110 protein-coding genes, 1 pseudogene and 1 riboswitch (2 of these 112 running past the window's edge) are annotated in these 109,013 nt (G+C 74.3%); of the genes and pseudogenes, 62 read left to right on the top strand and 49 right to left on the bottom strand.

Annotated features, from left to right (window positions below):
- The 3 genes from K7862_RS12165 to K7862_RS12155 form a co-directional block, all read right to left on the bottom strand.
- Positions 1-648, bottom strand: the 5' portion of a protein-coding gene (locus K7862_RS12165; RefSeq protein WP_308011942.1) for a VOC family protein. 204 nt of this gene lie to the left of the window's left edge; 648 of the gene's 852 nt are visible here — the first part of the coding sequence; the start codon lies at positions 646-648; its stop codon lies beyond the left edge, outside the window.
- 260 nt (positions 649-908) lie between these two features.
- Positions 909-1,721 (bottom strand): beta-glucanase, encoded by an 813-nt coding sequence (locus K7862_RS12160; protein WP_262413001.1) that lies wholly within the window; start codon positions 1,719-1,721, stop codon positions 909-911.
- A gap of 157 nt (positions 1,722-1,878) precedes the next feature.
- The gene (locus K7862_RS12155) at positions 1,879-4,290 is read right to left on the bottom strand and encodes a ricin-type beta-trefoil lectin domain protein (protein WP_222962507.1); all 2,412 of its coding nucleotides are present in this window, start codon (positions 4,288-4,290) and stop codon (positions 1,879-1,881) included.
- Between the two features lie 242 nt (positions 4,291-4,532).
- Between K7862_RS12155 and K7862_RS12150 the strand changes: the two genes are divergently transcribed.
- Positions 4,533-4,766, top strand: coding sequence for a hypothetical protein (locus tag K7862_RS12150; protein ID WP_222962506.1), 234 nt, complete (start codon positions 4,533-4,535; stop codon positions 4,764-4,766).
- Between the two features lie 41 nt (positions 4,767-4,807).
- Here the strand turns inward: K7862_RS12150 and K7862_RS12145 are convergent, their stop codons facing one another.
- A complete protein-coding gene (locus K7862_RS12145; RefSeq protein ID WP_262413000.1) occupies positions 4,808-5,656 on the bottom strand; it encodes a hypothetical protein in 849 nt (282 codons plus the stop codon).
- On the bottom strand, positions 5,656-6,918 hold the full coding sequence (locus tag K7862_RS12140; protein WP_222962505.1) for a VWA domain-containing protein: 1,263 nt from the start codon (positions 6,916-6,918) through the stop codon (positions 5,656-5,658). Before K7862_RS12140 ends, K7862_RS12145 begins: the two co-directional genes overlap by 1 nt.
- 208 nt (positions 6,919-7,126) lie before the next feature.
- Between K7862_RS12140 and K7862_RS12135 the strand changes: the two genes are divergently transcribed.
- From K7862_RS12135 to K7862_RS12110, 6 genes are all read left to right on the top strand, one after another.
- Complete coding sequence (locus K7862_RS12135; protein ID WP_222962504.1) at positions 7,127-7,867, top strand: DUF4232 domain-containing protein; 741 nt, start codon at positions 7,127-7,129, stop codon at positions 7,865-7,867.
- Positions 7,868-7,870: 3 nt separating this feature from the next.
- Positions 7,871-8,521: a class F sortase gene (locus tag K7862_RS12130; protein ID WP_262412999.1), complete on the top strand. Its 651-nt coding sequence runs from the start codon at positions 7,871-7,873 to the stop codon at positions 8,519-8,521.
- A 41-nt stretch (positions 8,522-8,562) separates the two neighbouring features.
- Positions 8,563-9,066: an RNA polymerase sigma factor gene (locus K7862_RS12125; protein ID WP_308011941.1), complete on the top strand. Its 504-nt coding sequence runs from the start codon at positions 8,563-8,565 to the stop codon at positions 9,064-9,066.
- Complete coding sequence (locus K7862_RS12120) at positions 9,050-9,919, top strand: DUF4232 domain-containing protein (RefSeq protein WP_222962502.1); 870 nt, start codon at positions 9,050-9,052, stop codon at positions 9,917-9,919. Before K7862_RS12125 ends, K7862_RS12120 begins: the two co-directional genes overlap by 17 nt.
- 92 nt (positions 9,920-10,011) lie before the next feature.
- The gene (locus K7862_RS12115; RefSeq protein WP_222962501.1) at positions 10,012-10,644 is read left to right on the top strand and encodes a helix-turn-helix domain-containing protein; all 633 of its coding nucleotides are present in this window, start codon (positions 10,012-10,014) and stop codon (positions 10,642-10,644) included.
- Positions 10,641-10,814, top strand: a complete 174-nt coding sequence (locus K7862_RS12110; protein ID WP_222962500.1) for a DUF6126 family protein — start codon at positions 10,641-10,643, stop codon at positions 10,812-10,814. The genes K7862_RS12115 and K7862_RS12110 overlap by 4 nt, the downstream gene beginning before the upstream one ends.
- Before the next feature lie 102 nt (positions 10,815-10,916).
- Here K7862_RS12110 and K7862_RS12105 read toward each other — a convergent pair whose 3' ends face one another.
- Positions 10,917-11,321, bottom strand: coding sequence for a rodlin (locus K7862_RS12105; RefSeq protein ID WP_222962499.1), 405 nt, complete (start codon positions 11,319-11,321; stop codon positions 10,917-10,919).
- Positions 11,322-11,673: 352 nt separating this feature from the next.
- On the opposite strand from K7862_RS12105, the gene K7862_RS12100 reads away from it, so the two are divergent.
- Positions 11,674-12,708 (top strand): PP2C family protein-serine/threonine phosphatase, encoded by a 1,035-nt coding sequence (locus K7862_RS12100; protein ID WP_222962529.1) that lies wholly within the window; start codon positions 11,674-11,676, stop codon positions 12,706-12,708.
- Between the two features lie 81 nt (positions 12,709-12,789).
- Here K7862_RS12100 and K7862_RS12095 read toward each other — a convergent pair whose 3' ends face one another.
- The 3 genes from K7862_RS12095 to pdxR form a co-directional block, all read right to left on the bottom strand.
- Positions 12,790-13,512, bottom strand: coding sequence for a ribonuclease H family protein (locus K7862_RS12095; RefSeq protein ID WP_222962498.1), 723 nt, complete (start codon positions 13,510-13,512; stop codon positions 12,790-12,792).
- Between the two features lie 26 nt (positions 13,513-13,538).
- A complete protein-coding gene (locus K7862_RS12090; RefSeq protein ID WP_308011940.1) occupies positions 13,539-14,906 on the bottom strand; it encodes an NAD(P)/FAD-dependent oxidoreductase in 1,368 nt (455 codons plus the stop codon).
- 186 nt (positions 14,907-15,092) lie between these two features.
- Positions 15,093-16,565: a MocR-like pyridoxine biosynthesis transcription factor PdxR gene (pdxR, locus tag K7862_RS12085; protein WP_222962497.1), complete on the bottom strand. Its 1,473-nt coding sequence runs from the start codon at positions 16,563-16,565 to the stop codon at positions 15,093-15,095.
- Positions 16,566-16,612: 47 nt separating this feature from the next.
- Between pdxR and K7862_RS12080 the strand changes: the two genes are divergently transcribed.
- Positions 16,613-17,824 carry an MFS transporter gene (locus K7862_RS12080; protein WP_262412998.1) on the top strand — a complete coding sequence of 404 codons (1,212 nt, stop codon included), beginning with the start codon at positions 16,613-16,615 and terminating at the stop codon, positions 17,822-17,824.
- A 141-nt stretch (positions 17,825-17,965) separates the two neighbouring features.
- Positions 17,966-19,303, top strand: coding sequence for a phenylacetate--CoA ligase PaaK (gene paaK / locus K7862_RS12075; protein WP_222962496.1), 1,338 nt, complete (start codon positions 17,966-17,968; stop codon positions 19,301-19,303).
- 74 nt (positions 19,304-19,377) lie between these two features.
- Here the strand turns inward: paaK and K7862_RS12070 are convergent, their stop codons facing one another.
- Positions 19,378-20,583, bottom strand: coding sequence for an SPFH domain-containing protein (locus tag K7862_RS12070; protein WP_222962495.1), 1,206 nt, complete (start codon positions 20,581-20,583; stop codon positions 19,378-19,380).
- A gap of 25 nt (positions 20,584-20,608) precedes the next feature.
- Entirely contained in the window at positions 20,609-20,842 is a 234-nt protein-coding gene (locus K7862_RS12065; protein ID WP_222962494.1) for an NfeD C-terminal domain-containing protein, read from the bottom strand.
- Between the two features lie 215 nt (positions 20,843-21,057).
- On the opposite strand from K7862_RS12065, the gene nhaA reads away from it, so the two are divergent.
- Positions 21,058-22,947, top strand: a complete 1,890-nt coding sequence (gene nhaA / locus K7862_RS12060; protein ID WP_222962493.1) for a Na+/H+ antiporter NhaA — start codon at positions 21,058-21,060, stop codon at positions 22,945-22,947.
- Between the two features lie 119 nt (positions 22,948-23,066).
- Here nhaA and K7862_RS12055 read toward each other — a convergent pair whose 3' ends face one another.
- The 3 genes from K7862_RS12055 to cobF form a co-directional block, all read right to left on the bottom strand.
- Positions 23,067-23,297: a DUF6296 family protein gene (locus K7862_RS12055; protein ID WP_222962492.1), complete on the bottom strand. Its 231-nt coding sequence runs from the start codon at positions 23,295-23,297 to the stop codon at positions 23,067-23,069.
- A 290-nt stretch (positions 23,298-23,587) separates the two neighbouring features.
- Positions 23,588-24,319 (bottom strand): cobalt-precorrin-6A reductase, encoded by a 732-nt coding sequence (locus K7862_RS12050; protein WP_222962491.1) that lies wholly within the window; start codon positions 24,317-24,319, stop codon positions 23,588-23,590.
- A gap of 125 nt (positions 24,320-24,444) precedes the next feature.
- Complete coding sequence (gene cobF / locus K7862_RS12045) at positions 24,445-25,230, bottom strand: precorrin-6A synthase (deacetylating) (RefSeq protein ID WP_222962490.1); 786 nt, start codon at positions 25,228-25,230, stop codon at positions 24,445-24,447.
- 177 nt (positions 25,231-25,407) lie between these two features.
- Here cobF and nicT point away from each other — a divergent pair, with 177 nt between their 5' ends.
- Positions 25,408-26,544, top strand: a complete 1,137-nt coding sequence (nicT, locus tag K7862_RS12040; protein WP_262412997.1) for a Nickel transporter NicT — start codon at positions 25,408-25,410, stop codon at positions 26,542-26,544.
- 80 nt (positions 26,545-26,624) lie between these two features.
- On the opposite strand, the gene K7862_RS12035 is transcribed toward nicT, so the two are convergent.
- Together K7862_RS12035 and K7862_RS12030 are read right to left on the bottom strand one after the other, a co-directional pair.
- Entirely contained in the window at positions 26,625-27,485 is an 861-nt protein-coding gene (locus tag K7862_RS12035; protein WP_222962489.1) for a putative protein N(5)-glutamine methyltransferase, read from the bottom strand.
- Between the two features lie 194 nt (positions 27,486-27,679).
- The gene (locus K7862_RS12030) at positions 27,680-28,321 is read right to left on the bottom strand and encodes a hypothetical protein (RefSeq protein ID WP_222962488.1); all 642 of its coding nucleotides are present in this window, start codon (positions 28,319-28,321) and stop codon (positions 27,680-27,682) included.
- Positions 28,322-28,618: 297 nt separating this feature from the next.
- On the opposite strand from K7862_RS12030, the gene K7862_RS12025 reads away from it, so the two are divergent.
- Positions 28,619-29,719, top strand: a complete 1,101-nt coding sequence (locus tag K7862_RS12025; protein WP_222962525.1) for a baeRF3 domain-containing protein — start codon at positions 28,619-28,621, stop codon at positions 29,717-29,719.
- Between the two features lie 224 nt (positions 29,720-29,943).
- Positions 29,944-31,011: an RNA polymerase sigma factor SigJ gene (gene sigJ, locus K7862_RS12020; protein WP_308011939.1), complete on the top strand. Its 1,068-nt coding sequence runs from the start codon at positions 29,944-29,946 to the stop codon at positions 31,009-31,011.
- A 318-nt stretch (positions 31,012-31,329) separates the two neighbouring features.
- On the opposite strand, the gene K7862_RS12015 is transcribed toward sigJ, so the two are convergent.
- The 4 genes from K7862_RS12015 to K7862_RS12000 all read right to left on the bottom strand — a co-directional run bounded on the left by K7862_RS12015 (position 31,330) and on the right by K7862_RS12000 (position 35,333).
- Positions 31,330-32,595, bottom strand: a complete 1,266-nt coding sequence (locus K7862_RS12015; protein ID WP_222962486.1) for a helix-turn-helix domain-containing protein — start codon at positions 32,593-32,595, stop codon at positions 31,330-31,332.
- Between the two features lie 443 nt (positions 32,596-33,038).
- Complete coding sequence (locus K7862_RS12010; protein ID WP_222962524.1) at positions 33,039-33,728, bottom strand: L,D-transpeptidase family protein; 690 nt, start codon at positions 33,726-33,728, stop codon at positions 33,039-33,041.
- 216 nt (positions 33,729-33,944) lie between these two features.
- Positions 33,945-34,511 (bottom strand): GNAT family N-acetyltransferase, encoded by a 567-nt coding sequence (locus K7862_RS12005; RefSeq protein ID WP_222962485.1) that lies wholly within the window; start codon positions 34,509-34,511, stop codon positions 33,945-33,947.
- A 228-nt stretch (positions 34,512-34,739) separates the two neighbouring features.
- Positions 34,740-35,333 carry an SRPBCC family protein gene (locus tag K7862_RS12000; RefSeq protein ID WP_222962484.1) on the bottom strand — a complete coding sequence of 198 codons (594 nt, stop codon included), beginning with the start codon at positions 35,331-35,333 and terminating at the stop codon, positions 34,740-34,742.
- Positions 35,334-35,613: 280 nt separating this feature from the next.
- On the opposite strand from K7862_RS12000, the gene K7862_RS11995 reads away from it, so the two are divergent.
- Positions 35,614-36,024: a universal stress protein gene (locus K7862_RS11995; protein ID WP_222962523.1), complete on the top strand. Its 411-nt coding sequence runs from the start codon at positions 35,614-35,616 to the stop codon at positions 36,022-36,024.
- A 43-nt stretch (positions 36,025-36,067) separates the two neighbouring features.
- Here the strand turns inward: K7862_RS11995 and K7862_RS11990 are convergent, their stop codons facing one another.
- Both K7862_RS11990 and K7862_RS37475 read right to left on the bottom strand, forming a co-directional pair.
- On the bottom strand, positions 36,068-36,673 hold the full coding sequence (locus tag K7862_RS11990) for a winged helix-turn-helix domain-containing protein (RefSeq protein ID WP_222962483.1): 606 nt from the start codon (positions 36,671-36,673) through the stop codon (positions 36,068-36,070).
- A gap of 97 nt (positions 36,674-36,770) precedes the next feature.
- Positions 36,771-36,899, bottom strand: a complete 129-nt coding sequence (locus K7862_RS37475; protein WP_262412995.1) for a hypothetical protein — start codon at positions 36,897-36,899, stop codon at positions 36,771-36,773.
- Positions 36,900-37,043: 144 nt separating this feature from the next.
- Here K7862_RS37475 and K7862_RS11985 point away from each other — a divergent pair, with 144 nt between their 5' ends.
- Positions 37,044-37,187, top strand: coding sequence for a hypothetical protein (locus K7862_RS11985; protein WP_222962482.1), 144 nt, complete (start codon positions 37,044-37,046; stop codon positions 37,185-37,187).
- A 78-nt stretch (positions 37,188-37,265) separates the two neighbouring features.
- Here K7862_RS11985 and K7862_RS11980 read toward each other — a convergent pair whose 3' ends face one another.
- On the bottom strand, positions 37,266-38,498 hold the full coding sequence (locus K7862_RS11980) for an acyl-CoA dehydrogenase family protein (RefSeq protein ID WP_222962481.1): 1,233 nt from the start codon (positions 38,496-38,498) through the stop codon (positions 37,266-37,268).
- 149 nt (positions 38,499-38,647) lie between these two features.
- Between K7862_RS11980 and K7862_RS11975 the strand changes: the two genes are divergently transcribed.
- Positions 38,648-39,295 carry a TetR/AcrR family transcriptional regulator gene (locus K7862_RS11975; protein ID WP_222962480.1) on the top strand — a complete coding sequence of 216 codons (648 nt, stop codon included), beginning with the start codon at positions 38,648-38,650 and terminating at the stop codon, positions 39,293-39,295.
- Here K7862_RS11975 and def read toward each other — a convergent pair.
- The gene (gene def, locus K7862_RS11970; RefSeq protein ID WP_222962479.1) at positions 39,292-39,837 is read right to left on the bottom strand and encodes a peptide deformylase; all 546 of its coding nucleotides are present in this window, start codon (positions 39,835-39,837) and stop codon (positions 39,292-39,294) included. The two genes, K7862_RS11975 and def, sit on opposite strands and share 4 nt — an antisense overlap.
- A gap of 168 nt (positions 39,838-40,005) precedes the next feature.
- On the opposite strand from def, the gene K7862_RS11965 reads away from it, so the two are divergent.
- The 8 genes from K7862_RS11965 (at position 40,006) to K7862_RS11930 (ending at position 47,668) form a co-directional block, all read left to right on the top strand.
- Positions 40,006-41,244 (top strand): MurT ligase domain-containing protein, encoded by a 1,239-nt coding sequence (locus K7862_RS11965; RefSeq protein WP_222962478.1) that lies wholly within the window; start codon positions 40,006-40,008, stop codon positions 41,242-41,244.
- A gap of 44 nt (positions 41,245-41,288) precedes the next feature.
- Positions 41,289-42,017: a type 1 glutamine amidotransferase gene (locus tag K7862_RS11960; RefSeq protein WP_222962477.1), complete on the top strand. Its 729-nt coding sequence runs from the start codon at positions 41,289-41,291 to the stop codon at positions 42,015-42,017.
- A 194-nt stretch (positions 42,018-42,211) separates the two neighbouring features.
- Entirely contained in the window at positions 42,212-43,237 is a 1,026-nt protein-coding gene (locus K7862_RS11955) for a 6-phosphofructokinase (RefSeq protein ID WP_222962476.1), read from the top strand.
- 98 nt (positions 43,238-43,335) lie between these two features.
- Positions 43,336-44,289: a cytochrome c oxidase assembly protein gene (locus K7862_RS11950; RefSeq protein WP_222962475.1), complete on the top strand. Its 954-nt coding sequence runs from the start codon at positions 43,336-43,338 to the stop codon at positions 44,287-44,289.
- A 14-nt stretch (positions 44,290-44,303) separates the two neighbouring features.
- Positions 44,304-45,353 carry a hypothetical protein gene (locus K7862_RS11945; protein WP_222962474.1) on the top strand — a complete coding sequence of 350 codons (1,050 nt, stop codon included), beginning with the start codon at positions 44,304-44,306 and terminating at the stop codon, positions 45,351-45,353.
- 68 nt (positions 45,354-45,421) lie between these two features.
- Positions 45,422-45,757 carry a hypothetical protein gene (locus K7862_RS11940; RefSeq protein ID WP_222962535.1) on the top strand — a complete coding sequence of 112 codons (336 nt, stop codon included), beginning with the start codon at positions 45,422-45,424 and terminating at the stop codon, positions 45,755-45,757.
- A gap of 74 nt (positions 45,758-45,831) precedes the next feature.
- Positions 45,832-46,548: a lysophospholipid acyltransferase family protein gene (locus tag K7862_RS11935; RefSeq protein ID WP_222962522.1), complete on the top strand. Its 717-nt coding sequence runs from the start codon at positions 45,832-45,834 to the stop codon at positions 46,546-46,548.
- Positions 46,549-46,624: 76 nt separating this feature from the next.
- Positions 46,625-47,668 carry an NAD-dependent epimerase/dehydratase family protein gene (locus K7862_RS11930; protein ID WP_222962473.1) on the top strand — a complete coding sequence of 348 codons (1,044 nt, stop codon included), beginning with the start codon at positions 46,625-46,627 and terminating at the stop codon, positions 47,666-47,668.
- Between the two features lie 109 nt (positions 47,669-47,777).
- Here K7862_RS11930 and K7862_RS11925 read toward each other — a convergent pair whose 3' ends face one another.
- The gene (locus K7862_RS11925) at positions 47,778-48,377 is read right to left on the bottom strand and encodes a DUF1707 SHOCT-like domain-containing protein (RefSeq protein ID WP_308011936.1); all 600 of its coding nucleotides are present in this window, start codon (positions 48,375-48,377) and stop codon (positions 47,778-47,780) included.
- 160 nt (positions 48,378-48,537) lie between these two features.
- Here K7862_RS11925 and K7862_RS11920 point away from each other — a divergent pair, with 160 nt between their 5' ends.
- Both K7862_RS11920 and K7862_RS11915 read left to right on the top strand, forming a co-directional pair.
- The gene (locus tag K7862_RS11920; protein WP_222962472.1) at positions 48,538-49,401 is read left to right on the top strand and encodes a TIGR02452 family protein; all 864 of its coding nucleotides are present in this window, start codon (positions 48,538-48,540) and stop codon (positions 49,399-49,401) included.
- Between the two features lie 29 nt (positions 49,402-49,430).
- Entirely contained in the window at positions 49,431-49,988 is a 558-nt protein-coding gene (locus K7862_RS11915) for a YbaK/EbsC family protein (RefSeq protein WP_222962471.1), read from the top strand.
- Positions 49,989-50,048: 60 nt separating this feature from the next.
- Here K7862_RS11915 and K7862_RS11910 read toward each other — a convergent pair whose 3' ends face one another.
- Entirely contained in the window at positions 50,049-51,629 is a 1,581-nt protein-coding gene (locus K7862_RS11910; RefSeq protein ID WP_222962470.1) for an alpha/beta hydrolase, read from the bottom strand.
- Between the two features lie 46 nt (positions 51,630-51,675).
- The gene (locus tag K7862_RS11905; RefSeq protein WP_262412993.1) at positions 51,676-52,533 is read right to left on the bottom strand and encodes a CTP synthase C-terminal region-related (seleno)protein; all 858 of its coding nucleotides are present in this window, start codon (positions 52,531-52,533) and stop codon (positions 51,676-51,678) included.
- A 223-nt stretch (positions 52,534-52,756) separates the two neighbouring features.
- Here K7862_RS11905 and K7862_RS11900 point away from each other — a divergent pair, with 223 nt between their 5' ends.
- Positions 52,757-53,635, top strand: a complete 879-nt coding sequence (locus tag K7862_RS11900; RefSeq protein ID WP_222962469.1) for a LysR family transcriptional regulator — start codon at positions 52,757-52,759, stop codon at positions 53,633-53,635.
- 48 nt (positions 53,636-53,683) lie between these two features.
- Here the strand turns inward: K7862_RS11900 and K7862_RS11895 are convergent, their stop codons facing one another.
- Positions 53,684-53,977 (bottom strand): type II toxin-antitoxin system Phd/YefM family antitoxin, encoded by a 294-nt coding sequence (locus tag K7862_RS11895; protein ID WP_222962468.1) that lies wholly within the window; start codon positions 53,975-53,977, stop codon positions 53,684-53,686.
- A gap of 60 nt (positions 53,978-54,037) precedes the next feature.
- On the opposite strand from K7862_RS11895, the gene K7862_RS11890 reads away from it, so the two are divergent.
- From K7862_RS11890 to K7862_RS11875, 4 genes are all read left to right on the top strand, one after another.
- Positions 54,038-54,673, top strand: coding sequence for an ATP-dependent Clp protease proteolytic subunit (locus K7862_RS11890; protein WP_222962467.1), 636 nt, complete (start codon positions 54,038-54,040; stop codon positions 54,671-54,673).
- Positions 54,674-54,679: 6 nt separating this feature from the next.
- Positions 54,680-54,997, top strand: a complete 318-nt coding sequence (locus K7862_RS11885) for a hypothetical protein (RefSeq protein ID WP_222962466.1) — start codon at positions 54,680-54,682, stop codon at positions 54,995-54,997.
- A gap of 384 nt (positions 54,998-55,381) precedes the next feature.
- Positions 55,382-55,544, top strand: a riboswitch (cyclic di-AMP (ydaO/yuaA leader).
- 3 nt (positions 55,545-55,547) lie between these two features.
- Positions 55,548-56,045, top strand: coding sequence for a C40 family peptidase (locus K7862_RS11880; RefSeq protein WP_222962465.1), 498 nt, complete (start codon positions 55,548-55,550; stop codon positions 56,043-56,045).
- Between the two features lie 1,285 nt (positions 56,046-57,330).
- The gene (locus tag K7862_RS11875) at positions 57,331-57,969 is read left to right on the top strand and encodes a GNAT family N-acetyltransferase (protein WP_222962464.1); all 639 of its coding nucleotides are present in this window, start codon (positions 57,331-57,333) and stop codon (positions 57,967-57,969) included.
- Here the strand turns inward: K7862_RS11875 and K7862_RS11870 are convergent.
- A complete protein-coding gene (locus K7862_RS11870; RefSeq protein ID WP_222962463.1) occupies positions 57,962-58,393 on the bottom strand; it encodes an ATP-binding protein in 432 nt (143 codons plus the stop codon). The genes K7862_RS11875 and K7862_RS11870 overlap by 8 nt on opposite strands.
- A 259-nt stretch (positions 58,394-58,652) precedes the next feature.
- Here K7862_RS11870 and K7862_RS11865 point away from each other — a divergent pair, with 259 nt between their 5' ends.
- Positions 58,653-59,510, top strand: a complete 858-nt coding sequence (locus tag K7862_RS11865; RefSeq protein WP_222962462.1) for a helix-turn-helix domain-containing protein — start codon at positions 58,653-58,655, stop codon at positions 59,508-59,510.
- 32 nt (positions 59,511-59,542) lie between these two features.
- Positions 59,543-59,749 carry a DUF397 domain-containing protein gene (locus tag K7862_RS11860; RefSeq protein ID WP_222962461.1) on the top strand — a complete coding sequence of 69 codons (207 nt, stop codon included), beginning with the start codon at positions 59,543-59,545 and terminating at the stop codon, positions 59,747-59,749.
- A gap of 63 nt (positions 59,750-59,812) precedes the next feature.
- On the opposite strand, the gene K7862_RS11855 is transcribed toward K7862_RS11860, so the two are convergent.
- Positions 59,813-60,985, bottom strand: a complete 1,173-nt coding sequence (locus tag K7862_RS11855; RefSeq protein ID WP_372461557.1) for an 8-amino-7-oxononanoate synthase — start codon at positions 60,983-60,985, stop codon at positions 59,813-59,815.
- Between the two features lie 171 nt (positions 60,986-61,156).
- On the opposite strand from K7862_RS11855, the gene bioB reads away from it, so the two are divergent.
- From bioB to bioD, 3 genes are all read left to right on the top strand, one after another.
- Complete coding sequence (gene bioB, locus K7862_RS11850; protein WP_222962459.1) at positions 61,157-62,449, top strand: biotin synthase BioB; 1,293 nt, start codon at positions 61,157-61,159, stop codon at positions 62,447-62,449.
- On the top strand, positions 62,442-63,791 hold the full coding sequence (locus K7862_RS11845) for an adenosylmethionine--8-amino-7-oxononanoate transaminase (RefSeq protein ID WP_222962458.1): 1,350 nt from the start codon (positions 62,442-62,444) through the stop codon (positions 63,789-63,791). Before bioB ends, K7862_RS11845 begins: the two co-directional genes overlap by 8 nt.
- Before the next feature lie 147 nt (positions 63,792-63,938).
- Positions 63,939-64,682, top strand: a complete 744-nt coding sequence (gene bioD, locus K7862_RS11840) for a dethiobiotin synthase (protein ID WP_222962457.1) — start codon at positions 63,939-63,941, stop codon at positions 64,680-64,682.
- 79 nt (positions 64,683-64,761) lie between these two features.
- Here bioD and K7862_RS11835 read toward each other — a convergent pair whose 3' ends face one another.
- Together K7862_RS11835 and K7862_RS11830 are read right to left on the bottom strand one after the other, a co-directional pair.
- Positions 64,762-65,133, bottom strand: a complete 372-nt coding sequence (locus K7862_RS11835; RefSeq protein ID WP_222962456.1) for a fic family toxin-antitoxin system, toxin component — start codon at positions 65,131-65,133, stop codon at positions 64,762-64,764.
- Positions 65,130-65,357, bottom strand: a complete 228-nt coding sequence (locus K7862_RS11830) for a toxin-antitoxin system HicB family antitoxin (protein WP_222962455.1) — start codon at positions 65,355-65,357, stop codon at positions 65,130-65,132. The genes K7862_RS11835 and K7862_RS11830 overlap by 4 nt, the downstream gene beginning before the upstream one ends.
- Before the next feature lie 101 nt (positions 65,358-65,458).
- Between K7862_RS11830 and K7862_RS11825 the strand changes: the two genes are divergently transcribed.
- From K7862_RS11825 to mug, 6 genes are all read left to right on the top strand, one after another.
- The gene (locus K7862_RS11825) at positions 65,459-65,887 is read left to right on the top strand and encodes a GNAT family N-acetyltransferase (RefSeq protein WP_222962454.1); all 429 of its coding nucleotides are present in this window, start codon (positions 65,459-65,461) and stop codon (positions 65,885-65,887) included.
- 138 nt (positions 65,888-66,025) lie between these two features.
- On the top strand, positions 66,026-67,363 hold the full coding sequence (locus tag K7862_RS11820; protein WP_222962453.1) for a hemolysin family protein: 1,338 nt from the start codon (positions 66,026-66,028) through the stop codon (positions 67,361-67,363).
- Positions 67,360-68,385, top strand: coding sequence for a hemolysin family protein (locus K7862_RS11815; RefSeq protein ID WP_222962452.1), 1,026 nt, complete (start codon positions 67,360-67,362; stop codon positions 68,383-68,385). Before K7862_RS11820 ends, K7862_RS11815 begins: the two co-directional genes overlap by 4 nt.
- A 149-nt stretch (positions 68,386-68,534) precedes the next feature.
- Positions 68,535-69,359 (top strand): SGNH/GDSL hydrolase family protein, encoded by an 825-nt coding sequence (locus tag K7862_RS11810; protein ID WP_222962451.1) that lies wholly within the window; start codon positions 68,535-68,537, stop codon positions 69,357-69,359.
- Between the two features lie 130 nt (positions 69,360-69,489).
- Positions 69,490-70,923 (top strand): adenylosuccinate lyase, encoded by a 1,434-nt coding sequence (purB, locus tag K7862_RS11805; protein ID WP_222962450.1) that lies wholly within the window; start codon positions 69,490-69,492, stop codon positions 70,921-70,923.
- Positions 70,920-71,459 (top strand): G/U mismatch-specific DNA glycosylase, encoded by a 540-nt coding sequence (gene mug / locus K7862_RS11800; protein WP_372461558.1) that lies wholly within the window; start codon positions 70,920-70,922, stop codon positions 71,457-71,459. The genes purB and mug overlap by 4 nt, the downstream gene beginning before the upstream one ends.
- On the opposite strand, the gene K7862_RS11795 is transcribed toward mug, so the two are convergent.
- Positions 71,433-71,900 carry a hypothetical protein gene (locus K7862_RS11795; RefSeq protein WP_222962449.1) on the bottom strand — a complete coding sequence of 156 codons (468 nt, stop codon included), beginning with the start codon at positions 71,898-71,900 and terminating at the stop codon, positions 71,433-71,435. The genes mug and K7862_RS11795 overlap by 27 nt on opposite strands.
- A 152-nt stretch (positions 71,901-72,052) precedes the next feature.
- On the opposite strand from K7862_RS11795, the gene K7862_RS11790 reads away from it, so the two are divergent.
- The gene (locus K7862_RS11790) at positions 72,053-73,210 is read left to right on the top strand and encodes an ROK family protein (protein ID WP_222962448.1); all 1,158 of its coding nucleotides are present in this window, start codon (positions 72,053-72,055) and stop codon (positions 73,208-73,210) included.
- Between the two features lie 120 nt (positions 73,211-73,330).
- Here K7862_RS11790 and K7862_RS11785 read toward each other — a convergent pair whose 3' ends face one another.
- Positions 73,331-74,092 carry a GntR family transcriptional regulator gene (locus K7862_RS11785; protein ID WP_222962447.1) on the bottom strand — a complete coding sequence of 254 codons (762 nt, stop codon included), beginning with the start codon at positions 74,090-74,092 and terminating at the stop codon, positions 73,331-73,333.
- Between the two features lie 264 nt (positions 74,093-74,356).
- Here K7862_RS11785 and K7862_RS11780 point away from each other — a divergent pair, with 264 nt between their 5' ends.
- Together K7862_RS11780 and K7862_RS11775 are read left to right on the top strand one after the other, a co-directional pair.
- Entirely contained in the window at positions 74,357-75,103 is a 747-nt protein-coding gene (locus K7862_RS11780; protein WP_222962446.1) for an SDR family oxidoreductase, read from the top strand.
- Positions 75,104-75,324: 221 nt separating this feature from the next.
- Complete coding sequence (locus K7862_RS11775) at positions 75,325-76,785, top strand: NCS2 family permease (RefSeq protein WP_222962445.1); 1,461 nt, start codon at positions 75,325-75,327, stop codon at positions 76,783-76,785.
- 286 nt (positions 76,786-77,071) lie between these two features.
- Here K7862_RS11775 and K7862_RS11770 read toward each other — a convergent pair whose 3' ends face one another.
- Positions 77,072-78,988: a hypothetical protein gene (locus K7862_RS11770; RefSeq protein WP_222962444.1), complete on the bottom strand. Its 1,917-nt coding sequence runs from the start codon at positions 78,986-78,988 to the stop codon at positions 77,072-77,074.
- 341 nt (positions 78,989-79,329) lie between these two features.
- On the opposite strand from K7862_RS11770, the gene K7862_RS11765 reads away from it, so the two are divergent.
- Entirely contained in the window at positions 79,330-80,718 is a 1,389-nt protein-coding gene (locus K7862_RS11765; protein WP_222962443.1) for a GNAT family N-acetyltransferase, read from the top strand.
- On the opposite strand, the gene K7862_RS11760 is transcribed toward K7862_RS11765, so the two are convergent.
- A complete protein-coding gene (locus tag K7862_RS11760) occupies positions 80,699-81,919 on the bottom strand; it encodes a trans-sulfuration enzyme family protein (protein WP_222962442.1) in 1,221 nt (406 codons plus the stop codon). The genes K7862_RS11765 and K7862_RS11760 overlap by 20 nt on opposite strands.
- Positions 81,920-81,979: 60 nt before the next feature.
- On the opposite strand from K7862_RS11760, the gene K7862_RS11755 reads away from it, so the two are divergent.
- From K7862_RS11755 to K7862_RS11745, 3 genes are all read left to right on the top strand, one after another.
- Positions 81,980-82,453 (top strand): Lrp/AsnC family transcriptional regulator, encoded by a 474-nt coding sequence (locus K7862_RS11755; RefSeq protein WP_222962441.1) that lies wholly within the window; start codon positions 81,980-81,982, stop codon positions 82,451-82,453.
- Positions 82,454-82,540: 87 nt separating this feature from the next.
- Positions 82,541-84,226, top strand: coding sequence for a DUF885 domain-containing protein (locus K7862_RS11750; RefSeq protein WP_222962440.1), 1,686 nt, complete (start codon positions 82,541-82,543; stop codon positions 84,224-84,226).
- Between the two features lie 213 nt (positions 84,227-84,439).
- Positions 84,440-84,964, top strand: a complete 525-nt coding sequence (locus K7862_RS11745; protein ID WP_222962439.1) for a GNAT family N-acetyltransferase — start codon at positions 84,440-84,442, stop codon at positions 84,962-84,964.
- Between the two features lie 98 nt (positions 84,965-85,062).
- On the opposite strand, the gene K7862_RS11740 is transcribed toward K7862_RS11745, so the two are convergent.
- Positions 85,063-85,560, bottom strand: a complete 498-nt coding sequence (locus K7862_RS11740; RefSeq protein ID WP_222962438.1) for a rhodanese-like domain-containing protein — start codon at positions 85,558-85,560, stop codon at positions 85,063-85,065.
- A 95-nt stretch (positions 85,561-85,655) separates the two neighbouring features.
- Here K7862_RS11740 and K7862_RS11735 point away from each other — a divergent pair, with 95 nt between their 5' ends.
- Complete coding sequence (locus K7862_RS11735; protein WP_222962437.1) at positions 85,656-86,102, top strand: Lrp/AsnC family transcriptional regulator; 447 nt, start codon at positions 85,656-85,658, stop codon at positions 86,100-86,102.
- Positions 86,103-86,200: 98 nt separating this feature from the next.
- On the opposite strand, the gene K7862_RS11730 is transcribed toward K7862_RS11735, so the two are convergent.
- Complete coding sequence (locus tag K7862_RS11730; RefSeq protein ID WP_222962436.1) at positions 86,201-89,620, bottom strand: AAA family ATPase; 3,420 nt, start codon at positions 89,618-89,620, stop codon at positions 86,201-86,203.
- Positions 89,620-90,780, bottom strand: coding sequence for an exonuclease SbcCD subunit D (locus K7862_RS11725; protein ID WP_222962435.1), 1,161 nt, complete (start codon positions 90,778-90,780; stop codon positions 89,620-89,622). The genes K7862_RS11730 and K7862_RS11725 overlap by 1 nt, the downstream gene beginning before the upstream one ends.
- A gap of 182 nt (positions 90,781-90,962) precedes the next feature.
- Here K7862_RS11725 and K7862_RS11720 point away from each other — a divergent pair, with 182 nt between their 5' ends.
- Together K7862_RS11720 and K7862_RS11715 are read left to right on the top strand one after the other, a co-directional pair.
- Positions 90,963-91,751, top strand: a complete 789-nt coding sequence (locus K7862_RS11720; RefSeq protein WP_222962518.1) for an ArsR/SmtB family transcription factor — start codon at positions 90,963-90,965, stop codon at positions 91,749-91,751.
- Between the two features lie 65 nt (positions 91,752-91,816).
- A complete protein-coding gene (locus K7862_RS11715) occupies positions 91,817-92,341 on the top strand; it encodes a hypothetical protein (RefSeq protein ID WP_222962434.1) in 525 nt (174 codons plus the stop codon).
- Positions 92,342-92,372: 31 nt separating this feature from the next.
- On the opposite strand, the gene K7862_RS11710 is transcribed toward K7862_RS11715, so the two are convergent.
- On the bottom strand, positions 92,373-93,020 hold the full coding sequence (locus tag K7862_RS11710; RefSeq protein ID WP_222962433.1) for a YigZ family protein: 648 nt from the start codon (positions 93,018-93,020) through the stop codon (positions 92,373-92,375).
- A gap of 119 nt (positions 93,021-93,139) precedes the next feature.
- Between K7862_RS11710 and K7862_RS11705 the strand changes: the two genes are divergently transcribed.
- On the top strand, positions 93,140-93,580 hold the full coding sequence (locus K7862_RS11705; protein WP_308011944.1) for a CoA-binding protein: 441 nt from the start codon (positions 93,140-93,142) through the stop codon (positions 93,578-93,580).
- Between the two features lie 76 nt (positions 93,581-93,656).
- On the opposite strand, the gene K7862_RS11700 is transcribed toward K7862_RS11705, so the two are convergent.
- Complete coding sequence (locus tag K7862_RS11700; RefSeq protein WP_222962432.1) at positions 93,657-94,187, bottom strand: YbaK/EbsC family protein; 531 nt, start codon at positions 94,185-94,187, stop codon at positions 93,657-93,659.
- 44 nt (positions 94,188-94,231) lie between these two features.
- Positions 94,232-95,056, bottom strand: coding sequence for an acyltransferase (locus K7862_RS11695; protein ID WP_222962431.1), 825 nt, complete (start codon positions 95,054-95,056; stop codon positions 94,232-94,234).
- Positions 95,057-95,182: 126 nt separating this feature from the next.
- Between K7862_RS11695 and K7862_RS11690 the strand changes: the two genes are divergently transcribed.
- The gene (locus K7862_RS11690) at positions 95,183-95,767 is read left to right on the top strand and encodes a gamma carbonic anhydrase family protein (RefSeq protein WP_222962430.1); all 585 of its coding nucleotides are present in this window, start codon (positions 95,183-95,185) and stop codon (positions 95,765-95,767) included.
- Positions 95,768-95,807: 40 nt separating this feature from the next.
- Here the strand turns inward: K7862_RS11690 and K7862_RS11685 are convergent, their stop codons facing one another.
- Positions 95,808-96,464 carry a DedA family protein gene (locus tag K7862_RS11685; protein WP_222962429.1) on the bottom strand — a complete coding sequence of 219 codons (657 nt, stop codon included), beginning with the start codon at positions 96,462-96,464 and terminating at the stop codon, positions 95,808-95,810.
- 149 nt (positions 96,465-96,613) lie between these two features.
- Positions 96,614-97,066: a DUF4442 domain-containing protein gene (locus K7862_RS11680; protein WP_222962428.1), complete on the bottom strand. Its 453-nt coding sequence runs from the start codon at positions 97,064-97,066 to the stop codon at positions 96,614-96,616.
- Between the two features lie 72 nt (positions 97,067-97,138).
- On the opposite strand from K7862_RS11680, the gene K7862_RS11675 reads away from it, so the two are divergent.
- Positions 97,139-98,311 carry a DUF8017 domain-containing protein gene (locus K7862_RS11675; RefSeq protein ID WP_222962427.1) on the top strand — a complete coding sequence of 391 codons (1,173 nt, stop codon included), beginning with the start codon at positions 97,139-97,141 and terminating at the stop codon, positions 98,309-98,311.
- Between the two features lie 109 nt (positions 98,312-98,420).
- Positions 98,421-99,767: an MFS transporter gene (locus tag K7862_RS11670; RefSeq protein WP_222962426.1), complete on the top strand. Its 1,347-nt coding sequence runs from the start codon at positions 98,421-98,423 to the stop codon at positions 99,765-99,767.
- Here the strand turns inward: K7862_RS11670 and K7862_RS11665 are convergent.
- Entirely contained in the window at positions 99,754-100,626 is an 873-nt protein-coding gene (locus K7862_RS11665; protein ID WP_222962425.1) for a spermidine synthase, read from the bottom strand. The genes K7862_RS11670 and K7862_RS11665 overlap by 14 nt on opposite strands.
- Positions 100,627-100,724: 98 nt before the next feature.
- On the bottom strand, positions 100,725-101,903 hold the full coding sequence (tuf, locus tag K7862_RS11660; protein WP_222962424.1) for an elongation factor Tu: 1,179 nt from the start codon (positions 101,901-101,903) through the stop codon (positions 100,725-100,727).
- A 534-nt stretch (positions 101,904-102,437) separates the two neighbouring features.
- Here tuf and K7862_RS11655 point away from each other — a divergent pair.
- Entirely contained in the window at positions 102,438-103,649 is a 1,212-nt protein-coding gene (locus K7862_RS11655) for an MFS transporter (RefSeq protein WP_222962423.1), read from the top strand.
- A gap of 93 nt (positions 103,650-103,742) precedes the next feature.
- Positions 103,743-104,591 (top strand): TVP38/TMEM64 family protein, encoded by an 849-nt coding sequence (locus K7862_RS11650; protein ID WP_222962422.1) that lies wholly within the window; start codon positions 103,743-103,745, stop codon positions 104,589-104,591.
- Here the strand turns inward: K7862_RS11650 and K7862_RS11645 are convergent.
- Positions 104,545-105,159 carry a flavin reductase family protein gene (locus K7862_RS11645; protein ID WP_222962421.1) on the bottom strand — a complete coding sequence of 205 codons (615 nt, stop codon included), beginning with the start codon at positions 105,157-105,159 and terminating at the stop codon, positions 104,545-104,547. The two genes, K7862_RS11650 and K7862_RS11645, sit on opposite strands and share 47 nt — an antisense overlap.
- 151 nt (positions 105,160-105,310) lie before the next feature.
- The gene (locus K7862_RS11640) at positions 105,311-106,075 is read right to left on the bottom strand and encodes an SDR family NAD(P)-dependent oxidoreductase (RefSeq protein WP_222962420.1); all 765 of its coding nucleotides are present in this window, start codon (positions 106,073-106,075) and stop codon (positions 105,311-105,313) included.
- Positions 106,076-106,547: 472 nt separating this feature from the next.
- Between K7862_RS11640 and K7862_RS11635 the strand changes: the two genes are divergently transcribed.
- The 3 genes and pseudogenes from K7862_RS11635 to K7862_RS11625 all read left to right on the top strand — a co-directional run bounded on the left by K7862_RS11635 (position 106,548) and on the right by K7862_RS11625 (position 108,359).
- Positions 106,548-106,781 carry a hypothetical protein gene (locus K7862_RS11635; RefSeq protein ID WP_222962419.1) on the top strand — a complete coding sequence of 78 codons (234 nt, stop codon included), beginning with the start codon at positions 106,548-106,550 and terminating at the stop codon, positions 106,779-106,781.
- 69 nt (positions 106,782-106,850) lie between these two features.
- A pseudogene (locus tag K7862_RS11630) lies at positions 106,851-107,051 on the top strand (SAM-dependent methyltransferase); the annotation flags it as partial.
- 327 nt (positions 107,052-107,378) lie between these two features.
- Complete coding sequence (locus tag K7862_RS11625) at positions 107,379-108,359, top strand: alpha/beta fold hydrolase (RefSeq protein ID WP_222962418.1); 981 nt, start codon at positions 107,379-107,381, stop codon at positions 108,357-108,359.
- A gap of 45 nt (positions 108,360-108,404) precedes the next feature.
- Here the strand turns inward: K7862_RS11625 and K7862_RS11620 are convergent, their stop codons facing one another.
- On the bottom strand, positions 108,405-109,013 hold the 3' portion of the coding sequence (locus tag K7862_RS11620) for a hypothetical protein (RefSeq protein ID WP_222962417.1). The gene runs 243 nt beyond the window's last position; only the last 609 of its 852 coding nucleotides appear in the window; its start codon lies off the right edge, out of view; the stop codon is at positions 108,405-108,407.

Genomic DNA, 109,013 nt, shown 5'->3' with positions numbered 1-109,013 from the left:
GTCGGGGGCCGCCTCGACGGCACCGGAGCCCAGCCGGGCCACGACGCTGGAGCCGCTGCGGACCACGACCTCCTCGTTCTCGTAGGAGACCGTGCAGCCGTCCGGGCGCCCGTCGGCCCACTGCAGGACGCCGCCGTAGAAGATCGCCGCCTCGAAGGCGTCGCGGGTGCGCAGGCGCACCACGACCGGGCCGCGCTCGTGCCACGCCTCCCAGCCGCCGGGCAGCCGCCCGTCCCACACACCGAACACGGCGCCGTCGCGGTCCGCGGCCACCACGGCGCGTCCGGAGGCGAAGGCCACCGGGCCGAGGGCGATCGTCGCACTGCGCTCACGGATGCGGGCCGCGGCGTCGTCGACCTGCGGGACCGCGAAGTACGGGGTCCACACCACGGCGAACTGCAGGTCGGTGGCGACCGCGCCGATCCCGGCCACCGGCTTGCCGTTCCTGAGGGCCACCACGAAGTGCTCGCCGAGGCTGGTGGAGCGGAACTCCCAGCCCAGCACCGCGCCGTAGAACTTCTCCGCCTCCTGCAGGTCGCGGGCGGTCAGGCTCACCCAGCAGGGGGCGCCGCGGGGTGCGTCCGGCAGGTCGAGCACCTCGCCGCTCGTGTCCGCGGTCCCGGCGGACATCGAAGGCTGATCGGTCACCGCACGGCTCCTCGGTCATTGCTCACGAACACTGCTGAATCCACCCCTACCAGGCCGGGGCGAAGATCGTCGTACGGTCGCCTTCCCCGGATCCGGCCGGTCATACCTGCGTGTGGGCGCTCTCACGCCCTCGGGCGGCCTTCAGACGCGCCCTGGTGGCGCCCCTGCCGCCGCCCTCCGAGAACGCCCCGCGACGCCGCGCGAACCCACGGTGACGCCGCCGCGGGCACCCGTACGGACCCGCCCGGCCGGCAGGCGGCTCAGCCGTGGCCGCCGGGGCCGCGGGACACGGTCAGGGCGCCGCACTGCCACTCCAGCTCCTGCGTGCCGGCGACCGGCGGCAGGTGGCCGTAGCCGCCCGCGGCGACGCTCATGCCGACGATCAGCCAGGCCCGCCAGTTCCGGCCGACGCCGGTGCCGTCCGCGAAGACCAGATGGCCGTCGACCCACCACTGCACGCTGGAGTCGCCGAAGACCACACGGAGGGTGAAGGGCCGGCCGGGGGTGATCAGGTCGTCGGCGTAGCAGGCGGCGGGACGGACGTGGTTGGTGAGCTCGAGCATCCGCGGGTTGGTCGGGTGGTACTCGAAGGCGTCGACCTCGCCGTGTCCGGGCTGGGAGCGCCCGCTGGAGGTGTCGCGGCCCCACGTCCACAGCGACGGCCAGGCGCCCTGGACGTCGTGCACCAGGCAGGTGGCCTGCAGGTCGTCACCGGGCAGCAGCTCGAACCCGCCGGGGGCGTACTCGGTGGACACCAGATCGGCGTTCCACAGGCCGTCGGAGGCGCGCCGGGCGCGGAAGACGCCGTCGGGGGTGGGGGCGAAGGCGGGCCCGATGCGGTCGAGCTTGTTGTCGCCGGGGTTGCGGCCGTCGGGCGGATAGGCGGACGTGCGTCCGGCGGCCCACGCGCCGCGGTCGGTGAAGGGGGCGTCGAAGACGACGTGCTCGCGGGGTGCGGGCAGGTGCGCCGCGCGGGCCGCGTCGACGCGGCGGTCGCCGGCGTCCTCGCCGAAGGGGTCGCTGGCGTCGTCGTGCCGGTGGGCGGAGGTCGCCCGGGGGCGGCGGTCGTTCATGAAGGCTCCCGGTGGCGGCCGTGGTTCCGGTCGGCCGCCGTCCCAGTCAAACGGGGGCGGCGGCCGGGCGGAAGCCGCGTACGGGGGTGTCCGGAGGGCGCGGGCCGCGGCCGCACGCCCTCCGAACGGGTGACGCCGGGTGACAGAGGGTGCGTGCTCAGGGCAGCGGCGTGATCCACTGCTGGTTGGCGCCGCCGTTGCAGGTCCAGATCTCCAGCTGGGTGCCGTCGGCGGTGTCGGACGCCGGGTCGTCGAGGCACTTGCCGGAGACGGGGTTGACCAGGGTGCCGCCGACGGTCTTCCACTGCTGGTTGCCGCCGCCGTTGCAGTCCCACAGCTCGACGAGGGTGCCGTCGGACGTGTTCGCTCCGGTGATGTCCATGCACTTGCCGCCGAGGCGGACGGTGCCGTCGCTCGCCAGGGTCCAGTTCTGGGCACCGGTGCCGTTGCAGTCCCACATCTGGACCTTGGTGCCGTTGGCGGTGGAGCCGGTGTCGTCGTCGACGCACTTGGCGGTGTCGGCGACGGCGACGATCGGTCCGGTGCCGGAGTTCTGGGTGCCGACGGGGGTGACGGACAGGTTGTCGAACTGGTCCGTCTGGTAGCCCGAGGTGCCCAGGCCCACCATGCCGGTGCTGTACGTGCCGTCCGTCGCCGAGCCGACCGTGGTCCCGTCGATGGCGGCGGTCAGGGTCGGGCCGTTGACGGTCAGCGCGAGGTGGTGCCAGGTGCCGGTGCCCAGGGCGGCCACACTGCCGGAGGCGAGCGTGGTCAGGGTGTGGCTGGTGTTGTTGCGGACGATCGACCAGGCGCCGTTGTCGCCGGCCTGCAGGTAGTAGGAGTTGATCCCGGCCGGCCCGAAGGCGTGCTGGGTCCCGGCGCGGGCGATCAGCTGGGCGGAGCCGGACTGCCGCAGCAGGACGTCGGCGGCGACCGTGTAGTTGTTCCAGTTGAGGCTGCCGCCGATGGTGTACGGGTTGGAGTCGCCGTCCCACTCGATGGGTTTGACGGGGGCCTGCTGGGTGAGGCAGCGGCCGCTGCGGCCGCCGGCGCACGCGGTGGCCTCGAACGCGCCCTGCATCTGGGAGAGGTAGCGCGGCTGCTGGCCCACCGTGGTCGAGTCGAAGGAGTCGGAGTAGGGCAGCGCGAGGCTGCCCGGGGCGGGGCTGGTGGCGGTGCCCTTGCCCTGCCCGGTGGTGGTGGTCAGCGTGTAGACGTATCCCGGCTGGACGGTCAGGGAGTAGGAGCCGCCGCTGGGCGTGAGCGAGCCCTGCTGGACCAGGTGGTCCGCGGAGTTGCCGGAGTTGAGGTTGGTGGCCCAGACGTGGACGGCGCCGGTGGACAGCCCGCCGCTGACGTCGACCGTGACGTTCTGCGCGGCGGTGGCCGTGGTGGTCTCGATGACGGTGGAGTAGTCCGTGCCGTCGGTCGACTTCAGCGTCACATAGCTGCCGTTGGACTCCGAGCCGCCCAGGTAGCCGGAGCCGCTGTCGAGGAACTTCCAGCCTGGGGCGGTGAACTGGGTGACCTGGGCGGTGGCCCACAGACTGCGGCCGACGGTGTACGCGCCGGACGAAGGCTGGTCGGCGAGGACCAGGCCGACCGTGCTGTACGGCAGGTTGGGGTAGATCGCGGCCACCACGGGCCAGTTGACGTACGCGGTGAAGTGCGCGTCGACGTAGCCGCGGGTGATCGAGCGGATCAGCGCCGGGGCGCCGGAGTTGAGGTCCTGCGAGCCGTTCTCGCTCGCCCACAGCGGCTTTCCGGTACCGGTCGCGGTGGCGTTGCCCGGGCACGTGTCGGCGTTGCCGCCGTCGCCGCCCTGGCAGGGGTAGTGCACGCCGATGGCCGAAACGGACTTGGCGAAGGCGGCGTTGGACGCGACGTCGCCGGCGACCGACCAGTCGCTGTCGGCCGCGACGATCCGGACACCGCCGTATCCGGCGCCGTCCAGCGCCGTGCGGAGCTGTTCGTACCAGCCGACGTCGTAGCCCCGTTCGTTCCAGCCGCCGAGGTAGTCGATCGTCAGGCCGTGCGAGGTGGCGCAGCCGAGCCACTTGACGAGGTAGTTCACGGTGTCGGTGGACCAGAACGAGCCGCCGCCGGGCCAGCCGGGCGCTCCCCAGGCGAGTCCGTAGAGCTTGATCTGCGGGTTGCGGGCCTTGGCCTGCTGCATCAGCCACCACTCGTAGCCGGTGCCGCAGTCCACGGTCCCGGCGGTGTGCATGTGGCTGGACTCCGACCCGTCGGTGGAGTTGGTGTCGCCGCCGATCTCCACCTTGAGGATCTGCAGGTCGGCGCCGTAACCGGGCTTGAAGAGGTAGTCCAGGATCTGCTGTTGCTGTGCGGCGGGGTAGTCGGTCAGCAGGCGGGTGTTGCCGCCGCCGCCGCTGATGGCGCCGATGCCGTCGAAGGTCCGCCCGGCGCTGGAGCCGTTGGCGGCGATCGTGGTGCTGGTCCCGGTGGCGCCGGCGGAGTGGCTGCCCGCGCCGATCAGTAACGCGCAGAGCAGGAGCAGAACGGCCGCGACCGCTGGTCGGCGCAGGGTTGTACGCGGGACGGAGTTCACGTGGGGGGTCCCTTCCTCGGGGTCAACTCACCAGAAGAGCTCAGAACCGAACGCATCTCACCGCCGCACAGTGGACTGCGAACCTGAGGTTCCGTCAAGAGAGCGCACCGGCCAGGAACTTCAGCTCCGGGACCCGGGGACATCAAACGAACAAGAAGGACAACCGAGGGCATTGGGGTGCCCGGATCGGGTAGGCGGGTACATAGCCGCCTTGTGCGGGAACGCAAGGAACCGGATACGCCATGGTCCATTTCCTGGTCGTCGCCGTGATCTGCCTCGCCGTCTGGACCGTCCTCGCGGTGCCCGCCGGCATGCTCGTCGGCCGCCGTCTGCGGCGGGTGGGTCCGCCCGCCCCGCCGCGCTCATCCCCCAGGCGCCGCCGCCGTGCGGTGCCGCGCGGGCTGCGCCCGTACGCAGCCGACCGGGTGGTGACCCGGGCGCCGCGCGCCGCCCGCAGCCACGTCCGCCGCAGATGACCCCCGGGACCGCCGTGACGGCGGTCCCGGGCGCTCGGCCGTCAGCCGGAGTACCCCGCGGGCTCCCGCGGTCGCACCGGCTCTCCCGAGTACCGCGGCGCGGACAGCCGCACCGGGCCGCGGGCCAGGCGGTGGGCGCCGAGCGCGGCGAGGACCGCGAGCAGGCCGCCACCGCCGGTCCACAGCCAGCGCGGTGACCACCAGGTACCGGCCCAGCCGCCGTCGGGGGCGAGGTCCGGCCCGTTCGCGGTCACCACGGGCGCGACGGAACCGTCGACGGCCGTCTCCCCCGCGGTGCCGTGCGCGGTGGCGGTGACGGCCGCCTGCACGGGCAGACCGAGGTCGGTCTGCGGCAGGTCGAGGACGGCCAGCCGCAGGTAGTAGGCGCCGCGCAGCGGGTCGTTGGCCCACGGCTCGGCCCATGCGCGCACCGTCCGCAGGGTGCAGGCGAGCTCGACTGTGGTGACGTCGGCCGCCGCGGTGCGGGTCTGCATGCCGTAGCGGCACGCCTGGCGGCGCCGCAGCCCGTCGTAGACGTCGATCTGCCACGTGGACGGCCCGTGCCGGACGGCACCGGACGGGAAGGACACGGTGGCCTTGACGGTGACGTTCTGACCGGTGTCCGCGGGAAACGTCCAGTACAGGTAGTCGCCGGCCGAGGCGCTCGCCGTGGCCTGCTGCCCCTGCTTGACGGGCGTGGCGGTACGGAAGTTGGTGCCGGCCTCGGTCGGCGGCGCGTCCGAGGCGGACGCGGACGCGGAGGCGCCGGGCGTGGTGGGCGTCGCGGTGCCGGGGTCGTCGGCCCGCGCGACCGGGGCGAGGACGGCGAGTCCGGCGAGCCCCGTCGCGGCGAGCAGTCCGGCGGCGGTCAGCAGCTTCGGAGTGCGCATCAGACGGTCCTCCCGGTGTTCAGGCGCCAGCGGGCGATCCAGCCGGAGAGCAGGCCGGCGACGCCTCCGGTGACGGTGAGCAGTCCGAGCAGCCACCATCCGCGGCCGAGGCCGAAGAACGCGACGTCGGAGGGCTTGTCCGGGCTCTTGACCAGGTCGATGGAGAGCTCGACGGGCAGGCCGGGCGTGGTCTTCACGGAGGCCGGAGCCGAGAAGGAGTTCCCGACCTGGAGGCAGACGGTCTCCGGCGGCGTGCCGGAGTCGGCGGCGGGCTTGGGGTAGCGGATGCCGGCGGAGACGGCGTCGGTGCGCCCGCTGCCGCCCTCGTCGTCGCGGACGATCTCCCGGCCGTGCACGGTCACGCCGCGCAGCAGCACGCCGTAACCGGCGTTGACGGCACGGTCGTCGGAGACGGTGACCGCGGCGCGCAGCTCCTGGCCGGGCGGCACCTGGACGCGGTACCAGCGATTCTCGGAGAACGTCTCACGGTCGGTGTAGAGGCCCTGCCGGAGTTCGGGTGCCGTGTCGCAGGCCGCGGCGCCCTGGGTGGCGACGGGGGTGACGGTGTGCTCGTCGCTGCGGCCGACGAGCTGCTTGACCTTGCTGGTCAGCTGCTGGCGGTGCTGGACGGTGGTGTACGTGCCGCCGGTCGCCCCGGCGATGCAGCTGAGCTGGTTGCGGGTGGTCGCGTCGGGGATCAGGCCGAGCGTGTCGATGACCAGGTGGATGCCCTGGGCGGCGATGTCACGGGCTACGTCGCAGGGGTTGGTGGGCCCGCAGGTGTCCTCGCCGTCGGTGATCAGCACCATGCGGCGGGTGCCGTCGCCGCCCTTGAGGTCGTCGGCGGCCGCGCGCAGGGCCGGGCCGATGGGCGTCCAGCCGGTCGGGGCGAGGGTGGCCACCGCGGCCTTGGCCTCGGTGCGGTTCAGCGGGCCGACCGGGTAGAGCCGGCGGGTGTCCTTGCAGCCGGTCTTGCGGTCGTTGCCGGGGTAGTCGGCGCCGAGCGTGCGTATGCCGAGCTGGACGTCGGGCGGGGTGGAGTCCAGGACGTCGTCGAACGCCTGCTTGGCGGCGGACATCCGGGACTGGCCGTCGATGTCCCGGGCGCGCATCGAGCCGCTGACGTCCAGCACCAGCTCGACCTTCGGGGCGGGTTGGGCGGTGGGCTCGTCGGCGGCCGCCGTCGGTGGGAGGAGGCCGCAGGCGAGCAGGGCCAGCAGGCCGCACGCCGCAGCCGCGGCCGGCAGCTTTCTCATGATCATCGCAGGGATCGTAGTGAAGACCGGCCGAATCCCGAAGTCCGCTGGTCACGGGGGTGGCTGACGGGACCTCAGTGACACTTTGACGTTTCTTTACAACCCGGCGGCGGGCCGCGTCGTCTCTGTTCGCGATTCCCCGGTCCGGGCGGTTCGGACCGGTCGGCGCCCCTGCCGGAGGCGGCGGCCCGCGGGAAAGAGGAGGGAGCAGGACATGCGCAGCAGTTCACTGGCCGCCGGTGCGGCGGCCGTCGCGGTGGCCGCGCTCGGCGTCGTCCCGGCGACCGCTTCGGCGGCCGCCCCGGTCCGCGACACGAGCGGCACCCCCATGTGCGCCACGTCGCAGCTGACCGCCTCGCTCGGCGACAGCGAAGGTGCGGCGGGCAGCCTCTTCCGGAACCTGGTGCTCACCAACCACAGCGCCACGGCGTGCCACCTCACCGGGTTCCCCGGGGTGTCGCTGCTGGACGGCGGCGGCAAGCAGATCGGCCTGCCGGCGACGCGTGAGCACGAGGGCTACCGGTCCGTGGTCCTGCGGCCGGGCGGCACGGCGAGCGACACCATCCACACCATCAACCACATGGGCGGCTGCCTGCCGACCTCGGCGAGCCTGCGCGTCTACCCGCCGGGCAACCGCGCCTCCCTGGTCGTCCCCGCGAAGATCGCCAACTGCGACAACCTGTTCACCATCACGCCGCTGGCCGCCAGCTCCGCCGGCAACCCGGTCGGGTCCGGCCCCACCGGCGGCAGCACTCCGACGCCCTCGCCCACCAGTTCCGGCCGTCAGGTCACCGCGGTGCCGAGCGGCGCGCCCGACACCGGTCTGGCGGCGTCCTCGTCCGGCGGGACCGGCGGCGCCGCGGTGGCGCTGGTCGCCGGCGGCGTGGTCGTGGCCGGCGGACTCGGCGCGGCGGCGGCACGGCGCCGCAGGTCCCAGGCGCGGGCCCGGGGCTGAGCGTTGAGCCACTCCCCCGTGCGGCTCGCGCTGGCCGCGGCCGCGGTGGCGCTGGTGTGCGGCTGCACGCCCACGACCGGGGCGGCGGTCCCGACGGACGGCGGTTCCGCGGCGGTGTCCTCACCCGCCGCGGGATCCGCCGGCCGCTCGGCGACGGCCGGCACCCCCTCGGCGGCCGCGGCAGGGCCCATGCCTCGGTCGCTGCCGGCGCGGCTGCGCATTCCGTCCCTCGGCGTCGACACGTCCGTGATGACGCTGGGACTGGCCCCGGACGGGACGGTCGCGGTGCCGCCGATCGCCGCGCACGCCCCGGCCGGCTGGTATAAGGGCTCCCCGACCCCGGGTGAGACCGGCCCGTCGGTGATCCTCGGGCACGTGACGGTCGGGTCGTACGGCGACGGGGTGTTCCTGCACCTCAAGCGCATGCGGCCGGGGCAGCGGGTCACCGTCACCCGGCAGGACGGCTCCGTGGCCACGTTCGCCGTGGACTCGGTGCAGACCGTCTCCAAGGCCCACTTCCCGACGGAGGCCGTGTACGGGAACGTGGACCACCCGGCGCTGCGTCTCATCACGTGCGGAGGCACCCGGATCAGCGGGGGCGGCGGCTACACGGACAACGTGATCGTCTACGCCTCGCTGGTCGCGGGCTCATGATCGGTGAGCACGCGGCCGCGGGTACCGTCAGCACGACACGAGTGAGGAGAGCGGCCATCCGGTCCCAAGAGCGCGCCGCCGCCGAGCTGTTCACGGCCCTGTATCCGCGGCTGGCGGGATGGGTCCGGCGGCTGGTCGACGACGACGGGACCGCGCACGAGATCGCCTCGGAGGCGTTCACCCGCCTGTGGGCGCGGTGGACCAAGGTCGAGGAGCCCAGCGGCTTCCTCTACGTCACGGCGGCCAACCTGGTCAGGGACCACTGGCGCAAACTGGAGCGCGAACGGCGTGCGTTGCGCCGGGTCACCACGGAGGAAGCGTTGAGGCCGCAGCCGCAGGAGTCGGACCCGTCCGTGCGCATGCTGGTCCAGTCCCTGCCGGAGCGGCTGCGCAACCCGGCGCTGCTGTACTACTACGCCGATCTGCCGGTGCGCGAGGTGGCGGCGCTGCTGGGCCGCAACGAAGGGACCGTCAAGGCCGATCTGCACGCGGCCCGCGAACTGCTCCGCGCCAAGCTCGGGGGTCAGCATGACCGTATTTCCTGACGACCACCGCGACGGCGACCTGAACGGGCCCGAGGGCGGCGGGACGCCCGACCCGCTGGAGCGGCTGCTGCGGCCGCCCGCGGAGTTCCTGGCGGTGCCGCCGGGCGCGTTCGAGCAGATCCGCCGCCGCGCTACACGGCGCCGCCTGCTGCGGGCCGCGGCCGGCGGGAGCGCCGCGGTGGCCGTGGTGGCCGGGGCGCTGTACTTCGCGGGGTCGCCGGCCTCCGGCGGGGCGGACGAGCGGGTCGGTCCGCCGGCCAGCCAGACGCGGGCCACGAGCCCCCGGCCGGCGACCAGCGGTCCGGCGACGCACAGCCCCACGGCACGGCCCACGGACGGCTCGCACACCTCCCGGCCGCCGGCCGGCGGTCCGGGTACGGTCACCAGCCCCGCCGGGACCGGCACGGCCACGCCGTCGCCCTCGGACACCGGCGGCACGGCCACCCCGATGTGCACCGCGGACCAGCTCACGCCGTCGCTCGGCGGCGGGGACGCCGGAGCGGGCAACCTCTACCGGTACCTCGTGGTCACCAACCACAGTGCGACGGCCTGCCATCTGGCGGGCTACCCGGGGGTGTCGCTGCTGGACGACGCGGGGCGGCAGATCGGCCGGCCGGCGGACCGCGACCCGCGCTCCTACCAGCCGGTGGTGCTGCAGCCCGGGGCGTCGGCGAGCGACACGATCCACACCGCCAACCAGATGGGCACCTGCCAGCCGGCGTCGTCGAAGCTGCGGATCTATCCGCCGGGCAGCAGGGCCTCACTGGTCTTCGCGGGCCAGGTGACGATCTGCGACGACCAGTTCACCATCACGCCGTTCACCGCGGGCACCACGGGCAATCCGCCGTCGTGACCGGACGGCCCCACCCGGCACGGCAGCCCGGGGTTTTGCCTCTGAGGTAAGAAGTTTGCCTCTGGGGTACAGGTGGCTGTTCCATGGAAGCCATGGACACAGCGGACGGACCCGGCCCGGCGGGGGCGGAGGACCTCGTCCTGGCGCCGCGCCTGCGGGAGCGTCGCCGGGGCAGCGGACTGACCCTGGAGACCGCCGCCGCGCGGCTCGGCCTGTCGGCGGCGCATCTCTCCCGCCTGGAGTCCGGGCTGCGGCAGCCCTCACTCCCGGTCCTGCTGGGGCTCGCGCGCCTCTACGGCACGACCGTCGCGGACCTGCTGGGCGAGACGACCGCCGAACCCGACCCCATCGTACGCGGCGACCGGATGACCCCGGTGCCCGCGGGCGGCTGGACGTACTGGCGGGCGGGCGGCACCGGGCGGGCCATGCAGGCCCTGCGGGTGCACATCCCGGCGGAGTCCCAGCGGGCGCTGGTGCGGGTGCACCCGGGCGAGGAGTGGCTGTACGTCACCGGCGGCGTGCTGGAGCTGACGCTCGGGGAGCGCACGCACCGGCTCGAGGTGGGCGACTCGGCGCACTTCGACTCCCTGGTCCCGCACCGGCTGGCCGCGGCGAGCGCGGGCGGCGCGGACCTGCTGTTCGTCCACACGCTGATGCAGAGCGAGACGTCCGGGCTGTGCATCGGGCCCGACCAGGCCACGAGGATGCGAGGAGAGCGGCGATGACGGCGAACGAGACAGGACCTGTCCGGGTACCGCGGGTAAGGGCGACCACCAACGGCAGCGAGCGGCGCAAGGAGAAGGGCGTCCGGTTCCGCGTGCTGGTCTACGTGGTGGTGGCTCATGTGATGGCCTTCTACCTCTGGATGATGTTCGCCGTGGTCGGCAAGCACTGACCATCCGGCCGCCGGCTCCACGGACTGACACGGCGCCTGCCGCCGCCCCCGAAAGGCGGCGGCAGGCGCCGTTCCGCTGTGCCGCTGCACGGCTGTGCGGGGTCAGCCGTCGGCGGAGCCGTTCCCGGACAGCACCGGGATGTCGTCGAGGATGTGCGAGAGCGCCTCGTCGCCCTTGGCCTGCGTGGAGTCCTCCGCGCACTGCTGGTTCTGCGGGTCGGCCAGCACGTTGACGTCCTGGACGGTGATCGGGACGGCGCCGATCAGCGAACCGGCGTTGACCTTGGCCGGCACGCCCAGGCACAGCTTGTTGAGCGAGCCCTGGACCAGCCCGAGCTGCGGGCTGAGCTGTCCGCCGGTGGACGTGTTGCCGTAGGCCTGGGTCGCCCCGTTGCCGTTGACGGTCGTGGCGTCCTGGTCGTTGCCGAGCGCCGAAGCGGTGCCGGCACCTCCGGTGAGGACGGCGGCGGCCAGGCCACAGGCGGCCAGAGCAGTGCGGGTACGCATATCTCTCCTATCGATGACGAAACTGCGAAAGCGGGAGAAAATTACCGTCCGGGACCGGTGCGGGCACGGGTTCACCCGATCGTCGGCGGGCCGCGCTTCCGCGACCCCACGGCGTGTCGCTCGTGCGAGTGAATGCACACTGGGCTCGAACCGGTGACGGTACGTACGGTGGGGGTGCGGCAAGCGGTTACCGCCGGCCCGTCCCCACGTGGGGGATGACGGGGAAGGAGGCAGCGTGCTGCGACGCAGGGGAAGCGCTCTCGGCACCGGCCGTTCCGCTTCCGGCGCGGGCGCGACGGCGGTCCAGCAGCGTTCGGCCCCGCTGCTGCTGACCGTGCTGCCGTACGCAGTGATGGCCGTGGTGGCACTGGTCGACGGCGTCGCGGGGGCGAGCGTGGGCCTGCTGCCGCTGGTCGCGCTCGGCCCGGCGTTCGCCGGTCTGGTGGGCAGCTGGGGGCGCACGGTCGTCGTCGGCGCACTGGCCGTGGCGGTGGTATGCGCTCTCGGCGTGGCCGACGGCCTGTTCGCGGAGCGGCGCGGCTTCGCGGCGGTCGGCGCCGTGGTGGGGGTGACGGTGGCCGGCGTCATCGCGGCGGTGACCCGGCAGCGGCGCGAGGCGGAGCTGGCGAACGTCCGGTCCATCGCCGAGGTGGCGCAGCGTGTCCTGCTGCGCCCGGTGCCGCGCAGCGCCGGGCATCTGCGGACCGCCGTGTCGTACACCTCGGCGGTCGCCGAGGCCAGGATCGGCGGCGACCTGTACGAGGTGGTGGCCTCGCCCGCGGGCGTGCGGGTGATCATCGGCGACGTGCAGGGCAAGGGCCTGGACGCGGTGGAGACGGCCGCCGTGGTGCTGGGCGCCTTCCGGGAGGCGGCCCACGACGAGAAGTCCCTGGAGGGCGTCGGCGAACGCGTGCAGCGCGCCGCCGACCGCACGATCAGCGGTGAGAAGTTCGTGACGGCGCTGATGGCCGAGATCACCCCGGCCGGGGATGCCACGGTGCTCAACTTCGGGCACCCGCCGCCGATGCTGGTGCGGGCCGGCGGAGCGGTGGAGTTCCCCGAACCGCCGGCGTACGCGCTGCCGCTGGGGCTCGGCATGCCCGAGGGCGACCCCCCGGAGCCGTTCTCGGTGCTGTTCCGGCCCGGCGACCAGATGCTGCTCTACACCGACGGGGTGACCGAGGCCCGGGACGGCGGCGGCGCCTTCTACCCGCTGCGGGCGCGGGCCGCGCTGCTGGCCGACGGCGACCCGCAGAACGCCCTGGAGGCATTGCGCACCGACCTGATCCGCCACGTCCGCGGCCCGCTGCACGACGACGCGGCGATGCTGCTGCTGCGCTACCGCGAGGGAGGGGCGACCGCGCCCACCGCGGGCGGCGAGGACTGACCGGCCACCGCGGCCGGCGCGGCCCGGGCTCCCACCGGCCACCGCGACCGCCGGCGGGCGTGCGGGGCCGGACGTCGAGGGTCAGCGGCAGTCGGGGTGGCCCCAGCCGTCGGCGTTCTTGGTGATCTCCTCGCCCGCGGCGTAGGAGCGCCCGCACCGGCAGCGGCCGGGGTACTTCGCCTTGAGGGTGCGCGGCGGGCCCGATGCGGCGCGGCCGCCGGACGCGGACCGGCTGCTCGCCGTGCCGCTCCCCGCGGCGGCCGCGGCCCTGGCGGGCCGGGCGGACTTCTTCGGGGTGTCCGGCGACGGCGGCGGCTCGGCCGACCCCTGCCCGCTGCCCGCGGGCTTCTGCGTCAGGGCGGCCTGGCTGGCCGCCCGGTCCGCGAAGTCGTTCAGGCGGTCGCCGCCCACCTGGTGCGCGGGCACGTACCGGAACTCGACGCTCCGGTCGGCCAGCAGCGCGTCGATCCGCACCACCAGCTCCTGGTTGGCCACCGGCTTGCCCGCGGCGGTCTTCCAGCCCTTGCGCTTCCAGCCCGGCAGCCAGGTGGTGACGGCCTTCATCGCGTACTGGGAGTCCATCCGGATCTCCAGCGGCACGCCCGGGTCGACCGCGGTGAGCAGGCGCTCCAGCGCGGTCAGTTCGGCCACGTTGTTGGTGGCGGTGCCGAGCGGGCCGGCCTCCCATCGGTCGGGGTCGCCGCCGCCGTCGGCGATGACCCAACCCCAGCCGGCCGGTCCCGGATTTCCCTTCGATGCCCCGTCACACGCGGCGATGATGCGCTCAACCACGACACCGATCATGCCAGCCCGCGGGGGCGGGCGTGACCTCAGTCCTGTCCCATGGCGCCGTGGGCGGCCTGCTCCCGCAGCTGTTCCTGGGTGAGATAGGCGTCGGTGTACTCGAAGTCCCGCAGGGTGGCGGGGGTGCGGGCCTGGAAGCCGGTGCGGACGAAGTCGTCGCCGGCGACCGCGTTGAGCAGCCAGTTGGTCATCACCCGGGCCTTGGCGACGTTGGTGCGCAGCGCGCTCCAGTGGTAGCCGCGGGCCACCGCCTGGGCGGGCATGCCGCGCAGCTCGATACCCAGCGGCTTGGACACCGCGTCCCGGCCGCCGAGGTCGACGACCAGGCCCAGGTCCTTGTGGGTGTAGGCCTTCAGCGGCTGCCTGCGCAGGGTGGCCAGCACGTTCTCGGCGACCGTCCTGCCCTGCCGCATGGCGTGCTGCGCGGTGGGCGGGCAGACCGCGCCCTCCTGCTCCTTGGCCAGGTCCGGGACGGCGGCGGCGTCGCCGAGTGCGAAGACGCCGTCGTAGCCGGGCACCGTCATCTCGGGCGTGACGACGAGGCGGCCGCGCGCGGTCTCCGCGCCCAGGGTCGCCATCAGCGGGCTGGCGACGACGCCCGCGGTCCAGATCAGGGTGCGGGTGGGCACCACCCGCCCGTCGGTGAAGGTGACCTCGTTCGGGCCGGCCTTGTCGATGGACACGCCGAGGGAGATCTCGATGCCGCGGTCGGTGAGGATCTTCTGGGCGCTGCTGCCGAGCTTGTCGCCGAGCTCCGGCATGAGCCGGGGGGCGATGTCGATGAGGTGCCACTTGATGAGGGCGGGGTCCAGCCGCGGGTAGCGCTTGACGGCGGCGCTGGTGAGCCGCTGGAGGCAGGCCGCGGTCTCGGTGCCGGCGTATCCGCCGCCGACCACCACGAACTGCAGCCGCGAGATGCGCTCGGCCTGGTCCTGGCTGGCGTCGGCGAGGTCGAGCTGCGAGATGACGTGGTCGCGGACGTAGGCGGCCTCGGCCAGCGTCTTCATGCCGCGGGCGTGCTCGACCAGGCCCGGGATGTCGAAGGTGCGGGTGATACTGCCGGGCGCCAGCACGATGTAGTCGTAGGGCTCGTTGACGAGCTCGCCCGTTATCTTGCGGACCACGCAGACCTTGGCCTTGGTGTCCACACCGATGGCGCCGCCGGGGATGATCCGGGTTCGGTGCCGGCTGCTGCGGCGCAGGGACAGGGCGATGGACTGGGGTGTGAGGATGCCGGAGGCGACCTGCGGCAGCAACGGCAGGTAGAGCTGGTAGGAGAACGGGGTGACGAGCGCGAGATCGGCCTCGTTGGCGGACAGCCTGCGCTCGAGGCGGCGCACACAGGCCACCCCCGCGAATCCGGCTCCCACCACGAGGATCTTCGGTCGTGCCACGATGTCCGTCCCTTCTTCGGGTCCAGGCGGTCGTGTCTGTCCCCTGCCCACGGTCCGCGGCCTCGCACATCCTGGTCTACCCCGGGGTCCCAGCGCCCGCCAGCCGGAAGGGGCCGGGCCGGGGTGCCGGCGCCCTGCCCGCACGGGCCCGCGGGGCGGTGGAACCGGGCGCCGGCCGCCGGGGGTTCAGCCGGCCAGCACGTCGCCGACGGCCGCCACGCCCTCGGTGATCGCCCGCTCGCCGACGTTGCCGAAGCCCAGCACGAGCCGGGCGTCGCCGGGGCCGGCCGGCGCCGAGCGGTTGGCCGCCATCCCGTAGAGGCCGACGCCGCGGGCCCGGGCCGCCGCCACGACCTCGTCCTCGTCGCGGCCCGGGTCCAGGTGGGCGACGGCGTGGAAGCCGGCGGCGAGGCCGGTGAGCCGTACTCCCGGGGCGTGCGCGGCGAGCGCCGCGACCAGGGCCGACCGCCGCGCGGCGTAGAGCGTCCGCATGCGGCGCAGATGCCGGTCGTAGCGGCCGGACGCGATCAGCCGGGCCAGCGCGAGCTGGTCGAGGGTGGGCGAGCCGCGGTCGTCGGCGGCCTTGTGCGCGACGACGGCGTCGAGGAGGGCCGGCGGGCACAGCAGCCAGCCGAGCCGCAGCGCGGGCGCCAGGGACTTGCTGACGGTGCCGACGCCCACCACGCGGTCGGCGGCGAGGCCCTGCAGCGAACCGACCGGCTCGCGGTCGTAGCGGAACTCGGCGTCGTAGTCGTCCTCGACGACGAAGGCGTCCCGGCGCCGGGCCCAGGCGATCAGCGCCCGCCGGCGCCCGGCGGCCATCACGACACCGGTGGGCCACTGGTGGGCGGGCGTCACCAGGACCACCCCCGCGCCGGTCGCGTCCAGGGCCCGGACGTCGATGCCGTCCTCGTCGACCGGCACCGGCACGGCCGTCATCCCGGCCTGTGCGGCCGCCTGGGACGTCGCTCCGGGAGCGCCGGGGTCCTCAAAGGCCAGGGTGCGGACGCCGCGGCCGGCGAGCGCGCGCAGGACCAGCGCCAGGCCCTGGGCGTACCCCGAGCAGATGACGGTGCGCCCGGGGTCGGCCGCCGCGGCCCGCACGCGCCGCTGGTACCCGGCGACCACCTCGCGCAGTTCGGCGGCGCCGTGCGGCGTCCCGTAGTCGAGGGCGGCGGTCGGCAGTGTCCGTCCGGCCTCGCGCACCGCCCACAGCCAGTCCGTGAGCGGGAAGGCGCCCAGGTCGGGCACGCCGGTGCGGAAGTCGGCGATGAGCCGCGGCCCGGGCGGCGCTGCGGCCGCCGCGACGCCACCGGATGGGGCCGCTGCGGCGGGTGCGGCTGCGGGCGGCCCGGTCGCGGCCCGGGAGGCGGCGGGCTGCGGGCAGGCGCGGGCCGCGACGGTGGTGGCGGCGCCGACGCGGCCGGCGAGGTAGCCCTCGGCCTGGAGCTGGGCGTAGCACTCCTGGACCAGGCCGCGGGACACGCCCGTCCCGCGAGCCAGTGCGCGCGAGGACGGCAGCCGCTCCCCCACCTGGAGGCGGCCGGCTCTGATGGCGTCCCTGATCTGGCGTTCCAGCTGCGTGCGCAGCCCTTCCGTGCTCTCCCGGTCGAGGGTGAGCAGCAGCTCCGGCGACAGACCGGACCACTCCAGCGGCATGGAAATGGAGCTTATCGGGGGGCCGGTGGACTTCTACCGTCGACGGCATGACCACTTCACCCGGCGGTGCGCCCGCCGCCACCGCCTCCGGCACCGCCGCCGCGGGCGGCGCCCCCTCCGCCGCCCCGCCGTCCGCACCGGCCCGCCCGCCGCTGGTGACGCGCCAACTGCTGCTGCGCTTCCTGACGGTGATCGGCGCGTCCGCGAGCTTCTTCCTGCTGCTCTCGGTGGTTCCGCTGTACGCCCGGCGGGGCGGCGGCGACGCGGGGCTGGCCACCGGCGCGCTGATGCTGGCCACGGTCGCCGGTGAGCTGGTGACCCCGCGGCTGGTCGCCCGGTTCGGCTACCGGGTGGCGCTGGCGGCGGGGCTGGTGCTGCTGGGCGCGCCCGCCCTGGTGCTGACCGCTGGGCACGGCATGGTGTGGATCGCCGGGGTGTGCCTGCTCCGCGGGCTGGGCTTCGCGCTCACCGTGGTCGCCGGCGGCGCGCTGACCGCGTCGCTGATCCCGGCCGAACGGCGTGGCGAGGGGCTGGCGCTGGCCGGCATCGTGTCGGGGGTGCCGTCCCTGCTGGGGCTGCCCCTGGGCGTCTGGCTGGCCACGCACGTGGGGTTCACCCCGGTCTGCGTGGCCGGCGGCGTGGCCGCGCTGGCCGCGGTCGTCGTGGTGCCGGCGCTGCCCGCGCGCGAGCGCACGGCGGGCCGGGACGCCGGGGTCGTCGCCGGCCTGCGGGCCGGCCCCCTGGCCCGGCCCACCGCGGTGTTCGCGACCACCGCGTTCGGTGCCGGCATCGTGGTGACGTTCCTGCCGCTCGCGGTCCCGGCGTCGATGTCCGGGCTGGTGGCGACCGCGCTGTTCGCCCAGCCCGCGACGGCCACGGTGGCCCGCTGGTTCGCCGGGCGCTTCGGCGACCGTCACGGTCCGGCGCGCCTGGTGCTGCCCGGCCTGCTGGCGTCGTCCGCCGGGCTGCTGGTGACGGCGTGGACGGACAGCCCGGCGGCGGTGCTGGCGGGGGTGGCGCTGTTCGGCGCCGGCTTCGGCGTGACGCAGAACGCGACGCTGACGCTGATGTACGCGAGGGTGCCGGAGTCCGGCTACGGGACGGTCAGCGCGCTGTGGAACGTCGCCTACGACGGCGGGATGGGCCTGGGGGCGGTGGGCTTCGGCGCGGTCGCGGCTGCCACCGGCTACCCGGGCGCCTTCGCGCTCGCCGCGGCCGCGATGCTGTCGGCCCTGGTCCCGCTGCTGCGGGACCGCTGACCTGGGCGGCGGGGGCGTGCGCCCGGCGGCGTGGGCGGGCGGCGCCCCTGTCCTTGACAGCGGCAGCGGATGCTGATTCTTTAGCCTGGACGTCGGACCGAACGGTCGGTCGGGTCGGGGGCGAGCGCGAGGGAGAACGTGATGAGCGGCGGCGACACGGCCCGGCGACGGCCTGCTGACGGCGTACCGGACGAACTGCTGGACGCCGCCGAGCGGTTGGACCGCGACGAGCTGCGCGCCCTGCAACTGGAGCGCCTGCGGCGCACGTTGCGCCTCGCCTACGACCATGTGGAGCTGTACCGGCGCAAGTTCGACGCGGCCGGGGTCGACCCGGACGACTGCCGGACCCTGGCCGACCTGGCCCGCTTCCCGTTCACCACCAAGGCGGACCTGCGGGACAGCTACCCCTTCGGGATGTTCGCGGTGCCGATGTCCGAGGTGCGGCGGCTGCACGCCTCCAGCGGCACCACCGGCCTGCCCACCGTTGTCGGGTACACCGAGCAGGACCTGTCGACCTGGGCCGACGTGGTGGCCCGGTCGATCAGGGCGGCCGGCGGCCGGCCCGGGCACAAGGTCCATGTGGCCTACGGCTACGGCCTGTTCACCGGCGGGCTCGGGGCGCACTACGGCGCGGAACGCGCGGGCTGCACCGTCATCCCGGCGTCGGGCGGCATGACGGCCCGGCAGGTGCGGATCATCCAGGACTTCGAACCCGAGATCATCATGGTCACGCCGTCCTACATGCTCACCCTCCTCGACGAGTTCGAGCGCCAGGGCGTGGACCCGCGGAGCACGTCGCTGCGTGTGGGGATATTCGGCGCCGAGCCGTGGACCGAGGTGATGCGGGCGGAGATCGAGGAGCGGTTCGGCATCGACGCGGTGGACATCTACGGGCTGTCGGAGGTGATGGGCCCGGGCGTCGCCCAGGAGTGCGTGGAGACCAAGGACGGCCTGCACATCTGGGAGGACCACTTCCTGCCCGAGGTCGTCGACCCGTTCACCGACGAGGTGCTGCCCGAGGGCGAGAGCGGCGAGCTGGTCTTCACCTCCCTGACCAAGGAGGCGATGCCGGTGATCCGCTACCGCACGCGGGACCTGACCCGGCTGCTGCCCGGGACCGCCCGCCCGGCCTTCCGCCGGATGGAGAAGGTGACCGGGCGCAGCGACGACATGATCATCCTGCGGGGAGTCAACGTCTTCCCCAGCCAGATCGAGGAGATCGTGCTCCGCACGCCCGGCGTGGCGCCGCACTTCCGGATCGAACTGTCTCGGCGCGGGCGCCTGGACCACATGACCGTCGCCGCGGAGGCCCGCGCGAACACGGGCCAGGAGCAGCGGACGGCCGCAGCGTCGGCGATCGCCCAGGGCATCAAGGACGGCATCGGCGTGACCGCCGAGGTGAGCGTGGTCGATCCGGAGACGCTGGAGCGCTCGGTGGGCAAGATCCAGCGGGTCAAGGACCTGCGGCCGCGCGACTGAGGCAGCGCGCGGCCGTCGGCCCGCCGTCCGGGGCGCGGGCCCCCGGCGTGACGCGACGCCCCGGACGGTCCGTGTCAGTCGATGTCGACCGGTCCGTCGGAGGAGCCGTTGCGGCCGTCGGTGCCGCCGCGCGGGTTCTTGCCCCCGACGTAGCCGCGCAGAGCCACGGTGCCGGGTCCGCCGCCGTTACCGCCGCCGTCCTCCCCGTTGAGGTTCTTGCGGACCGAGTCCAGGATCGTCAGGCCCTGGCTCACCAGGCCCGCCGCGATCTCGCTCAGGCCGTCGGCGCCGTTGAGCACGTTGACGTTGGCGCCGGCCAGGCCCGCGGACGCCTCCTTGACGATCTGCGGGAGCTGGTCGATCAGCATCCGCTCCAGGGCGACACGGTCGTGCGAGGCGGCCGCGGCGGCCTGGATGCGCATCCGCTCGGCGTCGGCGACGGCCAGCACCCGGATCCGCTCGGCCTCGGCCTCGGCCGGCTTGACGATCTCGGCGACCAGCTCCTGCTGGCGCAACTCGGCGGCGCGCAGAGCCAGTTCGGTCTGCGCGGCGAGCACCTCCTGCTGGGCGTGCGCCTGGGCCAGCGGTCCGGCCTGCGCGGCCTGGGCCTGTGCCCGGTCGACCTCGGCGTTGTACTCGGCCTGCACGATCGCGGTCTGCCGGGCGTACTCGGCCTGGTTCCGCGCCGCGGCCTGCTGGGCCTCGACGGCGGCCTGGGTGGCCTGCGCCTGGGCGATCTGCGCCTGCCGCTGGATCGCGGCCTTGTGCGGCGCGGACATCGCGTCGATGTAGCCGGTGTCGCCGTCGTCGATCGACTGGATCTGCAGCGAGTCGACGATCAGCCCGATCTTGGCCATCTCCGCCTTGGAGGTCTCCAGGACCTCGGTGGCCAGCTTCTGCCGCTCGGTCACGATCTCCTCGACGGTCATCGAGCCGATGATGGACCGCAGGTGACCGGCGAAGACCCGGCCGGTCAGGATCGACATCTGGTCCTGGTCGGAGAGGAACCGCTGGCCGGCGTTGACGATGCTCTCGTGGTCGTTGCCGACCTTGAAGGCGATGACCGCCTTGACCGTCAGCGAGATGCCCTGCTTGGTCACGCACCGCTCCGAGACCTCGGCCTCACACATCGCCAGGGTCAGGAAGCGGGTCTTGCGGAAGATCGGCAGCACGAACTTGCCGTGCCCGGTGACGACCCGGAACGGCGCACCCCCCAGCCCCCGCCGGCCGCCCGAGATGAGCATCGCCTCGTCCGGTGCGGGAACGCGATATCCGAACATCCTTCGTCTCCTTCGTGTGCGCGGCTCAGCCGGCCGGCGCTTCGAGCGGGTCGAGCCATTCGATGACGTCCACCTGGCGACTGCCGCGGGACTCCACCACGAGCACCGCGGAACCCGTGGGCAGAGGCGCGTCGGACCAGGCCAGGAACGCCTCGGTGCCCCCCCGGACGCTCACCAGCACCTCGCCGGGGCCGTCCGGCCCCCGGGTGCCGACCAGCAGCCGTCCGCTGCAGCCGATCACAGCGTCGTCCCGAGCCATCAACGGCCGCCCCTCGTCTCGTGGATTCCCGAATCTCCGACCCTGACCATCCTCCCACCTGCGACGGCTGCCAGGAGGCCGCCGTCGCTACCCAATACGCGTGCCGGGGGCCGCCGGTTCCAGCGGCGCCACGGTCCGTTCCGCGGTCCCGGCGCGCCGGATCGGCCCGTGTCGTGCCAGGGTGAGGACAACAGGCAGGAGAGTGAGGAGGCTGGATGTTCCGGGGGTTCACAGCGCCCTGGTCGGGGCGGACCGAACGCGAGGGTCCGTCGCCCACGTCACCGTGGGCGTTCATCCGTACCGAGACCGGCAGCGCGGCGGTACTGCTGGCGGGGACGCTCGTCGCACTGGCATGGGTGAACATCTGGCCGCACGGTTATGCCACCGTGTGGGCCACCCGGCTGTCGGTCGAGCTGGGCGGGCACGGCGTGGACATGGAGCTGCGCGACTGGGTGAACAGCGGCCTGATGACGTTCTTCTTCCTCGTCGTGGGGCTGGAGGCACGGCGTGAGTTCGACATGGGCGAGCTGCGCGACCGGCGCCGCATCCCGCTGCCCATGCTGGCCGGCATCTGCGGCATGGTGGTGCCGGTGCTGCTGTACCTGGCGGTGAACGCGGGCCGCTCCACCGCGCACGGCTGGGGCGCCGCGATGTCCACCGACACCGCCTTCGCACTCGGCATGCTGGCGCTGCTCGGCTCGCGCTTCCCCCGCCGGCTGCACACCTTCATCCTCACCGTGGCCGTCGTCGACGACTTCGTGGCGCTCGCGGTGATCGCCGTGGCGTACAGCGAGCACATCTCGTGGACGCCGCTCTTCGTGGGCATCGGGACGCTGCTGGTGACGGGGGTGGTGCGCAGCACCGGGGTCCGCCGGGGGGCGGCGTACCTGGTGCTGGGCGTGGTGGCGTGGGTGGCGTTCGTCCACTCCGGGGTCGACCCGGTGGTGGTCGGCCTGATCATGGGGATGATGGCGTACGCCTATCCCGCGCAGCGGGACGCCCTGGAGCGGGCCAGCGGGCTCTTCGTCTCGTTCCGTGAGCAGCCCACGGCCGACCTGGAGCGCGAGGCGCGGCTGGGCATCGCCTCGGCGGTGTCCCCCAACGACCGGCTGCAGCGGATCTGGCACCCGTGGAGCAGCTATGTGATCGTGCCGCTGTTCGCGGTGGCCAACTCCGGGATCCAGATCAACGGCTCGGTGCTGGCCGCCGCGTTCACCTCGCCGATCACGCTGGGCGTCCTGCTGGCCTACGGCGTGGGCAAGCCGATCGCGATCGTGTCGACGTCGGCGCTGGCGACGCGGCTCAGCCACGGCCGGCTGCGACCCCCGGTGGGCTGGGGAGCGGTGCTCGGCGGCGGCACGATCGCCGGGATCGGTTTCACCGTCTCCCTGCTGATCGCCACCCTGGCCTTCCACGGGCAGCAGCTCGAGCAGGCGAAGATCGGCGTGCTGAGCGCCGTGGTGCTCGCCATGGTGGACACCACCCTGGTCGCGCTGGTCATCGAGCGGATGCCGGATGCCCGCCGGGCCCGGGCGCTGCTGGGCAAGGCGCAGTCGGTGGTGGACCTCACCGACCCGGTGGACCCCGATTCCGACCACGTGCGCGGGCCGATGGACGCGCCGGTGACGATCGTGGAGTACGGCGACTACGAGTGCCCCTACTGCGGGCAGGCCGAGAGCGTCGTGCGGGAGCTGCTCTCCGACTTCGGCGACGTGCGCTACGTGTGGCGCAACCTGCCGCTCAACGACGTCCATCCGCACGCGCAGATGGCCGCGGAGGCCGCCGAGGCGGCCGCGTTCCAGGGCAAGTTCTGGGAGATGCGGGACCTGCTGTTCGAGAACCAGGAGGCGCTGGGCGTCAAGGACCTGCTGCGCCACGCCGAGGAGATCGGCCTGGACGTGGACAAGTTCCGCGAGTCCCTGAAGCAGCGCAAGGGGGCGCCGCGGGTGGCCCGTGACGTGGAGTCGGCGGACCTGAGCGGAGTGTCGGGCACACCGACGTTCTTCATCAACGGCCGCCGCCACCACGGCGCCTACGACATCGACAGCCTGTCACGCGCGGTCGTCGCCGCCCGTGACCGCGCCCTGCTGCTGGGCGGCGGCTGAGCCCGCAGGCTGCGGGGAGCGGGACCGGCGCGGGCCGGAAGTGGACGCGGCCGAGCGCGGAGGCGGGGCGGTCGGGCGGGTGCCCGGTCCGCCCCGCCGTGTCGCCGGGACGCCGCCGGTCAGGGTTCCTCGGGCCGTACGACCTTGGGCATGCCGGGGTCCTGGTGACCACCGCTGGCCATCATCCGCACCTCGCCCTCGGGGCTGATCTCGGCGCGCACGATCCCGGAGTCGTCCTCGTAGATGGGGTAGCCGCCCGCTCCTGATCTGTCGGTGCGATGCACGACGATGGTGTCGTCGCCCGCGGCGGGCGCACCGAAGACCAGTTGGAAATGTTCGGGGTAATCCATGCATTGCCTCCCGACCAGGTCCGGAGGGGCGCGGCGCCCCTCCACCCGTCTCGCGGCCTCACCCATCATCCCCCGCACCCGGCCCGTGCGCACATCCCGGTCACGAAGAGTGACCGGGCGCTCTCGGTCGAGCAGTCTCGCCTCGTAACCGGCGGCCACGAGCCGACGGCGCGGTGCGCCGTCGCCGCCGGAAGACTCCCGCGCGCGGCGGGGCCGGCGGATCGTCCGGCGGGCTGGGGCCGGGGACGATCGGTGGATCCCGGCATCCAGCGATCGGTTGATGCCGGCCGTCAGCCCGGCAGGGCGCGCAGCCGGCCGGCGGCCTCCTCCACGGTCGCGGCGACCGGGACGCCGGGCGGAGGCGGCGGGCGCCGCACGACCAGCACGGGCAGGCCCCGCTCGCGGGCGGCGGTGAGCTTGGCGGCCGTCGCGCTGCCGCCGCTGTCCTTCGTCACCAGGACGTCGATCCGGTGGTCCCGCAGCAGCCGCAGCTCGTCGTCGACGCCGAACGGGCCCCGGGCGAGCACCAGATGGTGGTCGCGCGGCAGCGGCACGGCCGGCGGGTCGACCGAGCGGATCAGGCAGAACACGCCGGTGTCCGCGAAGACGGCGAGGTCCTGGCGTCCCACGGTGAGGAAGGCCCGGGCGCCGAGCGAGGGCAGCAGCCCGGCCGCCTCGGCGAGGGTGGCGGCGGGGTACCAGCGGTCGCCGGGGCCCGGCGTCCAGCCCGGGCGGCGCAGGGCCAGGAGCGGCACCCCGGTGGCCGCGGCCGCCGCGGCGGCGTGGCCGCTGATCGCGGCCGCGAACGGATGCGTGGCGTCGACCAGGGCGTCGACCTGTTCGGCGCGCAGCCATTGCGCCAGGCCCTCCGCTCCCCCGAACCCGCCGCTGCGTGTGCGGCCGGGAGCGGGCAGCGGGGAGGCGGTGCGCCCGGCGAGGGAGAGGGTCACGTCGAACCGGGCGTCGCCGTCGAGCAGCGCGGCCAGCGCCCGTGCCTCACCGGTCCCGCCCAGGACCAGCACCCGCCGCACCGCCCGGCCCGTCGCCTCCGACGCGTGCGCCGCCGCGGGTTCGCGCCCGGCGCCCGTCCCGGCTGTCCGGGGCCCCGTCGTCGCGGGTCCGTCGGCGTCCCGGTCCCGGGCGCCGCTCAGGACCGGTCGTCCCGGGCGGCGGGGCGCCGCAGCAGGTAGGTGTCCATGATCCAGCCCTTGCGGGCCCTGGCCTCCTCGCGGACCCGGGTGATGTGGGCGGCGAGCGGCTCGTCGAGCAGGCCGGAGACGAGGATCTCGTCGGGGGTGCCGAGGTAGGCGCCCCAGTAGATGTGCAGGCCCTGCCCGGCGAGGGGGGCGAACGCCCGGCGGGCGTCGAGCATCACCACGACGTCGTCGGCGCCGTCGGGCAGTCCGCCCTCGGCGAGCCGCCGCCCGGTGGTGATCTGCACGGGGCGGCCGACCTGGTTCAGCCCGGTGCGGTGGCGCGCGGTGAGCGAGGAGACGCTGCTCACGCCGGGCACGACGGTCCAGTCGAAGTCCACCGTGCCGCGGGCGTGGACCTCCTCCAGGGTGCCCAGTGTGCTGTCGTAGAGCGCGGGGTCGCCCCACACCAGGAACGCGCCGCACGCGCCGTCGGCCAGCTCGTCGATCAGCAGCCGCTCGAAGACGTCGGCGCGACGCCGCCGCCAGTCGTCCACGGCCGGGGCGTACCCGGGCGTCGCCGCGGTCCGGTCGCGGTCGGGGTCGCGGGCGACCACCACGCGGTGCGGGCGGTGGGCGTGCTCGGCGAGCATCTGCTCGCGCAGGGCGACGAGTTCGGCCTTGTCCTCGCCCTTGTCCAGCAGGAAGAAGACGTCCGTCGCACCGATCGCGCGGACCGCCTGCAGGGTCAGCTGGTCCGGGTCGCCAGCGCCGATTCCGATGACCTGGATCTGTTTCACGGACCGGAGTCTGGCACAGGCGCGCGCCCCGGGCGCACTCCCCTGCCCTCCTCTTGGGACGCATGACAGCAGGTCGCCGAGGGTAGAGCTGAGTCGGACCGGCTTATTGCGACCGAGTTGCAACTAGTAATGTGATGCGCGAGTGACCGCCATGCCGCGACGACGGAGGACGACAGGATGACCACGACCATCGAGGGCCAGGCCGCGGACGGCTCCCGCCGGCGCCGCGCCGCCCTGTCGATGTCCCGGGCGGAGTGGACGCGGCTCGGCGGCATGGCGGCGTTCATCGTCGCCCTGCACGTGATCGGCTGGTTCACCCTGGTGGCCATCGTCGCACCCGAGCACTACAGCCTCGGCACCCGCTCGTTCGGCATCGGGATCGGTGTGACGGCCTACACACTGGGCATGCGGCACGCCTTCGACGCCGACCACATCGCGGCCATCGACAACACGACCCGCAAGCTGATGGGTGAGGGCAAGCGCCCGCTGTCCGTGGGCTTCTGGTTCTCGCTCGGGCACTCCAGCGTCGTCTTCGCGCTGGCCTTCCTGCTGTCGCTCGGGGTGCGCGCGCTCGCGCACCCGGTCGAGGACGACAACTCGGGGCTGCACAACGTGACGGGCTGGGTCGGCACCACCGTCTCCGGTGCGTTCCTGTACCTGATCGCCTTCCTCAACCTGATGATCCTGGCCGGGATCTGGAAGGTGTTCCGGCGGATGCGCCACGGCGACTTCGACGAGGCCGCGCTGGAGGAGCAGCTGGACAACCGCGGCTTCATGAACCGTCTGCTGGGCCGGGTGATGAAGTCGATCACCAAGCCGTGGCAGATGTACCCGCTGGGCCTGCTCTTCGGGCTCGGCTTCGACACGGCCACCGAGATCGCGCTGCTGGTGCTGGCGGGGTCGGGAGCCGCCTCCGGCCTGCCGTGGTACGCGATCCTGTGCCTGCCCGTGCTGTTCGCGGCCGGCATGTGCCTGCTGGACACCATCGACGGCTCGTTCATGAACTTCGCCTACCAGTGGGCGTTCTCCAAGCCGGTCCGCAAGGTCTACTACAACCTCACCATCACCGGCCTGTCGGTCGCGGTGGCCCTGCTCATCGGCACCGTGGAACTGCTCGGGCTGGTCGCCGACAAGGCCGGGCTGCACGGCGCCTTCTGGGACTGGGTCGGCGGCCTGGACCTGAACGTCGTCGGCTACGTCATCGTCGGGCTGTTCTTCGCCACCTGGGCGATCGCGCTCGCGGTATGGAAGTTCGGCAACATCGAGGAGAAGTGGTCGGCGGGCCTGCGCCCGGCCGAGCAGCGGGCCGACTGACCGTGGCCCGGCGGGCGTTCGCCGCCCTCGGCCCGGACAGCGGGCCGGCGGCCGAACGCCCGGGCGGCCCGGGCGCCCGTTCAGCGCGCTCTGAGCGCCGTCACCACCGTGGCGCCGCGCTCGTCGTCCTCCGCGACCCGCGCGTCCAGGCCGCCGTCGCGCGCCACCGCCACGGCCCGCGGCGCCTGCCGCTCGCTGACCTCGAAGAGCAGCCCGCCGCCGGGCGCCAGCCAGTCCCCCGCCCCGGCCACGACGCGCCGCAGGACGTCGAGTCCGTCCGCGCCGCCGTCGAGGGCGATGCGCGCCTCGTGGTCGCGGGCCTCGGCCGGGAGCAGGGCCACGTCCGAGGTCGGAACGTAGGGCACGTTGGCGGCCAGCAGGTCGATGCGCCCGCGCAGGTCTGCGGGCAGCGCGGCGAACAGGTCGCCCTGGTGGACGGCGCCACCCGCCGGCTCGACGTTTCGGCGGGCGCAGGCGACCGCGGCCGGGTCCAGATCGGCGGCGTGCAGCTCGGCGGCGTCCAGGTGCGCGGCCAGCGCGACACCGATGGCGCCGGAGCCGCAGCACAGGTCGACGACGACCGGCGGGCGGTTCCGTGCCCGCTCCCGGACGAGGGCGAGTCCGCACTCGACGAGGAACTCGGTGCGGCGGCGCGGTACGAACACGCGCTCGTCCACCGCGATCCGCAGCGACATGAACTCCGCCCAGCCCACGACGTGTTCGAGGGGCAGGCCGGCCGCACGGCGGGCGACCCCGGCCGCGAGGTCGGCCGGGTCCCGGGCGGCGTCCATCAGCAGCCGCGCCTCGTCCTCGGCGAACACACAGCCCGCGGTCCGGAGCACCGCGGCCACCTCGTCGGGCGTCGGGTCCGGCGGCAGACCGAACGGCTCGGGGGACGGCGGCGACTGCGGCTGTGGTGAGGGCGAGGCGGGCTCCGGCATCGGGCGCCGTGGCGACGACGCGAGCGGTTCGGGTGGGCGCGCGCCCGGTGTGCGGTCCGCGCGAGTCACAACCTACCCCAGCGGTGTCCGGCCGCCCTCAGTGTGCGGGCGCGGACCGGGTGTTCGCGGAGGCCCGGCCGCCTCGGGCCGCCCCGGACCGCTCCGGGCCACTCCGGGGGCGACGTCCCAGGGGGTCAGTAACGCTGGGCCTGGGCGACGCGCGGGAAGAGCGGCTTGTCGACGTCCTTGATGCTGAAGGCGACCGGGGTGGCCTGCTTGCCCGCCCCGACGTCCTTGGCGCCGACCACGGTGGAGTCCACGACCTTGCCGTCGGAGTCGGCGAACTCGACCTTCACGGCGAACGACGCGGTGGAACTGCCGTGGTTGGTGATGGTGACCACGACGGCGTGCAGGCCGCCGGTCTCCTTCTTGGGCAGCCCGCTCAGCTGCACGTCCTGCGTCGCGTTGCCCTTGCCGTGGACCCCGGCGAGCGCCGCCTTGGCCGCCGCCTCGTCGGCGGTGGCCCGCGCCTCGACGGAGGCGGCGAAGCTGGACGCGGCCGCGCCTGCCGACGAGGCGGCCTCCGACGCCTCGGACGCCGCCGAGGACGCGGCCGACGCGGCCTCGGACGCGAGGGACTCCAGGTCGGACGGCAGCCCGCCGGTGAGGTTGGCCGACGCGGGCGGCGGGGGCGTGGTGGATCCGCCGGAGTCGCTGCCGGAGCTGCCGCAGGCCGTCAGTGCGGCGAAGCCCCCGGCGGTGAAGGCGACGAGAGCCGCGGCGGTCACGGTGCGCAGCCGGGTGCTCGTTCCTGCGGGTGCGGACGATCGGCTCATCGGTGCCCTCCTGGATCGGCAGACGGTCCCCACGCTGCGGGCAGCCGCGCCGGGCCGCAGCCCTGGTGGGTCCGGGCGGGTGACGGCACCCGGCGGGAGCGGCCCGAAGGCGCGCCGAGGCGGACGGCGAACCCGCAGGTGGGCGGCCGCTGCGGCTGCGGAAGTCGGCTGGGTGCGCTATCCAGGAAGGGACAGAGCGGCGTCCGCCGCGCCTTGCTCGGCTCTCCGCGGCGGTCCCCTCCGCGGTCGCCCCGCGGCTGCCGCAGCCGTCGCCGGAAAGGTGTCCCCATGGCCCCCCTGCACCAGCCGCTGACGCCCGCCGTTCTCGCCGATCTGCGGCGCCCGCGGAAGTACCCCGCGGTGTCGGTGCTGCTCCCCACGCACCGGCGGGAACCCGAAAACGCGCAGGACGCCGTGCGGCTGCGGAACCTCCTGGAGGAGGCGAAGGAGGCCGTCCACAACGATCCGGAGGTCTCCCGCTCCGACCGGATCGACGTGATCGGCCAGCTCGACCAGGCGCTCGGCGAGGTGGACCTGGTGCACGCCGAGGACGGTCTGGCGATCTTCGCCGCGCCGGGCGAGCACCACGTGTGGTCCCTCGGGCGGTCGGTGCCGGCCCGGGTGCTGCTCGCACAGACGTTCCTGACCAGGAACCTCGTCGCCGCGCACGCCGCCAACCAGCCCTTCTGGGTGCTGGCCGTGGACTCCGAGGTCGCCACCATGTGGAGCGGCGGCCGCCGGCACATGCCCGAGGCGACCGACGACGGGCCGTTCCCGGTCCGGCGCCCGTCGGTGGACTTCGACCCCGAGCACCAGGAGCAGATCGGGGACACGCCGAGCACCTTCCGCGACGAGGAGACCCGCAGGTTCCTGCGCGAGGTCACCGAGGCGGCCGGGACGGTTCTGGCGTCCGATCCGCGCCCGCTCTACGTCGTCGGCGAGGTGGAGGCGCTCACTGCGCTGGACGACGCGGGGCCGGTGGTCAGGGAAGCGGTCGCCAAGGTGTCCCAGGGCGGTCTGGCCGAAGGCCCGGGCACCGCGCTCGGCGAGGCGATCATGGCGGCCGACCGGGAGCGCGACGAGCAGCTCGTCGCCGACGTCCTCACCGATCTGGACCGGGCCCGCAGCCGCAAGGCGTTCGCCGGCGGCGTGGACGAGGTGTGGTCCTGCGTCACCGAGGGCCGGGCCTCGCTGGTGGCCATCGAGGACGGCTACCGCACCACGGTCCGCGAGGACGGCGAGCACCTGATCCCCGCGGACTCCGGCGACCGCAACGCGCGCGACGACATCGTCGACGAGATCGCCGAGCAGGCGCTGGACTCCGGGGCCCGGGTGCACTTCGTCCCCGACGGCGGGCTCGACGACGCCGGGCACATCGCGGCGGTCCTGCGCTACTAGCGGTTCCGCGCTGCCGTCGATTTCGCGTTCTTGGACGCGAGTCCGGGGCCGCCGGGAGGCCCACGGAGGAACGACGGGGTCTCGGCGGGCCTCGGCCGGGCTCAGCCCGCCACGCCGCCACGCCGGACAGCAGAGGAGACCTACGTCACATTTGCCGGGCCGATGTCACGGAGCAACCCGCCGCACCGCTCTTAGGGGTGGACCGGATGACGGGGAGGCTCATCGTGACCGAGACGCTGGCACAGCACCGCGCGACCGCGGACGACCGCGCGACCGAGGTGTTCGTGGGCCACCGTGAGCTGCTGTTCTCCGTCGTCTACAACATGCTCGGCAGCGTCTCGGACACCGAGGACGTCCTCCAGGAGACCTGGCTGGCGTGGGCGCGGCGCAGCCGGGGCGGGCTCGGCGACGAGATCGACAACCCCCGGGCGTATCTGGTCCGGATCGCGGTGAACCAGGCCCTGGCCCGGCAGGCGAGCATCAACCGCCGCCGGGAGACGTACGTCGGGCCGTGGCTGCCGGAGCCGCTCATCACCCGCACCCCGGACGCCCAGGACAGCGCCCAGGCCGTGCTGGCCACCGACGCGGCGGAGTCCGCGCTGCGCAACGAGTCGGTGTCCATGGCACTGCTGGTGGTGCTGGAGACGCTGACGCCGCTGGAGCGGGCGGTGTTCGTCCTGCACGAGGTGTTCGGCTACGCGCACACCGAGATCGCCGAGATCCTCGGGCGCAGCGCCTCGGCGATCCGCCAGCTCGCCCACCGGGCGCGCGAGCACGTGCAGGCCCGCCGGCCCCGCTACCAGACCGACCCGTACGTCCAGCAGCAGGTCACCGAGCGGTTCGTGGCGGCGTCTTTGGGCGGTGACCTCTGCGAGCTGATGGACCTGCTCGCGCCGGACGTCACCCTGTGGACCGACGGCGGCGGCAAGGCGCGTTCGGCGCTGCGCCCGGTACAGGGCCGCGACAAGGTGGCACGGCTGCTCAACGGCTACGCCTCCACGCAACTGCCCGAGGCGCTGGACATCCAGTACCGGCACGTCAACGGCGATCCCTCGGCGGTGGTCTTCTCCGGCGACTCGCCGTACGCGGTCATGGTCGTGGACCTCGACGCCGAGAACGACCACGTGACGGACATCTACCTGGTCACCAACCCCGACAAGCTGCAGGGTGTGCGGCAGGGACAGGGCGGGACCGGGCACGAGGCGCCCCTGGAGGCGCGCGGCCCCCAAGACGGCGGCGCCGGGGACATCCCGACACTCCCCGGCGCCGCGGACCCGGGGGCCGCCGGGTGAACCCCCGTACCGGCGCGCGGCGACCCGCACCCCGCGGGACGCTCCCCGGTCACCCGGCGGCCTCCGAACCCATCTGACGCGCCTGACGCACCGTCAGGGCAAACCTGACGGCGCGGACCCCGCGCGAGCCCCGTCCGCAGCAACCGTCCGCCGGCGCCGGCGGACGCGTGTGACCTCGACGTACCCGCGGTTACCGGCCCTTGCCACTTTTTTACCCGCTGATACTATGACGCCCGAAGTTCTGCCGGCCGGCAGCTCGTACCACGGGGGGTGCGTGCTGCCGGCCGCAGGACTGTCCCGGACCGGCCGTTCGGTGGCTCAGAGCCGGGCCGCCACCCGGCCCAGGGGGACCGCCTGGCGCTGCTCCTGCCTCCCGTGCCGTACGAACGCCCGGACGTGGCGCAGCATCCGGTACTCGTAGCGCGTGCCCCTGCTTACCTGGAGCAGGGAGGCGTCCGCCAGCTCCGCGAGCAGGCACATGGCCTCGGTGCGGGTGAACTCCGGTGCCAGCGACGCCAGTTCCGGGCCCTCGACGGTGACCGGATCGGCCTGCGCGGCCAGCCGGCCCAGGAACACCTGCTGGCGGCCGGTGAGCATGTCCCAGCTCCACCGCATGCTGGCCAGCAGCGAGCGCTGGTGCGGCAGCAGGGCGACATCCGGGTATCCGAGGAGTTCCAGGACGTGCTCGGGCGCCAGCAGCGCCGAGGCCGGCACCGACCGCAGCCGGCGCGCGGCGAACTCCACGAGCCGCGGCACGCCGTCCAGTTCGCGGCAGAGGGCTTCGACGGCCTCCGGAGGGGCCGTCGCCTCCTGCTCGCCGCAGCCGTTGAGGATCCGCTGCCGCATCAGCTGCAGGGCGCTGCCGGCGGGCAGCGGCGCGGTCTCCCACAGGCACGCCTCGGGCAGCGCCGGAGGGCGGCGGCCGGTCAGCAACAGCCGCACCTCCGGGCGGGCGCCGCGCAGCTCCTCCACGAGCAGCGAGGCGACCTGCGGGAGGTGCTCGGTGGTGTCCAGGACCAGCAGCGCCGGCCCGGGGGCCGGTCCGGCGGGCGGACCGCCGAGGAGGGCCTCCACGGCCTGCCGGGCGGCGGCCAGCCGCACGGGGACGTCCGCCCCCGGCGCGGACGTCGCGGCCGGGACTCGGCCGAGCTGGACCACGGCCACCCCGCCGGGATAGCGGTGGGCGGTGCGTTCGGCGGCCGCGAGCGCGAGGCGGGTCTTGCCCACGCCGCCGGGTCCGGTCAGGACCGTGACGGGGTTGGCGTCGATGAGCGCGCACAGCCGGTCGAGTTCGGCGTCCCGCCCGATGAGCGAGGTCCTCGGCGGACGTGGCCCGCGCCACTGGCCGTGGTCGGCGGGCGCTCCCCCGGGACGCGCCGCCCCGGCCGGCCCGCGGCCGGCCCGGCCGCGGGGATCCGGGTCGAGCACCGAGAACAGCAGGTCGAGCGAGCTGCGCCGGGGGCTCTGGATCCGGCCCCGTTCCAGATTGCGAATGGTGCGCACGCTGATCCCGGAGCGTTCCGAGAGTTCTTCCTGGGTCAGGCCGCGCTGGGTCCGTAACGCCAGGAGTAAGTCGTGCCTCATGCCCGCACCTCACCCGACCGCCGCGGCCCTGTGGCGGCCGGTGTGCGGGCGTGCCGCCGGCCCTGGCAGCACGGCCCGAATATCAGTGACACGTGGTCACGCCCCCCTTGTGGTCGCTCGCTTGTCGGTCAACAGGTCCCGATCGTCGTCGGTGGCGGCCGGTGGCGGTCGGCGGGTCCCCGTCCCGCGCGTCGCCGGTGGCCGGAATTGCGGCCGTTTTGCCCGCGGGAATCACGGAGGCGGCCGGCCCGCATCATGGCATGGCGGATCAAGCAAGGACGAGTAGGACTCGGCAAGGGCTTTTCCGGACCGCGCGACGGCGCCCGTCCAACTGATCTTTCGCCTGACCTGTACGGACCCGCGGCCCGGCGGCGAATCGCGCCGGTATGACCCACAGCCTCCCTTGGTGAAGTTTTTACCTTCGGAGTGCTGGTGACGGGCGTTCAGTAATGAGCGATCGCCGTACTTCCCCCTGTCGTGCCGATCGCGATGTGCGGCTTCGCCGCGGGTTTCAGCCAGGCGGTGAGGGCGGTCATCGCGGCGGCCGGGACGGACACGCAACCGGCCGTCGCCCCGCTGCCGTTCACGTGCAGGAAGATCCCGGCGCCGCGGCCCCTGACCGGCGTGCCGTAGTTGAAGTCGACGACGATCGCGTGCGCGTACTGCACCGGGTACCGGTCCAGGTGCTCGGACTCGCTCGCCCGGCAGTCCGCGGGGAGCGGGCTCACCCAGCGGTTGTAGGAGGCCGACCTGACGTCCTCGCACCACCAGGACGAGGGCGTGACGCGCCGGTAGGGCAGCGTGGTGCCCGCGGGCGCGGCCGAGTTGCCGAAGGCGAAGGGCAGCCCGTACAGGCCGCTCGGGGTGGTGTCGGTGTTGTGGCGGCGGGTGGCGCCGTCGGCGAGGCCCCGGGCGCCGAAGCGGGCCGGCGCGCTGCCGGCGAGCCGCCACCCGGCGCCGCTCCTCGCCCACCAGCTCAGCGTCCCGGAGGTGGCGGACAGCGAGCCGGCCGTCGCGGTGACGAGCTGGGTGCCGCCGCCGGTGTCCGCCAAGGTGACCGGCAGCGTGACGGGCCGCCGGACGGGGGCGGGCCGGTGGACGGGGCCCGGCCCGGGCGCCAGGGCCAGCGTCATGGCGGCAGCCGAGGCGAGAGCGACGGGGACGACGGGGACGGCGGTGAGCACGGGCGCCTCCTGCGGGTCGGAACCGGTCGCCGGGCCGGTCGCCCGGGCCGCTCGCCGGGGACGGCACGGCCGGGCCGCCGGTCCCCGTTGAGGCCGACATCTATCACGCGGGGCGCCGGCCCGGCCCGGCTCCGTGGCATCCGGGGTCCGGGCGTGTCCCGGGACTCAGCCGTTCCCCGGAGAGGCGGCAGCCGGGGAGCCCTCCGCCGCGGCCAGGTCGAACCGCCAGTCGTTGGACCTGATCGGATGGCCCTTCGGGTACTCGAATTCGCACGCCCCCATCAGGACGAAGCCGGCCTTGCGGCACACGGCGTTGGAGGCGGCGTGTTCGAGCTTGGGGAAGGCGTGCAGGTGGCGCCGGCTCCCCCGGCTCCGTGCCTCCCGGACGACGGCCCGGGCGGCGGCCACGGCCACGCCCCGCCCCTGGAACTCCGGCAGCACGCCCCAGCCGGTCTCGTACACCGGCTCGTCCCGCCAGGTCTGGGCCCAGAAGCCGATCGAACCGGCGACCTCGGCCGTCCCGTCCAGCACCACGGCGAACATCCGGCCCGCGTCGCCGTCGATCCGCAGATAGCGCTCATGCCGGGCGAGGAGCGCCTCCTCGGTCTCCGGCCCGCCGAGGTAGCGGGTCATCTCCGGCGCGTTGGTGCGGCGCAGCAGCTCCAGGTCGTCCGGCGACCAGGGACGGAGACGGACGGTCACGGGGGTGCCGGCGGGCGCGGTGGCGTTCATGCTCCGCACCGTACGCCGGGGGGCCGACAACGCCCGGGGGTCCGGCGGCACGGGCGAGCGGCGACCGGCAAGGGCCGGGGAACGCTGAGAGCGCCGGGAAGCGCGGGGAAGGCCGGGAACACCCAGGAACGCCGGGAAAAGAAGAGCCCCGGCCAGGACGGGGGGGCCGGGCCGGGGCAGATCGCGGGAGGGGCGTCGTGGCGCCGCCTCACATTGTTAGTTTAACACTCAATGAGCGTAGTCGAAGCCATGGGGCGCGCCGCCGCTCCCGGCCGCGGTCCCGGCGGGCACGGCGCCCGCCCCCTGGGCTCCCGCCGCCTCCCCTGCGGCGCCCTGGGCGGTCGCGGCGGGCGGCGCGGCGGGAGAGCCGGGCAGCGGCGCCGCGGGGGTGAGCACGCCGTCCAGCAGGTCGCAGAACTTACGGCCGTCGGTGGGCAGGTCCCGCCGCCAGGCCATGGCCACCAGCGGTCCGAGGAAGAGCAGGGCGGCGGTGAGCGAGGAGGTGACGGAGAGCCGTACGAGCGTGCCGTCGGCGTGCGGCAGGAGGTCGAAGGAGTACAGGGGCACCTGGGTGCCCAGCGGGCTCCACATGCGCTGACCGCGGAACGCTATCCGCCGGCACGGCTCGAAGTCCGCGCAGACCAGCGAGTGCGGCCGGTGGCGGCCGGGGTAGCGGTAGCGGTACACCGCGTGCGGGCCGGGAGTGACGTACGTGGCGTCCACGGACGCGACACCGGAGCTCCAGAGGGCGAGATTGCGGGCGTCGGCCAGGAAGTCGAAGACCTCCGCGGCCGGCCTCTGCACGAACACGTTCGTCGACACGCTCGGCATCACAAACCTCCCCGGTAGCGGCGTGGACGGCGTGCCGCTCGGGCGCAGGACCGGTTCGGCAGTGCGTGCGCCTGGCGGGCGGCGAGCCGCCTGTTTCACTCCTCTCGAAAAGCGTGCCCCTCAAAAGGTCACATGTCGTGGCAAAGAGCCCATTCGGGTGAGAACGCTCCGTGTCCGGGGAGCGGTGGCGCGGGCCCGGGGCCGATAGCCTGACCGCGTGGAGGAACAGCAGGTACCCGCCCGGTTCGAGCGCGGCACGGACGGTCCGAAGATGATCGTCGCCGGCCTCGACGGCAGTGATTCGTCCTGGCGTGCGGCCGCGTACGCGGCGGGCCTGGCGCGCCGCCAGAACGCCACCCTCGCTCTGGTGTATGTGCAGCCCTACCTGCCCGGTGGCGCCGCCCTCGGCGTCCCGGTGTCGGAGGCGGAGACGGGGGTCGCCGAGCAGTTGCTGGCCGAGATAAGGAAGTCCGTCGAGCGGGTGCGCGACACCTTTCACGTGCGCTGGGAGTTCCACACCTTCCGCGGCGACCCGTACAACGGGCTGGCGACGGCCGCCGACCAGCTCACCGCGGACGCGGTGGTGGTGGGGGCCTCGGAGCGCGCCGGGCACCGGCTGGTCGGCTCGGTCGCCGTCCGCCTGGTGAAGACCGGGCGGTGGCCGGTCACGGTCGTCCCGTGACCCGTCCGGCCGCCGGCCGCCGCCGCGGCGCACTCCCCCGGAGCTAGTCCCCGGCGGTGCCCGTGGCGGGGGCGTACTTGTAGCCCACCCGGCGCACGGTCACGATGCTCCCGCGGTGTTCCGCGCCGAGTTTGCGGCGCAGCCGGGCGATGTGAACATCCACCGTGCGGCCGTCGCCGATGTGGCCGTATCCCCACACCGTGCTGACGAGATGGTCGCGGGAGTGCACGCGGTGCGGGTGGGCCACCAGATGGGCCAGCAACTCGAACTCGAGGTAGGTGAGTTCCAGCGCCCGGCCGTCCACCTCCGCGGTACGGCGCTCACCGTCGACGCGCAGCGGCGCGGCGGCGGGGTCCTGCGCGGTGGCCGGACCGGGCCCGGGCGGGACGGCGGAGGGGTCCGCGCCCTGTTCGGCGGGGACCAGGACCAGATAGCCGACCATCGGGGTGCCGCCGGAGACGGCGGACAGCACGTGCCCCGGCGCGGGCATCCAGGTGGCGCCGGGCGGCAGGAAGTCGGGGGCGGGAGGCGCCTCGCCGGCGCGTACCGCGCGCAGGTGCTGGCGGGCGGCCTGGGCCGCCTGGGCGGGCGCCGCGGACGCGGAGGCGGTGGTGGCGGGCAGGGGCGGAATGGAGGACACGTTCGACATGGGTTCGGCTCTTTCGCGCGAAGGGTCGTGGGACTCCGTCTTGCGCGGGACCGGGGTGCCGATGGCGGTGACGCGGCAGCCGGGGGGCTGCGGGCGGTCAGCGTGACAGGCGGGTCCGCGCGGGGATCGCGCGGCGACACCAGCGGTCGAAGTGGTGCTCCTGCCGGGACGGCCAGAAGGGCTCGAGGTCGAGGCGACCTGTCCCGGTGTCAGTAGTGCTGGCCATGCGCACCATTGAACCAGACCGGGCGGGCGGGGCGTGAGGGGTCGGCACAGCCGGTGACGTGGCCGCGGTCACGCCGCACCCACCCGGTCCGCGGTGCGGGGCGGGGCCGGGCGTAGGCTGAACCGCCGAATGAAGGAGCCCCCCATGCAGATCCACCACCTGATGAACCTCGCGATCGACAACTCGGCCGGGCCGGGCCCGGTGATGCGGACCGTCCTCGTGGGGTCGGTGGTCGGTGTCGTGCTGCTCGCGTGGTTCCTGCTGCGCGGCTACGGCAAGAAGGACTGAGCTCTCCGCTCCGGCGGGTACACGACAGGGGCGGCGCAGGCGCGCCGCCCCTGTCGTGTACCGCAGGATCCGCCCGGGTCAGCGGATCGGCAGCCCGGACAGGGTCCGGGCGATGACCAGGCGCTGGATCTCGCTGGTGCCCTCGAAGATCGTGTAGATCGCGCTGTCCCGGTGCATGCGCTCGACCGGGTACTCCCGGGTGTAGCCGTTGCCGCCCAGGATCTGGATGGCCTGCGCGGTGACCTTCTTGGCGGTCTCGCTGGCGAACAGCTTGGACATCGAACCCTCGGCCGAGGTGAACGGCCGGCCCGCGGTCGCCATCCAGGACGCCCGCCACACCAGCAGCCGGGCCGCGTCGATCTGGGTGCGCATGTCGGCGAGCTGGAACGCCACGCCTTGATTGTCGATGATCGGGCGGCCGAACTGCTCGCGCCCGGTGGCGTATTCGAGGGCGTACTCGTAGGCGGCGCGCGCGGTGCCGACGGCCATCGCGCCGACCGCGGGGCGGGACGCCTCGAAGGTGGCCATCGCGGCGTTCTTCCCGCGCTCGCCGCTCTCCCCGCTCCTGGCCCGCTCCCGCGCCCGGGCGAGCCGCTCGTCGAGCTTCTCCTTGCCGCCGAGCAGGCAGTCGCCGGGGACCCGCACGCCGTCCAGCACGACCTCGGCGGTGTGCGAGGCCCGGATGCCGTGCTTCTTGAACTTCTGGCCCTGGGAGAGCCCCGGCGTGCCGGGCGGGACGATGAACGAGGCGTGGCCCCGGGTGCCGAGCTCGGGGTCGACGACCGCGACGACGACGTGGACGTTGGCGATGCCGCCGTTGGTGGCCCACGTCTTGGTGCCGTTGATCACCCACTCGTCGGTGGCCTCGTCGTAGACCGCGCGGGTGCGCATGGCGCCGACGTCGGAGCCGGCGTCCGGCTCGGAGGAGCAGAAGGCCGCGACCTTGACGTCGCCGGCGTCGCCGTACATCTGCGGGACCCAGGTGCCGATCTGCTCCTCGGTGCCGTTGGCCAGCACGCCGACGGCGGCCAGGCCGGTGCCGACGATGGACAGGGCGATGCCCGCGTCGCCCCAGAACAGCTCCTCCATGGTCATCGGGATGCCGAGACCGGTGGGGTCGAAGAACTGCTGCGCGTAGAAGTCCAGGGAGTACAGTCCGATCTTGGCCGCCTCCTGGATGATCGGCCAGGGGGTCTCCTCACGTTCGTCCCACTCGGCGGCGGCCGGGCGCATGACGTCCGCGGCGAAGCCGTGGATCCACTCGCGCACGGACTCCTGGTCCTCGTTGAGTTCGAGCGTGAACTCGCCCATCGTCCCCTCCACGTGCTGGTTACTAGCGGTAACAGCAGTCTGTTACCGGTCGGTAAGGAATGTCAACTCCCCCCTTGACGGACGAACAGGACCCGCCGGGGTGTTACGTTGCGCAGACCAGCGGCAATCGAACAATCTGGGGAGGCCCGGTGGAGACCGGCCAGCGCGAGGACCAGCGGACGGCCACCGAACGGCGGCGGCACGAGCTGCTCGAGGCGGCCGAGCGGGTGGTGCTGCGGGACGGGCCCGAGGCGTCCATGAACGCGATCGCCGCCGAGGCCGGGATCACCAAGCCCATCCTGTACCGGCACTTCGGGGACAAGAGCGGCCTGTACCGGGCGCTCGCCCGCCGTCACACCGACGCCCTGCTCGCCACCCTGCGCGCTGCGCTGGACTCGCCGGGCGACCGGCGGGACCGGGTGGAGGCGACCCTGCACGCCTACCTCTCGGCGATCGAGACCCGCCCGCAGGTGTACCGGTTCCTGATGCACCCGGCCGAGACGCCCGCCGCCGACGGCGAGAAGGGCTTCGACGTCGGGCGCCACTCCGCCCCGCTGCTGCGGCGGATGGGCGAGGACCTCGGCGAGGTGATCGCCGAACGACTCGACCTCGGCCCGGACGGACCGCTGGTCGCCCGCGTCTGGGGCCACGGCATCGTCGGCATGATGTACGCCGCCGGGGACTGGTGGCTGGGCGAACGCCCCTGCTCGCGCGACCAGTTGGTGCGCATGCTGGCCGACGTGCTGTGGGGCCGGCTGGGGGCCGTCGACGACCGCGCGGGCAGCCAGGGCTTCTAGCGTTCCCCGGGCCGGTCCGCCCGGCGGGCCGCGCGCAGCGCCCGGCGCCGCCGCAGACCGCGCAGCCGGTCGGTGTAGACCGTGCCCCGCAGGTGGTCGTACTCGTGCTGCAGGCAGCGGGCGAAGAAGCCGGTCCCGCTGACGGTGACCGGGTTCCCCATGGCGTCCACTCCCTCCAGCACCGTCTCGTCGAAGCGGCGGGTGCCGGCCTCCACGCCGGGCAGCGACAGGCAGCCCTCGGGACCGGTGACCTCCACCCCGCCCAGGCTCACCAGGCGCGGGTTCACCAGATGGCCGAGATGGCGGACGTCGTCGTCGTCCGGGCAGTCGTGGACGAGGACCCGCAGCGGGACCCCGATCTGGTTGGCCGCCAGACCCACTCCCCCGGCCGCGTACATCGAGGCGAACATGTCCTCCACCAGCCGCAGCAGCGGTGCGCCGAACTCCGTCGCCTCCTCGCAGGGCTCGTGCAGAACGGGGTCGCCGAGCAGCCGCAAGGGGTGGACGGTGCCGGTGCTGCCGGGGATGGTGCCGCGTCGCATGGGGTTCAGCGTAGGGGCTGGGCGGGGCGGCGAGGTGCGGGGAGGGTGCCCGGACTCGATAGGCTGAGCGGCGACCGGAACCCGCAGGCCGCGCAGGCGGTCCAGGGAGCGGAGGTCCGGCCCCGCCAGGGCAGTGGCGCGGCCGGGAGTCGAGGAGGAAGACAGACGATGGCAGGCAACTCTGAGCCGCTGTCGCCGCGTGCCAAGCTGGCCGTGACGGCGGGCAGGGCCGCGGCGGCGGTGTCGCGTGTGGCGGGCCGCGGCAGCGGATCGGTGATCGGCGGCAAGGTCGCGCTCCGGTTCGACCCCGACCTCCTCGCCCGGCTCGCACGGCACCTCGATGTCGTCCTGGTCTCGGCGACGAACGGCAAGACCACCACCACCCGGCTGCTCGCCGAGGCGCTGCGGGCCAACGGCCAGGTGGTCTCGAACGCGCTCGGCGCCAACATGCCCGCCGGGATCACCTCGGCGCTGGCCGGCGGCTCCGAGGCGCGCTACGGCGTCATCGAGGTGGACGAGAAGTACCTGGCGACGGTGGCCCGCGACGTCGCGCCCAAGGCCATCGCGCTGCTCAACCTCTCCCGCGACCAGCTCGACCGCGCGGCCGAGACCCGGATGCTCGCCGAGAAGTGGCGCGAGGGCCTGGCCGGCGTCGAGGCGATCGTCATCGCCAACGCCGACGACCCGCTGATCGTCTGGGCGGCCTCGTCCAGCCCGACGGTGGTGTGGGTTGCGGCCGGCCAGGAGTGGAAGGACGACGCCTGGTCCTGCCCGTCCTGTGGCGGCGTCCTGCAGCGGCCCTCGGAGGACTGGTACTGCGCCGAGTGCGGTTTCCGCCGCCCGACGCCGACCTGGGCGCTGTCCGAGGACCACGTCATCGACCCGTACGGCGTCGCCTGGCCGATCCACCTCCAGCTCCCGGGCCGGGCCAACCGGTCGAACGCGGCCGTCTCGGCCGCCGCGGCGGCGGCCTTCGGGGTCGACCCGAAGATCGCGCTGGAACGGATGTACAAGGTCCAAGCGGTGGCGGGCCGTTACGACGTGGTCACCTACCAGGAGCGCGAGCTGCGGCTGCTGCTGGCGAAGAACCCGGCCGGCTGGCTGGAGACGTTCTCCCTCATCGACCGGCCGCCGACGCCGGTGATCCTGTCGGTCAACGCGCGCGGGGCCGACGGCACGGACACCTCCTGGCTGTGGGACGTGGACTACACCCGGCTGGCCGGGCACCCGATCCTGGTCATCGGCGACCGCAAGATGGACCTCGCGGTGCGTCTGGAGGTCGCCGGCCTGCAGTTCCTGGTGTGCTCCGACCTGGACGAGGCGGTGCGCTCCGCGCCCCCCGGCCGGATCGAGTCGATCGCCAACTACACCGCCTTCCAGGACCTGCGCCGCAAGGTCGGCAACTGACCCGCCGCCCGACCCGTGCCGGCACCCGACAAGGAGAAGCACGCATGACTGATTCCAGCCTCCGCCTGGTGTGGGTCTACCCCGACCTGCTGAGCACCTACGGCGACCAGGGCAACGCGCTGGTGGTCGAGCGCCGCGCGCTGCAGCGGCGGGTGCCCGTCTCCCGGGTCGACGTCCGCTCCGACCAGCCGATCCCCACCTCGGGTGACATCTACCTCATCGGCGGCGGCGAGGACCGCCCGCAGCGGCTCGCGGCCGAGCGGCTGCGCCGCGACGGCGGACTGAACCGCGCGGTGGCCAACGGCGCGATCGTCTTCTCTGTGTGCGCGGGCTACCAGATCCTCGGCCACGAGTTCGTCAACGACCTCGGCCGACCCGAGCCGGGCCTGGGTCTGCTCGACGTGGTGAGCGTGCGCGGCGAGGGCGAGCGCTGTGTGGGCGACGTGCTGGCCGACATCGACCCGCAGCTGGGGCTCCCCCCGCTGACCGGCTTCGAGAACCACCAGGGCGTCACCCATCTCGGCGCCACCGCCCGCCCGCTGGCCCGGCTGCGGGTCGGCAAGGGCAACGGGACCGGGGACGGCACCGAGGGCGCCTACAACGACACGGTGTTCGGCACGTACATGCACGGTCCCGTGATGGCCCGCAACCCGCACATCGCGGACATGCTCATCAAGCTGGCCCTGGACGTGAACGCCCTCCCGCCGGTCGACGACCAGTGGTACGACGCGCTGCGGGCCGAGCGGATCGCCGCCGCGGTGCAGCCCGCCTGAAACCCGGCGGGCCAGGGAGTTCACCGGACGGACCGGAGCCCGACGGACGCCCGTCGACCGGTGTTCGGGCGATCGCCGGGTGTCCGCACTGCGGTCGCCGTGGAGGCGCGCGCGGCGGGCTCGGTAAGCTTGCCGCGTTCCATCCGGACGACGGGGTCCGGCCGTCCGGTCGATGTGCGGGAGTAGCGAGAGCAATGCGTATTGGTGTGCTGACCAGCGGCGGCGACTGCCCCGGGCTCAACGCCGTCATCCGGTCCGTGGTGCACCGCGCCGTGGTGGACCACGGTGACGAGGTGATCGGTTTCCACGACGGGTGGAAGGGTCTGCTCGAGTGCGACTACCGCAAGCTCGACCTCGACGCGGTGAGCGGCATCCTGGCCCGCGGCGGGACGATCCTCGGCTCGTCCCGGGTGCAGCCCGCGCATCTGCGCGGCGGCGTGGAGCGGGCCAAGGGGCACGTGGCGGACCTGGGACTGGACGCGATCATCCCGATCGGCGGTGAGGGCACCCTGAAGGCGGCCCGGCTGCTGTCGGACGCCGGCCTGCCGATCGTGGGCGTGCCCAAGACCATCGACAACGACATCGCCTCCACCGACGTCACCTTCGGCTTCGACACCGCCGTGATGGTCGCCACCGAGGCGCTGGACCGGCTGAAGACCACCGCCGAGTCGCACCAGCGGGTGCTGATCGTGGAGGTCATGGGCCGGCACACCGGGTGGATCGCGCTGCACTCGGGCATGGCCGCCGGCGCCCACGCGATCCTGGTGCCGGAGCGGCCGTTCGACGTGACCGAGCTGGCCCGGGTGGTCGGCGAGCGCTTCGAGGCGGGCAAGAAGTTCGCGATCGTGGTGGTCTCCGAGGGCGCCAAGCCGCGTGAGGGCACGATGGACTTCACCTCCGGCGCGACCGACATCTACGGCCACGAGCGCTTCACCGGTGTGGCCAACCAGCTCTCCGTGGAACTGGAGGAGCGCCTGGGCAAGGAGGCCCGCCCGGTGATCCTCGGTCACGTCCAGCGCGGCGGCACGCCGACGGCGTACGACCGGGTGCTCGCCACCCGCTTCGGCTGGCACGCCGTCGAGGCGGTGCACAACGACCGCTTCGGCATGATGACCGCGCTGCGCGGCACCGACATCACCCTCGTCCCGCTGGCCGAGGCCGTGGAGCACCTCAAGACGGTCCCGGCCGAGCGCTACACCGAGGCCGAGTGCGTGCTGTGAGCGTCTGACCGTCCCCGCTCGCCGAACCGCCCCCGGCCGCAGCCGCGGCCGGGGGCGGTTCTACCCTGGTTCGGGCACAACGGTCGAAGGAGTGACAGATGGATCACGGCGGGCACGGCATGCACATGGACTTGCCGCCGTTCACTCTGGGCCGGGGGCTCGCCTTCGGCGGTGACCCGTTCTTCCTCGTGGCATGCGCGCTGCTGCTCGTGCTGTACGGCTGGGGCGTCGTCCGGCTGCGCCGGCGCGGCGACCGCTGGCCGGTGGGCCGCACGATCGCCTTCGCGCTGGGCGTGCTGACGGTCGGCGTGACGATGTGCACCAAGCTGAACGACTACGGCATGGTCATGTTCAGCGTGCACATGATCCAGCACATGATCCTCAGCATGCTGTCCCCGATACTACTGCTGCTGGGGGCGCCGGTGACGCTGGCGCTGCGGGCGCTGCCCACCGCGCGCCGCGGCAGGACCGGACCGCGCGAGCTGCTGGTGAAGCTGCTGCACAGCCGCTACATGCGGATCATCACGCACCCGGCGTTCACCATCCCGCTGTTCATCGCGAGCCTGTACGCGCTGTACTTCACGTCGCTGTTCGACAGCCTGATGGGCAACCGGGCCGGGCACATCGCGATGATGATCCACTTCCTCGCGGTGGGCCTGGTGTTCTTCTGGCCGATCATGGGCGTGGACCCGGGGCCGCACCGGCCCGGCTATGTGATGCGCATGCTGGAGCTGTTCGCCGGGATGCCGTTCCACGCGTTCTTCGGCATCGCCCTGATGATGGCGAGCGAGCCGATGGTCTCGACGTTCAAGCACCCGGCGGCGTCGCTGGGCATCGATCCACTGAGCGACCAGACCGCGGCGGGCGGCATCGCGTGGGCGTTCAGCGAGATCCCGTCCGTCATCGTGCTGGTGGCGCTGCTCTTCCAGTGGTACACCTCCGAGCAGCGGCAGGCCCGTCGCAAGGACCGGGCCGCGGACCGCGACGGGGACGCGGAACTCGTGGCCTACAACGCCTATCTGGCTTCGCTGGAGGCGCGCGGCCGCGGCTGACGGAAGGGGCCTGGATGGGCGGGCAGGTGCGGATCACGGAGGCGGCGCTGGAGTTGCCGGGCGGCGCGACGGTCAGGTTCATGCGGACGCTGCGGCTGCCGGAGACGGGGACGCACCCGCTGCCGCCCGGCCTGGGGGCGTTCCCGCTGCGGCGCGTCGCGGACCACGCGGACACCGCGCCGGCCGAGTGGCGGGAGCGCGGCGGGGTCCTGCTGCCGGTCTACCAGCGCGAGGCGATGTGGCTGAGCTTCTCCTCGCCGGTGCCGGTGGCGCTGCAGGTGGGCGTCGGCAAGGTCTGCGCGGTGTCCGGGAAGCCGTGGAGCGACCGGCTGGCGCAGGACCCGCAGAACTACGTCGTACTGCCCCGCCAGCCCTGGCTGGACGGCATCAACTCCGGCTCCGGCACGATCCGCCAGTTCGTCGCGGTGCCCCTGGGACTCGGGGCAACGGTCGAGGGCCAGGTCACGGGCGAGGAGGTGTGGGGCGGCGTCCAGCTCCAGGTGTTCGAACTGCGGGAGGACGAGCTGGAGCGCTGGCACGCCGCGCAGGCCCGACGGGCGCGCGGCGGCTGGGGTCACGGGCCGGGCCCGGGGGGCCCGGTGCCGATGGCGCCCGGCGGCGGCCTGACCTTCTCCTCGCAGGCGGCCGCGGGATCGCTGCCGCCCGCCCCGGCCCGGGCCGCCGCACCGGCCATGGGGCTCGGCGCGGGCGGGCGGATGCGGCAGGAGGTGTACCGCGACGAACGGCCGCTGTCGGACTGGCAGGACGAGCCGTCCGGCCGGGTGTTCGTGCACCTGGCGACCGTGCCGCAGTGGCGGGAGATCACCGGGGGGCCGGCGCCGGAGTCCCCGGTGGACCGCGCGGCGTACAACTCCGCGGGACTGCCGTGGTTCGACTACTACGACGCGGACGCCGAGGACCTGGCCCCGGCCGGGGACCTGGCGCAGGTCAAGCCGGTCGGCGACTGGCTGGGCGACGACCAGCAGCCGTGGGCGCCGGTCCAGCCCGGCCAGGTGAAGCAGCTCGGCGACGATCCGGGCGTGGTGACCGACGGGCAGTGGTAGCGCCGGAGCGCAGCCGCGAGCGACCATGGCGGTCGGGGCCGCCGTGCCGCCCCGGAGGGAGGCCGACGATGCCGGGAGCCGCCAAGACCATGGCCGTGACGACGGCCACGACGCTCGTGCTGGTCGTGGCCTACACGGTGGCGCTGGGAGCCGGCGGCTGGCTCTGGTTCGGCTGGGTCGTGCTCCTGCTCTGCACCGCCGGCGTCGCCGTCATCCGCCTGCCCACTGAGCTGCGCCCCTGGCCTGCCCCTGGCCTGTTCCTGGCCTGTTCCTGGCCTGTTCCTGGCCACCTCGCCGACACGGGCGGCGAACTCCTCGGTCGGCCGCGGCACGCTCCCGCCGGGTGCCGGGGCGTGCCGGGCCCGCACCCGGTTCATCGGCGCGCGCGCCGTGGCCCCTGGTGAGGGCCCGCGCGGCGCACTACTCTGCCGGGACGACCCGGACCTGCCGGGACCCGGTCATGGGGGAGACAGCCGCCGTGTTCTACAGGTTGCTCAAGTACGTGCTCCTCGGGCCCCTTCTGCGGCTGCTGTTCCGGCCGCGGATCGAGGGCATGGAGAACATCCCGGAGACGGGCGCGGCGATCGTCGCGGGCAACCACCTGTCGTTCTCCGACCACTTCCTGATGCCGGCGATCCTGCCGCGTCGGATCACCTTCCTCGCGAAGGCCGAGTACTTCACCGGGCCGGGTCTGAAGGGGCGGCTGACGGCGGCGTTCTTCCGCAGCGTGGGCCAGATCCCGGTGGACCGCTCGGGCGGCAAGGCCGCGCAGTCCGCCATCACCGCGGGTCTCGAGGTGCTGGAGAAGGGCGAGTTGCTCGGCATCTACCCCGAGGGCACCCGCTCGCACGACGGCCGCCTGTACCGCGGCCGCACCGGAGTGGCCGTGATGGCGCTGCGCGCCGGTGTGCCCGTGGTGCCCTGCGCGATGGTCGGCACCTTCGAACTCCAGCCGCCCGGACGGGTGGTGCCGCGGATCGGCCGGGTCGCCATCCGCTTCGGCCGGCCGCTGGACTTCAGCCGGTTCGCGGGCATGGACGACCGGCGCGAGGCGGTCCGCGCGGTGACCGACGAGATCATGTACGAGATCCTGGCGATGTCGGGCCAGGAGTACGTCGACCGCTACGCGGGCGAGGTGAAGGCCGAGCAGGAGCAGCAGCACAAGGTGACGTCGCGGCTGCGCCGCAAGCCCTGAGCGCCACGCCCACAGCGGATCCGCGACGGGCGAACGCCCCTGGTCCCGGCGTCCCGGGCGAACGTAACGTCGCGGCATGACAGGAACCGCGCTGGTGATCGGCGCTTCAGGACAGATCGGACGGCAGGCGGTGCGCGCCCTGGCCGAGGACGGCTGGGAGGTGACGGCCGCCTCCCGGGGCGGCGGCGCGGACCCGCTGTGGCCGGAGGGCGTCCGCACGGCCCGCGTCGACCGCACGGACACCGACGCGCTGGCGGCCGCGCTCGGCGGCGGCGTGGACGTCCTGCTGGACTGCGTGGCGTACGACGCGGGCGACGCGCGCCAGTTGCTCTCGCTCGCGGACCGGATCGGCTCGGCCGTGGTGATCTCCAGCGCGGCGGTGTACCAGGACGAGGCGGGCCGCAACTTCGACACCCAGGAGGAGCCGGACGGGTTCCCGCGGTACCCGGTGCCGCTGCCGGAGAGCTGCGGCACGGCCGCGCCCGGTGCGGACACCTACGGGACCCGCAAGGTCGCGCTGGAGCAGGAGTTGCTGGCAGCCGGCGACCGGCTGCCCACCACGCTGCTGCGGGCGGGCGCGATCCACGGCAGCTTCAGCCCGATGCCGCGCGAACTGTACTTCGCCAAGCGGGCGTTGGACGGCCGTCCGGTGCGGGTGCTGTCGTACGGCGGAGCGAGCCGGTTCCACCCGGTGCACACCGCGAACATCGCCGAACTGGTGCGTCTGGCGGCACGCAGGCCGGGGTCGCGCGTCCTCAACGCCGGTGACCCCGAGGTGCCCACGGTGGCGGGGATCGCCGCCGCCGTGGACGAGGTGCTGGGCGCCGGGGCGCGCACGGTGCTGGTGGACGGCCCGCCGCCGAGTGCCACCGTCGGCGACAGCCCCTGGTCGGTGCCGTACCCGATCGTGCTCGACATGGCGGCGGCGGAACGGGAGTTGGGGTACCGGGCGGTGACCTCGTACGAGGAGTCGCTGCCGGGCACGGTGGAGTGGCTGGCGGACGCGGTGCGGGGCGGGGACTGGCGGGCGGCGTTCCCGGTCGTCGCCCGGCTGTCGGACCACGCGGACTGGTTCGACTACGCGGCGGAGGACGCCTGGCTGGCGGAGACGGGCCGCTGAGCACGGAGCCTGCCCGAGGCCGGAGGTGGAGGTGGAGGTGGAGGTGGAAGGTGAAGCTGAGGGTGAGGGTGAGGGTCCGCGGGCCGGTGTCTGCGGCTGAGCGTGACCTTCAGCGTCCGTCGCGCCAGGAGTACGGGTAGGCCCGCATCACCCGCACATGACCGAACACCGAGCGGCCGGTGATGCGCACCACCGGCCCGTCACCGGACTTCTCCTCGCCGCCGCCCAGGTGGGACCGCTTGCCGAACAGAGCCGTGCCGGTGTCGCAGACCTGGGCGTCGTCGGGCACCAGGATCTCGACCTTGCCGAACAGCGACCCGGCCTCCACCACGACCTCGCGGCGGGTGAAGACGGCCTGCCGCAGGTCGATGACGACCGCGCCGAACGTGGCGTGCGCGACGGTGTGCGGCGGGACCGGCCACTGTCCGGCGCGGCGCACCTTGCCGAACACCGCCGGCACCGGCTCGCCGTCGGCGGGCGAGGTCAGCGGGGCGCCGTGGGCCGGGACGGGCAGATCGGCGGTGAGCGGGGCGAGTTCGCCACGGGTGCGGGCGGCGTAGACCGCCTCCAGCCGCTCGGCGTGCTCCTCGACGGTGAGCCGCCCCTGCGCGAGGGCGTCGGCCAGGACCGCGGCGGTGTGGTCGCGCTCGTCGTCGCTCGCCCGCAGGTGCGCGTCGGCGGGCTGCTCCCGCGGCGACAGTTCGGACACCGGAGGACCTCCTGGGGCGTGGGGGTCAGCGCGGGCACGAGCCGGCTCGGCTGCGCGGCGAACTCACGCTATATCGCGTCTGCGGTCCGGTGCAAGGAGCGGCTCGGCGGGGGGATATCCGCTGGCCCGCTCCTCGGCGGCGCCTCTAGGGTCGGAGGTCATGAGTGCGCGACTGCGGAACATCGCCCGCGAGAACGAACGGATCGTCGCCGACGGCGGGTACACGGCGCCGGGCGGCGGCCGGGTGTATCTCGCCACCGCGGTCGGGGCGGCGGCGGACGGCACCCGGATGTTCGGCCCCGGGCCCGTCCCGGTGACGGCGGTCGGCGACGGCCCGAAGAGGGCGCGGTGCACGGTGACCGGCGAGAGCAGCACGGTCGCGGCCCGGCGGCTGGCCGCCTCGGACGGCGGCGGTTCCGGACCGGTGGCGGTGCTCAACTTCGCCTCCGCCCGCAACCCCGGCGGCGGCTACGTCAACGGCGCCCAGGCGCAGGAGGAGGCGCTCTGCCGGGCCTCCGCGCTGTACTTCTGCCTGCTGCGCGCGCCGGAGTTCTACGCCCACCACCGCGAGGTGCGCGACCCGTTCTACAGCGACCGCGTCATCCACTCCCCCGCCGTGCCGGTCTTCCGCGACGACTCGGGCAGCCTCCTCAACACGCCCTTCACCGCGGGATTCCTCACCTCCCCCGCGCCGAACGCCGGCGTCATCGCGCGTACGATGCCGGAACGGAGCGGCGAGGTCGGCCCGGCGCTGGACGTGCGGGCCGAGCGGGTCCTGGAGGTGGCCGTCGCCCACGGGTACCGGCGACTTGTGCTGGGCGCGTGGGGCTGCGGCGTCTTCCGGAACGACCCGGTGCGGGTCGCGGCGGCCTTCGCCCGGCTGCTGACCGGCGACGGACGGTTCGCCCGCGCCGTGGACGAGGTGGTGTTCGCCGTCCTGGACCGGCGGGCGGACTCCCCCACGAGGGCGGCCTTCGCCGCCGCCTTCGGCACCCCGCCGCAGGACGCGGCGCCGGTGCGGTGACCGACCAGCAACGACGACCGTAGGCGGGTATGAGCGAGCACGGAACACAGGACAGCGCCGGAACCACCGCGGGTGACGGCGGCGGCGACTCCGGCACGGAACGGGACACGCACGCCCAGTACGACCGGCTGATCGCGCTGCTGGACGAACAGGGCGCGCAGTACCGGACGATCGATCACGCTCCGGAGGGCGCCACCGAGGTGGTGAGCGAACTCCGCGGCAACACCCTGGCGCAGGCGGCCAAGTGCATCGTGGTCATGGTCAAGGTCGGCAAGAAGGTGACGCGTTACGTGCTGGCCGTCGTGCCCGGCGACCGGCGGGTGGACATCGGCGCGGTCAAGGCCCTCCTGGAGGGCACCTACGCGTCCTTCGCCTCCCGTGACATCGCCGAGCGGCTGGCCGGCAGTGTGAGCGGCACCGTGCTGCCGTTCTCCTTCGACGAGCGGCTCGAACTGGTCGTGGACCCGGACCTGCTGGTGCACGACGAGATCTTCTTCAACGCCGCCCGCCTGGACCGGTCGCTGGCGCTGTCGGTCAAGGACTACCTGCGGATCGCCGCGCCGCGCACCGAGTCGATCGCGGGCTGAACGGCCGCGCCGGGGACACGAGTGGCCCGCGAGCCGGACGGCTCGCGGGCCACTCCCCGTCTACTGCCCGGCGGGCTTGGGCGTGGCGTGCGGCGGGCAGACCACGTCCTGCGCGTCGAGGGTGCCGCTGAGCAGGTAGGCGTCGACGCGGGAGTTGATGCAGGGGTTGACCAGCCCGGTGACGCCGTGCGAACCGGCGTCCTTCTCGGTGATCAACCGCGATCCGGCCAGCCTGCTGTGCAGTTCGAGGGCGCCGGTGTACGGGGTGGCCGCGTCCCGGGTGCTCTGCACGATCATCACGCCCGGCAGCCCGAGGTGCGAGCGGACGTCGACGGGGTGCTGCTGCCGCACCGGCCAGGTCGCGCAGGGCAGGTTCATCCACGCGTTGGACCAGGTGAGGAACGGGTACTGGGCGTTGAGCGCGGTGTTGTCGTGGTCCCATCGGCGCCAGCTCGTCGGCCACTTGGCGTCGGTGCACTCCACCGCGGTGTAGACGGCGGTGCCGTTCTCCGCCGTCGCGTTGCCCTTGGTGTCGGACATGTCCGGGCCCGCCGCGTCGACCAGTGCCTGGGTGTCCCCAGCGAGGTAGCGGCTCCAGACACCGGCCACGGTGGCCCAGGTGGAGTCGTAGTACGGCGCGTTCTGGAAGAAGCCGAGGAGTTCGGACGGGCCCACGACGCCGCCGATGGGGTGCGCCTTGGCGGCCGCGCGCAGCCGCTCCCAGCCGGCCTGGACCTTGGCCGCCGTGTCGCCGAGGTGGTACACCGAGTCGTAGGAGGCGACCCAGTTCTCCCAGTCCTTCCAGCGGCCCTCGAACGCCACGTCCTGGTCGAGGTTGTTCTGGTACCAGATCTGGTCCTCGGCCGGGTTGACGACGCTGTCCACGATCATCCGGCGCACGTGCGTCGGGAACAGGCTCGCGTAGACCGCGCCGAGATAGGTGCCGTACGACACCCCCAGGTAGTTGAGGCGGTGCTCACCGAGACCGGCACGGATGACGTCGAGGTCGCGCGCGGTGTTGGCGGTGGTCATCTGCGCGAGCATGGCCGCGCCGGTGCGTTCCAGGCAGCCCTCGGCGTACTCGCGGGCGAGCTTGCGCTGGGCGAGCTTGTCGGCCTCGTCGTCCGGGACGGGGTCGGCCTTGGGGGCGCTGACGTACTCCTGGGGGTCCTCGCAGGAGATGGGCGCGGAGTGGCCCACCCCGCGCGGGTCGAAGCCGATGAAGTCGTAGGCGCCGGCGGCGTTCTTCCACAGCGCCGAGCCGCTGGTGACGCGCAGCGGGAACCGCAGGCCCGAACCGCCCGGCCCCCCGGGGTTGTACACCAGCGCGCCCTGCCGCTGCTCCGCGGTCCCGGTGCTGGCGGCCCGGTCGACGGCGAGTCTGATGGTGGCGCCGTAGGGGCGCCTGTAGTCGACGGGCACGGTGACCCAGCCGCACTGCACGGGTGCGGCCAGCCCCCAGTCCGCCGGGCAGGCGGCCCAGTCGACGCCCTGCCGTCCGGCCTGGCCGGCGGCGATGATCTCGCCGACGGACGCGGGCACGACGATGTCCCGGGCGGGGTGGGCGTCGGCCGCCGGTGCGGCAGCGACGGCGCCGGCGAGCAGGACCCCGCTGGAGACCAGCACGATCGTGCGTCTCATGGTTCGGAACCTCCCCCTGACAGACCGTGGCTTGTGCCCACGGCGATCACAGTAGTGAGGTGCGAATCTTTTCCCCTGTGTGCCGGCTGTGAACAGGCCAGGCGGGTGATTCTTCATCAAAGCGTGATTCCTTACCGGAGTTGGCCTGCGCCGCACGGGTGACGGCGGCCTCGGCGAGCGCCCGGACGTAGGGATGCGGGACGCTGCCGTCACCGGCCAGTTCCGGCTGGAAGAGGGTGGCGAGCCAGAAGGGATGACCGGGCAGTTCGGCGACCCGGACCGCGCCGTCGGGGTCGTGCCCGGTGAAGCGCATCCCCGCGGCCTCCAGTTGCGGCAGCAGGCCGGGGACGGGTCCGTACGCGCAGTGAAAGCGTTCGACGGTCTCGCGGCTGCCGAGCAGGCGTTCGGCGAGGCTGCCCGGCGCGGTGCGCAGCCGCCCCTCGTGCCCCACCAGTGAGCAGGTCAGCGGGGCGATCAGCACCGCGGAGGAGTCGCCGTCCGGGTCGTTCTCGGCGTGCCGGGCGCTCGTCAGGCCGCACACGGTCCGCGCGTACTCCAGCAGGGCGTGTTGGAAGCCGCCACAGGTGCCGAGGAAGGGGATGCCCTGCTCACGGGCGGTGCGGACGGCCGCCAGCGCGCCGGCCTCACTGCGGTAGGGGCTGCCGGGCAGCAGCCAGACGGCGTCGAACTCCGCTACGGCGCCGGGCGGTTCGGCGTCGGGGGTGGCGATCCAGTAGGCCTCGGCCGCGAGGGCGTGCCGGTCGCGGAGGGCCTGGAGGAGGGCGGGGACGCGCTGGTGGGCGCGCACGTGCGGGGAGCGGTCGCCGACGAGGGCGATACGGGCGGGGCGGGCAGGCGCGGCCGCCGGTTCCGGGGTCATGGTCATGGTCATGGTCGTGGTCATGGCGTCATCGTGGCGGCGGGCCCGGCATCACGTCCAACGATGATTCGCGGTCGCGGTATCAGGGATACTGATGACCGGACTGAGCGGCGGCCGGCCCCGGGCTCGTGGAAGGGTCGCCGAGCCGACCGACGGGCCTCGTCGGAAGGGCCAGGTCACAGCGCGCGCTGGACGGACGCGCGCCGGACCGGTGTACGCGGCGCGGGAAGGACGGAGGGCCGGAGCCATGGATCCACATCTGCTGCGCACGTTCACCGCGGTCGCCCGGCTGGGGTCCTTCTCCGCCGCGGCGCGCGAGCTGGGATACACGCAGTCCGCGGTCTCGCAGCACATCGCGGCGCTGGAGGCGGACCTGGGCGTGGAACTCCTCGGCCGCCGCCCGGTGGCCCCGACGGAGGCCGGCGCGCGGCTGCTGGACCACACGGGCCCGCTGCTGGCCCGGCTCGCCGCCGCGCGAGCCGACGTAGCCCGGGTCGCCCGGACACCTGGGAGCCGGCTGGCGGTCGGCGCCACCGCGCTCGCTTTCGGCGCCGCGGCGGCGCGCGCCCTGGCCGAGGTGCGGGCGGAGCTGCCGCGCGCGGAGCCGTCCGTGCTGCTGTCCGACGCCGCCGGCGTGGTGGGCGGGGTCGCCGCGGGCGACGTCGATCTCGGTCTGGTGTCCGGTGCCGTCGCACCGACCGACCCGCTGCACCTGCCGGAGGCCGAGGGTCTGGTCAGGGAGGCGGTGGGCGAGGAGCCGCTGGCGGTGCTGCTGCCGCCGGGCCACCCGCTGGCCGGGCGGTCCGGACTCGATCTGTCCGATCTCGGGGACGCCCTGTGGCTGGACGCCCCCGCGGCCGCCGTTCCGCTCGCCGAACTGCGCGCGGCCGTACCCGGCGCCTGTCCTGCCGCGCTGCAATACACGGGCGCCGACACCCGGGTCGTCCACGAACTGGTCCACGCCGCCCACGGCTTGGCCGTCCTCCCCCGCTCCGCGGCGGGCCCCGCCGCGGCCCCGCTCACCGCACCCCGGCTGGTCCACCACGTCGAGGCGGTGCTGCGGCCGGGCCCGCACAAGGAGATCGCCCTGCTGCTGGCCGCACTGCGCCGCGGCGCCGCCCGCTGAGAACCCGCCGAGAACCGCCGAGACGCCGAACGGGCTGAGAGGGCCCGGCTAGGAGGACGGCCGGTCCCCGGTCGCGGATCCGCGGTGCTCCGCGGCGATTCCGAACGTCCGGCGTTCGCCCGTGGCGGACGCCCGGCCGCCGACGGACGAGACCGTGCTGATCACCTGCTCGTCCTCCGCCGCTTCAAGATCCCGCAGTCGTTGCAGGTCAGCGGCGGAGACCAGGGCGACCAGCGGCTTGCCATGGCGGGTCAGCACCACCTGTTCACCGCCGTAGACGACGCGGTTGATGAGGTCCGCGAGCTGTGCACGCGCTTGTGTCACCGGGACGTCGTGGGTCATGCTCCCCATCATAACGGGACGTACGTCCTGTACATTTTGTTCAGACGGAGGTGCACCGCGATGTTCCGACCCACCGCCCGCTACGTCCTGCCGGAGTTCACCGAGCGCAGCAGCAACGGCGTCCGCACGATGGATCCGTACTCCAAGCTGCTGCAGGAGCGGATCGTCTTCCTCGGCACCCAGATCGACGACACGTCGGCCAACGACGTGATGGCGCAGCTCATCCACCTGGAGAGCGCCGCGCCCGAGCAGGACGTCCACCTGTACATCAACTCGCCGGGCGGCTCCTTCTCGGCCATGACCGCGATCTACGACACGATGCAGTTCGTCACCTGCGACGTGGCGACGGTCTGCATCGGCCAGGCCGCGTCGGCCGCCGCGGTCCTGCTGGCCGCCGGCCACCCGGGCAAGCGGATGATCACCCCGGGTGCGCGGATCCTGATCCACCAGCCGTCGATGAGCGAGGCCATCCAGGGCGACGTGTCCGACTTGGAGATCCAGGCCAACGAACTGCTCCGCACGCGTGAGCAGTTGGAGACGCTGCTGATCCGGCACACCGGCCAGGACGCGGACCGCATCCGTACCGACATCGAACGCGACAAGGTGTTCGACGCGGAATCGGCGCTCGCGTACGGCCTGGTGGACCGTCTGACGACCAGTCGGAAGACCAACGGCGCCTCCTCCGGCCTGCGGTGATCCCCGGTGGTGCCCGAACTGCCCCCGCTGCCCGCCCTCACCCGCTCCGAAGGCGAGGTCGTCGACTGCTACCTGGAGGTCGTCGACCTCCTGGGCAAGATCAACCCCTCCCGCACGACGGACACTTACCGTGCGCTGCGGGCGGCTCAGGCGCTGGTCGGACGGGCCACGGCCCTGAAGGACGCGCTCACCACCATGCACATGCGCGGCGAGACGGAACTTCACCAGGCCACGCTGGCGCGGGCGCTGCGCGTCCTGGACGGTGAACGCCGGTCCACCCTGGTCACGGTGGTGTCCGACGCGAAGGAACCACCGCCCCACTGAGGCCGGAATGAGGGTCCTCGCGCGAAAACGGCCGATCCGGCCCCCCGTTCGCCGCCGACACGCCCGACACGGTGACCGTTTTGGTCATTCCATTGGGGGTATCCGACTGGGTTTGTCAATTCGGCCCGGAATTGCGCATGTCGGCTGGACGGCCTCGCCCGGCGCCCCATCACGCCTGGTCAGCGTCGCGGACGCGTCGTCAGCGAACGCTTCCGGCGAGGCCGTTCACTCGGATAGGTGAAATGTGACGAGGCTCACATAGCGCGTTTTCAGCACCACATCGGGCGGTTTCCTGCGTAACCATCCGTGGTGACGACAAGCCCCCGTCGCCGTGACGGGGCGGTCCGAGCGGACGCCCAATCCTGCCGCCGCGCGGACGCCAGGTCGACACGAGTGCACGCGGCAGGAGCGGAGGACCCAGCACGACGGGGCGGAACCCGGCCTCCACCGGACCGCCTCTTGGGGTGAAGCCGCAGCACAGCGGCCGAGCATCTTCGCCTGCTCGAACCCGACAGGTCATCCTTCGCAGGCTGACGACGAAGGGTTGCGCATGCTCGCGCTCCACCACACGACCTCCCATCCCGTCTCCGCACGGCTGACCCGGTTCGGGGCCGCGTCCGTGCTGACCGCCGCGGCGGTCGCCACCCCCGCCCTGATCCCCGGCGTCGCCCAGTCCGCGCAGGCCGCGGCACTGTCCACGCGGGCCATGGACATCGCGGCCTCCAAGCAGGGCGCGCCCTACCAGTGGGGAGCGAGCGGGCCCTACCGGTTCGACTGCTCGGGGCTGACGCTCTACTCGTTCAAGGCCGCGGGCAAGACGCTCCCCCGCACGGCCGCCGCCCAGTACAACAGCACCCGGCACATCTCCGCCTCCGCGCGGCACGTCGGCGACCTGGTGTTCTTCCACGCCGGATCGTCCTCCTCGTCGGTCTACCACGTGGGCATCTACGCCGGGCACAACCGCATCTGGCACGCGCCCAGGACCGGTTCGACGGTCCGTCTCGAACGGATCTGGACCAAGAGCGTCTGGTACGGCCGCGTCGCGTGAACGGCGCCGGCTCCCTGGGGCCAGGACCGCTCGACGAACTCCTGGCCTTCCTCCTCCGCGATCGTCCGGGCGTCTTCCCCGACGTCCTGACCCGCCACGTCCACGCCCGCGGCAGTACCGCCGCAGCGTCCGGGCCCGGGTTTGGTGCCGGCCCCGGCGTCATAGCTCCGGTTTCCGGCCCCAACCGCGGGCCACCCGCCGGCGGGCCACCGCTCGCCGGCCGCGCCCACGGCGAGCAGCACGGCGGCCCCGCGCACAGTCGGGGCGGTGTCGCCCGCCGCGGCGTGCCGCAGCGTAGGGGCCGCCCGGTACCCGGGCGAGAGCCGGCCGACCGGCCGCCGACGGCACGGCAGCGTGGACAGCGGGACCGGCGCGGCACCCGGTGTGGTTCGGCACCGGGCGCCGATGCCGAACACCGCCGACCGCCGGCCGTGGCCGCGGACCGGCACACCGGCGGCCTCTCGCATCGCGATCCCACGCCGACCCATCCCGATCCATCCCGAGCAGCGCCGGTCCCCGCGCGGCACAGGCTCACCAGCGGACCCGGCGCGGCCACCGGCATGCCGAACACGGCGACGCCGGGGCCCGGCACCATCGCCTGGCGAAGGGCGAGCACGCCGAACACCGGCACGTCATGCCGATCAGCAGATCGGCCGGCCGGACCGGGGCAGCGCGCGGCCGGTCCCGGGTACGCCGGCCACGCTCGGAGAGGAGTGAGCCGCCGGCGATCGACAGGGCCGGTCCGGCCGGTTCCGCCCGAGCCCTGAGCCCGCTCGTACAGCGGCCACGACGCGGTCGGCACCACGTTCGGCATCACATTCGGCACCACCAGCCGCCCGGCGAGCGGTCCCGGCTCGCGGAGCGGGACGGCGGTGATGTGCCTGATCAGGACGGCGATGCGGCGCGGGGCGTCCCGCGCGTCGCCGGATCCGGACGGCGGCCCCTCGCTGCGGCGCAGGTGGCCGGCGCGGGTCCGCCCGGGCGGGTGTCCGTGTGCATCGGACCTTCTCCTGCCGATGCGCCGGCGCCCACAGGGAGTCGGGCGGGCCGTGCGGGTCGGGGAGGGTGCGACCCGCACCGCCGGGCGACCGGCCGCGCCGGTCGGGGAGGCGTGCCGCCTCGGGAGTGCGGGACCGCGGCACGTCTCCCACCGCCCGGCCGCTGGTGCGCTCACGCGTCGTGCACGGTACCGGGTGTCACCAACCCGCCGACAGGGATGCCGGGTTCGGCGCCGATCTCGACGACCTGTCCGCAGGATCGCGCCCCTGGTGGCAGGATCGGGACGATGACGCACGGCGCACCCGATCTGGCGGGCCTCCTCGCCCGCGCCGCCTCCGGCGCCTTCCCGCCGCCCGACGGGTCGGTGACCTTCCTGCCCCAGCCCTCGCAGCGCGACGCGGGAGTCATCGCCTTCACCGCGCACACCGTGGTGTTCACCGACGCCGACCACGACCAACTCCGGGCGCTACTGGCGCCAGGAGACCTGGGCGCGCCGCTCTGCCCGCCGTTCCTGTCCGCGCTCACCGAGCGGACCGGCCGCCGCGTCGACAACGTCGACCTGCTGACCGTCGCGGGGCCGCTTCCCGGCCCGCCGCCACTGGAGCTGACCGAGACGACCGACCGGGCGCACCCCAGGATCGTCAGGGCGCTGCTGCACCGCGACGAGGTGCGCGCCTGGACCGTGCCGGGCGGCACGCTGGTCATCGGCCGTGGCGTGGCGGGCCGTTGGGAGACGGCGCTGGAGGTCGAACCCGCGGCCCGCGGCGACGGCCTGGGACGCCGGCTCGCCCGCGCGGCACGCCATCTGGTGCCGGGGGGAACCGCGTTGTGGGCTCAGGTCGCCCCGGGGAACGCGGCCGGCGTCCGGGCTCTGCTCTCGGCCGGCTTCGCTCCCGTCGGCGCGGAGGCGCTGCTGGTCAGGTGACGGCGACCGCCCACGGGATCATGATCCAGACCGTCTTGCCGCCGTCCTCGGTCGGGGTCACCTCGAGCCGGCCGCCGGACTCCTGGGTGAGGTGCCGCACGATCACCATGCCGCGGCCGTTGTCCTGCTGGACGGCGGTCGCCCGCTGCCGCTGCGGGCGGCGCGGATGGCTGTCGGTGACCCCGATGTAGAGCTGCTCGCTGCGCTCCAGGCGCACGTCGACGGTGAACGTCGGCGACAGCCCGGAGGTGTGCAGCACGGCGTTGGTGGCCAGCTCCGAGACGATGAGCCGGACCGCGTCCACCACGTCGTCGCCGGGTGGCAGTCCCCAATCGGCGAGGAGGCCGCACACATAGCGGCGGGCCGTCGTGACCGACGCCGGGTCGCTCGGCAGGGTGACGGATGCTTCCTGGAGATCTGCCATGGCGACGCTGTTCCCTTTCCCGCCGTGACCGGCCTCCGGCGCGTGCCCGGGTACGCCGAGCGGGCATGCCCCACGCGACACGACCGGTTCGCGCCAGAGTGCCCCCATCGTGCCGCTGTTCCGGGCGCTCCACAGCCCCCTGCATATATCTGTCGCCCGAACCGGTGAACCGGCCTCCCCAGGAGAGCCCCGCGGCCGCACACTGGTCCGAGGCATGCCGTCCCGCGGACAGGCCGAGTGCAGGAGGCGCGAGACCACCATGGAGCGAGTTCCGGCGGTACGCCGGCGGCGTCTCGGCGAGGAGTTGCGGCGGCTGCGGGACCTGGCCGGCCTCACCAGCGGGGAGGCCGCCCAACGGGCGGGCTGGCACCAGTCGAAGGTCAGCCGGATCGAGACCGGGCACAGCAGTGTGACGACCGAGGACGTCGGTGTGCTGCTCGACGTGTACGCCGTGCAGGACCGGCGGACGCGCGACCTGCTGACCATGCTCGCCGGGCGAGCCCACCGGCGCGGCTGGTGGCACGAGTTCCGCGATTTCCTGCCGGTCGAGTACCGCGACTTCATCAGTCTGGAGACCGGCGCGGGCCGGATCCTGTCGCTGGAGAACAGCGTGGTGCCCGGCCTGCTCCAGACGCCGGAGTACGCGCACGCGCTGACCGCCGCCGTCATGCCCGGGCTCGCCGCGCGCGAGGTGGCCGCCCTGGCCGAAGTCCGCACCGCCCGGCAGACGGTGCTGCGCCAGGACCCGCGGCCGGAGTTCCGCGCGGTGCTCGACGAGTCGGTGCTGCGCCGGGACGTCGGCGGGCCCGAGGTGATGGCCGGTCAGCTGGCACGGCTGGAGGAGGCGGCGCGGCTGCCCCATGTCCGGTTGCAGATCCTGCCGTTCACCGCCGGCGGTCACATGGGCGTGACCAACTCCTTTGTCATCTTCGTCTTTCCGCAGATGCCCGAGCTCGATGTTGTGGTGGTCGACCATCTGACCGGTAGTCTCCACGTCGATCGCACCGAGGATGTCGCGGCCTACACCGCGGCGTTCACCGGCCTGCGCGCCCGTGCCCTTCCGTGCGAGGAGTCCGCGGCCCTGATCGCCCGGGTCCGCGCGGAGGTGACGCGGTAGCGCGCGCTCCCCCCACACAACGAGGAGGCACCATGACGACCGCCGGTCTGACGTGGCGGCGCAGCAGCCACAGCACCGCGGCCAACAACTGCGTGGAGACCGCCGTGCCGGGCCCCGGACGGCTCGCCGTGCGGGACTCGAAGGACCCCCACGGCCCGGCGCTGCTGTTCACGGCGGAGGCCTGGACGGACTTCGTCCGGGCCGTCTCCGGCGGGCCGAGCGACCTGCGCCCGGTCTGAGCGCCCGGGGCGGCCCTCCGGCCGCCCCGCCTCAACTCCGCCCCGCCTCAACTCCGTCGCGCCTCATCTCCGCGGCGCCGTCCGGACGATGACCTCGACCGCGCGCCCGACCTCGGCCGCGGTCAGGTCGCCGCGGGCCGTCAGCCGGAGGCGCGAGACGCCGTCGGGCACGGACGGCGGCCGGAAGCAGCCCACGGCCAGGCCCTCCTCGCGGCAGCGGGCCGCCCACGCCACGGCGTCCTCCGGCGAGGGCGCCCGCACCGACACCACGCACGCGTCGGGCCTGGTCGTGTCCAGCCCGGCCGCGCTCAGCCGCTGATGGAAGTCGCGGGCGACGGCCCTGGCGCGTTCGGCGCGCTCCGGCTCGCGGCGGAGCACCCGCAGCGCGGCGAGTGCCGCGCCCGCCGCGGCCGGGGCGAGGCCGGTGTCGAAGATGAACGTACGGGCGGCGTTGACCAGATGCTCGATGACGGCGGCCGGGCCGAGCACCACGCCGCCCTGCGCGCCCAGCGACTTCGACAGCGTCGCCGTGCACACCACGTCGGGCGCGCCGGCCAGCCCGGCCGCGTGCGGCGCGCCGCGTCCGCCGTCGCCCAGCACGCCGAGACCGTGCGCGTCGTCCACCAGCAACCCGGCGCCGTACTCCCGGCAGGCGGCCGCCAGTCGCGGCAGCGGCGCGGCGTCGCCGTCGACCGAGAACACCGAGTCGCTCACCACGAGGGCCGGCCCGTCGTGCCCCGCCAGGACCTTGCGGACGGCGTCCGGGTCGGCGTGCGGGACGACCTCGACGGCGGCGCGGGAGAGCCGGCAGCCGTCGATGAGGGAGGCGTGGTTGGCCGCGTCGGAGACCAGCAGCGAGCCCGCGCCGGACAGCGCGGTCACGGCGGCCAGGTTGGCGGCGTACCCGGAGGCGAACACCAGGGCGGCCTCGGCGCCTGTGAAGTCGGCGAGCTCGGCCTCGAGTTCGGCGTGCAGGGCGGTGGTGCCGGTGACGAGGCGGGAGCCGGTCGAGCCGGCCCCCCAGCGCAGGCACGCCTCGGCACCCGCACGGGTGACGTCGGGGTGCCGGGTGAGGCCCAGGTAGTCGTTGCCCGCCAGGTCCAGCAGCGCCGAGTCGGCCTCGCGCGGGCGCAGTTCGCGGCGCAGTCCGGCGCGGCGGCGGACCGCGTCCTGCTCGGCGAGCCGGCCGAACGGGCCGGTTCCGGGCCGTCGGGCGGCCGGCGGCGTACTGTTCACGGCGCTCCCTCGGAGTCGGTGGGCGGCGGTCGGCGGCGCCCGGGGTGTGCATGCAGCAACGTACTGGCCCGTGACACCCGCACAGGGTGTGGTGATGCACACACCCGCGGCCACCGGTCTTGTGCGGTCCGCCATTGGCCCGGGGTGCCCCGATGGGAAAGGATCGCCGGTATGGATCTGCTGACCACTCTCGTGGACAAGGGGCTGCGTCGCGAGCTGCCCACCAGGGACGAGGCGCTCGCCGTCCTCGCGACCCAGGACGACGACCTGCTCGACGTGGTGGCCGCGGCGGGCCGCGTGCGCCGGCACTGGTTCGGCCGCCGGGTGAAGCTCAACTACCTGGTCAACCTCAAGTCGGGGCTGTGTCCTGAGGACTGCTCCTACTGCTCGCAGCGCCTGGGCTCGACGGCCGACATCCTCAAGTACACCTGGCTCAAGCCCGACCAGGCGGCGGCCGCGGCTTCCGCCGGCGTCTCGGGCGGCGCCAAGCGGGTGTGCCTGGTGGCCAGCGGGCGCGGGCCCACCGACCGGGACGTGGACCGGGTCTCGCAGACCATCGCCGCGATCAAGGAGCAGAACGAGGGCGTCGAGGTGTGCGCCTGTCTCGGCCTGCTCTCCGGCGACCAGGCGGAGCGGCTGCGCGCGGCCGGCGCCGACGCCTACAACCACAACCTCAACACCTCCGAGAGCACCTACGGGGACATCACCACCACCCACACGTACGCCGATCGGGTGGACACGGTGCAGCAGGCGCAGGCGGCCGGCCTGTCCGCCTGCTCGGGTCTCATCGCGGGCATGGGCGAGACCGACGCCGACCTGGTGGACGTGGTGTTCGGGCTGCGGGACCTGGACCCGGACTCGGTGCCGGTCAACTTCCTCATCCCGTTCGAGGGAACGCCGCTGGCCAAGGAGTGGAACCTCACGCCGCAGCGCTGCCTGCGGATCCTGGCGATGGTCCGGTTCGTCTGCCCGGACGTCGAGGTCCGGCTGGCGGGCGGCCGCGAGGTGCACCTGCGCAGCATGCAGCCGCTGGCCCTGCACCTGGCCAACTCGATCTTCCTGGGCGACTACCTGACGAGCGAGGGGCAGGCCGGGCAGGCCGACCTCGACATGATCGCCGACGCCGGCTTCGAGGTGGAGGGCGCGGGCACCGTCACGCTGCCGGAGCACCGCGCCGCGGCCGGCGCGGGCTGCGGCGGCCACGGAGGCGCCTGCGGTCCGTTGGGGGCCGCGCACGACGTGGAGGCGGCGGCCCAGGGTTCGGGCTGCGGCGGGCACGGGTCGGGCTGCGGGACCTGCGAGGCCCCGGCGGAGCGGGCCGCGGACCCCGGGACCGGCCGCACCGCGGAACCGGCGGTGGAACCGGTCGCCGAGCCGGTCGCCGAGCCGGTGGGCGCGGCGCGCACGGACCTCGTCGCGGTCCGGCGCCGCGGCGCGGGCACGGACCTCCCGCCCAATGCCTGAACCGCTGACACCCGCACCGCCGACGACCCGACCGCCGACGCCCGGTCCGCTCGCCCCCGAGGCGCTGCTGGCTCTGGACCGGCAGCACGTCTGGCACCCCTACGGCCCGATGCCCGGCCGCCAGGATCCCCTGGTCGTGGCATCGGCCTCCGGGGTGCGGCTGCGGCTGGCCGCACCGGCCGAGGGGCGGTCCGAACTGGTGGACGGCATGTCCTCCTGGTGGTCGGCGATCCACGGCTACCGCCACCCGGTCCTCGACGAGGCAGCCCGCGAGCAACTCGACCGCATGAGCCACGTGATGTTCGGCGGCCTCACCCACGAGCCCGCGGTGCGCCTCGCGACCCGGCTGGTCGAGATCACGCCCGAACCGCTGCAACACGTCTTCCTGGCCGACTCCGGTTCGGTGTCGGTCGAGGTGGCGCTCAAGATGTGCCTGCAGTACTGGCGTTCGCTGGGCCGTCCGGAGAAGCACCGTCTGCTGACCTGGCGCGGCGGCTACCACGGCGACACCTGGCAGCCCATGGCGGTGTGCGACCCGGACGGCGGGATGCACCACCTGTGGTCGGGGGTGCTCCCCCGGCAGATCTTCGCCGACAGCCCGCCGCCGGGCTTCGACGCGGCCCCCGACCCGGCCTACGCGGCGCACCTGCACGAGCTGATCGGGCGTCACGCCCATGAGCTCGCGGCGGTGGTCGTGGAGCCGGTGGTGCAGGGCGCGGGCGGCATGGCCTTCCACTCCCCCGCCTATCTGCGGGTCCTGCGGGAGGCGTGCGACGCGCACGACGTGCTGCTGGTCTTCGACGAGATCGCCACCGGTTTCGGCCGCAGCGGGACGCTGTTCGCGGCCGGCCACGCGGACGTCTCCCCGGACGTGATGTGCGTGGGCAAGGCGCTGACCGGCGGCTACCTCACCCTGGCGGCGGCGCTGTGCACCTCGCGGGTCGCCGAGGGGATCTCCCGCGGCGAGGTCCCGGTGCTGGCGCACGGGCCGACGTTCATGGGCAATCCGCTGGCCGCGGCCGTCGCCTGCGCCTCCGTCGACCTCCTGCTCGGCCAGGACTGGGCCCAGGAGGTCAAGCGGATCGAGACCGGCCTGCGCGAGGGACTCGCCGAGGCCGCCGGGCTGCCCGGGGTCCGGGACGTCCGCGTGCTCGGGGCGATCGGCGTGGTCCAGCTCGACCACCCGGTCGACATGGCCGCGGCGACCCGGGCGGCGGTCCGCGCGGGGGTGTGGCTGCGGCCCTTCCGCGACCTGATCTATACGATGCCGCCCTATGTGACCGGTGACGAGGACGTGGCGCGGATCTGTGCCGCCGTCCGCGCCTCGGCGCAGGAGGGGTGAAGCCCGCGGCACGCGGGCAGGCGAGCGGCGTCCGGCCGCGGCGCCGCCGCGAGGCGGCACGGCGGCCGGACACGGCGGCGGGTCTCCGCCCGCGCGCCGCCGCGCCGGGCGCACCCCTGGCAGACCTTCGAGGAGAGGAGAGACCGTATGGCCATCGTGGTCATCACCGGGACCGGAACCGAGGTGGGCAAGACCGTGGCGACCGCGGCCGTGGCCGCGGCGTCGCTCGCCCAGGGGCTGAGCGTCGCGGTCCTCAAGCCCGCGCAGACCGGTGTCGCCGACGGCGAGCCGGGTGACGCGGCCGAGGTGACCAGGCTGGCCGGCGCGGTCACCGCCGTGGAGCTCGCCCGCTACCCCGACCCGCTGGCGCCGGCGACCGCGGCCGCCCGCGCCGGGCTGCCGTCCGTGGGTCCGACGGACATCGCGGAGGCCGCCGCGAAGCTGTCGGCGGTGCACGACGTGGTGCTGGTGGAGGGCGCCGGCGGGCTGCTCGTGCGGTACGACGAGGCGGGCTCGACGCTCGCCGACGCGGCGGAGCTCATGCACGCCGGGGTCCTGCTGGTCGCCCCCGCGGGGCTCGGCACCCTCAACGCGACGACGCTGACCGCCGAGGCGCTGCGGGCCAGGAAGATCACCCTGCTGGGGCTGATCATCGGGAGCTGGCCGGGCGATCCGGAGCTCGCCGAGCGCTGCAACGTCGGGGACCTGCCCGTCGCGGCCTCCGCGCCGCTGCTGGGGGCCCTGCCGGCCCGGGCCGGCGGCCTGGAGCCCGAGGCGTTCCGCGCGGCGGCGCCGGACTGGCTGGCCCCGCAGCTCGGCGGTTCCTGGGACGCCGAGGCGTTCACCCGGGTGTACGGCCCGGCGACACCCACGGCCGGAACCACGCGGTAGGAGGACCCGCCGCGCGCGGGTAACGGGCACGGATCGGCGGCGTCCTGGGGCGGTGGCCCGCCCGGGACGCCGCCCGCCGTCACCGGGTCCAGCCGCGCAGCTCCTCGGCGATCCGGTCCACTCCGGCGCGGCCGTCCTTCACCAGCCGGGCCAGGTCCCGTACCTGCTCGGGCGTGGTGGTGACCTTCAGGCCGCCGGCGACCAGATAGGCGTAGGCGACGGCGGTGGCGAACAGGGCGTTCGACCGCTCCAGGGCGGGCACGTGCATCAGCAGCTGGAGCAGCGCCGCGGCGCGCGCGGGCGCGTCGCCGTACACCGGGCGGCCGAAGATCTCGGCCTCGTGCCGGCTGACCGCCGCCACCAGGGCTCCCCAGTCGGTGACCTGCGGGTCCCCCGGGGTGTTGTGCTCCGCCACCATCAGCAGCCAGGCGAGGTCGATCCGCAGCGTCAACGGATGCCGTCTCCCCTGGCGTCGAACTCCTCGGCGAAGACCGCCTCGTACTTCTGCATGAACTCCGCGGCGGCCTGGACGAACGCGCGGCCGTTCTCTCCCTCGTCCTGCCGGACGAGTTCCTCGATGTAGCGGTTCACGCTGATGCCGCGCTGCGAGGCGCGTTCCCGCGCCGCCTCGGCCGTGGCTTCGTCCACCCTCACGTTCAACTGGGTCTTGGCCATACGACAAAGCTAGCGCCGGAATGCTAGTAGCGGCAAGAGCGGGCGTCTCGTATCGCGGAAACAGCGGAGCGGCCCGCGCCCGGCCTGATGGGATGCCGGTCATGAGCGATCTCCGCATCCGGCCCGCCGAAGTCTCCGACATACCCGCCGTCCTCGCGTTCTGGCGGGTGGCCGCCGAGGGGACGAGCGTCAGCGACGACGAGACCGGCGTCGCCGGGCTGATCGGGCGCGACGCCGCGGCCCTGCTGCTGGCCGAGCGCGACGGCACGCTCATGGGTACGGTGATCGCCGGCTTCGACGGCTGGCGCTGCCACCTGTACCGGCTCGCCGTCCACCCGTCCGCGCGCCGGCAGGGCGTCGCCCGCGCCCTGCTGGCGGCGGCCGAGGAGCGGTTCACCGCGCTCGGCGGCCGGCGCGGCGACGCCATGGTGCTGGAGGCGAACGAGCGCGCGCACCACGCCTGGCAGGCCGTGGGGTACGCCCGGGAGGAGCAGTGGCGGCGCTGGACCAAGCCGCTGGCCCCACGCTGAGGACGGTGCGCGGCCGGCCGCGTGACGTCGGCCGGACGCCGTGCGCCTCGGAGCTGAGGACCGCCGGACGGCCGCACACCGGCCGCCCGGACCGTGCGTCCCGCGCGAACTTGGCCGATCATGGCACGGAGGTGTCCCATGACCGAAGCGCTTCTGCTGGTGCCGGCCCTGCTGCTCACCTTCGCCTCCGGCGTGTTCGTCGCGGCGGAGTTCTCGCTGACCACGGTCGACCGCGGTGAGCTGGAGCGGGCCGCGCGGCGCGGCGAGCGGGGGGCGTCGTCGGCCCTGGCGGCCGTGCGGACCCTGACCATCCAGCTCTCCGGCGCACAGCTCGGCATCACCGCGGCCGGTCTGATCATCGGTATGCTCGCCCGTTCGTCCGTCGCCGGGCTGCTGCGCGGGCCGCTGCGGTCGGCCGGACTCGGCGCGTCGGCGGCGTCCAGCCTGGCCCTGGTGCTGGGCACCGCGCTGACCACGGTGGTGCTGATGGTCGCCGGCGAGCTGATGCCCAAGAACTGGGCGATCTCCCGGCCGCTGCGGGTCGTCAGGGCGGTCGCGCCGCCGCAGCGCGCGTTCACCAGGGCGTTCTCGCCGTTGATCCACCACCTGAACAACACCGCCAACCGGGTGCTGCGCCGGCTCGGGCTGCAGCCCACCGAGGAGCTGGCCTCCGCCCGGGGACCGCAGGAACTGGTGGCCCTCGCCCGGCACTCGGCGAAGGAGGGCGCCCTCGAGCCCGACACGGCCGAGCTCTTCGTCCGCACCCTGGCGCTGGCCGACCTGACCGCGGAGAACGTGATGACACCCCGCGTGCAGGTCACCGCGCTGGAGGCGCAGGCCACGGCCGAGGACGTCGCCAACGCGACGCGGGCCACCGGCCTGTCCCGCTTCCCGGTGTACCGGGAGAGCCTGGACGCGGTCGTCGGCACCGTGCACATCAAGGACGTGCTGGCCGTCCCGGCCCGCCGCCGCCCCCGGCTGCCGGTGACCGACCTGCTGCGCGAGCCGCTGCTGGTCCCCGAGTCGCTGACCGTCGACCGGCTGCTCGACCAGCTCTCGGGACGCCGGACCATGGCCGTGGTGATCGACGAGTACGGCGGGACCGCAGGGGTGGTGACCCTGGAGGACATCGTCGAGGAGGTGGTCGGCGAGGTCCGCGACGAGCACGACCCCCAGGAGCGGCCCGACCTGCTCTTCCTGCGCACCGACGCCGAGGGCCGGCGGATCTACGACGCGGACGGCGCGACGCGGACCGAGGACCAGCTCGAACGCGTCGGCCTGCAGGTGCCGGACGGCCCCTACGAGACGCTGGCCGGCCTGCTGGCCCAGCGGCTTGGCCGGATCCCGGAGCGCGGCGACACCGTGGAGATCGGCGACTGGCGCATCGAGGTGACGGACGCCGAGGGCCACCGGGCCGCCCGGGCCCGCCTGGTCTCGCCGCCGCCCGGCCAGGACGGGGGCGGGCAGGCCGGATGACCTTTCTGCAACTGCTGATCGGCGCGCTGACCCTGGTGGTGAACGCCTTCTTCGTGGGGGGCGAGTTCGCGATGATCTCGGTGCGGCGCAGCCAGATCGAGCCCAAGTACGAGGCCGGCGACCGGCGGGCCGGGCCCGTGCTGTGGGGCCTGGAGCACCTGGCGCAGCTCCTGGCCACCGCCCAGCTCGGCATCACGGCCTGCACCCTGGTGCTGGGCATCGTGGCCGAACCCGCCATCTCCGACCTGCTGGCACCGCTCTTCCGCGCCACGCACGTGCCGCACGGCGCAGTGCACCCCGTCTCGTTCGTGATCGCCCTGGCGCTGGCCACCTATCTGCACATGCTCATCGGCGAGATGGTGCCCAAGAACGTGGTGCTGGCCGAGCCGCTGCGGGCCGCGATGCTGCTGGGCCCGTCGCTGGTCGCACTGACCAGGGCGCTGCGGCCGCTGATCTTCGTCGTGAACGGCCTGGCCAACGCCGGGCTGCGGCTGCTGCGGGTCGAGCCGCGCTCGGAGGTCGTGGCGGTCTTCTCGGACGACGAGCTGTCCCGGATGGTGGTCGACGCGGGCGCCGCCGGGCTGCTGGACGAACGCGCGACCGGGCGGCTGCGGGAGGCCCTGGAGCTGGGCCGGCGGCCGGTCGGGGAGATCGTGCTGCCGCCGGAACGCGTGGTGCGGGCGCCGCTGGGCATCACCGCCGAGGGCCTGGAGGCACTGGGCGCGCGCACCGGCTTCTCCCGCTTCCCGGTCGCCGACGACGACGGGCGGGTGCTCGGCTATCTGCACGTCAAGGACGCCTTGGACGCCGAGTCGCGGGACGCGCCGTTCCCCCGCTCCGCGCTGCGGCACATCACCCGGGTCGGCGCGGCGACCCCGCTGGACGACGTGCTGACCGCGATGCGCGCGGGCCGGGCGCACCTGGCCGCGGTGGTGGACGACGAGGGGCGCGGCCTCGGCCTGGTGACGATGGAGGACGTCCTCAAGGAGCTGGTCGGCCGGCAGCCCGGCGGACGCGCCTGAGCGGCGGGCGCGGAGCGCGCCGACAGTCGGCGGACGGCCCGGGCGCCGACGGGCCAATCGCCGCTTCCGCCCGGGGGACGAACCTGCCGCCCAGGCGGTGACGTGCCGGTTTTCCGGCCGACCGAGCGGTCGCATAGGATCGCGGCGCCATGCAGACGCCCGCCACGTTCACCAGTTTCGTCGCCATCGGGGACTCCTTCACCGAGGGAATGTCCGACGTCCTGCCGGACGGCTCCTACCGCGGCTGGGCCGACCTGCTCGCCGCCCGTCTGGCGGCACGTCACCCGGACTTCCGCTACGCCAACCTCGCGGTGCGCGGCAAGCTGATCCGGCAGATCGCCGAGGACCAGGTCGACACCGCGGCGGCGATGCGCGCCGACCTCGTCACGCTGGTCGGCGGCCTCAACGACGTGCTGCGGCCCAAGTGCGACGTGGACGCGGTGTGCGCGCAGCTGGAGAGCGCGGTGGAGCGGCTGGCGCCGTCCTGCGGCCGGCTCGTCCTCATGCGCAGCCCGGCCCGCCGGGGTCCGGTGGCCACCCGGTTCGCCCCCCGCATGGAACAGCTCTTCACCTTCATCGACGACCTCGGGCGGCGCCACGGCGCCCTGGTCGTGGACCTGTACGGGGCGGAGGTGCTCGGTGACCCGCGCCTGTGGGCGGACGACCGGCTGCACCTGACGGCCGGGGGCCACGAGCGGGTCGCGGAGGCGATCTGGCAGCGGCTCGGCCTGCCCGCGGAGTCCGAGTGGACACTGCCGCTGCCGCCCGCGGTCCCGCTGGGCTGGGCGGCGCGCCGGACCGCCGACGTGCGCTTCACCCGCGAGCACCTGCTGCCCTGGATCGGGCGCCGCCTCACCGGCCGCTCCTCGGGCGACGGCCGCCCCGCCAAGCGCCCCGAGCTGCTGCCGTACTCCATCACGGCCCCTGCCTCCGGTACCGGTGCCACCGCCGCCGGGACCACCGCCGAGGCCTGACCCCGCGCCCGCCCGGCGCGGGGCGGTCGCGCGGGGTTCCGGCGCCCGCCCCGGCATCCCCTCTGATCTGGGGTTCCCCACCGCACACGGCGGCGAGGACGGGCTCCGCCGCCGGGTAAACTCTGCACACGTGACTGCCAAGCCGCGTATCCCGAACGTCCTCGCCGGCCGCTACGCCTCCGCGGAGCTCGCCGCCCTGTGGTCCCCCGAGCAGAAGGTGGTGCTCGAGCGCCAGCTGTGGCTGGCGGTGCTGCGGGCCCAGAAGGACCTCGGGGTCGAGGTGCCGGAGCAGGCGCTCGCGGACTACGAGCGGGTGCTGGAGCAGGTCGACCTGGCCTCGATCGCCGAGCGCGAGAAGGTCACCCGGCACGACGTGAAGGCGCGGATCGAGGAGTTCAACGCGCTCGCCGGGCACGAGCAGGTCCACAAGGGGATGACCTCGCGGGACCTGACGGAGAACGTCGAACAGCTCCAGATCCGGCTGTCGCTGGAGCACGTACGGGACCGCACGGTCGCGGTGCTCGCCCGGCTCGGGCAGCTCGCGGCGCAGTACGCGGAGCTGGTCATGGCCGGCCGCTCCCACAACGTGGCCGCGCAGGCCACCACCCTCGGCAAGCGCTTCGCGACGGCGGCGGACGAGCTGCTGGTGGCGTACGAGCGCGTCGAGGACCTGATCGGGCGTTACCCGCTGCGGGGCATCAAGGGCCCGGTCGGCACCTCCCAGGACATGCTGGACCTGCTCGGCGGCGACACCGCCCGGCTGGCCGACCTGGAGCAGCGGATCGCCGATCACCTCGGCTTCTCCCGGGCGTTCACCTCGGTCGGCCAGGTGTACCCGCGGTCCCTGGACTACGACGCGGTGACCGCGCTGGTCCAGCTCGCGGCCGCCCCCTCGTCGCTGGCCAAGACCATCCGGCTGATGGCCGGCAACGAGCTCGTCACCGAAGGCTTCAAGCCCGGCCAGGTCGGCTCGTCCGCCATGCCGCACAAGATGAACACCCGGTCCTGCGAGCGGGTCAACGGCTTGATGGTGGTGCTGCGCGGCTACGCGTCGATGACCGGCGAGCTGGCCGGCGACCAGTGGAACGAGGGCGACGTCTCCTGCTCGGTGGTGCGCCGCGTCGCGCTGCCCGACGCCTTCTTCGCCTTCGACGGCCTGCTGGAGACGTTCCTGACCGTGCTCGACGAGTTCGGCGCGTTCCCCGCGGTGGTCGCCCGTGAGCTGGACCGCTACCTGCCGTTCCTGGCCACCACCAAGGTCCTGATGGGCGCCGTACGGGCGGGCGTCGGCCGGGAGATCGCCCACGAGGCCATCAAGGAGCACGCGGTGGCCTCGGCACTGGCCATGCGCGAGCAGGGCACCGAGCGCAACGAACTGCTGGACCGGCTGGCCGCGGACGAGCGCATCCCGCTCGACCGGGCCGCCCTGGAGACCCTCATGGGCGATCCGCTCGGCTTCACCGGTGCCGCCACCGGGCAGGTCGCCGAGGTCGTGCGCCGCATCGAGGACGTCGTGAAGGACCGTCCGCAGGCCGCCGCGTACCGGCCGGGGGCGATCCTCTGACGCCGGAGCAGCTCGCCGAGGCCCGGGAGCTCACGCTGGAGGATGTGATCGCCGACGGGCTGCGGGTGCTGTTCTGCGGGATCAACCCGGGCCTGATGTCCGCGCTGACCGGTCACCACTTCGCCCGGCCCGGCAACCGCTTCTGGCCCGCGCTGCACGCCTCCGGGTTCACCCCGCGGCGGATCGCGCCCGCCGAGCAGCAGCAGGTGCTGGCCCTGGGGTTCGGCATCACCAACGTCGCCGAGCGCGCGACCGCGCGGGCCGACGAGCTGAGCGCCGCTGAGCTCGTCGCGGGCGGCCGGACGCTGACCGCCAAGGTCGAGCGGTACCGCCCGGGTTGGCTGGCGGTGCTGGGCGTGACGGCCTACCGGACCGCGTTCGGCGAGCGTCTGGCGCAGGTCGGACCGCAGGAGCGGACCATCGGCGGCACCCGGATCTGGGTGCTGCCGAGTCCCAGCGGGCTCAACGCGCACTGGACACCGGCCGCGCTGGCCGAGGAGTTCGCCCGGCTACGCGAGGCGGCCTTCGCCGCCTGACGACGGCAGCGCACCGGCCTCCCCCACCGCCAGCACGAGCTGGAAGGGCAGTTCGCGGTCGCCCTGGCCGATGCCGAGGGCCATCCACCGGTCGCCGACCGTCCAGCCGTACACCTCGGAGACGTAGCCGCAGATCAGGTCCAGCGGCGGCGGCACCTGTCCGCCCTCCTCCAGCCGTATGAGATACGGGTACAGGTCCAGCGGCTGCGGCTCGCCCCAGCGTTGCGCGAGGAGTTCTATCAACGCCTGGCAGGCGGCCTCGAAGTCCTCGGCCACCGCCTCCCGGCGGACGACGTCGGCGTCATGAAAATCCTCGCTCACGGCGAGGTCCGCGACGTGGTAACCGGGGCCGCTCTCGACGGCGGCGGAGGTGACCCGCCGCGCCGGGAACTCCAGGGCGCGCAGCCGGTCCACCTCGGCGAGCTGGGCAGCAAGATCCATGCGTCCAGTAAAGCCCGCCCCTCTGACAATTGGCAGTCCGTCAGGTGACCACCGGTCCGGCCGTCACGCAACCGGTACCCGTCGGCACTCGCCGCGCGGCCCCGTGCCGGGTACGATCCGCCACACACAGGTACAGGCTGGGAGGACACACCTTGGGGCGACTCACCGGCGGGGACCCGTCCCTGCTCAGGCGGATCAACTCCGCGGTCGTCCTCCACGCGCTGCGCGGGGCGCAGACCCCCACGCTCACCGAACTCGTGCAGAGCACCGGGCTGTCCCGGCCGACCGTCGAGGGTGTGATCGAGGGCCTGACGGAGTCCGGCCTGGTCGTCGAGGTCGCCCCGGAGACCGCCGACACGCGCAAGCAGGGCCGCCCGGCGCGGCGCTTCCGCTTCCACGCCGAGGCCGGCCATCTGCTCGGCATCGAGATCGGCGCCCACCAGGTCCGGGTGGTGCTGGCCGACCTCGGCGGCGAGGTGCTCGGTTCGCACAGCCGCGACGTCCCGGAGTCCGCCTCGGCCGACGACCGGCTGGAACGGGTCCGCGGCACGGTCGCCGAGCTGCTGCGGAGGGCCGGGGTGGCCCGCAGCACCTTGTGGGCGGTGGGCGTCGGCAGCCCCGGCATCGTCGAGGCGCACGGCGAGGTCCGCCTGGGCACCGCGCTGCCCGGCTGGACCGGCCTGCCGCTCGGTGAACGCCTCCAGCGGTCGTTCCGCTGCCCGGTCCTGGTGGAGAACGACGCGAACGTGGCCGCGGTCGCCGAGCACTGGAAGGGCGCGGCGGTCGGCACCGACGACGTGGTGTTCGTGCTGGCCGGGCTGAGCCCGGGCGCGGGTTCGCTGATCGGCGGCCGGCTGCACCGCGGTTTCGGGGGCGCCGCCGGTGAGATCGGCGCGCTGCACCTGCTGGGCCGCGAGGTCACGCCCGAGCACCTGCTGTCGACCACCGGCACGCCGCTGCACCCGCTCGACGAGCCCGCCGTGGAGCGGGTGTTCGCGCTGGCGCGGGAGGGCGACGCACAGGCCAAGGACGCGGTCGAGCGGTTCCTGCGGCGCCTGGTGCACGACGTGGCCGCCCTGGTGCTGGCGATCGACCCCGAACTCGTCGTGATCGGCGGGTGGGCGGCCGGGCTCGACGACGTCCTGGAGCCGCTGCGCTCGGAGCTCGCGCGGTACTGCCTGCGGCCGCCGACGGTGGTGCTGTCCGCGCTGGGGCAGGCGGCCATCGCCACGGGGGCGCTGCGGCTGGCGCTGGACCACGTCGAGGAGCAGTTGTTCGCCGTCGAGCAGACGGCGCTGTCCCGGCACTGATCCCGGCCCTCGGCCCCTGGGGGAGCGCTGTCGAGGCACCCCCCCCCGGGGGACGGCGGTCGCGCACACGCGAACGGCCCGCCTCCGGAGAGGAGACGGGCCGGTCCGGTGATCCGGGGCTCAGGAGGCCTGGCGGCTCTCGGCCTGGTGGTGGGTGACCTCCACCGCGCCGGAGTCTCCGAAGGTCAGCCGGCAGGTGTCGGCACGGTAGGTGGCGACCGAGGCGGCGGCGACCCTGCCCTGCGCGAAGTAGCGGGTGGTGACGACCAGCACCGGCGCGCCCGGGAGGCGGTCGAGGTGCTTGGCGTCCTCGGCGCGCGCGGAGCCGAGCTCGACCGCGCGGTCCTCGCCCTCCAGCTCCAGGACGTGCAGCTCGCGCAGCACCGCGGGGGCGTGGTTCGCCGGGCTGAGCAGCGGCGACAGGTCCGGCACGGAGGCGGCGGGCACATACAGCAATTCGGTGGCGACCGGCTGGCCCTGCATCACGCGCTCGCGGTGGATGGTGTGCACGGCCTCGTCGGCGCCGGTGCCCAGCACCGCGGCGACCGCCGCCGGGGCGACCGCCTCGGCGCAGCCGATGGTCTGCCACGCGTCGCGCCCGGCGCCGGGCCAGACGTTGGCGGAGGGCCCGACCGCGACACCCATGCGCGGGGGCGCGACCGTGGTCCCGACGCCGCGGCGGCGCTGCAGGCGGCCCTCCAGCTCCAGTTGCTCCAGGGCCTGGCGGAGCGTGGCCCGCGCGACGCCGAAGCGGGCGGCCAGGTCGCGCTCGTTGGGCAGGATCTCGCCGACCTCGAACTCGGAGTCGAGGGCGTCGATCAGCACGGTCTTCAGGTGCCAGTACTTCGGCTCCTGCACCGATTCGAGCTGCGTGGTCCCCACCCTGTCCTCGCAATCACCGTGGTCGCGACCGGCGCCGGTGCACCGCTGCCGCTTGTCCAACCTTGTTTAGGAACCCCTATTTATTAAAGGTCCTTGCACTACTGGGACCATAGAGCGCCTCCCGGACTTGGTCAAGACCAATCCTCGTTTCCCGCCCATCCCGTCCGGAACCGGATACATGAGACGTTCACGCAGTGTTGACGGCGTGCTGCGGTAGCGTTCGTGATCTCCGGGGGAACGGCGAGGAAGACGAGGGAGCGCACGATGGAGCAGGTCACCGTGGTGACGGGCGGGAGCCGCGGTATCGGGGCCGCGGTGGCCCTGCGGCTGGCGGCGGCCGGCCACCTCGTCGGCATCGGCTACGAGCGAGCGGAGGACGCGGCGCAGGAGGTGGCCCGCGCGGTGGGCGAGGCCGGCGGCCGGGCCCTGACGCACCGGGTGGACACCACCGACGCGGACCAGGTCGACGCGTTCTTCGAGGCTGTGCGGGCCGAGCTGGGCCCGGTGACCGGGCTGGTCAACAACGCGGGCATCACCGGTCCTCTCGGCCGGTTCGCCGACACCCCCGTCGAGGTGATGCGGCGCGTGGTGGACGTGAACGTGGTGGGCGCGCTGATCTGCGCGCGCCGGGCGGCGCGCGAGATGTCCACCGCCCGCGGCGGCCAGGGCGGCGCGATCGTCAACATCTCCTCGGGCGCGGCCACCCTCGGCGGCCCCGGCGAGTACGTGCACTACGCGGCGAGCAAGGCCGCGGTGGACACCATGACCCTCGGCCTGGCCAAGGAGCTGGCCCAGGAGGGCGTCCGGGTCAACTCCGTGCAGCCCGGCATGATCGTCACCGGCATCCACGCGGCGATGGGCGACCCGGAGCGGCCCTGGCGCAATCCCGACCGCATCCCGGTGCGCCGCCCCGGCGAGCCGGACGAGGTCGCGGCCGCGGTGGCGTGGCTGCTGTCCTCCGAGGCGTCCTACACGACGGGCGCGGTGCTGCGGGTCGCCGGAGGTCTGTGAGCCGCGCGCGCCGCCGGGGACAGGGGTGACGGCGGCGGGACGGCGCCGGACGGGATCGAGGACGCTCCCGCGCAACAGGCAGTGACCTGGGCATTGACGTGGCCATGGCCGAAACACGACGGTGATACCCGGCAGCGCCGGGCAGGCGGGCGCTGGTCCCCCGCTCATCCACCGTCCGGGCCTGCCGCGCGAGCAGGCCGGCCGCATCCCGAAGGAGCACGATGCCCGGATCTCCCGTGGACACCGTGAAGCCGACGTCCGCCCCACCCCCGGCCGGCAGTCCGCTCGACCGCTGGTTCCGTATATCCGAGCGCGGGTCCACGCCGGGCCGGGAGGTCCGGGGCGGGCTCGCCACCTTCTTCACGATGGCCTACATCCTGGTCCTCAACCCGATCATCCTGGGCAGCGCCACGGACAAGTTCGGGCACCACCTGTCCCCGGCCCAACTGCTCACCGCGACCGCGCTGGTGGCCGCGGTGATGTCGGCCGTGATGGGCGTGGGCGGCAACCTGCCGCTGGCGATCGCGGCGGGCCTCGGGCTCAACGCCGTCGTCGCCTTCCAGCTGGCGCCGCGGATGAGCTGGCCGGACGCCATGGGCCTGGTGGTCCTGGAGGGCCTGCTGATCTGCGTGCTGGTGGTCACCGGGCTCCGGGAGGCCATCATGAACGCCATCCCGCAGGCCATCAAGCAGGCGATCAGCGTGGGCATCGGCCTGTTCATCGCGTTCATCGGCTTCATCGACGCCGGTTTCGCCAGCCGCATCCCGGACGCGGCGAAGACCACCGTGCCGGTGCAGCTCGGCGGGACGGGGACGCTGTCCGGCTGGCCGGTGCTGGTGTTCTGCGTGGGGGTGCTGCTGACCGTGGCGCTGGTGGCGCGGCGGGTCAAGGGCGCGATCCTGATCAGCATCGTGACCATGACGATCGTGGCGGTCGTCGTCAACGCCGTCGCCGACGTCCCGGCCGCCGCGTGGGGCCTGACCGTGCCGAAGGTCCCGCACGACGTGGTGGCGAGCCCCGACTTCGGGCTCATCGGCCACTTCAGCCTGTTCGGCGGCTTCTCCGAGGCGGGCGTGGTCACCGCCTCCCTGTTCGTCTTCACCCTGGTGCTCTCGGACTTCTTCGACGCGATGGGCACCATCGTCGGCATCTCCAACGAGGCGGGGCTGCTCGACGAGCGCGGGCGCGTGCCGAACATCGGGCGCGTGCTGTTCATCGACGGAGCCGCGGCGGTCGCGGGCGGCGCCGCGTCCTGCTCCTCGAACACCGCCTACGTGGAGTCCGCGGCCGGCGTGGGCGAGGGTGCCAGGACCGGTCTGGCCAGCGTGGTGACCGGGGCGCTGTTCGCCGTGACGCTGTTCCTGGCGCCGCTGGCCTCGGTGGTTCCGTCGCAGGCGGCCGCACCGGCCCTGGTCGCGGTCGGCTTCCTGCTCATGGCCCAGGTCAGGAACATCGACTGGACCCAGTACGACATCGCCATCCCCGCGTTCCTCACCATCGCGGTGATGCCGTTCACCTACAGCATCACCAACGGCATCGGCGCCGGGTTCCTGTCCTTCGTCACCATCAAGGCGGTGCTCGGCAAGTGGCGCGAGGTGCACCCGCTGGTGTGGGGCGTGTCGGTGTGCTTCCTGGCGTACTTCGCGATCCACCCGCTGCAGAGCTGGCTCGGCGCCAACTGACAGCCGGCCGGCGGCCGCCGTCCGGGGGCCGTCCGCCGCCCGACGGCGCGGGAGGAGGGGGACCCGCGGCCGTCGAGCGGAACGGCGCCCCGACCGGAACGGGGGCACCCGGTCGGGGCTGCTGGCCGGGCCGGTGCCGCGCACCGGCCCGTACTCATCACAACTCACCCCAACCGGGCGGAGTTCCCGTAGAGAGGGAGGAATTCGCCGCACCATGTGCGGACGCGCCGACCGGGGCCGCCGCGTCCGGCGGCGAGTGGCACGGCCGGGAGCCGGCAAGGCCAGGTCAGACGGGGTGGCCGGCGGGAAGGCCGGCCAGCAGGGCGGACGCGTCCTTCCGGCAGGCCGCCGCCGCGGAATCCTGCACGCCGTCGTAGGCGGCGACCGCCGCCTCGGCCGCGGCGCGGGCGGTGCCGGGCCGGTCCAGTGCGGACTCCAGCCGCGCGGCGAGCAGCAGGTCCGAGGCGCGGTCGTCCCGTCCGGCGGGACCGAGCGGGGTGAGGATGCCGACGGCCTGCCTGACCAGTTCCAGGGCCTCGCGGTAGGCGGGCCGCGGGTCGTCGGTGTCCGCCTCGCGCATCACGATCTCGGCCGTCTGCCGGTAGGTGTCGGCCAGGGCCGTGAACAGATCGACGGTGCCCGCTCCCTGGCCCGCTCCCTCCGTCTCGTCCCCGACGCCGCTTTCCTGGCGGATGCCGGATTCGTCCCGGCGGTCGAGTTCCGCCCGGAGGCCGAGCAGCGCGGCGGTCATGTAGGCGCGGGCCGCCGGCAGGCCGCCGCGGTCCTCGTGCAGTTCGAGCCAGGCGCGGGCCCGCAGCGTCCGGACCACCGCGAGGGCGGCCTGCGCGCGCTCCTCGGGGCCGGGCGCGCGGTCGCCGGCCGCGCGCCACAGGTCCTCGGCGCGGGCGTAGGCGCCGGCCGACTCCTCGTGAAGGCCGGCCCGGTTGAGCGCGTCGGCCGCGAGGTTGGTGAGCATCGCGTGGTCGTGCGGGTGCTCCCACCCCCCGGCGACGCCGGCGGCCAGCAGGAACTGCTCGGCGGCCTCGCGCGCCTCACCGAGGTCGAGGCGGCACTCCGCGAGCCACCAGCGGGCCTGCACGTACTCGCCCTGGTCGCCGGCGCGTTCGAGGTCCGGCATGACGGACTCCAGCACGCCCGCCGCCTCGCGGGCCCGGCCCAGCCGGCGCAGGGCACCGCCGAGGCGCAGCCGGGCGCCGGCGCCCGGACCCGCGCCCTCGCCGGCGTCGTCGGCCCACCGAGCCGCCTCGCGGGCGTGCCCGACGACGTCCTCGTCCTGGCCGAGGCGGGTGAGGGCCTCGGCGGCGAGCAGATGCAGATGAGCGCGGTGCGGCGCCTCCAGCACCGTGTCGCCGTGGCCGAGCGCGGCGCGGGCCCAGCGGGCGGCGCCCGCCGCGTCGCCCTGGCGCAGGCACAGTTCGGCGAGGGCCGCCGCGGGCTCGACCGCGCACCACGGCTGTCCGGCCTCCAGGTGGAGGGCGGCGGCCCGGGCCAGCAACACGGCGGCCCGCGGTCCTTCGTGGCGTGCTGCGGCCAGGCGCCCGAGCAGGACGGTGGCGTCGGCCAGCCGTCCTGTGACGCCGGGCTCGCCGCGGTGGCGCTCCCCCAGCGTGATGACGTCCTCGGCCTGGGCGGCGGCCGCGGCGAGTGCCTCGTCCTTCCGTGCGGGGTCGGCCGCGGCCCGGAGCAGGATGCGGCAGCGCAGCAGCAGCGCCCCGAGGTACTGGCGTCGGGTCGCGCGGTGAAGGCCGAACAGCGTGCCGAGCCGAACGCACTGCTCGTCCGCGGCGCGCAGCGCCTGGTCGGCGGTGGCGGCCGTGGCCCGGGCACAGGCGGCACGGGCCCGGCACGCGGCGGCCTCGCCCTGGTCCCCGGCGGTCTCGAACTGCTCGGCGGCGGAATGGAAGAGCGCCGCCGACCGCTCGGGCTCGTCGACGGCGGCCAGTGCGGCGTGTTCGGTGATCTCCGCGCGGGTCCGCTCGTCCGGCACCGTGCCGGTGCGCTCGGCGGCGGCTTCCGCGGCCGCCCACGCCTGCCAGGCATGCGGGTGCGCGAGGTCGGTCAGGCGGCGGGCCTCGGCCGCCAGCGCGGCCACCCCGTCCGCCGTTCCCGCGCCATGCTCCTGGGGCGGCCGGTCGCCGGAGTGCTCTTCCTCCACGGCCGGTTGCCCGGTGTCGGCGGTCATCGGCCCTCCTTCTCGCCGGAAGGAGGGAGGAACCGGCCGGCCGGGGAGGTGTGCGGTGTCTGTTCGGCAGTCATAGGGGGGCGCCGTCGGGGGCACTGCGGGCACGGCGCGGGTCGGGCGGCAGGGCCGCGGGGGGCGAGGGTCCGGCCATGGTAGGCGTCGCGAGCGATGTTGACCATGGAGTTGACCATGGAGGGGCCACGGCCGCGGGAAGATTTCCGGAGCAACCGGAGAGGGGGGCATAACCGTTGAAAGCGTAAGTTAACCGAAAAGCCCGGTCCTTTACCGTCTGGTCATGAAGCGTTCGTGATCACGCAACACGCCTTCGTCATCGTACTTGTATGCCTCACACGCCAGTTGAGCAGTTCCGGGCCCCTCGCCGCCGCTGGGGCCGCGACCTCGTGGAGGTCGCGGCCGTCTTCACGGCCATGGCCGCCGCGGACTTCGCGGCCGACCTGGTCGGCCACGGCCCCGACGGCCGTGTGCTGCTCATGGGTTCGGGGGCGGCGCTGCTGTCCGCGGCGGGTGTCCACACCTGGTGGGCGCGCCGTGGTCACGCTCCCGCCGAGCCGGACGCACCGGCGTTGACGGCGGACACCGCGACCGCCGCGACCGCCGTCGGCACCGCGCGGGATGACGCGGAGTGCGCCCTGTGGCGGATGCGGACCACCGTCGCCGACACCCCGGGCAGCCTGGGCCGGGTGTGCACGGCCCTGGCGGCCGGCCGCGTCGACATCGTGACCCTGCAGACCCATCCACTGGGCGACGGCACGGTCGACGAGTTCCTGCTCCGGGCGCCCGCCGGGCTGTCCGCCGCGGCGCTGGCGCTGACCGTCGCCGACGCGGGCGGCCGGGACACCTGGCTGGAGCGCGCCGACGCGCACGACCTGGTCGACACCCCGACGCGGATGCTGACGCTGGCCACCCGGACAGCGCTGGACGCCGCCGAACTCCCGCTGGCCCTGCGTCAGTTGTTCGGCCGCTGCACCATCAGGTCGACACCGCCCGGTGCGGGCCGGGAACCCGCCGAGGACACGCTGGAGGCGACCGTGATGCGGCTGCGCGACCCCTCGGGCGGCACGATCACCGTGCAGCGTGACCATCTGCCGTTCACGCCCACCGAGTTCGCGCGGGCCCGCGCCCTGGTGGAACTGGACGCCCGCCTGGGGGTGCGGATGCCGGCCGGCCGCGGGACGGTCACCCTGCCGGAGGGCAACGAACTCACCGTGCGCCGTGCGGGGCCGGAGGACCGGGCCGCAGCACTGGCGATGCACGAGCGGTGCTCCCCGGCGACGCTGGCCCTGCGCTACCACGGTCCGGTGGCCGACGCCGACCGCTACCTGACCCATCTGCTGGGCCCGCGGTTCGGGCGGTCGCTGGCCGTGGAGACCGCGTCCGGCAGGCTGGTGGCCCTCGGCCATCTGCTGTGGGACGGCGACGAGAACGAGGTATCGCTGCTGGTGGAGGACGCGTGGCAGCGCCGGGGCATCGGCGCGGCCCTGCTGCGGCGGCTGGTCGAACTGGCCGCGGAGTCGGGCCGGGAGTCGGTGTACGCGGTCACCCAGGCCGCCAACACCGGGATGGTGGCGGCCATGCGCGAACTCGGCCTCCCGCTGGACTACCAGGTCGAGGACGCCACGCTGGTGATCACCGCGTCGCTGCCCACGGCGCAGGGCGCCGACGTCCCGTCGGCCGACGCCCTGCCGTGGGTCACGAGCCGCCGGCGCTGACCCGGGCGGCCGGCCGCGCGGTCCCGTCGGCGAGCGCGGCGCCCGCGGTGGCGGCGTCGAGGGCGGCGTCCAGGTCGCGCCACAGGTCCTCGACGTCCTCCAGGCCCACCGACATGCGCAGCAGGCGGTCGCTGATCCCGCCGCGCCGCCGGTCGTCGGCGCCGACGATGCGGTGGCTGATCGACGCCGGGTGCTGGATCAGCGAGTCCACGCTGCCCAGGCTCACCGCCGGTGTGACCAGCCGGACCGAGGCGATCACCGCGTGCGGGTCGCCCGCGACCTCGAACGCGATCATGGCCCCGCCGATCCGCGGGTAGTGCACGGCGCTCACCCGCGGGTCCGCCGAGAGCCGGGCGGCCAGCTCCGCGGCCGTCGCGGACGCCGCCCGGACCCGCACCGGCAGGGTCGACAGCCCGCGCAGCAGCAGGTATCCGGCCAGGGGGTGCAGCACACCGCCGGTGGCGAACCGCACCTGGCGCAGCCGCCGGGCGAACTCCTCGTCGCAGGCCACCACACCGCCGAGCACGTCGCCGTGCCCGCCGAGGTACTTGGTGGCGCTGTGCAGCACGATCCGCGCGCCGGACCCGGCGGGCCGCTGCAGCACGGGCGTGGCGAAGGTGTTGTCGGCCAGCAGCGGCACCGAGCCGCAGGAGTGGGCGACGGCCCGCAGGTCCACCTCGGCGAGGGTGGGGTTGGCGGGCGTCTCGACCATGACCAGGCCCGTGTCGGGCCGGATCGCGTCGGCGATCCCCGCCGGGTCGGTCCAGGTGACCTCGGTGCCCAGCAGGCCCGCGGTCAGCAGGTGGTCGCTGCACCCGTACAGCGGCCGGACGGCCACCACGTGGCGGAGCCCGTCGGCGGACCTGGCGAGGAGGCAGGCGCTGAGCGCCGCCATCCCGCTGGCGAAGGCGACGGCGGACTCGGTGCCCTCCAGGCGGGCCAGTGCCGTCTCGAAGCGGGCCGTGGTCGGGTTGTCGAGCCGGCCGTAGACCGGCGGGCCGTCGGGGCGCTCGCCGGTGGTGGCGAAGGCGTCGATCCTGGCCGCCTCTCCCCTGCTGTCGTGCGAGGGGTAGGTGGTGGACAGGTCCAGCGGTACGGCGTGCACACCCAGGTCCGCGAGGTCCTCGCGTCCGGCGTGCACGGCCTCGGTGGCCAGGGCCCGTTCGGGGCCCTGCGGGGTCACGCGTGGATACGTCTCCATGCCCGCCAGACTGAACGGACGGCGGGCGGCGTGGGGAAACCGCCGTGCTACGTTCGCCCGATGACCGATTCCGTCGCTCTCGATCCGGTGGACCTGGAGATTCTCCGGCTGCTGCAGAACGATGCCCGGACCACGTACCGCGACCTGGCCGCCGCGGTCGGCGTCGCGCCGTCGACCTGCCTGGACCGTGTGGCCCGGCTGCGGCGCAGCGGCGTGATCCTCGGGCACGAACTGCGGCTGGATCCGGCCAGGCTGGGGCGCGGCCTGGAGGCGCTGCTGCTGGTGCAGGTGCGGCCGCACCGCCGGGAGCTGATCGATCCGTTCGTCGAGCGGATCCGCGGGCTGCCGGAGTCGCGCGCCCTGTTCCATCTGACCGGCCCGGACGACTATCTGGTGCACGTCGCGGTCACCGGCACGGCGGACCTGCAGCGGCTGGTGCTGGACGAGTTCACCTCCCGCCGTGAGGTGGCCCGGGTCGAGACCCGGCTGATCTTCCAGCAGTGGGAGTGCGGTCCGCTGCTGCCGCCGTCGTGACGATCGTCGCGATTTCGCGTGACGCGTAAGGAACGCGGCACTTTTCGGTGGTGACGCGGGGGCCTCCGACGTACCAGGATGGTCCGCATGTCTACCACCAGCAGCCCGCTGCCCCGCGAGGTCGCCGACGGCTACGTCGACGGGCTCCTCGAACTCGACCCGCTCCTCGGCACCTACCTCGGCGCGCCCGGAAGCGCCCGCAGCCTGCCGGACTTCTCTCCGGCCGGCGCGGACGCCCGCGCCGCGCTGGCCCGCACCACGCTGGCCGGGCTCACCGAGGCCGAGGCGCTGCCCGGGGCGCAGAACGACGCCGAGCGGCGCTGCGCGCGGCTGCTGCGCGAACGCCTGACCGCGGAGCTCGCCGTCCACGAGGCGGACGAGCACCTGCGGGCGGTCAGCAACCTCAACTCCCCCGCGCACGCCGTTCGCGAGGCGTTCACGCTGATGCCGAGCGAGACGGCCGAGGACTACGCGGACATCGCGGCCCGCCTGCGGGCCGTCCCGGCGGCCCTGGACGGCTACCGGGCGTCCCTCACCGAGGGACTCGCGCGCGACCTGCCGGCCGGGCCGCGCCAGGTGGAGACGGTCATCGGCCAGTTCACCGAGTGGGTCGGCGACGGCGGGTCGGCGAGCTGGTTCGCCGGGCTGGTCGCCGACGGCCCGCAGGAGCAGCGGGCCGAGCTGGAGGCGGCGGCCGCCGAGGCCACCGCCGCGTTCGTGGAACTGCGCGACTGGTTCAAGGACACCTACGCGCCCGCCGTCGCCGGCGCGGCCGACACGGTGGGCCGTGAGCGCTACGCGCTGTGGACCCGGCTGTGGAACGGCACCGACCTGGACCTGGACGAGGCGTACGCCTACGGCTGGTCGGAGTTCCACCGGCTGCACGCCGAGATGGTCGCCGAGGCCGGGAAGATCCTGCCGGACGCGTCGCCGTGGGAGGTGCTGCGCCACCTCGACGAGCACGGCCAGGCCATCGAGGGCGTCGACGAGGTGCGCGCCTGGCTGCAGGGCTTGATGGACGAGGCCATCGAGGCGCTGGACGGCACCCACTTCGAGCTCGCCGAGCGCGTCAAGCGCGTGGAGTCCCGGATCGCCCCGCCCGGCGGCGCCGCGGCCCCGTACTACACCGCGCCGTCGGAGGACTTCAGCCGTCCCGGGCGCACCTGGCTGCCGACCATGGGCAAGACCCGCTTCCCCCTCTTCGACCTGGTCTCCACCTGGTACCACGAGGGCGTGCCGGGTCACCACCTGCAGCTCGCGCAGTGGGCGCACGTCGCCGAGAACCTGTCCCGCTACCAGGCCACGGTCGGCATGGTCAGCGCCAACGCCGAGGGCTGGGCCCTCTACGCGGAGCGGCTGATGGACGAACTCGGCTTCCTCACCGACCCCGAGCGCCGGCTGGGCTACCTGGACGCGCAGATGATGCGGGCCAACCGCGTCATCGTGGACATCGGCATGCACCTGCGGCTGGAGATCCCGGCGGAATCCCCGTTCCACCCCGGTGAGCGGTGGACGCCGGAACTGGCCCGGGAGTTCTTCGGGATGCACAGCGGCCGTCCGTCCGACTTCGTCGACAGCGAGCTGATCCGCTACCTCGGCATGCCCGGCCAGGCCATCGGCTACAAACTGGGCGAGCGGGCCTGGCTGACCGGCCGGGCCGCCGCGCGCGCCGCGCACGGCGACGCCTTCGACGCCAAGGCGTGGCACATGGCGGCCTTGTCCCTCGGCTCGCTGGGTCTCGACGACCTGGTGGAGGAGATCTCCGCGCTGTAGTGCGCGGAGCACCGCTCCGCTCGCGGTCCGGGTGGGCCCGGGACACCGTGCTCCCGGGCCCGTACCGGCCCCCACCACCGCTGACCGCGCGGGGAGGTGGTCGACACCCGCCACCGGGGCCGCCGCCCCGCCGGAACCGGCGGCGCGGCCCGGCCGTTACCCTGCTGCCCCCGGCTCGTGCCGGAACCCGTGACGACAAGGCGGTGCGCACCGATGACCCTGCACGCTTCCCACGACGGCGGACGCCTGGTGCTGACGCAGGGGCGGCTGACCCTGCGCGAGCAGTCGCCGGACGAGGCCGCCCTGCTGGCCGACGGCAAGCCCGCCGCGCTGGTGTGGATCGACGGGGTACCGGGCGAGGGGACGACCGGTGCGGCCTCCATGACCGTGGCGGCGTCCCAGGCCGGTGTCTACCAGCCCGGCTGGGGCCTGTTCGCGGTGATACGCAGCGAGGACGGCGTGGCCGTGGGCGGCGCCGGCTTCCACGGCCCGCCGAACCTCGGTTCGGTGGAGATCGGCTACGACCTGTCCGTCTCGGCCCGCGGCGCCGGCTGGGCCACGGACGCGGCCCGCGCGCTGTGCCAGTGGGCGCTGGAGCAGCCCGAGGTGACGGTCGTGCTGGCGACCACCGAACCCGGCAACCAGCCCTCGCAGGCCGTGCTGGAGCGCGTCGGCTTCGTCCGGGTCGCCGACCGCGGCGAGTTGTGGGCCTACGAGTTGACGTCGCTGCGGTCGTGAACCGGCGTCCGGGGAGGCGTGCGCTTCCCCGGACCGTGTTCCCGGAACGCGTTCCCGCACCGCGCTCCCGGGGGTGGTCCGGCCCTCCGGGTGCCCGGTCAGCAGCCGCAGTCCGCGGCGTCCACGGGTGCGGTCAGAGGGTCCGTGTCGCGCCGCGCGGCGCCCTCGTGGGTCTCGTAGGCGAAGCCCTCGCGGATCCAGTACTCCATGCCGCCCAGCATCTCCTTGACCCGGTAGCCGAGGGTCGCCAGCGCCAGGGCGGCTCGGGTGGCGCCGTTGCAGCCCGGACCCCAGCAGTGCACGACCACCGGGCGGTCACGGTCGAGGAGCAGGGCGGCCTGCCGCGGGATCAGGTCCGTGGGCAGGTGGACCGCGCCGGGGATGTGTCCCTGGTCCCAGGCCGCGGTGCTGCGGGTGTCGACGAGGGTGAATCCCGGGTCGCCGCCGGCCGCCAGGGCCGCCGACACGTCGGAGACGTCGGTGTGGAAGGCGAGACTGGCGGCGAAGTACGCGGCCGCGTCGGCCGGGGCGGCCGGCGGGACCCGCAGGACGGGGTGGGCGGCGGTGGGCTGCTGCTGCGCTGTCACGGTGGTCATGGCGGAAAACCTACGGCCACCACCCGGTCCGGCTGAAGGCACTTCTCCCGGCGCCGACCTTGCCCGGCCGGGGATTCCCCTGCTATTTCTCGTCGATGACCACGTTTTCCCCGGATGCCACGGACTGGCGTCTCCTGGAGGCCCTGCAGCGCGACGGCCGTGCGAGCTACGCCGAGTTGGCCCGCGCCGTCGCGATGTCGCCGAGCGCGGTGACCGAACGGGTGCGGCGGCTGGAGGAGGCGGGCGTGATCACCGGGTACACGGCCGTCATCGACCACGAACGGATCGGCCTGCCGGTGCTGGCGCTGGTGCGGCTGCGCTACCCGCACGGCAACTACAAGCCGTTCCGCGACCTGCTCGCGACCACGCCGGAGGTGCTGGAGGCCCACCACGTCACCGGTGACGACTGCTTCGTGATGAAGGTCGCCGCCCGCTCGATGAAGCACCTGGAGGAGGTCACCGGCCGCATCTCCGGGCTGGGGGCGGTGACCACGAGCGTGGTGTACTCCTCGCCGCTGGAGCGGCGGCCGCTGGTGCTGTGAGGCGGCGGCCGTCGCCGCCGGAGCGGCGGGCGGGCCGGTCGCGAAGGACGGGGACAGGCACGGAGAAGCGCGGGGTCGGCAGGGTCGGCGGGAAACGGCTATGCGCCCGACCGCGCAACCGCGCCGGTGCGCAGGCGGATGGCCGATCCGTCCCGGCCCTTGTCCACGCGGAGCTGGGCGGGGATGCGGTGCCGCAGGTCGGCGACATGGCTCACGATGCCGACCGCGCGGTCGCGCTCACGCAGGCCGTCCAGCACGTCCAGCACCTCGTCGAGCGTCTGGTCGTCGAGGCTGCCGAATCCCTCGTCGATGAACAGGGTGTCCAGCCGGGTGCCGCCCGACTCGTCGGTCACCACGTCGGCGAGGCCCAGGGCGAGGGCGAGCGAGGCGAAGAAGGTCTCGCCGCCGGAGAGGGTCGCGGTGTCCCGCTCGGTGCCCGTCCAGGCGTCCACGACCACCAGCCCGAGACCCGAACGGGCCCGTCCGCTGCCGCGGGCGTCGGAGTGCGCCAGGGTGTAGCGGCCCGCGGACATCCGCTGCAGGCGCACGGCGGCGGCCGCGGCGACCTGTTCGAGGCGGGCGGCCAGCACATAGGTCTCCAGGCCCATGCGGTACCGGTTCTCCGCCGAGGTGCCCGCGGCCAGGTCCGCCAGCCGCCGGACGCGGTCGAACGCGGCGCGCGCGGGCGCGAGTTCACGGACCCGCGCGGCGGCGGACGCGCTCAGCCGGTCGAGTTCGGCGCAGCGGTGCTCGGCGGCGGACGCGGTCGCGGCCGCCTGCCGCAGCGCCCGGGTGGCCGCGTCCAGGACGCTCTGCGCGGCGGCGGGTTCGGCGGGCGGGAGGGCGGCCGCCGCGACCGGCTCGGGGGCGGCGAGTTCGGCGTCGAGCGCCGCCTCCTCCTTGGCCCACGCCTCGGCCTGCCGCTCGGCGGCCCAGAGCCGGGACTGCGGCATCAGCGCCGCCGACGCCTCGGCGGGCGAGGCGAATCCGGCGCGGGTGGCGGCGTCGGCGAGGGCGGCTTCGGCCTCGGTCAGCCGCGTGCGGGCCTCGGCCCGGTCCCGGACGGCGCGTTCGGCCCGTTCCAGCAGGGCGACGCGCGCGGCGAGGGCGGCGCGCCGGGCGGCGACCGTGGCGTGTCCCGCGCGCGCCCGGGCGAGTTCGCGGCTCAACCGCTCGTGCTGCTCGTCGAGTTCCTCGCGGCGTGAGGTGCGGGCGGCGCTGCGGCTGAGCGCGTCCTGGCGCTGCGCCGCGCGGTCGTCGCGCTCGGCCTCGGCCCTGTCCAGGGCGGCACGCGCCTCCGCCACGTCGGCGGCCCGCGCCGCGGCGGCGGCGTGGGCGGCGGCCGACGCGGCGTGCTCCGCGGTGAGTTCGGCCAGCGGCAGACCGCCCGCGGCCGCGCAGGCGGCCTCCAGCGCCGCCGCCAGGCGCTGGCCCCGGTCGCGGGCCTGTTCGTAGCGTGTGGTCGCCTCCTGGAAACGGGCTTCGGCGGCGTCCTCGTCGGCGCGGCTCACCTGCCGCCCGGCCGGCCGCGCCGGCGCAGGATGGTCCTCGGAGCCGCACACCCGGCAGGCCGCGCCGTCGACGAGGCCGGCCGCGAGTTCGGCGGCGATCCCGGAGATCCGGGCCTCCCGGAGGTCCTGCCAGGCCTCGCGCGCGTTCTGCGCCCGGTCGCGGGCGTCGCGGGTGGCGCCGTCGGCGGCGGCCGACTCCCGGATGAGGCGGTCGCGCTGGGCGGCGGCGTCCACGCGGCGCCGTGCCGCCTCCACCTCCGCGGCCAGTTCCGCAGCCCGTGCCGCACCCTCCATGCCGGCGTCCACCCGGGACTGCAGCGCGGTCCGCCGCTCGGGCCAGCGGTCGAGCCAGCCCTGCGCCTCGCGGGCGGTCTCCTCGTCCGCGCCGTCCTCCCGGTCGAGGCTCGCCCGCCGCCCGGCGATCTCGCCGAGCCGCGTCTCGCCTTCCGCGGCCGCGGTCAACCCGCCCAGGACCTCCCGCAGTTCCCCCGCGCGTCGTCCCAGCTCCGCCGCTTCCCCGCCCACGGCGCGTGGCGCCGCCCCGGTCGCCCTCGGCTCCCCGAGGGCGCCGGCGGGGCCGCCGCCCAGCGTGCTGCGGCGTCCGCGTTGGGGCTCTGTCCCGGGGCCTGCCGCCACGGCGCGATCCCGCTCGGAGCGCGTGGCGGCGAACTGCCCCTGCCCGGGGGCCGGCTGGCCGTCGGGTTCGACGCCGGAACGCCCGTCGCCGGTGTCCGTCCGCGCCGCGGGCACCGCACCGTCCACGCCCCGGGCCACGACCTCCTGGGCCTGCGGGGAGCCCCCCGCGCCACGGCCGTCCGCGGCCGGGTCCTGGGGCCCGTCGGCACCGGCCGGCTCGGAAGGTCCGCTCCGGCGCCCGGACTGGGCCGGCACCCCCGGGGCGTCCTCCGCGTCCGGCGTCCGGTGATCCGCGGGGCGGGCGTGGGGAAGGGCCGAGCCACCGGGGTCGGGGGACGCGGCGAGTTCGGCGAGGACGGTGGAGGCCAGGTGGGCGGCCTCGGCGTGCTGGGTGGCGGCCTTGTCGCGCAGGGAGAGCGCCGGTTCGACGGCGGCGGCCCGGTGGGCGCGGTCCAGGGCGGCGCGGGCCGCGGACCGTGCCGGCCGCTGCTCGTCCAGGGCCGCGGCACGCGTCGCGGCTTCCTGGTGGCGGCGCTGGAGCGCGTGCAGGTCGCGTGCCTCGGCGTGGGCGGTGGCCGCTTCCCGGTGCGCGGCCTCGGCGCGGGTGACCGCGAGGGCGGTGATCTCCGCGATCTCGCGTGCCTCGCAGCGCAGGCGGGCCGCCCACTCCAGGAGCGCGCCGTCGTCCTCCGGCTCGCCGGCCCAGGGGCCCGCGGCCTGGCGCAACGCGGCGCCGAGCTGCCGCAGTTCCTCGTCGCTGCGGGCGAGCCGCTGCCCGGCCTCCTGCCTGCGGTCGCGCAGCCACGCCTCGACCGAGGTGAACCGCCGCGTGTCGAAGAGGCGGCCGAGCAGGTGACCGCGTTCCGTCGCGGTCGCCCGCAGGAAGGTCGCGAACTCGCCCTGCGGCAGCAGCACGACCTGGCAGAACTGCTCGCAGCTCATGCCGACGAGCTGTTTGATCTCCTCGCCGATCTCCTGGTGCGAGGTGGACAGGCCACGCCACTCGCCGCCGGCCAGTTCCCGCAGCAGCGTGACCGGCTTGTCCAGGGTGGTGCCGCTGCCGCGCTTCTTGGCCCGGGCCTGCTCGGGGCGCCGGATGATCTCCAGCCGCCGTTCGCCGACCGTCAGTTCGAGCACGACCTCGGTGGGTGTGCCGGGAGCGGCGTGATCGCTGCGCAGCCGGTTGGCCGGGCGAGCACCCGGGACCTGGCCGTACAGCGCGTAGCAGACGGCGTCCAGTACGGACGTCTTGCCCGCGCCGGTGGGACCGTGCAGCAGGAACAGGCCGGCGGCGGAGAGTTCGTCGAAGTCGACGTCCTGCGAGCCCGCGAACGGCCCGAACGCGCTGAGCCGGAGCCGGTTCAGCCGCATCAGCGGGCCTCCTTCCGTACCGCGTCGCCGCCGACCGCGTCGAACGCGTCCTGCAGCAGGCCGCTCTCGGCCGCGTCGGGTCCGGCGCCGCGGACGTGCGCGACGAAGTCCTCGGCGATCTGCCGGTCGGTGCGGCCGCGCAACCGCTGCGCGTAGGAGGCGAGTTCGTCCTCGTCGGTCCGGTCGGGGTCGAACGCGAGGCTGAGGACGTGCGGGAACCGCCGGGCCAGCGCGGCCATCGGCTCGTGCGGGCGCGCGGGATCGGTGAGGGTGGCCTCGACCCAGGCGTCGGTGTGCCGGTCGTGCGCGGGATCGGCGAGCAGGTCGTCGAGCCGGCCGCGCAGCCGGGCGAGCCGTCGCGGCACCGGTGTGTCGACGCGCTCGGCCGCCACCGAGCCGCGGTCGTCGAGGGTGACCAGCCACATGCTCTTGCGGTGGTGCTCCTCGGAGAAGGAGTAGGCCAGCGGGGAGCCGGAGTAGCGGATGCGGTCGGCGACGGTCTGGCAGCCGTGGAGGTGGCCGAGGGCCACGTAGTCGACGCCGTCGAAGAGTTCGGCGGGCACCGCCGCGACTCCCCCGGCGGTGATGTCGCGTTCGCTGTCGCAGGCGGCCCCGCCGGTGACGAACGCGTGCGCCATCACGACGCTGCGGGTGCCGGCCGGCCGGGCGGCCAGATCGGCGCGCACCCGGTCCATGGCGGCGCCGAGCACCGCCGTGTGGTCGGCCCGCCGGGCGCCGAACTCCTCGCGGACCAGTACGGGTTCGAGGTAGGGCAGCCCGTAGAGGGCGACGTCCCCGTGCTCGTCGGAGAGCACGACCGGCTGGTGGCACGTCGCGGGGTCGGTGCGCAGGTGGATGCCCGCCCGGCCCATCAGTCCCGCGCCGACGCCGAGTCGGCGGGCGGAGTCGTGGTTGCCGGAGATCATCACGGTCGGCACGCCGAGGCCGGCGAGCCGGTGCAGGGCGTCGTCGAACAGCTCGACGGCGGCGAGCGGCGGCACCGCGCGGTCGTAGACGTCTCCCGCGACGAGGACGGCGTCCACGTCCGTGTCGCTGACGGTGGCGACCAGGTGGTCGAGGAACGCCCGCTGCGCGTCGAGCAGGCTCACCCGGTGGAAGGACCGCCCCAGGTGCCAGTCCGACGTGTGCAGGAAGCGCATGATCCCCGAAGACTAGCGTCCCGGCCCGGCCGCCCGTGCACGGACCCGGGAACCTCACCCCACCGGGTCCCGTCCGCCCGTCCGGATCTGTCACCCGTCCCGTGCACCGCTCCGGCCTGCCCGTTTGACAATAGGCAGGTAAATGCCTGCATAATCGAGAGGTGAGCCTCGAAGCACGAGAGATGGACGCGGTGTTCAAAGCGCTGGCCGATCCCACCAGGCGGTTGCTGCTCGACCGGCTGCGTGAGCACAACGGCCGGACGCTGAGCGAGCTGTGCGACCGGCTGGGCATGGCCCGCCAGTCGGCCACCCAGCACCTCGACGTCCTCGGGCGCGCCAACCTCGTCACCGTCGTACGGCGCGGACGGGAGCGGCTCCACTACCTCAACCCGGTGCCGATCCAGGAGATCGAGGAGCGCTGGATCGCGGGGTTCGACAAGCCCCGTCTGCACCTGCTCAGTGCCATCAAGAACCAGGCGGAGGAGTACGCCATGACCGACGCGACGCCATCAGTGCCGGACTACGTCTATGTCACCTACATCCGCGCGTCCGCCGAACAGGTGTGGCACGCCCTGACCGACGCGGACCTGACGGCCCGCTTCTGGGGGCACCACAACGTCTCGGACTGGCAGCCGGGCTCGCCCTGGGAGCACCGGCGTGCCGACGGTTCGGGAGCCGTCGACGTCGTCGGCAAGGTGCTCGAGGCCGAGCCGCCGACCCGGCTGGCCATCACCTTCGAGGACCGGCCCGACGCCGAGATGCAGCGGGAGCCCTCGGTCGTCACCTTCCTCGTCGAGCCGCACCAGGACATCGTCCGCCTCACCGTGACGCACGAGAAGCTGCCCGACCTGGAGATGCTGGGCGGGATCTCGCAGGGCTGGCCGGCCGTGCTGGCCAACCTCAAGTCGCTGCTGGAGACGGGCGACGTGCTGCCGCAGGCGCCCTGGGAGATGTCCCCCGCGCACCGTTGAGCTCGCAGAGAGCGCCGGACCGAAGCCGACAGCACGATCAGCGCCCGCCGGAGAAGGGACCTCTCATGGACACCTCCGCCCTCGCAGGGGCGTACCGCACCCTGCTGGACGCCGCCGCCACGGTGGCCGGTGCCGGGGAGCCGGGGCCCGTGCCCCCGCCCGGAGAATGGGACGCCGAGCAGATCCTCGCGCACGTCTCGGTGCTGACCGCGACCACGCTGGTCACCGTCGCGACCGTCGCCTGCGGCTCCGGCGCCACCTACGACAACCGTCCGGCCCAGGACGGCTGGACCCTCGGCACCGTGATCACCCGGGCCGGTGGCGCGCCCGGGCTGCGGGAACGCCTCCGCCGCCAGGGAGAGGCGCTCTGCCTGGCCGCCGCGGTCCTCGGGGACGCCGAACGCGCCGTCCGCGTGCCGACGTTGCTGGTGTCCCACGGCACGCTGCTGGTCGACGCGCCGATGCCGCTCGGGGATCTGCTCACCGGTCTGGCGGACGCCGAACTGCCCGGGCACGCCGCACAGTTGCTGGCGCTGCTCCCGCCCGACTCGGGGACGCGGCCGGAGCCGGCGGCGAACGCCACCGCGTGACGACGCCGCGGGGGTTCCGCGGGACCGGTCCTCAGGACGCCGGGGAGGACGGCCGGACGTCGACGTAGGCCGTGCCCTCCGTGACACAGCGCGCGGTGCCCGACGTCGCGTCGGCGAGCCAGGACCGGAACGCGGGCACCTCGGTCTCCGGGATGCCGAGCCGCAGGGTGACCTCGGCGCCGTAGGCGACGTCCCGCACCGTGTGGCCGGCGGCCCGCAGGTCGTTCTCCAGCCGGCCGGCCCGCTGGTGGTCGGCGGTCACCGTCACCAGGGCCAGGCGGCGCCGCTCGATGGTGCCGAACGCGTCGAGGGCGGCGGACACCGCGCCCCCGTAGGCGCGCGCGAGACCGCCCGCGCCGAGCTGGACGCCGCCGTAGTAACGGGTCACGACGGCGACGGTGTCGCGCACCTCGCGGCCGAGCAGCACCTGCAGCATCGGGGTGCCGGCGGTGCCGCCGGGCTCACCGTCGTCGCTCGCGCGGTGCAGGCGGCCGTCCGGGCCGATCACATAGGCGAAGCAGTTGTGGCTCGCGGTCGGGTGCTCCTTGCGCACCCGGCGGACGAAGTCCTGAGCCTCCTCCTCGCTGCCGGCCGGGGCCACCGCACACAGGAAGCGCGAGCGCTTGATCTCGCTCTCGTGGACGCCCGCGCGTGCCACCCTCAGATACCGGTCGACCATCCGTTCAGCCTAACGCCGGGAATGGCCGGGCATCGCGGGGCGTTCGCGCAGGTAGGACGAGTGAGGACGGGCGCGGCCTGAGGGCCGTGCCGCGGCGGCGGGAGGACGGCGTGTCAGGCGTGGAGGGCGTGTCAGGCGTGAACGGCAGCGGCGGCGAGAGCGACAGGGACGTGGTGCGCAGGATCCTCACCGCCACGGGCGACACCTGGGCGGTGGTGGGGCTGTCGAACAACACGCGCAGGGCCGCGTACGGGGTGGCCTCCGTCCTGCAGCGCTACGGAAAGCGGATCGTCCCCGTGCACCCCAAGGCCGAGACCGTGCACGGCGAGCAGGGGTACGCCTCGCTCGCCGACATCCCCTTCCCCGTGGACGTGGTGGACGTCTTCGTGAACTCGGAGCTCGCGGGCGCGGTCGCCGACGAGGCCGTGGTGATCGGGGCGAAGGCCGTCTGGTTCCAGCTCGGCGTCGTCGACGAGGACGCCTTCGCGCGGACCCGGAGCGCGGGCCTGGACATGGTCATGGACCGCTGCCCCGCGATCGAGATACCGCAGCTCGGCTGAGCGTCACGGCCCGGTTCCACGCGCACCGGGCCTCGCCGGCGCCCGGCGCGGCGGAACGCCGAACTCCGGTCGCCGGTCAGATGCCGAGCCCTTCGAGGACCACCGCGCCGGGGAGGGTCGCCAGCGTCTTGCCGGGCACGATGAGCTTGCCGCGGCGCGCGCCGCTGCCGATCAGTACGTGCGGCGTCTCGATGACCGCCGGGTCGATGAGCAGCGGCCAGGCCGGCGGCAGCCCGACCGGGGTGATGCCGCCGTACTCCATGCCGGTCTCCCCCACCGCGGTGTCCATCGCGGCGAACGACGCCTTCCGCACGCCGAGGTGGCGCCGGACCGCGCCGTTGACGTCCACCCGGGTCGCGGACAGCACGAGGCAGGCGGCCAGCGTCACGTCCTGGCCGCGCTTGCCGGCGACCACGACGCAGTTGGCGGAGTGCCGCATGAGGTCCTGCCCGTAGGTCTCGACGAAGACGGCCGTGTCGGCCTTGGCCGGGTCGGTGTCGACGAAGACCATGTCGGAGGTCACTGCTGCGGCGACCGGCGGCGGGAGCAGGTCGCGGCGTTCGGTGGCGGGGTGGGCGTCCTCGAAGTGGCCGATGGGTGCGCGCATGCGGTGAACCTAACAAAGAGCGCGCGGTCAGCGGACTCCGGCCGTCAACCGGACTCCTCCGCCGGCTCCTTGACCAGCGGTTCGGGCGTCTCGGTGAGCACGTCCGCGAGCCGGCCGCCGAGCCGGTCGTCCCAGCGGCGGAGCGCCACGAGCTGGTCGGGGGTGACGTGGTCGGGGATGGGCACCGGGGCCGGTGTGCGCAGCGGCGGCTGCCAGCCGGTGTCCGGTTCCCAGCGGCGGACAACCTTGGCGGGGGCGCCGGCCACGACCGCGAAGTCGGGCACCTCACCGCGGACGACCGCGCCCGCGGCCACGACCACGTTCCGGCCGAGCCGGGCGCCCGGGAGGATCACACAGCCCGAACCGAGCCAGCTGCCGCCGCCGATCTCCACGGGCGACGTGCGCGGCCACTGCTTGCCCACTGGCTGGGCGGTGTCGTCGTAGGAGTGGTTGTCGCTGGTGACGTAGACGTACGGCCCGCAGTAGACGTCGTCGCCGAAGACCACGGCGGCCGAGGCGACGACGTGGCTGCCGCGGCCGAGCACCACGCCGTCGCCCAGCCGCAGGATCGGATCGGACCCCAGGTCGAGGCCGGGCATCATGCCCGCGGTGAGGGTGACCTGCTCGCCGATGATGCAGTGGTCGCCGAGCCGGATCCACGGCTCGCCGAAGATCGTGCCCTGGGGGAAGGCCAGCCGGGTGTTCGGCCCGATCGCCCCGAAGCGGTACGGGCCCGGGCGGGCGGCCGTGACCGCGCCGGCGTTCTGCAGCCGCCGCCAGCCGGCGTGCACGAGGCGCGACGTGGCACGGCGGCGCCAGGCGGCGGCCTGGGCGACCGTGGAAAAGAACACGTTCTCGTTCTCGCGCACGAGCCCACCGTATACGGTGCCGGGAGCGCGGCGGCCGCTTCCGGGGCCGTGGACGTGGTGTGCCCTGCGGCACACCCGCGTCGGAGCGCCGGGCGGGCGACGACGGACGACGGCAGGACGGTGGCGATGACGGACCAGGCGGAGCCGGAGGAGCGGGACGGGCAGGGGCGCGGGCCGGGTGGGCACGGGGCTCTCGTCGCGGCCGTGGCGGGCCGGACCCCGGTGGTCGACCCCGCCGCGTACACCGCGCCGACCTCCGTGGTGCTCGGCGACGTCACCCTCGGCGCCGGGGCGAGCGTCTGGTACCACACCGTGCTGCGCGGCGACTGCGAGTCGATCAGCGTGGGCGCCGGCTCCAACGTCCAGGACAACTGCACGGTGCACGCCGATCCCGGGTTCCCGGCGGTGATCGGCGCGGGCGTGTCGGTGGGGCACAACGCGGTACTGCACGGCTGTGTCGTGGAGGACGGCGTGCTCGTGGGGATGGGGGCCACCGTGCTCAACGGCGCGCGGATCGGCGCCGGTTCCCTGGTCGCGGCCGCCGCCCTGGTGCCGCAGGGCATGGAGGTGCCGCCGGGATCGCTGGTCGCCGGGGTTCCGGCGAAGATCCGCAGGCCGCTGACCGAGGAGGAGCGGGCCGGGCTCGCGCTGAACGCCGAGCACTATGTGGCGCTGGCGGCACAGCACCGGGAGGCGCTGGGCCGGGGGTGACGCCCGCCCCGGGAGGACACCGGGCCGGAACGCGGCGGTGTCAGTCCGCGGCCGACGCCGCCGCGACCTCCTGCTCGGCCGCGGCCTCGAACTCCGCGTGCGCCTTCGCGGCGCGCCGCTTCACGAAGACCATCGACCCGATGCCGAAGAGCACCGCGATGGCGAGTCCGATGTAGCCGAACCGCTTGAGCCAGGGTTCGGCGACGATGCCGACGTAGTAGATGATCGCCGTGATGCCGCCCGCCCAGACGACACCGCCGAGCGCGTTGGCGATCAGGAAGCGCGGGTAGGGCATGCGCAGGACACCGGCCAGCGGGCCGGCGAAGATCCGCAGCAGGGCCACGAAGCGGCCGAAGAACACCGCCCACATGCCCCAGCGGTCGAACGACCGCTCGGCGGCCGCGATCTGGGCCGGTGAGAAGTGTCTGGGGAATCTGCGGCCGAGCCGCTCAAGCAGGGGTTTGCCGCCGCGATGACCGATGGAGTACCCGATCGAGTCTCCGCCGACGGCGCCGACGACGGCGCACGCGCCCACGATCCAGGGGTTGACGTGACCCTGCGACGACAGCAGCGCCGCGGTCATCAGCACGATCTCGCCGGGCAGCGGGATGCCCAGGCTCTCGACGCCGACCACCAGGCCCACCATCAGGTAGACGGCGACCGGCGGGATGCCGTCGAGCCAGTCCTGGACGTGCACAGACGGTCCCCTCCCCGTGACGACGATCAGGTGTGCGCCCTTCGCACGCCTCGTGGAAGCCTAACCGACCCACCGGACGAACCATTCCGGCCCGAACGGCGGCCGGCCGGCGCCGGCCGAGGGCGCCGCCGCCGGCCGGCGAAGCACGGTCAGCCGTTGGGACGCAGGGTCCAGACGATCGTCATGTGCGAGGTCTCGGCGCCGTCCTCGCGGCGGACGGAGACCTCGACGGGGAACTCGGGGCGCTCGCCCGCGTCCAGTTCGGCGACGACCTCGGCGGCGGGCCGGCCGAGCTCGGCGGTCGCGGTCACCGGCCCCTTGGCGAGCTTGGTCCAGGCGAGTTCACAGCGCACCGGCAGCGGCATCGCGCGTCCGAGCTGGTCGCCGAACGCGCCGAGCACCACGGCGCCGCTGGCCGACTCGGCGAGGGTGAACATCGCGCCGGCGTGCGGACCGCCCACGTGGTTCCGGTACTCCGGCTGGTCGGGCAGTACGACCACGGCGCGCTCGGCGGTGGTCTCCGTGTACTGGAGGTTGAGGGTGCGGGCCATCGGCACGGTGGCCGCCATCAGCTCGCCTATGGAAGGCATCGTCTCGGACATGGCCGGATGTTACCAGTCAGTAGCACCATCCGGCATGGAACCGCGGCCCCCGCTCCCCTAGTGTTTCCAGCCATGTGGCCAGGAGAACAGCCGCCCGGGGGACAGCAGTACCCGCAGGGCGCACCGACACCCCCTCAGCAACCCCCCGGCGGTTACGGACAGCCGAACCCGTACGCCCAGCCCGGCCCGCCCCCGCCTCCCCCGGCCCAAGGACCCGGCTACGGCTACCCCCAGCAGGGCCCGCCGCCCGCGCCGCAACCGCCGCCGTACGCGGCGCCCACCCAGCCGTACGGCGCACCGGCCGCGTCCCCCTACGCACAGCCGGGCTACCAGCAGCAGCCCGGCGGCTACCCGACGCCGCAGCAGTGGGGGCCTCCGGTGCCGGGGGGTCCGGACGGACCGCCGCCGAAGAACCGCAACACCAGGACGATCGCGATAGCCGTGACCGCCGCCGTCGCGGTGGTCGCCGCGGCCATCACCGGCGCGGTGTACCTCACCGGGAGCGACAAGAAGAAGGACGCCGGGAAGGACACGTCGCCGACGCCCACCGCGACGGTCAGCACGTCGCCGACGCCCACGCCGTCGCCGACCGACACCGGCGGCGACCCGCCGGACAGCGGCGGCTCGACCGACAACCCGCGCGGCGCGCCGGTCGACGCCACGCCGGTCATCCCCGGGTGGAAGGTCGTCGAGCGCGACCAGCGCAACGTCCTCTTCGACGTGCCGCCGGACTGGACGGTCGGCAGCCAGGGCATGACCATCGGCTTCGCGGACAAGAGCGGCAACCCGGCGGTGGCCATGAGCGCCCCGGCCTACTACAAGCACGACTTCTGCACCTCGGGCAAGAGCACCTTCGACCGCGCGTCGGTCGGCACCAAGGGCGCCAACGGCGCGACCAGCGTGCGCAACGCCGCCGAGGTGCAAGCCACGGCCTGGGCGTACTGGGCCTACCAGGACAACGGCAAGGGCACCTTCTCCAAGGCGCTGGACAGCAAGGCGTTCCACAACTCCCACGGGATCACCGGCTGGCAGGCCCGGGCGACCGCGACGAACGTCCCGATGCCCAACAAGTGCGCGTCGCCCGCCGGCGAGGCCTTCACCGTCGCCTGGCTCGACCCGACGCAGAGCGATCCGACCAAGAAGCTCGTGGTGTGGGTGCTGTACGCCGACCGCGGGGTCAAGGACCAGCTCCCGCAGGCCACGATCGACAAGATCATGAGCTCGATCCGGCTGATCAAGAAGTAGCACCGCCGCGACGGGCGGCTCACGGCGTCCCCGGGCCTTCCGGGCGCCGGGGCCGCCGTCCCGCCGAAACCCGCTTGCGCCCGCGGCGCCGCTCCGGGACAGTGCCCGAATGACCAGCGACGATTCGAGCACGACGGCCACCCGGCTCCCGTCGTGGGCCAACCGCGACTTCCAACTGCTGGTCTCGGCCTCGTTCATCAGCGGACTCGGCAACTCCGGCGCGACCATCGCCGCCGCCTACGCGGTGATCGACACCGGCGGCAGCGCGACCGACGTGGGCGTGGTGGCCGCCGCCCGCACGCTCGCCATGGTCGTCTTCCTGCTCATCGGCGGCGCGGTGGCCGACCGGATCCCGCGGCAGCGGGTCATGGTCAGCGCCAACACGGTCAACGCCCTCTCCCAGGGCCTGTTCGCCCTGCTCGTGCTGGCCGGACACCCGCCGCTGTGGCAGATGGCGGCGCTGACCGCGGTCGGCGGCACCGCGCAGGCCTTCTTCTCCCCCGCCTCGCAGGGCCTGGTCATGTCGACCGTCGAACCCGCGCACGCCGGGAAGGCGTTCTCGGTGTTCCGGCTGGCGACCAACGGCGCGAACATCGGCGGCGCGGCGATCGGCGGCGCCCTCATCGCGGCGCTCGGCCCCGGCTGGGTGCTGGCCGTCGACGCGATCGGCTTCGCGGTGGCCGGCGGCCTGCGGGCCCGGCTGTCGGTGCGGGAGGCCGCCCGGGTGGAGAAGAGCGGGATGATCCGCGATCTGCGCGAGGGCTGGCGGGAGTTCGTCTCGCGGTCCTGGCTGTGGGGCATCGTCGTGCAGTTCGCGGTGGTCAACGCCATGACGAGCGCCGCCCAGTCGGTGTACGGGCCGCTGGTCTCCCGCGACCACCTCGGAGGTGCGGGCCCGTGGGGCCTGGCGCTGGCCGCCGACGGCGTCGGCACGGTCCTCGGCGGTCTGCTGATGATCCGGTGGAAGCCCCGGCGCATCCTGCTCTCCGGCACGCTCGGGGTCTTCCCGCTCGCCCTGCCGCTGGTCGCGCTCGCCCTGGCCCTGCCCCTGTGGGCGCTGGTGGCGGCCGAGTTGACCGCCGGTGTCGCCATCGAGGTCTTCGGCGTCGGCTGGATGGTGGCCCTGCACCAGGAGATCCCCGAGGACAAGATGTCCCGGGTCTCCGCGTACGACTGGCTGGGCTCGATCGCGGTGATGCCGCTCGGCCTGGCGCTGGCCGGACCCGCCGCGACCGCCTTCGGCCGGACGCAGTCGCTGTGGGGCTCGGCGGTGCTGGTCGTCGTCCTGACCGCGGCCGTACTGGTGCTGCCCGACGTGCGGCGGCTGGAGCGCGGGCACGGCGTGGCCGTGCCGGAGCCCGCGGCGGACGCCACCGGCACCGCCCTCCCCGCCGCCCCGCGGGAGGGTACGGCCGCCGGGCTGCCGCAGGCCCCCGCCCCGCTCACCCCACAGTGAAGGCGCCGTCCGGCGGTTCGGGCGACGGCACCGCCGCGGCGTCGTGCACGGGCCGGCCGGTGAGCACGTCCAGCGCGGACCCCGAGACGACCCGCGCCGGGAAGACGTCCGCGGCGCACAGCCGGGACAGGGCGTCCAGCGGCAGCGGCCGGCGCGCGGCGGCCAGGACGGCGTTGCCGTAGCGGCGGCCGCGCAGCACCCCCGGCTCCGCGAGCAGGCACACGAACGCGTCCGGTCCGCCGAACGCCTGGCGCACGGTGGCCAGTTGGCCGCCGAGGAAGGCGAAGGGCGCCGCGTCGGCGAGGTTGGCCAGGTACAGCCCGTCCGGGCGCAGCACCCGGGCAGCCTCCCGGGCGAACTCCAGCGACGTCAGATGCGCGGGGACCCGGGCGCCGCCGAAGACGTCGGCGACGATCAGGTCCGCGCTCGCGGCGGGAGCGCCGGTCAGCCAGGCGCGGGCGTCGGTGGTGTGCGCGGTGACGCCGTCGGCGGCCCACGGCAGGTACTCGGACACGAGCGCGACGAGCCCGCGGTCGGCCTCCACCACCTGCTGGCGTGACCCGGGCCGCTCGTGGGCGAGCCAGCGCGGCAGCGTGAGCGCGCCGCCGCCGAGGTGCACGGCGTCCAGCGGCCCGTCGGGGAACGCGCAGTCGATCGCGGAGGCCAACCTGCGCACGTACTCGAACTCCAGATGCGCCGGGTCGTCGAGGTCCACGTACGACTGCGGTGCGCCGTCGACGGTCAGCAGCCACGCCCGGGGCCGGTCCACGTCCGGGAGCAGCCGTGCCTCCCCGAAGTCCACGGTCCGGCCGACCGGCACATCCTCGTCCCCGCCCGGCCCCGCCTCTACGTGCTCCATGCCCCCATCCTCCCAGCACGGCGGCCGGAACCGCGGCGGCGGCCCCGCACCGACGTGCGGGACCGCCCCCCCCTGCGCGACGGACGGCGGGCGGGCCGTCAGCCGAGCGCGGTGACCGTGCCGGCGCCGACGGTCCGGCCCCCTTCACGGATCGCGAACCCGAGCCCCGGCTCCAGCGGCAGGGCGCGCCCGAGCTCCACCGAGACGTCTGCGGTGTCGCCCGGCAGTGCCATGCCGCCGGGCCCGAAGTCGACGTCTCCGACCACGTCCGCCGTGCGGATGTAGAACTGCGGCCGGTAACCGGTGACGACCGGCGTGTGCCGTCCGCCCTCCGCCGCGGGCACGAAGTAGACGCGGGCGGTGAAGCGGCGGTGCGGCGTGACGCTCCCGGGCGCCGCGACGATGTCACCGCGCCGCACCTGGCTGCGCTGCACCCCGCGCAGCAGCAGCGCCACGTTGTCGCCGGCCTGCCCGGAGTCCATCGGCTTGCCGAAGGTCTCCAGCCCGGTGACGACGCTGCCGAGCGGCTCGCCGTCCGCGCCGTGCACCTCCACGCGGTCGCCCGGCCGCACCACCCCGCGCTCGACGGCGCCGGTCACCACCGTGCCGCGCCCGGTGATGCTCAGCACGTTCTCCACCGAGAGCAGGAACGGCGCGTCGGTGTAGCGCTCGGGCACCGGCACACAGGTGTCGACGGCGTCGAGCAGCGCCTCGATCGACGCGGTCCACCGCGGGTCGCCCTCCAGCGCGCGCAGACCGGAGACCCGCACGACCGGCAGCGTGTCGCCGTCGAAGCCGTGCGCGGACAGCAGCTCACGCACCTCGAGTTCGACCAGGTCGGCGAGCTCGCCGTCGCCCGCGTCGGCCTTGTTGAGGGCCACCACGACGTGCCGGACGCCGACCTGACGGGCGAGCAGGACGTGCTCGGCCGTCTGCGGCATGATCCCGTCGAGCGCGGAGACGACCAGGATCGCGCCGTCCAGCTGGGCCGCGCCGGTGATCATGTTCTTCACGTAGTCGGCGTGCCCGGGCATGTCGACGTGGGCGTAGTGCCGGGTGGCGGTCTCGTACTCGACGTGCGAGATGGTGATGGTGATGCCGCGGTCCGCCTCCTCCGGCGCCCGGTCGATGCGGTCGAACGGGACGAAGGTGCCGGTGCCGCGGTCCGCCAGGACCTTGGTGATGGCGGCGGTCACGGTCGTCTTGCCGTGGTCGACGTGACCCATGGTGCCGATGTTGAGGTGCGGCTTGGTGCGCACGTATGCCTGCTTGGGCATCGGAAGGCTCTTCCTCGGAAGTCGGGAGTGGCGCGATGGCCGTCGGCGCGGAGGCCGGGACCCCTGGAGGGACCGACCCTCCCCCTGCGGGGTCCGCCGGTGTCTGTCCGGGGAGGGTCAGCGTCGCGCGCCGTCGAAGAAGGCGATCCGGGTGTTCCGGGCGTTCCGGGCAGCCGCGACCGCGACCGCGGCTGCGGTGGCGTCTGCGAGGAAGGCGGGCCGGAACATGCGGCGATCATGACGCCCGGCCGGTCGGGGCGTCCAGTCGTTTTCGGAGGGTGGGGAGTTGGGGCCGCGGAGTTGGGGCCGCGGAGTTGGGGCCGGGGCGAGCCGGACGGGGTCCGGCGTACAGGCGCCCGGTCCCGTACCGGGCTCACGTCCCGGGCCGTATCCGGGCCGCGGTGTGCTCGTCTCCTCCACGTCACCCTGTGGTGACGTGCCGGAATTCCAGCCGTGCGAGAATTTGTTCCGCGAGTGAACTTAGCGGTCCGGCACACCGCATCGCACACCGTCCCCGCACGTGAAAGGACTTCCATGCCCTTGGCCATCCTGGCCCTGGCGGTCAGCGCCTTCGGCATCGGCACCACCGAGTTCGTGATGATGGGCCTGCTGCCCGACGTCGCGCACAACCTCGGGACGTCGGTACCGACCGCGGGCTATCTCGTCTCCGCCTACGCCCTCGGGGTCGTCGTCGGCGCGCCGCTGCTCACCGCACTCGGCGCGCGGATCCCGCGCAAGCGGATGCTCCTGCTGCTGATGGGCCTGTTCACCGTCGGCAACCTCGGCTCCGCGCTGGCCCCCGGCTACGGCTGGCTGCTGGCCGGCCGCTTCCTGGCCGGGCTGCCGCACGGCGCGTTCTTCGGCGTGGGCGCGGTCGTCGCCGCGCGACTGGTCGCCGAGGACCGCCGGGCGCGGGCCGTCGCCGCGATGTTCCTCGGACTGACCATCGCCAACATCGTGGGCGTCCCGGCGGCCACCGCCCTGGGCCAGAACCTGGGCTGGCGGGCCACGTTCCTGGTGGTGTCCGTCGTCGGCCTGCTCGCGCTCGGCGCGCTGGCGGCCCTCATCCCACGGCTGCCGGACGAGGAGCACACCGGCGTCGCCCACGAACTGCGGGCGCTGCGCGAACCGCAGGTGATACTCGGCCTGCTGACCGCGGTCTTCGGGTTCGCCGGGGTGTTCGCCGTGTACAGCTACCTGGCCTCGATGATGACCGAGGTCACCGGGTTCGCGGAGTCGTCCGTGACGCTGCTGCTCGCGCTGTTCGGCATCGGCATGACGCTCGGCGCGCTGGCGGCGGGACCGCTGACGGACCGGGCACTGCGGCCCACCCTCTACAGCTCGCTGGCCGCCCTGGCGGTGGTCCTCGTCGGGTTCCACTTCGCCGCGGGCAACAAGGTGACGGCCGCGATCGCCGTCGTCGTGCTGGGCGGCGTCGGGTTCCTGACCACGACGCCGCTGCAGATGCTGGTGATGAACAAGGCGCGGCGGGCCCCGACGCTGGCGTCCGCCTCCAACCACTCGGCGTTCAACCTCGCCAACGCGGGTGGCGCGTGGCTCGGCGGCGCGGCGATCTCCGCGGGCTGGGGCTGGACCTCGCCCGCCCTGGTCGGCGCGGTGCTCGCGGTGGCCGGCCTGGCCATCGCCGTCACCGCGGGTGTCCTCGACCGCCGCAGCGTCCACACGGCCTCGCCGGTCGTGGCCGCGGGGGGACTTCCCACCCGCGAAGAGGTGCGGGCCGAGTAGCGGGGCGGTCAACGCAGCGGCCGCCGGGGGCACTCGGCGGCCGGCCGCACTCGGGGACGGAGCGGATCGGGTCCGCTCGGTTAAGCTCGGCGGATGCCCCGTACTCCGCGTACCGATTCGCCGCCGCCGGCCGTCGCCCCGCCGCGGACGACCTGGGCCTCGCGGGTGTCGCGGGGTTTCCGGGCCTCGCGGGGCTCCCTGGGGCCGCGCGTCCCGCGGGTCTCGCGGGCCTCGTGGGCCGGACCGCTGCGGGTGCTGGCCTCGCCGTGGGGGCGGTTCGCCGTGCTGGTGGTGCTGCTCGCGGGCGCCGTCGCCGCGGCCGTAGCGCTGGAGCCGCAGCGGCTGCTGACGCACGGATGGCCGCCGCACGAGTCGGGGACGACGGCCGTCGTGCTGTTCGCCCTCGCCTACGGGGTCGCGACCGTCGCCTTCGTGCCGCGGCCGCTGCTCAACGCGGCCGCCGGAGCGCTGTACGGGATCCACGCCGGCCTCCCCGCGGCCATCGCAGGAACCGTGCTGGGCGCCGGGCTGGCCTTCCTGCTCGGGCGGTTCCTCGGGCGCGACGCGTTGCGCCCGCTGCTGCGCGGCCGGATCGTGCTCTCGGTGGACCGCCAGCTCAGCCGGCACGGGTTCCGCAGCACGCTCGCGCTCCGGCTCTTCCCCGGGGTGCCGTTCGCCGCGGCCAACTACGCGGCGGCCATCTCCCGGGTCCGGCTGCTGCCGTTCCTGACCGCGACGGCGGTGGGGAGCGCGGTCAACACCGCCGCCTACGTGGTCGCCGGCAGCCGGGCCGCGTCCCCGACGTCACCGGTCTTCCTGATGGCGACGGGGTTCATCGCGCTGACCGCCGTGGCGGCGGCGGTCGTGGCCCGGTACCGGCGCGGTGCGGGCTCCGTCAGGCCAGCGGACCGTCGGGCCACTCCGCCAGCGGGATCCGCTTGATCTCCAGGATCTCGCCGAGCGTCCCCCACTCGTCCTTGCCGAGCCGGGTGAGCGGCCGGAGCTGACGCACGTCGGGGTGCTCGCCGTCGAGGACGGCCTGGGAGACGGCGGCGTGCACGACGCGGCCGAACACCACGGTGGAATCGCCCAGGCGGACGGTGCTGTGCAGCTCGCACTCCAGCGCCACCGGGGAGGCGGCCACCCGCGGCGGCTTCACCCGCAGGCTGGGCTCACGGGCGATGCCGACCGCGTCGAACTCGCTGACGCCGCGCGGGAAGTCCGTGGCGGTGGCGTTGATCTGCTCGAAGAGGTGCTCGGGCGCGAGGTTGACGACGAACTGCCCGGTCTCCTCGACGTTGCGCACCGAGTCCTTGCGGCCCACGGACGTGAACTGCACGACGGGCGGGCTGACGCAGGAGACGGTGAAGAAGCTGTGCGGGGCGAGGTTGTCCGTGCCCGCGGCCGAGGTGGTGGACACCCAGGCGATCGGGCGCGGCACCACCGTGGCGGTGAGCAGCTGGTAGAAGGTCCTGCGGTCCAGCTCGTCCGGGTCGAAGTCGATGCGCATGGGGCCAGTATCCCCGCCCGGCCCGCGGAAGCCCGGAGGGGGACCGGCCCGGCGCCGGGCGGTCACGGCCCGCCGTACGCGCGCCGCGTCCCGCCCCGGCGTCACGGTGCGCGGCGCCCGGACGGTCCGCCGCCGGCCCGGCGCCCGCTCGTCACCAGGCCGAGGCCCCGCCGTCGACGGGGTAGTTGACGCCGGTGATGTAGGACGCCCGGTCGGAGGCGAGGAAGGCCGCCAGCTCGACGATCTCCTCGGGGCGGGCGAACCGCTTCAGCAGCGTCTTGGCGGTGATCGCGTCCCGGGCCGCCTGGTCGTCCCCGAAGTCCCGCTCGCTGGCGGGGGTGATCACGGGGCCGGGGCTGACCGCCACCGCGCGGATGCCGAGAGGCGCGCCTTCGAGCGCCATCTGCCGTGTCATCCCGATGACGCCCGCGTTGGCGGCGGTGTGGGCGATCATCGGCGGGGTGGAACCGGCGATCAGCCCCGCCTGCGAGGCGATGTTGATGATGACGCCGCCGCCCCGCCGGACGAGGTGCGGCCAGGCGTACTTGGAGACGAAGAAGGGGATGTCGAGTTCGCCGGCCTCGGTCGTCCGCCAGTCCTCGATCGAGAAGTCCGGAATCGGGCCGAAACGCTGCAGGGCCGCGTTGTTGTAGACGATGTCGAGGCCGCCGTAGGCCGCCACCGCCGCCTCGACGAGACCTCGCGCCTGGTCGGGGTCGGTCAGGTCGACGGGTCCGAATCCGGTGATCTCTCCCCCGGCCCGGCGGACGAGCTCGACCGTCTCCTCGTTGGCCCGGGCCTGGATGTCGGCCGCGACGACCTTCGCGCCCTCCCGTGTGAAGATCTCCGCCGCCACGCGGCCCTGGCCTCCGCCGGTGCCGGTGATGAGGGCGACCTTGCCGTCGAGCGTTCCCATGACGTGCTCCTTCTTCCTGCCCCTCGGTGGCGCGTCCCGCACCGCCGGACGAGGGCGGGCCGCCCGCCTGCCCCCCGGGGGGCAATGCGGACAAACCCGATAGATGTACTTGCATCGACCAGTAGAACGCGCATTACTTGCTACGTCAAGCAACTACATTGCCGGCCGGCGGCCCGCCGCGTGAGAGGGCGAGCCAGGGCCGCCCGGCGCGGCGGGAGCGGTTGCGGCGCCGGGCGGACGGTAGTCGCATGGGAGGCACCGGGCGCCTCGGGGCGCCGCGCCCGGCCGCGCGGGAACCCGCTCTTCCACCGCACAGGAACTTCCAGTGACCCCCGTCCACCACCGCACGACCAAGGTTCTCCGCACCTTGTCGCCCGCCCGGTTCACGACGGCGAGCAGGCTGTGGTACGAGTCGAGGCCCCGGACGCGCGACCAGTCCAGGTCGCCGCGCAGGACTCCCGTGGCCGGGCAGATGAAACTGACGCCCCGTGCGGCACGGATGACCGGCGTGGTGGGCAGTGCTCCGGAGGCCGCGAACGCCGGGTCGATCATCGCGTGCACGGCGTCCATGACGGGGTTGCGCCCGGTCGCCCGCGTCACCGCGGAGACGTCGAGGGCGCCCTGGGGGCGGGCGGCGCTCTCCACCAGCCGGGGTCCGCGTTCGGTGACGATGACCTCCGTGTGCGCCGGCCCCCAGCGCACCTGAAGCGCGTCCAGGACCGCCGTGACGTAGCCGGCGACCGATCCGCCGTCGTGGGCGGCCGGGACCAGCTCCGCGGACTGGTGGCGGCTGGCCGCGAAGGAACCGGCCCTGGCCGAGCCGACGGCACGGCGATGGGAGATCTACGGCCCCGACGACGAGGGCGACATGCCGTCCGCGCGGTGGCACGCCGACGTACTGCGCGACAGGGGGTTCGCAGAGGTGCGCCCGGTCTGCTGCTCCCCCGCGGACACCTTGCTGCTCGCCCTCAAGTAGCCCCGCCCGGAGCGGTCGGCGTTCACGCTTTCGTGTCCTCTCGCCCGTGCGGCAGGGGCGGTTGGCGGGGGCGTCACCCAAAGAGCGCGCGGGGAAACCGCCTTGGCAGTGGACGATGGGTCGCACGGGCTTTCGGGGCGGTCACCAGTGCGGGTGAACTCCCCGCCGGGGACGCGGGATCGAGCGTTCCCGCGACTCACCAGAAGATCGTCAGGCGTGGGCGTCCGGCCCGGCGACCCTGTAAGGATAGGGAGAAAGGGGTGGAAGCACACCCGCTTCCCTCCTCGCGCGCACATTGCCGACATCTCCACGGTCCGGAGCCACCTCATGATTCAGACGACCCTGCCGGACACCCGGCCGCGCACCCCGGAGTGCCGCAGCTTCGAGGAGGAGTTGACGTTCCGGGGCTTCCGCTACCTGGCCCGGATCACGCGACGCGTGAGCGGCGACGGGCCAGGGGGCGGCGGGGAGCCCGGGAGCCGCGACCAGGGCGGGGAGACCGCGACGCTCATCCTCGGCGGCTCCTCCCAGGACCGCTACTCCTGGCTCCGGCACGAGCCGGTGCTCACCGCCCTCGGTCCGGTGATCACCGTGGATCTCCCGGGCTACGGCGCGGCCGACTTCCTGCCCGCCGGCTACGGCATCGACTTCCTGGCGGACGCCGTGCGGCACCTCGTGGCGGCGCACCGGCTGACCCGGGTCAACCTGGTGGGCGCGTGCTTCGGCGGCGCGATCGCCTTGCGCTTCGCCCAGCGCCACCCGCGCAGCCTGAGCAGGCTGGTCCTGGTCGGGATGACGAAGGCGATCCCGCCGGCGTACGCCGGGCACGCCGCCCGCTGGCTCGAGATGTCGAGCCGGGGGCAGACCGAGGAGATCGCAGCCGAACTGGTGGCCCAGTTCATGTCGCCGGCCGGAGCGGGCCACGTCCGCCGGCGGGCCGCCGTCTCCCGACTGCTGCACCGGCAGTTCACCCAGCGCACGCCGGCCCAGGCCGAGATGGACCTGGAGCACACCCGCCGCCTGCTGAGCCACGACTGGTACCTGCCGCTGCCCGCGCCGCGGGTCCCCGCGCTCGTGCTCACCGGCGAGCACGACAGCCTGACCACGCCGCGCATAGGGCGTGAGGTCGCCGGGTGCCTGGAGGGCGCCTGGTTCACGACGATCAAGGAAGCGGATCATCTGGCGCCCGTGGAGCGGAGCGACGAGCTCAGCGACGTGCTGCTGCGCTTCCTCTCCGACACGTCCATCGCCTCCCTGCCGTACTGCGACCGGGCCGAATTCATCGCTCCCGCGCAGCGCACGGGCTGAGACGCCGCCGGGGCCCCGAGCTCGCCCGTCCGGTGGGAGCCGTCGTCACGGGGAGAGCACGGTCATCACATGCCGGACCGTCCGGATCAGCGCCGGGCGCAGCGCGATGGTCGTCACCCGGGCGGGCCGCTCGGGAGCGCCGTTGCGGTCGGTCGGCGGGTCGCCGCTCAGGGTCCAGACGTTGGTCGCGTCCAGGGTCATGGTGACGACCGCCCCGCCGCGCAGCACGCTCATCCCCTGGTGGTACGGGCTGAGGGTCTGGTAGGCGAGGTCGCCCAGGCCGGGGTAGGCCCTGACCCGGGTCTCATGGGTGTAGAGGTACTGCAGGTACGGGCCGCTGTCGTCGTCGAGGCCGGGCGGCGGCTGGGCGGGCGGTCCGTACAGGTCCGTGAACTCGGTCCGCGGGTCGGTCTTCTTGTGCAGGTCGACCGAGACGGTGACGCGGTACACCGTCTCCCAGCCGTCCGCGCTCGCCGATCTCGCCGTCAGGGCGCAGGTCATGTGGTCCACGGTGGGACCGCGGCGCACCACCGGGACGTTGTACTCGAAGCCACCGTTCAGGGCGTCGCTGAGCGGTTCCAGGTGGAGGCTGCTGCAGAGGTCGTCCACGAGCCGGTAGCCGTGCAGGTCCGGCGGCGCCACCTGACCCCATCC

This window comes from Actinacidiphila acidipaludis (genome assembly GCF_019890725.1).
Lineage (GTDB): Bacteria > Actinomycetota > Actinomycetes > Streptomycetales > Streptomycetaceae > Actinacidiphila > Actinacidiphila acidipaludis.
Note: the sequence above shows the minus strand (reverse complement) of the source record. Positions and strands in the feature narration are given on the sequence as shown.

What these genes read in the sequence shown, in the direction of transcription:
- K7862_RS12160 (WP_262413001.1), bottom strand. Translation starts at nt 1,721, where the DNA reads ATGAACGACCGCCGCCCCCGGGCGACCTCCGCCCACCGGCACGACGAC.
- K7862_RS12150 (WP_222962506.1), top strand. Translation starts at nt 4,533, where the DNA reads ATGGTCCATTTCCTGGTCGTCGCCGTGATCTGCCTCGCCGTCTGGACC.
- K7862_RS12145 (WP_262413000.1), bottom strand. Translation starts at nt 5,656, where the DNA reads ATGCGCACTCCGAAGCTGCTGACCGCCGCCGGACTGCTCGCCGCGACG.
- K7862_RS12140 (WP_222962505.1), bottom strand. Translation starts at nt 6,918, where the DNA reads ATGATCATGAGAAAGCTGCCGGCCGCGGCTGCGGCGTGCGGCCTGCTG.
- K7862_RS12135 (WP_222962504.1), top strand. Translation starts at nt 7,127, where the DNA reads ATGCGCAGCAGTTCACTGGCCGCCGGTGCGGCGGCCGTCGCGGTGGCC.
- K7862_RS12120 (WP_222962502.1), top strand. Translation starts at nt 9,050, where the DNA reads ATGACCGTATTTCCTGACGACCACCGCGACGGCGACCTGAACGGGCCC.
- K7862_RS12115 (WP_222962501.1), top strand. Translation starts at nt 10,012, where the DNA reads ATGGACACAGCGGACGGACCCGGCCCGGCGGGGGCGGAGGACCTCGTC.
- K7862_RS12110 (WP_222962500.1), top strand. Translation starts at nt 10,641, where the DNA reads ATGACGGCGAACGAGACAGGACCTGTCCGGGTACCGCGGGTAAGGGCG.
- K7862_RS12105 (WP_222962499.1), bottom strand. Translation starts at nt 11,321, where the DNA reads ATGCGTACCCGCACTGCTCTGGCCGCCTGTGGCCTGGCCGCCGCCGTC.
- K7862_RS12100 (WP_222962529.1), top strand. Translation starts at nt 11,674, where the DNA reads ATGGCCGTGGTGGCACTGGTCGACGGCGTCGCGGGGGCGAGCGTGGGC.
- K7862_RS12095 (WP_222962498.1), bottom strand. Translation starts at nt 13,512, where the DNA reads ATGATCGGTGTCGTGGTTGAGCGCATCATCGCCGCGTGTGACGGGGCA.
- pdxR (WP_222962497.1), bottom strand. Translation starts at nt 16,565, where the DNA reads ATGCCGCTGGAGTGGTCCGGTCTGTCGCCGGAGCTGCTGCTCACCCTC.
- K7862_RS12080 (WP_262412998.1), top strand. Translation starts at nt 16,613, where the DNA reads ATGACCACTTCACCCGGCGGTGCGCCCGCCGCCACCGCCTCCGGCACC.
- paaK (WP_222962496.1), top strand. Translation starts at nt 17,966, where the DNA reads ATGAGCGGCGGCGACACGGCCCGGCGACGGCCTGCTGACGGCGTACCG.
- K7862_RS12070 (WP_222962495.1), bottom strand. Translation starts at nt 20,583, where the DNA reads ATGTTCGGATATCGCGTTCCCGCACCGGACGAGGCGATGCTCATCTCG.
- K7862_RS12065 (WP_222962494.1), bottom strand. Translation starts at nt 20,842, where the DNA reads ATGGCTCGGGACGACGCTGTGATCGGCTGCAGCGGACGGCTGCTGGTC.
- nhaA (WP_222962493.1), top strand. Translation starts at nt 21,058, where the DNA reads ATGTTCCGGGGGTTCACAGCGCCCTGGTCGGGGCGGACCGAACGCGAG.
- K7862_RS12055 (WP_222962492.1), bottom strand. Translation starts at nt 23,297, where the DNA reads ATGGATTACCCCGAACATTTCCAACTGGTCTTCGGTGCGCCCGCCGCG.
- nicT (WP_262412997.1), top strand. Translation starts at nt 25,408, where the DNA reads ATGACCACGACCATCGAGGGCCAGGCCGCGGACGGCTCCCGCCGGCGC.
- K7862_RS12035 (WP_222962489.1), bottom strand. Translation starts at nt 27,485, where the DNA reads ATGCCGGAGCCCGCCTCGCCCTCACCACAGCCGCAGTCGCCGCCGTCC.
- K7862_RS12030 (WP_222962488.1), bottom strand. Translation starts at nt 28,321, where the DNA reads ATGAGCCGATCGTCCGCACCCGCAGGAACGAGCACCCGGCTGCGCACC.
- K7862_RS12015 (WP_222962486.1), bottom strand. Translation starts at nt 32,595, where the DNA reads ATGAGGCACGACTTACTCCTGGCGTTACGGACCCAGCGCGGCCTGACC.
- K7862_RS12010 (WP_222962524.1), bottom strand. Translation starts at nt 33,728, where the DNA reads ATGACGCTGGCCCTGGCGCCCGGGCCGGGCCCCGTCCACCGGCCCGCC.
- K7862_RS12005 (WP_222962485.1), bottom strand. Translation starts at nt 34,511, where the DNA reads ATGAACGCCACCGCGCCCGCCGGCACCCCCGTGACCGTCCGTCTCCGT.
- K7862_RS11995 (WP_222962523.1), top strand. Translation starts at nt 35,614, where the DNA reads ATGATCGTCGCCGGCCTCGACGGCAGTGATTCGTCCTGGCGTGCGGCC.
- K7862_RS11990 (WP_222962483.1), bottom strand. Translation starts at nt 36,673, where the DNA reads ATGTCGAACGTGTCCTCCATTCCGCCCCTGCCCGCCACCACCGCCTCC.
- K7862_RS37475 (WP_262412995.1), bottom strand. Translation starts at nt 36,899, where the DNA reads ATGGCCAGCACTACTGACACCGGGACAGGTCGCCTCGACCTCGAGCCC.
- K7862_RS11985 (WP_222962482.1), top strand. Translation starts at nt 37,044, where the DNA reads ATGCAGATCCACCACCTGATGAACCTCGCGATCGACAACTCGGCCGGG.
- K7862_RS11980 (WP_222962481.1), bottom strand. Translation starts at nt 38,498, where the DNA reads ATGGGCGAGTTCACGCTCGAACTCAACGAGGACCAGGAGTCCGTGCGC.
- def (WP_222962479.1), bottom strand. Translation starts at nt 39,837, where the DNA reads ATGCGACGCGGCACCATCCCCGGCAGCACCGGCACCGTCCACCCCTTG.
- K7862_RS11965 (WP_222962478.1), top strand. Translation starts at nt 40,006, where the DNA reads ATGGCAGGCAACTCTGAGCCGCTGTCGCCGCGTGCCAAGCTGGCCGTG.
- K7862_RS11960 (WP_222962477.1), top strand. Translation starts at nt 41,289, where the DNA reads ATGACTGATTCCAGCCTCCGCCTGGTGTGGGTCTACCCCGACCTGCTG.
- K7862_RS11955 (WP_222962476.1), top strand. Translation starts at nt 42,212, where the DNA reads ATGCGTATTGGTGTGCTGACCAGCGGCGGCGACTGCCCCGGGCTCAAC.
- K7862_RS11950 (WP_222962475.1), top strand. Translation starts at nt 43,336, where the DNA reads ATGGATCACGGCGGGCACGGCATGCACATGGACTTGCCGCCGTTCACT.
- K7862_RS11945 (WP_222962474.1), top strand. Translation starts at nt 44,304, where the DNA reads ATGGGCGGGCAGGTGCGGATCACGGAGGCGGCGCTGGAGTTGCCGGGC.
- K7862_RS11940 (WP_222962535.1), top strand. Translation starts at nt 45,422, where the DNA reads ATGCCGGGAGCCGCCAAGACCATGGCCGTGACGACGGCCACGACGCTC.
- K7862_RS11930 (WP_222962473.1), top strand. Translation starts at nt 46,625, where the DNA reads ATGACAGGAACCGCGCTGGTGATCGGCGCTTCAGGACAGATCGGACGG.
- K7862_RS11920 (WP_222962472.1), top strand. Translation starts at nt 48,538, where the DNA reads ATGAGTGCGCGACTGCGGAACATCGCCCGCGAGAACGAACGGATCGTC.
- K7862_RS11915 (WP_222962471.1), top strand. Translation starts at nt 49,431, where the DNA reads ATGAGCGAGCACGGAACACAGGACAGCGCCGGAACCACCGCGGGTGAC.
- K7862_RS11910 (WP_222962470.1), bottom strand. Translation starts at nt 51,629, where the DNA reads ATGAGACGCACGATCGTGCTGGTCTCCAGCGGGGTCCTGCTCGCCGGC.
- K7862_RS11905 (WP_262412993.1), bottom strand. Translation starts at nt 52,533, where the DNA reads ATGACCACGACCATGACCATGACCATGACCCCGGAACCGGCGGCCGCG.
- K7862_RS11900 (WP_222962469.1), top strand. Translation starts at nt 52,757, where the DNA reads ATGGATCCACATCTGCTGCGCACGTTCACCGCGGTCGCCCGGCTGGGG.
- K7862_RS11895 (WP_222962468.1), bottom strand. Translation starts at nt 53,977, where the DNA reads ATGACCCACGACGTCCCGGTGACACAAGCGCGTGCACAGCTCGCGGAC.
- K7862_RS11890 (WP_222962467.1), top strand. Translation starts at nt 54,038, where the DNA reads ATGTTCCGACCCACCGCCCGCTACGTCCTGCCGGAGTTCACCGAGCGC.
- K7862_RS11880 (WP_222962465.1), top strand. Translation starts at nt 55,548, where the DNA reads ATGCTCGCGCTCCACCACACGACCTCCCATCCCGTCTCCGCACGGCTG.
- K7862_RS11875 (WP_222962464.1), top strand. Translation starts at nt 57,331, where the DNA reads ATGACGCACGGCGCACCCGATCTGGCGGGCCTCCTCGCCCGCGCCGCC.
- K7862_RS11870 (WP_222962463.1), bottom strand. Translation starts at nt 58,393, where the DNA reads ATGGCAGATCTCCAGGAAGCATCCGTCACCCTGCCGAGCGACCCGGCG.
- K7862_RS11865 (WP_222962462.1), top strand. Translation starts at nt 58,653, where the DNA reads ATGGAGCGAGTTCCGGCGGTACGCCGGCGGCGTCTCGGCGAGGAGTTG.
- K7862_RS11860 (WP_222962461.1), top strand. Translation starts at nt 59,543, where the DNA reads ATGACGACCGCCGGTCTGACGTGGCGGCGCAGCAGCCACAGCACCGCG.
- bioB (WP_222962459.1), top strand. Translation starts at nt 61,157, where the DNA reads ATGGATCTGCTGACCACTCTCGTGGACAAGGGGCTGCGTCGCGAGCTG.
- K7862_RS11845 (WP_222962458.1), top strand. Translation starts at nt 62,442, where the DNA reads ATGCCTGAACCGCTGACACCCGCACCGCCGACGACCCGACCGCCGACG.
- bioD (WP_222962457.1), top strand. Translation starts at nt 63,939, where the DNA reads ATGGCCATCGTGGTCATCACCGGGACCGGAACCGAGGTGGGCAAGACC.
- K7862_RS11830 (WP_222962455.1), bottom strand. Translation starts at nt 65,357, where the DNA reads ATGGCCAAGACCCAGTTGAACGTGAGGGTGGACGAAGCCACGGCCGAG.
- K7862_RS11825 (WP_222962454.1), top strand. Translation starts at nt 65,459, where the DNA reads ATGAGCGATCTCCGCATCCGGCCCGCCGAAGTCTCCGACATACCCGCC.
- K7862_RS11820 (WP_222962453.1), top strand. Translation starts at nt 66,026, where the DNA reads ATGACCGAAGCGCTTCTGCTGGTGCCGGCCCTGCTGCTCACCTTCGCC.
- K7862_RS11815 (WP_222962452.1), top strand. Translation starts at nt 67,360, where the DNA reads ATGACCTTTCTGCAACTGCTGATCGGCGCGCTGACCCTGGTGGTGAAC.
- K7862_RS11810 (WP_222962451.1), top strand. Translation starts at nt 68,535, where the DNA reads ATGCAGACGCCCGCCACGTTCACCAGTTTCGTCGCCATCGGGGACTCC.
- K7862_RS11795 (WP_222962449.1), bottom strand. Translation starts at nt 71,900, where the DNA reads ATGGATCTTGCTGCCCAGCTCGCCGAGGTGGACCGGCTGCGCGCCCTG.
- K7862_RS11780 (WP_222962446.1), top strand. Translation starts at nt 74,357, where the DNA reads ATGGAGCAGGTCACCGTGGTGACGGGCGGGAGCCGCGGTATCGGGGCC.
- K7862_RS11775 (WP_222962445.1), top strand. Translation starts at nt 75,325, where the DNA reads ATGCCCGGATCTCCCGTGGACACCGTGAAGCCGACGTCCGCCCCACCC.
- K7862_RS11770 (WP_222962444.1), bottom strand. Translation starts at nt 78,988, where the DNA reads ATGACCGCCGACACCGGGCAACCGGCCGTGGAGGAAGAGCACTCCGGC.
- K7862_RS11765 (WP_222962443.1), top strand. Translation starts at nt 79,330, where the DNA reads ATGCCTCACACGCCAGTTGAGCAGTTCCGGGCCCCTCGCCGCCGCTGG.
- K7862_RS11760 (WP_222962442.1), bottom strand. Translation starts at nt 81,919, where the DNA reads ATGGAGACGTATCCACGCGTGACCCCGCAGGGCCCCGAACGGGCCCTG.
- K7862_RS11755 (WP_222962441.1), top strand. Translation starts at nt 81,980, where the DNA reads ATGACCGATTCCGTCGCTCTCGATCCGGTGGACCTGGAGATTCTCCGG.
- K7862_RS11750 (WP_222962440.1), top strand. Translation starts at nt 82,541, where the DNA reads ATGTCTACCACCAGCAGCCCGCTGCCCCGCGAGGTCGCCGACGGCTAC.
- K7862_RS11745 (WP_222962439.1), top strand. Translation starts at nt 84,440, where the DNA reads ATGACCCTGCACGCTTCCCACGACGGCGGACGCCTGGTGCTGACGCAG.
- K7862_RS11740 (WP_222962438.1), bottom strand. Translation starts at nt 85,560, where the DNA reads ATGACCACCGTGACAGCGCAGCAGCAGCCCACCGCCGCCCACCCCGTC.
- K7862_RS11735 (WP_222962437.1), top strand. Translation starts at nt 85,656, where the DNA reads ATGACCACGTTTTCCCCGGATGCCACGGACTGGCGTCTCCTGGAGGCC.
- K7862_RS11730 (WP_222962436.1), bottom strand. Translation starts at nt 89,620, where the DNA reads ATGCGGCTGAACCGGCTCCGGCTCAGCGCGTTCGGGCCGTTCGCGGGC.
- K7862_RS11725 (WP_222962435.1), bottom strand. Translation starts at nt 90,780, where the DNA reads ATGCGCTTCCTGCACACGTCGGACTGGCACCTGGGGCGGTCCTTCCAC.
- K7862_RS11720 (WP_222962518.1), top strand. Translation starts at nt 90,963, where the DNA reads ATGGACGCGGTGTTCAAAGCGCTGGCCGATCCCACCAGGCGGTTGCTG.
- K7862_RS11715 (WP_222962434.1), top strand. Translation starts at nt 91,817, where the DNA reads ATGGACACCTCCGCCCTCGCAGGGGCGTACCGCACCCTGCTGGACGCC.
- K7862_RS11710 (WP_222962433.1), bottom strand. Translation starts at nt 93,020, where the DNA reads ATGGTCGACCGGTATCTGAGGGTGGCACGCGCGGGCGTCCACGAGAGC.
- K7862_RS11700 (WP_222962432.1), bottom strand. Translation starts at nt 94,187, where the DNA reads ATGCGCGCACCCATCGGCCACTTCGAGGACGCCCACCCCGCCACCGAA.
- K7862_RS11690 (WP_222962430.1), top strand. Translation starts at nt 95,183, where the DNA reads ATGACGGACCAGGCGGAGCCGGAGGAGCGGGACGGGCAGGGGCGCGGG.
- K7862_RS11680 (WP_222962428.1), bottom strand. Translation starts at nt 97,066, where the DNA reads ATGTCCGAGACGATGCCTTCCATAGGCGAGCTGATGGCGGCCACCGTG.
- K7862_RS11675 (WP_222962427.1), top strand. Translation starts at nt 97,139, where the DNA reads ATGTGGCCAGGAGAACAGCCGCCCGGGGGACAGCAGTACCCGCAGGGC.
- K7862_RS11670 (WP_222962426.1), top strand. Translation starts at nt 98,421, where the DNA reads ATGACCAGCGACGATTCGAGCACGACGGCCACCCGGCTCCCGTCGTGG.
- K7862_RS11665 (WP_222962425.1), bottom strand. Translation starts at nt 100,626, where the DNA reads ATGGAGCACGTAGAGGCGGGGCCGGGCGGGGACGAGGATGTGCCGGTC.
- tuf (WP_222962424.1), bottom strand. Translation starts at nt 101,903, where the DNA reads ATGCCCAAGCAGGCATACGTGCGCACCAAGCCGCACCTCAACATCGGC.
- K7862_RS11655 (WP_222962423.1), top strand. Translation starts at nt 102,438, where the DNA reads ATGCCCTTGGCCATCCTGGCCCTGGCGGTCAGCGCCTTCGGCATCGGC.
- K7862_RS11650 (WP_222962422.1), top strand. Translation starts at nt 103,743, where the DNA reads ATGCCCCGTACTCCGCGTACCGATTCGCCGCCGCCGGCCGTCGCCCCG.
- K7862_RS11645 (WP_222962421.1), bottom strand. Translation starts at nt 105,159, where the DNA reads ATGCGCATCGACTTCGACCCGGACGAGCTGGACCGCAGGACCTTCTAC.
- K7862_RS11640 (WP_222962420.1), bottom strand. Translation starts at nt 106,075, where the DNA reads ATGGGAACGCTCGACGGCAAGGTCGCCCTCATCACCGGCACCGGCGGA.
- K7862_RS11635 (WP_222962419.1), top strand. Translation starts at nt 106,548, where the DNA reads ATGAAACTGACGCCCCGTGCGGCACGGATGACCGGCGTGGTGGGCAGT.
- K7862_RS11625 (WP_222962418.1), top strand. Translation starts at nt 107,379, where the DNA reads ATGATTCAGACGACCCTGCCGGACACCCGGCCGCGCACCCCGGAGTGC.